We start from the raw sequence: 112,232 nt of genomic DNA on the forward strand, positions 1-112,232 counted from the left end.
GCCGGCACGTCCTCCGCGAGCCTGCGCAGGTTGGCCGCCAGCTCGTCCCCGTCCGCCCCGATCACGACGGCGCGACGGGCCAGATGGGTGCGCCGGAGCGCCAGCGTGTGCCCCGCCGACGCCAGGTCGAGCCCTTTCCCGAGGTGATCGGCGAGCTTGCCCGCGTACTGCCGCAGAGCCTGCTCCGACGCGGCCGACAGCGGGAACAGCCGCTCCCCGGTCCCCTCGCCCCGGGGCGCCTCCTGGGCCGGAGGAGCCTGCTCGAGCACGATGTGCGCGACCGTGCCGCCGTACCCGAAGCTGGAGACGCCCGCCCGGCGGGGGTGGTCGCGCTCCGGCCAGGCTGATCGTTCGGTCACCACGCGGAGACCCGAGGCCTCCCACGGGATGGCCGGGTTCAGGGTGGTCAGCACGCTCGGGGGGATCTCACCGCGGTCGAGGGCGAGCACCGCCTTGATGACGCCGGCGATGCCGGCGGCGCCTTCGAGGTGACCGATGTTGGACTTGACCGAGCCGATGAGGCACGGGTCGCCGGGGGACCGCCGCGTGCCGTACACGGAGGAGAGCGCCCCCGCCTCGAGCGGGTCGCCAAGCCGGGTCCCGGTGCCGTGCGCCTCGATGTAGTCGACGGTGGACGGCGCGACGCCCGCCTGCCGGCAGGCCCGGATCATCACGTGTTCCTGAGCCTCCCCGCACGGCGCCATGATGCCGTTGGTGTGCCCGTCCTGGTTCACGGCGCTGCCGATGACGAGCGCGAGGATCCGGTCACCGTCGCGCTGCGCGTCGGACAGCCGCTTGAGCACGACCACGCCGCAGCCCTCGCCGCGTCCGTAGCCGTCGGCCGACGCGTCGAACGACTTGGACCGCCCGTCAGGGGCCAGGGCCCCGGCTGTGCCGAGCGTGACGGTCTGGCCCGGGGTGACCAGCAGGTTGACGCCGCCGGCGAGGGCGATGTCGCTCTCGCCGAGCCGCAGGCTCTGCGCGGCCAGGTGCAGCGCGACCAGCGACGCCGAGCAGGCGGTGTCGATCGCCATGCTGGGTCCGCGCAGGTCCAGGGAGTAGGAGATGCGATTGGCGACGGCGCAGGTCGCGGCGCCGATCCCGGTCCACGCCTCGATCTGGGGCAGGTCCTCCAGGAGGCGGCTTCCGTAGTCGTTGGTGCAGACCCCGACGAACACCCCGGCATCGCCGCCGGCCAGCTCGTGCGGCGGCAGGCCGGCGTTCTCCAGGGCCTCCCACGCGGTCTCCATCAGGATCCGCTGCTGCGGGTCCATCAGCTCGGCCTCGCGGGGCGACAGGCCGAAGAACTCAGCGTCGAAGCCCTCGATGTCGCTCAGGAAGCTGCCGTGACGCACGGCGTCGCGCAGCGCGGCGGCGTATTCGGGGCTCCGGTTCTCATCCCGGCGCCAGCGTTCGGCGGGCAGCGGCCGGGTCGTGTTCCGGCCGGCGCGCAGCAGGTCCCAGAACTCGTCCGGTGAGCGGACGTCGCCGGGAAGGCGGCATCCGATCCCGACCACCGCCACTGGTTCCACCCGGACTCCGCGCGGACTGTCGACCATCTGCGTTCGTTTCCCTTCGATTCAGGCCCATTGAGGATTTTCGATGATCTTGATCACGGCGCTGGAGACGGTCACTCCCGGCCCGGTGCCGAGCATCAGCATGTGGTCGCCGGGGCCCAGCTGCCCGGTCATGAGCAGGCGGTCGAGGGAAAGGACCTGGTCGCTGGCCCCGCAGTGGCCGATGGTGCGGCCGTAGTCCCAGGTCGAGCGGGACATGGGCAGGTCGAGCATGGCCATGCACCGCTGTTCGACGATCTCTTCGGAGTAGTTCATGAACGCCACCCGGGCGAGAGCGCGGGCCTCGATCCCGCTCTCGGCCAGCGCGCGCTCGACGACCTCCATCAACGCCCGCTGGATCTTGAACAGCGCCGCGGTGGCCTCGCCCTTGGGCATGACCTGCTGCCGGAACTGCTCGTTCCTGGCCGCGAAGCTCATCCGGCGCCCGACCGTGACGCCCGGGGGGAACAGGGGTTCGCTGCCCCGGTGCAGTTCCTCGGCCTCGGTCACCGTCGTCGTGCAGACCGACATCAGGCGCGCGAAACCTGTCTCCTTGGTGAGCACGAGCGCGCTGGCGGCGTCCCCGCCGATGTAGCCGGGGCCCATCCGCCACCGGTCCATCAGCGGGGTGCCGTAATTGTCGGCGGCGACCAGCAAGGCGGCCTGCCGGCCGGGAGCGGCGTCCAGGTAGCCGGCCGCGAGTTCCAGGGCGATGAACATCCCGTTGCAGCCCTGCCGGATCTCGGTGGCCAGGGCGTCCCCGCCGACGAGATGACGCTGCAGGTAGGAGTGCGGGGGCCAGCCGTCCGGTCCCTGGTGCCACGTCGAGGCGTACAGGAGGAGATCCAGGTCGGCCGGCGCCCGCCCGCTGCGCTTGAGCGCGCTCCGCGCCGCGTGCAGGGCCATCTCCGGAGCCGGTACGTCACCGGCCACCGCCGCCCCGGCCAGGTTGTGCAGCTCGGCCTCTTCGGCCGGGTACCAGCCTTTGGCGACGGCTTTCTCGACGCTGACGACGGTCCGGGGGAGGAAGGCTCCCACTCCGCTGATGTACGTGTCCGCCCACTGCATGACTCTGCCCTTGCCCCGGCTAAACGGATTCGAGTTCTCTGACCATCGCCACGATGGTCACGACGTCCCGGAAGTTCTCGGGGTCGAGCTTCGCGGCGGGGATCGGGACGCCGACGTCCCTCCGGAGGAAGTTCAGCAACCGCGCCGTCCGCAGGGAGTCCAGGAGACCCGACACGAGGAGCGGGGTCGTCTCGTCGACCTTGATGTCGTCGCCGTCCAGGACGAGGTTCTCCTGGATGAAGTCGACCAGCCTTCGCGTGAGCTCGGTCATGCGCGTGCCCCTCCCGTGACGGGAGAGGTGGAGAGGACCCTGAACGCCGCCGCGGCGACGGACGTTCCGGAGCCGAACCCGACCATGAGCAGGTGATCGCCGGCCATCAGCCCGCCGGTCGCGATCAGATGCTCGAAGGCGATGAACTGGTCCACCGCGCCGCAGTGGCCCACGCGCCTCCCGTAGTCCCAGGTCGTCTGATCTTCGTCGATGCCCAGCCAGGACATCTGCCCGTCCAGGTCCTCGCGGCGGCCGTGCGGCAACGCCACCCGCGTGATGTCGGCAAGTCCGATCCCGGCCTCATCCAGGGTCTGTTCGACCTGCTGCATCATCGTTTTCTGGATCGTCAGGTGGATCCCGGTTCCCTGCGCTTTGAGCAGCCGCTGGCGGAATTCCTCGTGCCGGTCTCCGAAGCTCAGCCCTCTGCCGATGGTGGCGTCCGGAGGGAACAGGGGGTAGGCGCCGTCGTTGACCGCGTCGGCCTCCGGGATCACCGTCACGTTCACCGACAGGAGCTCGGCCATGCCGTACCCCTTGCCGAGGATGAGCGCGGCCGCGGCGTCGCCGATCAGCGCCCCGGGGGTCATCCGCCAGCGGTCCACCAGCGGGGTGCCGTGGTTGTCCGAGGAGACGACCATGGCCGTCTCCCGGCCCGCGTCGGCCTGCAGATAGCTCGCCGCCAGTTCGAGCGAGCTGATCATCCCCACGCAGCCGCTCCGGATCTCGAACGCCGGCACGTTCCCGCCGAGGAGGTGCGTCTGCAGGTAGTGCTGGGGCTGCCAGCCGTTCGGGCCCTGGTGCCAGACCGACGGGTAGAGCAGAAGGTCGAGATCGCGCGGGGAGGACTCACCCCAGCGGTCGTACGCGTCCAGGACCGCGAGCCGCGCCATCTCGGGCGCGGGCATGTCGCCGGCCACCGCCGCGCCGATCTGCTGGAACCTCTCGACCTCCTCGTCCGGGTACCAGCCCTCACGAACCGCCTGCTCGACGCTCACACTGTCAGGCACATAGACGCCGAGACTCCTGACAAACATGTTGGATGTACGCACACGTCCCCTAACTCATAGATGATCCCGGACAACGGCTTTCAGGCATCGGAAGGCGGTTTATCCGATTTATTTCGGGTCCCGGGATATCAAGCGACCCCCGGCGGGTCAATGAAAACAACGGGAAATAGGCCGGCGAGCCGTCCGGGGCAAGAATAGGGGCGGACCATCGGATAAAGCAATATGAACGCAAGCGGCCAGGTCGGCGACATTCCGTGATCAAGATCCAGCGGAACGTGTTGAATTTTGGAAATGCGCCTTTCCGCTCCAGGCCGCGGTTTCTCCGAATGTAATGGTTTGGAATCCGGACGACGAGAGAACGGTGCCGGGCCGTCGCCATTCGGCTCAGGCCCGGCGCGTCGTCTCAGGCGGGCACTCTCGTGCAGACGATGTTGTTGAGTTTGAACTGGGCTGGAATATCGTTCGTCCCGGTGGCGGTCGCCGAGAAGCCGAGGCTCTGACTGGAGCCGGGGCCGATGTGGGAGTTGTGGCCGGCGTCGCGGGCGGTCACCTGGGCGCCGGCCTGGGTCACCGTGGCGTTCCAGGCGGTCGTGATCTGCTGGTTGCCCGACCAGGTCCACGTCACGGTCCAGCCGTCGATGGAGGTCGTGCCGGTGTTCCTGATGGTCACGCTGCCGTTGAAAGCGCCGTTCCAGACGCCGGTGGCGTAGGCGACCTCGCAGGAGGTGCCCATCTTGAGCCCGCCGCGCAGGAAGGTCGCGAAGTTGGCCCAGGTGGGGTTCAACGTGCCGGTGCCGACGGTCTCGGCGCAGCCGGTGGTGGTACGGACGGTCTGCATGCCGTACTGGGCGGGGTCCATGATCTGGGGCATCATGTGATCCGCTCCGGGTACCGAGACGAACGTGGCGTTGCCGCACTGAGCCTTGATCCTGTTGTAGAGCAGGACGCTCTGCCCGTGCGGTACCAGGAAGTCGGCCTGGCCGTGCAGGAACATCAGCGGCGGGTCGTTGCTGTCGACGTAGGTCATCGGATTGGCCTGGGCCACTTGGGCCGGGCAGGTCTGGATCGGGCAGCCGACCAGGAGGGATTCCGGGGAGGCGGGAGAGTTGTGGTCAAGCCCGCCGGTCGGCAGGTTCTGTGCGTTCATCTGCAGGAAGTCGGTCGGGCTGTAGAAGGCGAGTCCTGCCTGCACGGCGCTGGAGACGCCGGTCGTGCCGACGGTGCCCTCCAGCGCCGCCACGCCGCCGGACAGGGTGGCCATCTCCGTCAGCCAGCCGCCCGAGGAGTCGCCCATGATCGCGAAGCGATTGGGGTCGAGCTGGTACGTGGCGGCGTTCGCACGCAGCCAGCGGACGGCCGCCTTGATGTCGTGCACCTGGGCCGGGAAAATCGCTTGAGCGCTGGACCGGACGCTGACGCCGGCCACGGCGAAGCCCAGAGGGTTGAAGATGGCCGCGATCGCGTCCGCGCCGGTCTTGCCGTCGTCGCTCGTCCACGCAGAGCCACTGTGCCAGATCAGCAGCGGCCGGGGCGTGATGCCGGTGGACGGCAGGTAGAGGTCCAGCAGATGCCCCCTGCTCCCGGCCGGTTGTGCGGGCGCGTAAGCGACGTCAGTGATCACCTGCGTGGCGTGAGCCGGCGGCGCGAAGGCTGCTGACACACCGACGGCGGCCAGCACGGTCATCGCCATGCCGACAATCATGGCCGTGCGGATTCGAGCTTGCATGGTGCGACTCCGGTTGGTCGGATGATCGCCGCTTCCCCGGTGACCGTCCGTGTCTTCTCCTGTGCCGGGGCAGCCGCGATCAGCACGCCGACCGTAGCGCCTGCGAGAACAACGTCCTGCTCGAGTGTCGCGGCTTACATCGATATGGGCGGGGAGACGATATGACACGTAAGTGACGATGGTCAAAGTTTTCGGTACATCGTTCCAATCGAACAGGAAGGGCGGCGTAAATCGTACTTTATGGATCACATAGTGCGAAGACAGTCCAGATCATCCATGGCATGCACAGGCAGTCGGATACGCACCTGCGAGGTCTTTCGAGGGCGCCACGTCTGGAATTGGACAGCAGCTGGAACCCTCCGAGAACAGGCGACTCGGGAAGCGATGCCGACTTTACCGACGGTAAACACCCGTGAAACATGCGCCACCCCACGACAACGCTGTGAAAGTTTCAGCTCCTTCCCGCGACTGATTTGGACGCGACGATCTTCCTGGCGCGTGGTTAGTGATAATGTCCACCGTCATGATCTCCCCAGTCACAGGAGGACGAATGCGAAAGGTACGCGCTGTTCTCGTCTCGGCCGTCATGGTCTTCGGAGTGTCGCTGACGATCGGTGCCACCCCGGCGCACGCCGAGAGGCTGGCCGGCGTCTTCAGGGACTACTCGGAGTGCGAGCGGATCGGAACCCAGGGCATCACCCAGGGCTGGTGGGACGGCTATTCATGCGAGTGGGAGGGCCGGTACCGCTATTACTTCCTCTACGCGTGACCCGGTGAAACGCACGCACCCCCGGCTCTGAAGGGTCGAACCGGGGGCGCGTGCCCATGATCCGTGGGTTATGGGTTCGAGTCCCACCCGCCCTACCACGCCGACCTGCGGCTTTACGCGGACCTGTAGCTGATCGTGAGTCACGGTAAGCCACATGTGAGTCACGCCCCTGCCCGAGCCTTGCCGATCTTCCGGTTGGTCGCCCGCACCGCCTTCAGCACCGGCCGGGCGGCGGCTCGGGCGCTGTCGTGACACAGCTGCGGTAGCGCCGACTCTCGCTGCTGTGCATCCTGCTTTTCGGCCTCCGCTCGCCTTCGATCCTCCTCGCGTGCTCGACGCCGAGTCGGCTCCGAGCATAGAGATCGTTCTCGACGAGGCCGTGCTGCACCGCATGATCGGCGGCCCGAAGGTGATGCGCGCCCAGCTGGAGCACCTGGCCAAGTCCATGTCGAGGCCGAACGTGACCGTCCGGGTCCTGCCGTTCGCCACCGGAGCGCACGCCAGCCCAGAGGGTGCTTTCACGATCTTCGACATGCCAGAGCCTTACTCCGACGCGAGCTATGTGGAGACCAGAGGAGGTGCCGTCTACACCGAAGCGGAGGGTGCCGAGATCTTCGCACGAGCGTACGATTCCCTACGTAGCACCGCAGGTAAAAGGGCACGGCCTCCGGCGGGCGTTCACGACCGTGCGCCGGCCGTCCTGGTCTGTCAGTGGCGACGCCACCTCTGCCGAGCGCGTGGACGAGACGGTCGTCAAGCCCCGGCCGATTCACCGGTGGGCGTCGCGTAGTGACGGCGCGGACGCCGGTTGGTCGGCAGATGGACTTCGCGCAGGAACGGCGGAAGCAGCCAGGGACGTCGCCCCCAGGCAGTGATCTTGCCGGTGAGCACGGCCTTCGGGCGGCTGACGCGGCCGAAGAGCATCAGGTTCAGCGTCGGTGGGTCGAAGGCGACGTGGACGTCGGCGCGAGGCGAGGACTCCTCCACCGACACCCGGCCGTCCTGCAGTACCAGCGTCGCCGGGGTGGTGTACCGGGAGTGGAACCGGACCGCGATGCGCCCGGACCGTTTGGGCCCGGCCGTGTCCATCAGCCGCCCCTGATCCTCGCGGATCATCCCGATGAGGAACAGGTCGAAGAACAGCGCGGCCTCGCGCGGCGGTATTGTCCACGACACGCGTCCGCTCCGGGCGATGTCCCAGCCGTGCAGGTGCATCTCGTTGACCAGATGGGCCAACACCCCAGCGAGCGGAACGTGGGCCTCGCCGAGCCAGGGGATGAGCGTCGCCGGGTCCAGATGCTCGGTCACGCGCAGGATCTCGCCGATGTCGGCACGTAGCCGCCGGTCCAGCTCGGCCGGGTCGCGCTCGGAGTAGGACCTCAGCGCGAGGTCGTTGATGTCGGCCACGGTGTCCACGTTGGTGGACGCGATCGGCGCGGCGAGCTCGGGCATCGGGTGTGGGGCGCCGTCCTGGCGCACGATGGCGGTGTAGAGGTAGGCGATGGACCCGACGTGCGCGCCGGTCTCGGCGACGGTCCAGTCGCGCGTCGCCATCGTCTGAGGCGGGACGGAGGTCAGCAGGCGGGCGAATCGGTCGCAGGCCTGCTCCAGCGTCGCACGAACGGTTCGCCACTGATGGTTCGGTCTGGACACGGCTTTTGTCCCCCTCATCCGGATCACGATCACGCTAGCACCGGGCTCCGCGGCATGGTTCTTCCCCCGTGCGTTCCTCGCTTTGTCCGGCAGGGCCTGCGTCACCGCAGGTGAATCCACCCCCGGCCAGGCCACCTCGCGCGGGGACGAACCACGACGCGGCCGACTACGGCGAGAGCGGCGCCTTCACCCTGGGCGTGAAAGCACGTACGGCCTGTCCTGGCGGCCTCCCGCACGGACGCTCTGACGGTGGCGGGCCACTCCGCGGCGTCGGCGCTGACCGGCGGCTTCCGGCTGGCCTTCGTCGTCGGCGCCGGGCTCGTCGCCACTGCGATCGTGCCGGCCGTCGTAATCCTGCGCAGGCCCGCGGCGGTGGCCGAGCCGCAGGCCGCCGAGCCGGCGAACACCGCCGCCTAACACCACCGCAACCAAGGAGTTGACCGGAGTGGCGGTGATCGCTCACGCTGCGCCTGAAGCATGCCGATCCGCATTCTCCAAGGAGCGTTCATGGCGCACATCACACTGGGCAACGATCACCCGGGCATCTCCGGCCTGTTCCACTACCGGCCGCAGACCGCGCGACCGATGAGCGAGCTGGCCGAGGTGCTCTTACGCGGCGACAACTCGCTGTCCCGAGGTGAGCGGGAGCTGATCGCGGCCTACGTGTCCGCGCAGAACGACTGCCGGTTCTGCTTCTCCTCGCACGCCGCGTTCGCCGAGGCGCAACTGCCGGAGGGCACGGCCCCGGTCGAGGACATCTGCGCCAATCCGGCGGCCGCCTCCATCTCCGACAAGATGAAGGCGCTGCTGGACATCGCGGGAGCCGTACGGCAGGGCGGAAAGATGGTCACCGACCAGCAGGTGGCCGCGGCCAGGGCTGTGGGAGCCTCCGACATGGAGATCCACGACGCGATCCTGATCGCGGCCGCCTTCTGCATGTTCAACCGGTATGTGGACGGCCTGGCCGCGTTCACCCCGGACGACCCTGCCGACTACAAGGTCATGGCCGACCGCATCGTCGAGGCCGGCTATCTGCGCGCGCTACCCGGCCCGCGAAGCTGACCGAAGGCTCCGAGACGGTCAGATGCCGACGTGGTCGGCGGTGCCGGTGACCGTCCCGGGCGAGGAGTCGCCCGCGAAGCCGAAACGCCGGTAACCGTCACGAGAAGCCGTGACCGTCGCCTTCAGGTTGCCGGACGGGTTGGTCTTCACCGTCTTCACCATGGCCGTGGGTGCTGGACTTCCGGGACACGAGGACCCCGGGGCCACGTTGCGGATCTACAGGCACCCCATGCCGCCGGAGGAGAAACACATGCGAAAGGCCATCGAGCGTGCCCTCCGGGGAGAGACGGTCGACGGCCTTTCGCGAGACGCCTGGGTGTCCTGACCGGCGTTTACCCAGGTCAGAAGCCAGTGGCTCAGACGTCGTAGTAGAGCTCGAACTCGTGCGGGTGGGGGCGCAGGCGGATCGGGTCGATCTCGTTCTCCCGCTTGTAGGAGATCCAGGTCTCGATCAGGTCCGGCGTGAACACGCCGCCCTCCAGCAGGTACTCGTGGTCGGCCTCCAGGGCCGCGAGCACGTCCGTCAGCGAGCCGGGGACCTGCGGGATGTTGCGGGCCTCCTCGGGGGGAAGCTCGTAGAGGTCCTTGTCGACCGGCTCGACCGGCTCGATCTTGTTGCGGATGCCGTCGATGCCGGCCATGAGCTGGGCGGCGAAGGCGAAGTACGGGTTGCACGACGGGTCCGGGACGCGGAACTCGATGCGCTTGGCCTTCGGGTTGGAGCCCGTGATCGGGATGCGGATGCACGCCGATCGGTTGCGCTGGGAGTAGACCAGGTTGACCGGGGCCTCGTAGCCGGGCACCAGGCGGTGGTAGGAGTTCACCGTCGGGTTGGTGAAGGCCAGCAGCGACGGGGCGTGCTTGAGCAGGCCGCCGATGTAGTAGCGGGCGGTGTCGGACAGGCCCGCGTAGCCGACCTCGTCGTAGAAGAGCGGCGCGCCGTCCTTCCAGAGCGACTGGTGGCAGTGCATGCCGGAGCCGTTGTCACCGAAGATCGGCTTGGGCATGAAGGTGACCGTGTGGCCGTGCTCCAGGGCCGTGCTCTTGACGATGTACTTGTACAGCATCAGGGTGTCGGCGGCCTTGAGCAGCGTGTTGAACCGGAAGTCGATCTCCGCCTGGCCGGCCGTGCCCACCTCGTGGTGCTGCATCTCGACGTCGATGCCCGCGTCGATGAGGCGGCGCACCATCTCCGAGCGCAGGTCGGTGAAGTGGTCCATCGGCGGGACCGGGAAGTAGCCGCCCTTGAAGCGCGGCTTGTAACCGAGGTTGCCGCCGTCCTGGGCCTTGCCGCTGTTCCAGGCGCCCTCGATCGAGTCGATGTAGTAGTAACTCGCGTGCGCGTTGGTCTCGAACCGCACGTCGTCGAAGATGTAGAACTCGGCCTCGGGGCCGAAGTAGACGGTGTCGGCGATGCCGGTGCCCTTCAGGTACTCCTCCGCCTTGCGGGCGACGTTGCGCGGGTCGCGGCTGTAGGCCTCGCCCGTCAGCGGGTCGTGCACGAAGAAGTTGATGTTGAGCGTCTTGTGCTGCCGGAACGGGTCGAGCACGGCCGTGGACGGGTCGGGCAGCAGCAGCATGTCCGACTCGTGGATGGCCTGGAAACCGCGGATCGACGAGCCGTCGAACATGAGACCGTCGGTGAAGACGCCGGCTCCGAAGTTCTCCGAAGGGAACGTGAAGTGGTGCGTCGTCCCCGGCAGGTCGGTGAACCTGACATCAACGAACTGCACCCCTTCGTCCTTGATGAACTTCAGGACGTCGTCGGCGGAGTTGAACACGCGAACCTCCCATGGGGCACGGGCTATCAGACCGAAAGTATGCCTGCGCCGTTACCGCCCCGTGTCTCGTTTGTTTCACTCGTGTTAAGCGAAAGTCGCCTTCACGCTAGTTCTCGGACCCCGTCTGGGCGGGTATACCGAGCCTTCCTTTGCCCGGTTTTGCCGGATTTTCACGTGTCCGACTCCAGCACCCTGCACTCATCAGAGGGCTCATCCTCAAGCGAGTAGGGGTCCACGGGCGGGCCGTCGGTTTTCACTTCGTCGGGGGGCGAGTCCGGATAGAACGGGTGCACGAAGGCGTCGTCGACGTCGCACCGGGCCGGGGCGACACGCCCGCCGTTCCAGCCGCTGACCCAGAAGCGCAGCCGGCCGCCGTCCCGCCACGCGTCCAGCGCGCCGATGTTGTGCGAGACGAGCCTGGTCAGGGTGTCCGGCCGGCCGGGGCGCTGGATCGCGTACACGAACAGGTAGTTGACCTTGATCCGGACGCCCCTGAGGCCGTTCTCCCTGAAGGTCGACAGCCGGGCTTTGCCGTGGACCTTGACGGTCTCGCCGACGAGTTCGGCGCTCTTCGGGGCCAGGCTGAGCACCCACCTCCGGCTGTGGTACCCGCGCTTTTCGTCGGGGTGCTTGAGTCCCTTGACGAACGGTGCGCGCTGCTCGGGGTCCAGCAGCCGGATCAGCTTGTTCGGTCTGCCGCCCAGCAGCACTTTCCGGTCCAGGTGCGAGGCCACCAGGAGCTCTTTCGCGTGCCGCACGGCCGCGGCAACCTCCTTGCGGCTCAGCCCGCCGATCGCCCTGGGCTCCGGCATGACCAGTCCCTTTACCCCGTTGGCGTACTTCTGGGCCGGTGAGCCGTCGAAGGGGGAGACCTTCACCGACTCCACCGGGGCCGGCTCGGCGCTCCGCCCAGCCGTCGGATCGGCGGACGGGTCGATGCCGAAGTCCGCGAGGACAGCGGCGCGGACCTGCTCGACGGCTTCGGGCCGGTAGACGACGAATCCCCCGGCCGCCGCCACCAGGACGGCCACCGCGACCGCGGCCCACCGCCGCCTGCGGCGACGCCTGAGGCGGGGCTGCCGTGCCCACTCCTGTTCGGCGATCTTGGTCATCCGCTTGCGTTCCCGCACGCTGATCTGAGCCGTGAGCGTCTTGAACCGCTCGTCGATGTCGTCGTTGTCAGGCACGGGGGCTCCGGGGGGAATGTGCTTGTTGAGATGCCGACACATATGATCTATGGCTTTCGCCCTGTCTCGCCAGCCGGTCCGGGCGAGTACGGGGGCGGTACCCGGGGCGGCTACCGTTGGGGCATGAGCAGCAAGCAGCCGCGTTGGACCCAGACCTGGCTCGGTGGCGTCAGGTCGGCCGGAGTCGACCTCGGTTATCCGGGGGAGCGGCTCGGGCTGCCCGCGGGGGGCAGCGGCTCGGTGGCCGGATTCGGCCGCAGGCTCGGCGCCATCGTGGTCGACTGGCTGATCTGCACCTGGGCCATCACCCAGGGGCTCCTGCGGATCGACCCCACTCATTCGGCCTGGGTCCCGATCCTGGTCCTGGCCGCCGAATACCTCCTGCTGGTGGGCACCATGGGGATGACCTTCGGGATGCGCCTGTTCGGCATCAGGGTCGCCGCGCTCGGCGGCGGCCGCCCCGGGTTCGTCTCCGTGCTGGTACGGACCGTCCTGCTCTGCCTGGCCCTGCCCGCCCTCATCTGGGACCGCGACCAGCGGGGCCTGCACGACCGCGCGGCGAACACCGTGGTCGTACGCCTCTGAGGCGTCCCCACGCCCGCAGCCGATTCCTTTTCCCTCCGGCGGCCGTCATAACGGTGGGCGCCCGCGCCGGGCGGGCCGCGGTATGGGAGAGATGTCGTTGTGATCAAGGAAGAGGCGGATCCGGAGGAGAGCGCGGTCCTGGCCGCCGCGCTGGCGGGTGACGAGCCGGCGTTCGGCACGCTCGTCGAGAGGTACCGGCGGGAGCTGCGGGTGCACTGCTACCGGATGCTCGGCTCCTTCGAGGAGTCGGAGGACCTGGTGCAGGAGACGTTCCTGCGCGCCTGGCGCAAGCGGGAGAGCTTCCAGGGGCGCTCGACCTTCAGGGCCTGGCTCTACCGGATCGCGACCAACGCCTGCCTGGACTTCCTCGACCGCCACCCGCGCCGCCCACGCCCGCGTGAAGCGCCGGTGCTGGCCACTCCAGGCGTGTCCGCACCGTCGCCGACCGAGGTCTTCTGGTTGGGGCCGTACCCGGACCGGCTCCTGGAGCCGCCCGCCCCCGTCGGCGCCGAGCCGGACGCCGAGGTGGTCGCCAAGGAGACGATCGAGCTGGCGTTCCTGGTCGCCATCCAGCACCTGCCTCCCCGGCAGCGGGTGGTGCTGATCCTGCGCGACGTGCTCGGCTGGTCGGCGCAGGAGGCCGCCGCGCTGCTGGAGGTGAGCGTCGCGGCGGTGAAGAGCGCCCTGCAGCGGGCCCGGTCGACGATGCGGGAGCACCTGCCCGCACAGCGTCTGGAGTGGGCGCCCTCCTCGGATCCGACCGAGGAGGAACGCGCGGCGCTGCGACGCTACATGGACGCCGTCGAGCAGGCGGATCCTGAGGTCCTGGCCGGGGTGCTGCGCGCGGACGCCTGGCAGGCGATGCCGCCGGCCCCGATCTGGATCCTGGGCGGGGAGGCGATCGTCGAGGCGTGGCGCCCGGCGATGATCGGCCCCGAGGCGTGGGGTGACTGGCGCGTCCTGCCCACCCGCGCCAACCGGCAACCCGCCGCGGCGGCCTACCTCAGGCGTCCGGGCGAGTCCGAGTACCAGGGCTCGTGGCTCGGCGTCCTGCGGGTCGAGGGCGGGCTGGTGACCCAGATCACCACCTTCGGCGCCGAGATCTTCCCGGCGTTCGGCCTCCCCTCGGCGCTGTGACGGGCACCGGCGAGGACCCGCCCCCCTCCTTGGCCGGGCGGTTCGGACCGTCGTTCCGGGTACGGACGGTCGTCGTCGAGCCCGGCGGCTCGCTGGACCGGGCCGGAGCCGAATGGCGGGACGCGATCGTCCTGCTTGAGCGCGGACGGATCGAGCTCGTCTGCTCCGACGGTGATCGCCTGGCCTTCCGGCGCGGCGACGTGCTGTGGCTGGACGGGCTGCCGGTGCGAGCCCTGCACAATCCGGGGCGGGAACCCGCCGTCCTGCTCGCGATCTCCCGGAGGCCCGGGCGCCGCTGAGTCCCGGGCTCGGGCTTCCGAGAACCGACTCCCCGGAGCGATTCCTTTTGCCGCCTCCGGCCGTCGTAACGGTCACACGCTGGATCACGGAAGGGAAGATCATGAACGATATGCAGAAGCGGGTCCAGGAGGCGGCCGACAGGCTCGTGGAGTCCGGGACCGAGCGGGGCCTGCAGGTCGCCGTGTACCGGCACGGCGAACTGGTGGTCGACGTCGTCGCGGGTGTCGCCGACCCGGCCACCGGGCGTCCCGTCACGCCGGACACGCCGTTCTACAGCGCCTCGACCGGCAAGGGCGTCACCTCGACCGTGGTGCACGTGCTCGTGGAGCGGGGCGTTCTCGGCTACGACACGCCGATCGTCGAGCTGTGGCCTGAGTTCGGCGCCCATGGCAAGGAACGTGCGACGGTGCGGCACGCCCTGACCCACTCGACGGGCGTGCCCGGTGTGCCCGCCGGGACCACGCCCGAGGACCTGTGCGACTGGGACGGGATGTGCGCGGCGATCGCCGATGCCAAGCCCTGGTGGGAGCCGGGCACCAGGACCGGCTACCACCCCCAGTCGTTCGGTTACCTCATCGGGGAGATCGTCCGCCGGAGCACCGGCAGGCCGATCTCGCAGGTCCTGCGGGAGGAGGTCGCCGGGCCGCTCGGGGTGGCCGGTGAGCTGTTCTTCGGCGTCCCGGAATCCGAGCTGGGCAGGCTGGCCCGGCTGGAGGACGCGCCGAGCGACTTCGAGATGTCCGCGGAGATGTCCGCGGAGATGTTCGCCGACATACCGTTCTTCAGGGTGGTGGACGGCTACACGGCGGCGCCGATGGCGGCGATGCCGGATGCCGGTTTCGGTAACCGCGCCGACGTGCTGACCTCCGACATCCCGGCGGGCGGCACCATGTCCGCCCGTGCCGTGGCCCGCATGTACGCCGCCCTGCTGGGCGAGGTGGACGGCGTCAGGCTCGTCTCGCCGGAACGGCTGCGAGAGATCACCGAGGTGGCGATCACCGGGGTGGACGAGGTCACCGGCACTCCGGTCACCAGATCCCTCGGGTACGCCATCGGCGCCACCGAAATGCTCGACGCCCCCACCCTGTTCGGGATGGCGGGCAGCGGTGGCTCGGCCGCCTACGCCGACACGGCCACCGGGATCGCGATCGCCATGACCAAGAACCTGGTCTCCGGCGGTGACTTCGGCACCTTCGACGAGATCGGCCGGATCGTCATGAACGCCGGCCGCTAGGCCCGCGTTCCCGGCCGGTCCGGGACGACCGCCCGCAGCATTGGCTCTTACCTGGCAGCCGACCTGTGACGATCTCCGGCGTGCGGGAAAGGAGGCCGGGGTGCCATCCGTGTCGCGGGCACACGGATGTCACCCCGGCCGCCGGGTGCGCGTCTACCGGGCGCAGGTGAAGATCGCGGTGCCGGGCAGGTGGCGGCCGCGCAGCGGGCTCCAGCCGCCCCACTCGCGGTCGTGGCCCGGCGGCCACTCGGGCTCGGTCAGGTGCCGCAGCACCAGCCCGGAGGCGGTGATGAGGTGGACCCAGTCGGCCATCGTGCGATGGTGCTCGACGTAGGACGGACGTCCGTCCTCGCCGATCTCCACGTATGCGGAGCGGTCGAAGTAGGAGCGGTCGGAGGTCAGCCCGGCGGGGCCGGGGTCGTCGGGGAAGGCCCAGCGGACGGGGTGGCTCACCGAGAAGACCAGGCGGCCCCCGGGGCGCAGCACCCGGCGGACCTCGGCGAGGACGGCTCCGGCGTCGGCCACGAACGGCAGCGCGCCGTAGGCCGAGCAGGCCAGGTCGAACGCCCCGTCGGCGAAGGGCAGGACCTCGGCGTCCGCCTGGACCACGGGGAGCGCGGCGCCCGCGCCCAGATCGATCCGGCGCGAATGCTGAAGCTGGCGGAAGGACAGGTCGAAGGCGGCGACCCTGGCGCCCTGGCCGGCCAGCCAGCGCCCGCACTGCCCGGCACCGCAGCCGATCTCCAGCACGTCCTTGCCCGCGACATCGCCCAGCAGACGGGCGTCGGCCTCGTCCAGCCCCTCGGGACACCAGACGAACCCGGAGTCGCGCAGGAACTCCCCGTGCTCGGCCTGGTACTCGTCGGCGGCGCCGTCCCACCAGCCGCGGTTGGCCCGGGAGGTGGCCGCGGCGTCCACCCGGTGGCGGCCCACCCCGGCGGAGCCCATCAGCGCATCTTCGGGCGGGGCATCTTCGCGCCGCGCGGCAGCGGGCCCTTGGGCATCGGCAGCGTCTGCGGCAGGGCCTTCAGCCGGTTGTTGATCTCGTACAGGGCGGGCTTCTTGAGGTTGCGGGGCAGCTTCATCAGGTGCCGCTGCAGCTTGGCCAGCGGGATCTGCCCCTCGCCGTCACCGGACTGGATGTCGTAGACGGGCACGTCCAGCGCGACTCGCTGGACGCGCTTCTTCTCGGCGACCAGCATCTTCTGCACCCGGCTGCCCGGCCCCTCCGAGACCAGGATGATGCCTGGGTAGCCGACCACGCGGTGCACGATGTCCTGGTCGCGGGTGACCGCGACGGCCGGGGTGACCTCCCAGTTGCCGCGCATGCCCTGCAGGATCGCGGCGGCGGCGCCGACCTGCCCGTGCAGCATGGAGTACTGCGCCTTCTGGGCGAGCTGGCCGAACACCACCAGCCCGACGGTCAGGGCCAGCAGGATCCCGATGAAGAGCAGGTACCAGAACCAGCCCGTGACCAGGCCGATCACCACGAACAGCGCGAGCGTGCCCAGCGCCGAGGCGTAGACGATCGGCATCCCCTTGGGGTTGGCCTCCTTGATGATCTTCGCGATCATACGGAGTTGCTTGATGCGCCCCGGGCGCTCTGAGTCTTCGGGCTTCTTGGCCATGTTCTGAAGGATACAAATCCATGGCTCAAGAAGTGAAAACGTGACCTGCCCGGTGCCGGTTCCGGCACCGGGGCCGAAGGCCGCGGAGTGCCGGAAAGGCCGGTACCGCTGGGAGAAACGATCCTGCCGACTTTTACCTGGATTACCCGGTCACGCCGGAGGGACCCCGCTCGCGAGCGGGGTCCCTCCGGTTTCCACAGCCTGTGAGGCCGGGCCGCTCAGGCGTGCTGGCGGGCCTCGACCGCCTGCTTGTACAGGCGGCCCGCCCGGTAGGAGGAGCGAACCAGCGGCCCCGACAGGACCCCGGCGAAACCGATGGCCTCCGCCTCCTTGCCCAGCTCCACGAACTCCTCCGGCTTCACCCAGCGGTCGACGGGGTGGTGGCGCGGGGTGGGCCGCAGGTACTGGGTCACGGTGAGCAGGTCGCACCCGGCCTCGTGCAGGTCGCGCATGGCCTGGACGACCTCCTCGCGATCCTCGCCCATGCCGAGGATCAGGTTGGACTTGGTCACCAGGCCGGCCTGGCGGGCCTTGGTGATCACTTCCAGGGAGCGCTCGTAACGGAAGGCGGGCCGGATGCGCTTGAAGATCCGCGGCACGGTCTCGACGTTGTGCGCGAACACCTCGGGCCTGGCGGAGAAGACCTCCTCCAGCTGGGCCTGGTCGCCGTTGAAGTCGGGCACCAGCAGCTCGACGCCGCAGCCGGGCAGCAGCGTGTGGATCTGCCGCGCGGTCTCCGCGTACAGCCACGCGCCGCCGTCGGGCAGGTCGTCGCGGGCGACACCGGTCACGGTCGCGTAGTTGAGGCCCATCTGCCGCACCGAGTCGGCCACGCGGCGCGGCTCGTCGGTGTCGTACGCCTTGGGCTTGCCGGTGTCGATCTGGCAGAAGTCACACCGCCGGGTGCACTGGTCGCCGCCGATGAGGAAGGTGGCCTCGCGGTCCTCCCAGCACTCGGAGATGTTGGGGCATCCGGCCTCCTGACAGACCGTGTGCAGCCCTTCGCGTTTGACCAGCGCCCGCAGCTCGGTGTGGTTCGGGCCCGTCCTGAACCTGGTCTTGATCCATTCGGGCTTCTTCTCGATGGGGGTCTCGGCGTTGCGGACCTCCAGACGGAGGAGCTTGCGCCCTTCGGGTGCGACGGTCATGCGAGCTCCTTCGTCGGTCGAGGGACCGAGGTGTTACACGTCGAGGTGGGGTAAATGTCATCACGCTCGCTCACCTGTCCAGCTTATGTCCCACCGCGAGCCGCGAGGCCCCGGGGGTTCAGCGCCGGAACAGGTCTTCCTCGGGCAACTCGAAGGCCCGCGCGCCGAGCGCCTCCGCCAGGTGCTTCTCGGCGTACGGCAGGACCTCGTCGACCACGATCCGCCGGCCGGTCTCGGCGGACAGCGAGGAGACCCCGGCGTCGCTGATGCCGCACGGGACGATCCGGTTGTACCAGCTCGGGTCGTTGGAGCAGTTGAGCGCGAACCCGTGCATCGTGACGCCGCTCGAGACCCGGATGCCGATGGCCCCGACCTTCCTGTCCGGCAGGCCGTGCGAGGGGTCTCCGGCCACCCAGACGCCGCCACGCCCCTGGACTCGGCCCGCCTGCACCCCGAAGTCGGCGCAGACGGCCACCAGGGTCTCCTCCAGGAGCCTCACGTAGGCGTTCACGTCGAGCGGGCCGCCGAGCCTGACGATCGGGTAGCCGACCAGCTGGCCGGGACCGTGCCAGGTGATCCGGCCGCCCCGGTCGACCTCGACGACGGGAGTGCCGTCGGAGGGCCGCTCGTGCGGCGCGGTTCGTTTTCCCGCCGTGTAGACCGGCGCGTGCTCGAGCATCAGGCAGGTGTCGGGAATCTCCTCGGCCACGCGGCGTGCGTGGATGCGCCGCTGAAGATCCCAGGCCTGCTCATAGGGGAAGTCAACGCCAAGACGGACGATTGCCAGGTCACTCACGTCTCAAGAGTAGTTGACCCGTTCGTGGTCACGACGTGAGAAGCCGAGGCTCGATGCGGAACTCCTTGGCCCCGCCCGCCCCGTCGTGCTCGACCTTGTAGGCGTAGGCGCCCGGCTGCACGCTGACGGCCTGGATGAACTCGGTGCCCACGTAGTGCAGCGCCACGCCCTCGTCCGCCGCGTAGCCCCCCGGCAGCTCGCCCGAGGCCACCGCCTCGTGCAGCAGCGCGCGGCGCTGCGGGTCGGAGTCGTAGTGGACGCCGCACGAGTGGGGCAGCAGGCCCAGGCCGTCGGACCACACCCGCAGGGCCGGGCCGAAGGAGTCGGTGTTGCCGCCCACGTGCCAGCAGAGCGCCCCGGCGCTCTGGCCGCTCAGCACCACGCCGGCCCGCCACGCCTCCTCGAAGATCTCGTCCAGGCCGTGCAGCCGCCACAGGGCCGCCAGGTTGGCCACGCTGCCGCCGCTGACGTAGATGACGTCCTGGCTGAGCACCCACTCGCGCGGATCCTCGACGTTGGGCATCGGGAACACGGTCAGGTGGCTGACCTCGACGTCCCACTCGCGGAAGGCGCCGTACATCTTCAGCAGCCAGTCGGCGTCGTCGCCGGTGGCGGTGGCGAGCAGGCCCAGCTTCGGCCGGTCCTGGCCGGTCAGGTCGAGGGCGTACCGCAGCAGCGCGCTCGCCTCTATGAACCCGTAGCGCTCGGACGGGCGGAACGAACCGCCTCCGATGGCAAGGATGTGAGACTGCCCAGAACTACGCATACATGACCTCTTCGACGGCTTTGGCGGAAACAGGGACCCTAGAGTACGGCGGCCAGCGCCTCACTGAGGCGCGTATGCCGGAACGTGTAACCAGACTCCAGAAGGCGCCGGGGCAGCACCCGCTGCCCGGTCAGCACCCCCTCCTCCGCGAACCCCCCGATGGCCGTGCGCAGCGCGAATCCGGGTACGGCGAGCGGCATGGTGGGCCGGTGCAGGGCCTTCCCGAGCGTCCTGGTGAACTCCGCGTTGGTGACCGGCTGCGGCGCGGTGAGGTTGACCGGGCCCGAGATCTCCGGGTCGCCCAGGATGTGCAGTACGGCGTGCACCCAGTCGTCGATCGATATCCAGGACCAGTACTGCTCTCCCGAGCCCAGGGGCGCTCCCAGCCCCAGCTTGAAGATCGGCAGGATCTTCGCCAGCATGCCGCCCGCGCCGCTCAGCACCAGGCCGGTACGGAGCCGGGCCACCCGGATGCCCGCCTCCTCTGCGGGTACCGTCTCGGCCTCCCAGGGCACCACCACCTCCCGCGAGAGGAATCCCTCGCCCGGTGGGGCCGTCTCGTCCACCTCGCGGTCCCCGGTGTCCCCGTAGTAGCCGATCGCGGACGCCGACAGCAGCGTCGGGGGCCTGTCCGGCAGCTCCGTCAGCGCTTTCACCAGCGTCCTGGTCCCCTCGACCCGGCTGCGGACCAGTTCGCGCTTGACGTCGTCGCTCCAGCGCCGGTCGCCGATCCCCGCTCCGGCGAGATGGACCACGGCCCGCGCGCCCTGCAGGGCCGCCGGGTCGATGAGCCCTTTGCCCGGGTTCCAGAACGCCTCGTCGACGCCCTGCGGCGCCCGCCGTACCAACCTGACCACCCGGATGTCGTCGGCCCGCAGAGCCTTGACCAGAGCTGATCCAAGCAGGCCAGAGGACCCGGTCACGATGATCGCCATGTTGTCCAATCTAGTCGACCTCCCCTGCGATCTTCGGGAGGCCGGGGTCACCGGATGCGTCGGGATGTGCCGTCCGGAGAGCCGGAGAGAGAAAGAAGCACAGAGAGGAGCACGTGACTGGGCACTGCGCGGCGGCAAGGGAAACTTCGGGGGGCACCTCCCTGGCCCTGTCCCAGGTGATGGAGCCGACCGGGGCGCTCTCGCTCGTCGCCGCCGTCCTCGCTGTGAGACTCTCTCCCGCTGCTCGGTAGCGGCGGCTGGAAACGGCCGTCAACAGCCTGTCCGCCGCCGGCCGGACGCCGGATCTCCGGCGTATCCCGCCCATACCCGAAAGACACCCGTGGAGATGACGAGAACGGACCGGGCCGGTCCGCGGAGAGCGGACCGGCCCGGGGAGGCGGAACGGTGACTAGGCGTTGAGGCCCAGCTGGTTCTCGAAACGGCCCTCCTCCAGGCGACGCTTGATCGTCGTCAGGAAGCGGGCGGCGTCGGCGCCGTCGACCAGGCGGTGGTCGTAGCTGAGCGCGAGGTAGACCATCGAGCGGACGGCGATGACCTCGCCCTCGGCGGTGTCCAGGACGACCGGGCGCTTGACGACCGCGCCGGTGCCCAGCATGCCGACCTGCGGCTGGTTGAGTATCGGCGTGTCGAACAGCGCGCCCCGGCTGCCGGTGTTGGTCAGCGTGAACGTGCCGCCGCCGAGCTCGTCCGGGCTCACCTTGTTGGTGCGGGTGCGCTCGGCCAGATCGGCGATCTTACGGGCCAGCCCGGCGATGTTGAGGTCGCCCGCGTCCTTGATCACCGGGACGATCAGGCCGCGCTCGGTGTCCGTCGCGAAGGCCAGGTGCTCGGCGTCGAAGTAGGTGACCTCGTTGGTCTCGCTGTTGATCGTGGCGTTCAGCTTCGGGTGCTGCTTGAGCGCCTCGATCGTGGCGAGGGCGAAGAACGGCATGAACGAGAGCTTGACGCCCTCACGCCGCTGGAACTCGGCCTTCGCGCGGTCGCGCAGCTGCGCGATCTTGGTGACGTCGACCTCGACCACGGTGGTGAGCTGGGCCGAGACCTGCAGCGACTCGACCATGCGCTTGGCGATGGTCTGGCGCAGCCGCGACATCTTCTCGGTGCGCCCGCGCAGCGTGGTGTCCACCGGGACCGGCTCGGGAGCCTGCGCGGGGGCGGCCGCCGGAGCCTGGGCGGCGGCCTGCGGGGCCGGGGCCTGGGCCGCCGCGGCCCGCTCGCGCTGGTCGCGGGCCGCTTCCAGCACGTCCTGCTTGCGGATGCGACCGCCGACGCCGGTGCCGTTCAGCGAGTCGAGGTCGACGCCGTGCTCGCTGGCGAGCTTGCGCACCAGCGGGGTGACGTACGGGCTCTCACCGGCGGGCTCGGCGGCCGGTGCCGTCGCGATCGGGGACGGCGGCGCGGCCGGGGAGGTCTGGACGACCTGGAGGGCCGGTGCCGGGGCCGGGGCCGGGGCGGGAACGGGGGCCTGCGCCGGGGCGGGGGCCTGCGGGGCGGGCTGCGGGATCGAGGAGACCGGCTGTGCCTGCTGCTGGGGGACCGGCTCGGGCTCGGGCTCCGGCTCGGGGGCCGCCTCCTGCGCGGGGGCGGCGCCCTCGGTGCCGTTCTCGTCGATGACGGCGAGCTCGGCGCCGACCTCGACTGTCTCGTCCTCGGCCACCACGATCTTCGTGAGGATGCCCGCGGCCGGAGACGGGATCTCGGTGTCGACCTTGTCGGTGGAGACTTCGAGAAGCGGCTCGTCGGCCTCGACGCGCTCGCCCTCCTTCTTCAGCCAACGGGTGACGGTGCCCTCCGTGACGCTCTCACCGAGCTGGGGCATCTGTACGGACTTCGGCATTGGTGTCTTCTCTCGCGTTCCGAGTGAGGGCTTACGTTAGTTGTGGACGTGGAGCGGCTTGCCGGCCAGCGCCAGCATCGCCTCGCCGACGGCCTCGGACTGGGTCGGGTGAGCGTGGATGAGCTGGGCGACCTCGGAGGGCAGGGCCTCCCAGTTGTAGATCAGCTGCCCCTCGGTCACGAGCTCGCCGATGCGACGGCCGACCATGTGCACGCCGAGCACCGGGCCGTCCTTCGCCGAGATGATCTTGACAGCGCCCTGCGTCTGCAGGATCTGGCTCTTGGGGTTGCCCGCGAGGTCGTAGGTGAACTCGACGATCTCGTGGCCGCGCTCCCTGGCCTGGGCGGAGGTGATGCCCACCGAGGCGACCTCGGGATCGGAGTAGGTGATCCGCGGCACGCCGTCGTAGTCGATCGGCACGGGGTTCAGCCCCGCGATGTGCTCGGCCACCAGGATGCCCTCGGCGAAGCCCGCGTGGGCGAGCTGCAGGGTCGGGATGAGGTCGCCGACCGCGTACACGCCGGGCACGCTGGTCTGGCAGAACTCGTTCACGGTGACGGTGCCGCGCTCGATGGCGACACCCGCCTCCTCGAAGCCCATGCCCGCGGAGACCGCGCCGCGGCCGACCGCGACGAGCAGCAGCTCGGCGTCCAGGGTCTTGCCGTTGGCCAGGCTGACGACCACGCCGGTGTCGGTGGTCTTGACGCCCTCGAAGAAGACGCCCAGCTCCTGCTTGATGCCGCGGCGGCGGAAGGAGCGCTCGAGCAGCTTGGAGCTCGACTCCTCCTCCAGCGGCAGCAGGTGCGGCAGGGCCTCGACGATCGTCACCTCGGCGCCGAAGGAGCGCCAGACGCTGGCGAACTCCACGCCGATGACGCCGCCGCCCAGGACGACCACGGAGGTGGGCACCCGGTCGAGCTTGAGCGCGTGCTCGCTGGTGATGACACGCTCGCCGTCGATCTCCAGGCCGGGAAGGGACCTGGGCGCGGAGCCGGTCGCCAGCACGATGTTGCGGCCCTCGTAGATCTCGGAGCCCACGGACACCCGGTTCGGGCCCGCGAGACGGCCCTCACCCTCGATGATCGTGATGCCCTTGCTCTTGAGAAGGCCCTGCACGCCCTTCCAGGCGCGATTGACGATCTTGTCCTTGAACGCGTGGACCGCGGGCACGTCGATGCCCTCGAAACGGGCCTTGACGCCGTAGGTCGCGCTTTCCCGCGTCTCGTCGGCGACCTCCGCGGAGTGCAGAAGCGCCTTGGTGGGAATGCACCCCCGGTGCAGGCAGGTGCCGCCGATCTTGTCTCTCTCGATCAGCGCGACCGTCTTGCCCAGCTCGGCCGCCCGCAGAGCGCAGGCATACCCGCCGCTACCGCCACCCAGGACGACGATGTCGTAGGGGCCGCTGCCATCAGCCACAGGAAAGCTCCTTGTCGGATTGGAATACCGTGTTCACGGTCGCGCCCCTTCCGTGCCCTGGCCGGCCGCGCGGATCCTCGATCGCATCCACGCCGCCGCCTGACCCGGCTCGGCGCCCAGTCGGTGCCCGCCCTTGGCCCGGCACCGACAACCGCATCTTTTCATCTGTCTGTGTTGCTTGTGACCCGCATGCGCGGCTACGCCGACGCCTGGGCGGACCCGGTCGCGTAGCGCTCGGCCAGGCCGACGAGCGTCCGGGTGACCGCCCCGGTACCGCCCTTCGGCGTGTAGCCGTGCGGCTCTCCCTTGTTGAAGGCGGGACCGGCCATGTCAATGTGTGCCCAACGGACACCGTCCGGCACGAATTCCCGCAGGAAGATCGCCGCCGTGAGCATCCCGCCGAAACGCTCGGGGTGCAGGTTGGCGATGTCGGCCACGGGCGAGTCGAGCCCCTTGCGGAGCTCGTCGGGCAGGGGCATGGGCCACGCGGCCTCGCCCTGCGCGCCCGCCGTCGCGACGATCTCGGCCCGGAGGTCGTCGTCGTTGGCCATGACGCCCGCCGTCCGCCAGCCCAGCGCGACGATCTGCGCGCCGGTGAGCGTGGCGACGTCGACGATCACGTCGGGGTCGTCCTGACCGGCGCGGGCGATGCCGTCGATCAGGACCAGGCGGCCCTCGGCGTCGGTGTCGAGCACCTCGACCGTCTTGCCCGCGAAGCTGGTGAACACGTCGGAGGGACGCTGCGCGGTGCCGCTCGGCATGTTCTCGGCCAGGCAGAGGTAGCCGACCGCGTTGACCTTCAGGCCCAGCCTCGCGATCGCGAGCATCGCGCCGAGGACGGCGCCCGCGCCGCCCATGTCTGACTTCATCCAGTCCATCGCGGCCGACGGCTTGAGCGACAGGCCGCCCGAGTCGAAGGTGATGCCCTTGCCGACGTAGGCGAGCTTCTTTTCGGCCTCGGGGTGGCTGTAGGCGAGGCGTACCAGGCGGGGCGGGTTCGCCGATCCCTGGCCGACGGCGACGATGCCGCCGTAGCCGCCCTCCTTGAGCGCCTTCTCGTCCAGGACCTCGACCGACAGGCCGACCTCGCCGCCCACCTGCTCGGCGATCTCGGCGAAGCGCGCGGGCCACAGGTCGGAAGGCGGGGTGTTGACCAGGTCACGGACGAGCGAGACCGACTCGGCCAGCGTGCCGGCGCGCCCGACCGCGGCCTCGGCGCCCTCGGCGTCGGTCAGCACGGCCAGCTCGGCCACCGGGGCGCTCGGCTCGTCGGCGGTCCGGTACCTGGTGAAGGAGTACGCGCCGAGCAGGCCGCCCAGGGCGACGGCGCCGGCGTGCTCGGCGCTCGTGGTGGGCAGGGCCAGCGCCACCCGGCCGGTGCCGGCCAGGGCGCGGACCGCGGTGCCCGCGGCGCGGCGCAGGGCCTCGGCGTCGTAGCCGTTCTCGGGGACGTCGCCCAGGCCGACGACGACCAGCAGGGGTGCGGTCAGCGCGCCGAAAGTGGGGATCTTGGAGATCTCGCCGGGCTTCCCCTTGGCGCCCACACTGCCGAGCGTGGCGGTGAGCCTGCCGCCGAGAGCCTGATCGAGGCCGTCGGCCCCGGGAGCGGGGAGCAGACCGTCCGGTCCGGTATGGACGCCGACGACCAGTGCGTCGGTATCGAACGAGACAGCATTGTCAGTTGGGGTCAGCCGCACAGTGGTCACACAAGCCGATGCTAGTCGGGCTTGCGCAGTACTCATAAACGAGGGTTCGTCCTACGAATCGCGTCGTCCGATGGTGCTATCGGGAGTGGCACCATCGAGAGGGATGGTGCTAATGTCGCTAGCACTATGTTGCTCACCCTGGATATGAACGATCCTCGGCCACTGCACGAGCAGGTCGCCGAGGCGATCAGACGTGCCGTCGCCGAGGGGTCCTACGCCCGGGGAGACCGGCTCCCGCCGGCGCGCGATCTGGCCGCCGCGCTGGGCATCAACGCCAACACGGTGCTGCGTGCCCTGCGGGATCTGCGTGACGAGGGGGTGCTGGAGTTCCGTCGAGGCCGCGGCGTGAGCGTGCTCAGCCGCCCCAACCCGCGCAGTGTCATCGAGGAGAAGCTGCGTTCCCTGCTCGCCGAGGCGGTCCAGTACGGCTACCGCCATGACGACGTCATCGAGCTCATCAGGGAACTGTCATGACCGGGTCTGGAGCCCGGTTCTTCGAAGGAGCGACCGACGTGGGCCTGCGAGCTCGATTCCTTTCCGCGGCGGCCGGCTGGTCCGTGCTGGTGGCCGCCGTCCTGATCGCCGCGCCGCTGACGCTGCGAGACCGGCTGCCCGATCCGATCGCCACACACTGGGGCCCGTCCGGCGTCCCCGACGGCTCGATGCCGTTCACCGCCTCGGTGCTGTTCCAGGCTGGCCTGTGGGTGCTGATCTCGGGGGTCTGCTGTGCCTTCGCGCTCGCCAACGCCGGGATGCTCAGGCGCAGGGCGAGCCGCATGGCGCTCGGTGCCGTGCTGGGCGGCATCGGCCCGTTCTTCCTGGCGTTGCAGGCGATCACGCTGTCGGCCAACCTCGACGCCCCCGACTGGGGACAGGCAGGTCACCTGGGGTGGAGCGCGCCGCTCGTGGTCGCGGCGCTGCTGCTGGGCGGCTGGCTCGGTGTGCTGGCGGCCCGTCCGGGGCCCGACGATCTCCCGGAGCCGAAAGCGACTCCTCCGCGCCGGGTCCCGCTCGGCCCCGGCCGGCGCGCGGTATGGGTCTCCTCTCTACGTAACGGCCTGCTCGTCGCGCTCGGCGGCTCCTTCCTGGCCGCGGGGATGGGGCTCGCGGTGTTCGCCCTGCTCGGCGGCGACGGCACGCTCTGGACCCCCGCGACGATCACGGGCCTGGTGGGCCTGGTGGGCGTGACCTTCAGCTCGGTGCGGGTGCAGGTCACCGAGGAGGGCGTCGTGCTCTTCTACGGACCGCTCCGTCTGCCCCGCAAGCGCATCCCGATCGCGAAAGTGGAGCGGGCCTGGTCGGAGGAACTGTTCCCGTCCAATGTCGGAGGGTGGGGCATTCGGGGCGTGCCGGGGGCTGTGACGGTCATGCTCCGCGGTGGGGAGTGCCTTGTGGTGGGCTATGTCTCCGGCGGTCGCTTCGCCGTCTCGATCGACGACGCCGAGAATGGCGCCGCCTTGCTGAACGCCCTCGTGGCCAGGGCGTCCACCGGTCCCGGAGCCCGTTGATCTCCACCTTCGCGGACCTTATCCCTCGAATCCCCCGAAACCGAGCATTGGAAGTTGGTCTCATGCCCCGCCGATCCGCTGATCTGTGGTTGTTTCTGCTCGTCACGTTCGGTCTGTCCTGGCTGTTCGCCCTTCCCCTCTGGCTGACGGGCGCGCAGATCGGTGCGCCCATGTTCACGGCGATCGGGGTGGCGATGATGTTCACCCCGACGCTGGGCGTCCTCGCCGTCCGGCTTTGGGGCAGGCGGCTTGGAGAACCCGCCACCACCTGGCGTGAGTGGGCCGGGCGGACCGGCCTGTGGACGGGGGAGCGTCGCGGGCGCACGCTCGCGTTCGTCGCGCTGGCCTGGTTCGGGACCCCTCTGCTGGTAGTCGTCGCGATCGCGCTCAGCGCCGCCCTCGGCCTGCTCTCCGTCGACCTGTGGGGGCTCAGCCTGTTCCGCGAGAGCCTGGCGGCGGCCTCTTCGGGCCGATCGCTCCCGGTGGAGCCAGGGGTCCTGGCGGCCGTACAGGTCGTGTTGATCCTCCTGGTCGCTCCGCTGATCAACTCGATCGCGGCATTCGGAGAGGAGTGGGGGTGGCGGGGCTGGCTGCTGCCCCGTCTGATGACGCTCGGCACCTGGCGGGCGCTCCTGGTCTCCGGGCTGATCTGGGGGGTCTGGCATTTCCCGCTCACCCTGCGCGGATACAACTACCCCGAGCTGGGTGCGTGGGCGGCACCGATGTTCATCGTGTTCTGCGTGGTCTTCGGGGCGCTGCTCGGCTGGCTCCGTCTCTACTCAGGGAGCGTCTGGCCCGCGGTCGTCGGGCACGGCTCCCTGAACGCCTCCGCAGGTCTGACCCTGCTCGTCGGTAACGCGGCCGATCCGCCCAACCTGGCCGTCGCGGGGATCACCGGGCTGGTCGGCTCGGCGCTGCTGGCCACGGTCTTCGCGCTGGTGATCAAACGCTGGCCGATCGAGCCACAGCCCCAGACCACCGGCTGAGATCTGAGGAGAGGAATGCTCCTGGTGCCCTCACCGATGAGTCTCCGCTGTCAGGTCCGCCCGATTCACCGAATCCGGCTGCCCTGGTCAAACCCGTCGGGTCCGCCGGATCAGGCAGGTCAGCAGGATCTGGCACGGCCGGACGAGGCCGGAAGGTCAGCTCACGAGTACCGTGCTCACCAGCAGTGCCGTGACGGTGGTGATCTCGACCAGGGCTCCCAGCACGTCCCCGGTGATGCCGCCGAGCCGGCGCACCGCTCTGCGCCGCACCACCCAGGCCGCCAGCAACCCGAGGAGTACGGCCGCCGGGAGCCCCCAGGAGGTGGAGGGGCTCCCCAGCCCGGGAACAAGGTCGCTGAGGCCGGCCAGTGCGGTTCCCCCGGAGCCGGAGAGCGAGTCGATTCCCGAGGTGAGCCCGTGGTTGTCCTGATAAGGGCCGAGCAGCGGAGAAGAGGGCGACCGGGCATCGAGGGCGCCGGCGTCACGCAGGAAGAGCAGCGCGGCCGACCCCGCGAGCACCAGCACGGTCATGCCCACCGCGACGCTCCGTCGCACGGTGCCCGCGACCATCGCGCCGAGCCCGTCGGGGCGGGCCGGGGGGACACCCGCTCGGCAGGCCCAGGTGAGGGCCAGCCGCCCGGCCGCGCAGGCGGTGACCAGGACGATCGGGCCCAGCCCCGTGTAGGTGAGTTCCGACAGGGCCGCCACCTGGAGTAGCAGGGTGCAGACCAGGGTCACCACCCCGAACGGGCCGATGTCGGACCGTTTCATGATCTCCAGTGCCCGTTCGGCGGGCTTCCCGCTGCCCAGCCCGTCGGCGAGATCGGCAAGCCCGTCCAGGTGCAGCCCCCGGGTGAGCAGTGCGAGGACCGCCACGGCCAGCACCGATGCCGGAAGCGGCGTCATACCCAGCCAGAGCGCCAGCGCCAGCATCAGCCCCGCGACGGCCCCGAGCGCCGCCCCCACCAGCGGGGCCATCGCCATAGCGACACCCCCCGCCCGGCGGTCGACCACCCCGGGCCGGACCGGGAACACACTCAGCGTGCCGATCGCGAGACGCACCCCGTCGGCGAACGTCGACGACCTGTGGGGAGGCGGGGGCGCGGGCATGACCGCAGATCATAGCCCTCCTCCGCCCGGATGCCCGGGGCACTCCCAGATGGTGAGGGCCAGGCGGAGTGGGAGTCGGTGGTGTTCCTCGATCCGGACCCTTGGAGTTCTTTCATGGAACGCGGGCTCAGGGGGAGAAGCGGGGCCGAAGCCGGCCCCGGATTCCCTCGTCGAACGGAGGCTCAGGAGGGAAGGGGAAGGAGACGGCCGGCGACGACGAGGGTGACGTCCTCGGACTCCGCGGCGAGGCGCTGGTTCAGGCGGCCGAGGACGTCACGGAACATCCGGCCGCTGGCGGTGGCGGGCACCACGCCAAGGCCGACCTCGTCGGAGACCGCCACGACCCGGGCCCGGGTCTGCCGCCAGGCCGCCACCAGCTCGTCGCACCGGGCCGTGACCGCGTCCAGGTCGTCCCCGCCCGACCAGGCGTCGCACTCGTCGAAGACGGAGGCGACCCAGGTGCCGAGCCCGTCGATCAGCAGCGGGGGCCCGGCGGACCGCAGCAGTCCGGCCAGGTCCGTGGTCTCGGTGGTCTCCCAGTGGGCGGGCCTGCGGTCACGGTGTGCCCGGACCCGGCGCAGCCACTCGGGATCGCCGTCGCCGGACGGCCCGGTCGCGACATAGCGGACCTCGGGTTCGGCCGCCAGCCGCAGTTCGGCCTCCACGGACTTGCCCGACCGGCTCCCGCCGAGCAACAGGGTCCTTCGGGGCGGGGAAGCCGGAGGTGGCGGGGGCTCGCCGATGTCGAGGACCGTGCCATCCGGTACGGCGCGCACCCCCCACAGGTCTGCCCGCCGGGCCAGCTCCGCCTCCGTCGGTACCCGGTGGTCGAGGTCGACGGCCAGCACGTGCGTTCGCTCGCCGACCAGGCCCCGCCGGCGCAGGTCCCCCAGCCGTTCCGGCCGGTCGAGCATGTCCAGCAGCACCAGGTCCAGCGCCTCTCCCGGACCGGCGGGCTCTCGCTCCTCGTACGGGGGAGAGGTGGGGGCGTAAAGGACGCGCCGGCCGCCGGGGGTGGTGACGGTGAGGCCGTCCGGACCGGGCGAGGCGCGGTAGCCGGGCGGGAGCGGGCCGGTGGGCGGCAGCCGCACGGAGTCGCCGAGCAGCACGGACGTGGGGCGGCGGCCGGGGGTGACCCGGGTGCAGGAGGCGCACCCGCAGCCCGAGGCCGGCCAGCCCGCCGCAGCCGCGGTACCGGAGATCAGGACCTTCACACCCGGCCTCCCATCGGGTTCAAGGAGTTGCGAGCCTCCACCTTCCGGCGGAAGCGGATGACCTCCGCAGCGTACGGGGAGCCCGGGAACAGCCGGGCGACGGGGCGCGAGACCATGATCCTGCCTCCACGCTCGGGGGCGTCCTGGAGAGGTAGGGTTCGCTGAGCCGCCGAACGGCACTGGCAGGATCCGTGAGAAGGAGCTATGGCATGACGTGGCGCTGGCGTTATGAAAACGCGAATGGCGGCGAGGTAGTCGAGGGTGTCGCGCCGTCCGACACGTTCCCGAGCCAGGCCGATGCCGAGTCGTGGCTCGGTGAGAACTGGCGTGAGCTGCTGGAGGCGGGGGTCGAGAAGGTCACCCTGCTTGAGGACGAGAAGATCGAGTATGAGGGAATGTCCCTGCGCCCGGAGTGAGGGAAGAGCCCGTCGGGCCCGCTGGATCACCGAGCGGGCCGTCCGGCGGAGGGGTGGGCGCGAACCGGCGATCACTGAGGAACGGCGAGTGGTGCACCGGTCCCTCGCCCCTCGGTGAAAAGGGGCGAGGGGATCTCCCCGTCCGGTGGTGACCGGGACCAGGCTCTAGGGGCGCCGCTCGGGGCTGACGGTCTTGGCGGGGTCGCGCTCGACGACCGGGCCGAGGACGTCGTCGATCTTCTTGAGCACCTCGGCGTCCAGCCTCACCCCGGAGGCCCTGACGTTGTCGCGGACCTGCTCGGGCCTGCTGGCGCCGACGATGGCCGAGGACACGTTCGGGTTCTGCAACACCCAGGCCACCGCGAGCTGGGCCATGCTCAGCCCGAGATCGGCGGCGATCGGCTCCAGTCGCTGGACGCGGGTGAGCACGTCGTCGTTGAGCATCCGGGAGATGAAGTTGCCCCCGGTGGGGTCGGTGGCCCGGGAGCCGGCGGGGGGCGGCTGCCCCGGCAGGTACTTGCCGGTGAGCACGCCCTGGGCGATGGGAGAGAAGACGATCTGGCCGACGCCCTCCTTCTCGCTCAGCGGCACGACCTCTGCCTCGATGACCCGCCACAGCATGGAGTACTGGGGCTGGTTGGAGACCAGGCGGTCGAAGCCCATCTCGTCGGCGATCTTCAGGGCCCGGCCGATCTGCTCGGCGGTCCACTCGCTGACGCCGACGTAGAGGACCTTGCCCTGGCGTACGAGGTCGTCGAAGGTCTTGAGGGTCTCCTCGAGCGGCGTCTCGTAGTCGAAGCGGTGTGCCTGGTAAAGGTCGACGTAGTCGGTCTGCAGACGGCGTAGCGAGCCGTGCAGGGACTCGGTGATGTGCTTGCGCGACAGGCCGCGGTCGTTGGGGCCCTGACCGGTCGGCCAGTAGACCTTGGTGAAGATCTCCAGAGACTCGCGGCGGACGCCCGCGAGGGCGCGGCCGAGAACCTCCTCCGCCTTGGTGCCCGCGTACACGTCGGCGGTGTCGAAGGTGGTGATCCCCTCGTCGAGCGCCGCCCGTACGCACTGCTTGGCGGCGTCCTCCTCTACCTGGGAACCGTGGGTGATCCAGTTGCCGTAGCTGATCTCACTGACCATGAGACCGCTCCGGCCAAGGTGGCGGAATTCCATGCTCTGACATTAGTAGGTGCCCGATTCGGGATACCCTGCCGGGCGTGTTGCGGTTGATCACTTCGCGGAGGGTATGGCTGGCGCTGGCCGCCGGGGCGCTGGCGGCGGTCGTCGTTGTGGTCGTCCGCCGGGGGCGGAGACCGGAGGACGGCCCCCGGGGCGACTCCCCGGTCAAGGGGGCGATCGGCTCACCGGCAAAGGAGACGGCCTCCGGAACCGGGCACGCGCCGCGCTGGCCTCCCGCGCCGCTCCTCGGCGTCCCCACCGAGGAGGACCTCAGGCGGTACGCCCCCGGTCCCCCTTCCGCCTTCCGGTCCGCTGTTGAGCAGACGTTCGCGCCCCGGCCGCCGCGCGAGCCACTGGACGGGGCCGTCCGGAGCCGCCTGGTCCGCTGGGGCGCCGTCGGGGTCGGGCTGTGCCTGCTCGCCTTCGGCACCCAGGTCCTGGAGAACGTGGTCTTCTCGGAGAGGACGCGGACCGTCGAGGGAATCGCCCTGTGGAGCCCGCCGGATGCGAAGGACGGATGCGGGCCGAGGACGGGGCAGGCGCTGGAGCCGGAGATCCGCTACTCGGCGGAGGAGGGGCCGATGATCCGGGCCACCGGTCCGTGCCTGGTCGACGTCGTGGTCGTTCCGGACTCCGTCGCGGCCGACCCCGCCCCGCCGCCGGCCGAGTCCCCCGCGGCGGTTCCCGACGCGGACTGCCGGCCGCAGGTGAGGGTCCCGAGGGTGCGGGCGATCGACCCCGGGGTGACCAGGGCGGTGAACCACCAGTGGCGCCGCATCGAGAGGTGGCTGGCGGCCAACGCCCCCGAGAGCCTTCGCACGCTGGGCAGGCCCGCCAGGGCCCGTACGATCGCCGTCGCCGAGGCGCAGATGGGCCTGCGTTTCCCCGACGACCTGCGTGCCTCCCTGCTACGGCACGACGGGGCCCGCGTCGTGGGCGACACCTGGCCGTTCGGCTTCATCGGTAACCGGAACCAGGGGGTTCGCGGGATCCGCGACACCTGGCGGCGGCTCTGCGGGACGGACGGGGAGGACATCGGCGCGACCGGCATCGGCTCGCGGGCGGAATGGTGGGACGGGCGGATGATCCCGTTCGGCGCCAACGGAAGCGGCGACCACCTGGTGATCGACTCCGTGGCGCGCGACGTCGGGCGTACCGATCACGAGGGCCAGATGAGCTTTACCCCCGGCGGCATCCGGATCCGCTCGTACTACGGTCTGCTGAAGGCGACCGCGAACGCCCTGGAGACCGGCGGATCCGTCGGCCACTGGAAGCCGGTGGTGACCGACGGCGAGCTGGACTGGGACGTCGTCGAGTCGTGATCACGGCAGGCCGGGGCGTCGCCGATCCCGGCTTCGGGAGGGAAGGCATGAGTGTCGCTCTCGCCCGCGAGCACGGGCAGGGACTTCTTGCCGCCGGGGCGGGACACGAAGAACCCCGTCCCTCCGGGGGAGGAACGGGGTTCGAAAGCCGGTGTGCCGCGAACTACTTCTTCGGCGGGACCGGCCTGCCGCCGGGCAGGACGGTGGGCGGGGGGAAGCGCAGCTTGCGGATCTGCAGCGCGCGCATGGCGGCGTAGAAGCCGACACCCTTGAGGCTCTCGCCGGGGAACTTCTCGGCGGCGAGCTTCTTCACCTTCCAGGACACCCAGATCGAGGTGAGCAGCACGCCAACCATCATGATCGGCCAGCCGATCGTGATCACCGCGACGTAGACGTAACCGCGGACGTCGGTCGGGAAGGGGATCCAGGTGAGCAGCAGGATCAGCAGGGAGAACGGCAGGAAGTACTGGCTCACGACGCGGCGGGAGTCGACCCAGTCGCGCGCGAACTTCCTGACAGGCCCCTTGTCGCGGGCGGGGTAGTAGCGTTCGTCGCCGCGTAGCATCCCCTCGCGCGCCTTGGCGCGGTCGTTCGCCTGGCGCTCGCGGAGCTGCTTGTAGGCCTCTTTACGGTTGTTGGGGGCGTTCACCGGCTGCCGGCGACGGCCTTCGGCGTCCCGTCGCTTGGGTGTGGGACGCCCCTTGCCCGCAGGCTTAGGATCGTTAGCGGAGGCGGGGGAGTCGTCCGCGGTGGTCTGGGTACGTCGGAACACAACGTCAGCCTACCGGGAGTGCAACTTAGTGACGCCCCCGCGCGTTATGCGTAGGGTGAACCCTATGGTGGCTCCGGTGCTTTTCGGGGGGCTGGAATCACTTGGGGTGACCCGAAGCGCACTTGAAGAAGGGGACGGCCGACGCGCATGAGCGTGATGAAGAGACTTTCGCTGATCTTCAGGTCCAAGGCGAACAACGCGTTGGACAAGATGGAAGATCCTCGCGAAACCCTGGACTACTCATATCAGCGCCAGCTGGAGTTGTTGCAGAAGGTACGCCGGGGCGTGGCGGATGTCGCCACCTCGCGCAAGCGCGTGGAGCTTCAGATCAACCAGATCGAGGCGCAGGCGCGCAAGCTTGAGGAGCAGGGCCGCAAGGCGCTCGGGGTCGGTCGCGAGGACCTGGCCCGCGAGGCGCTGACCCGCCGCGGCAGCCTGCAGACCCAGATCGCGGACCTTCGCGTGCAGCACGACAACCTGCAGGCCGAGGAGGAGAAGCTCACCACGGCCTCCCACCGGCTGCAGGCCAAGGTCGACTCCTTCCGCACCAGGAAGGAGACGATCAAGGCGACCTACACCGCGGCCGAGGCGCAGACGCGGATCAACGAGGCCTTCTCCGGCATCTCCGAGGAGATGGGCGACGTCGGTCTGGCGATCCAGCGTGCCGAGGACAAGACGGCCTCCATGCAGGCCCGCGCGGGTGCCATCGACGAGCTGCTGGCCAGCGGCGCGCTCGACGACTTCAGCGGGCAGCGTGGCGACGACATCCAGGCCGAGCTCGACCGCATGGGCGGCGGCCACGACGTGGAGCTGGAGATCGCCCGGATGAAGGCCGAGCTCGGCCAGGGCGCCGGGCCCCAGGGCGCGATCACGCCCGGTCCCGCCCAGCAGCAGCAGCAGCCGCCGCAGCAACACCCGCAGTCCAACCAGACGCAGCAGCTGCGCCAGCCTGGGGAGGGCCTGTGATCGTCCGCATCATGGGGGAGGGGCAGATCGACATCGCCCCCGCCGATCTCGACGTGCTCAACACCCTGGACGCCGAGCTGGAGGCCGCCATCGAGGCGGGCGAGGAAGAGGTCTTCCGTACCCGGTTGCACGCCCTGCTGGACAAGGTCCGCCATGTCGGCAAGGCGCTGCCCGACGACAGCCTGGAGTCCTCGGAGCTGATTTTGCCCCCGGCTGACGCTTCCATGGAAGAAGTTCGGGAGATGCTCGGCAACGAGGGCCTGATTCCCGGATAGCCTGGGCATATGGTACAAACCCGGTTCGCCCCGGACCGGGGCCTGACCAGGCGCATGGTGATCACCATGTTCCTGCTCGGATTGCTTTATGTCGTCTTCGTGGCCGTACTGATCGCGTTGGGCGTTCGTGCGGTCGCGGTACTGCTCATCGCCGGCGTCATGCTCCTCGTGCAGTACTTCATGTCCGACCGCATCGCGCTGTTCGCGATGCACGGACGTGTCGTGTCCCCGCAGGAGGCGCCGGAGCTGCACGGCATGATCGACCGGTTGTGCGCTCTGGCCGACATGCCCAAGCCGCGGGTGGCGATCGCCGATTCGGATGTTCCGAACGCGTTCGCCACCGGCCGCAACCAGAAGAACTCCGTGGTCTGCGTGACCACGGGGTTGCTGCGCCGGCTCGACACCGGTGAGCTGGAGGGCGTGCTGGCCCATGAGATGTCCCACGTGGCGCACCGGGACGTCGCGGTCATGACGATCGCGTCCTTCCTCGGCATAGTCGCCGGGCTCATGACCAGGGTCGCGCTCTACAGCGGCCTGGGACGCGGGCGCGACGACCGGGGCGGACTGCCGATCGGCCTGATCATCATGCTCGTCTCGGTCCTGGTGTACGCGGTCAGTTTCCTGCTCACCCGGGCCCTGTCGCGCTACCGGGAGCTGGCCGCCGACCGCGCGGGAGCGCTGCTCACCCAGCGCCCGTCGGCCCTGTCCAGCGCCCTCGTCAAGATCAGTGGCGAGATGGCGCGCATCCCGACGAGGGACCTGCGCGAGGCTGAGCCGTTCAACGCCTTCTTCTTCGCGCCGGCTCTGTCCGGCAAGGCGAGCCTGAGCGCGCTGCTGGCGACCCACCCGCCGCTGGAGCAGCGCCTTGACCAGCTCGGCAGGATCTCCGCCCAGCTCGGGCAGGGCGGGTGACAGGACTACCGGTGGGCGGCGGGAGCGCCGCTCCGTGGAAGCGGTGAAGGGGAAGAGACCGGATGCGCTGGTGGGATGCTCTGCTGGGCCGAGGTAAACCGGCCAAGGCCGACCTGGACGCGCTGTTCGCGCTGCCCTCGGCCGCGGTGACCCTGCAGGCGGCCACCGATCTGGCGCCGACCGGGCTGGGAGCGGTCTGCTTCCGCTCGGCCGAGGGCGGGGCGTTCGCCGCGCTCGAGCGTGACATCACCCAGCTGCTGGACGCCGGAGGCGGCCCTCCGGTGGAGGTGTCGAAGGACTCCTACGGCTACACATGGCTGCTGGTCCGCCGCACGCCCGACCTGCTCGGCGATCTGGTCACCGACCTGCACGCGGTCAACTCCTCCCTTGAGGCGGCGGGTTTCGGCCCCTCGCTGCTCTGCTCACTGGTCTCCTTCGCCACCCCCGACGGCCGCGGGCTCGCCATGGTCTACCTCTACAAGCAGGGCACCTTCTACCCGTTCGCCCCGCTGCCCGGACAGGCGGGGCGCCGGGACAACGCGCTGGAGCTACAGGTACGCGGTGCGATCGGCGGTGAGCTGGAGATCGAGCCGGATCTCGGCCGCTGGTTCCCCCTCTGGGGCGCGCCCGGCCTCTGAGCCGTTCTGCCGGCCGGGCGGGGCCCTGTCCGGCCCGTTCCTCCCCGAGATCGTCTCCGGCTCTCGGGCAAGGCATTCCGCCCCTTCCGGGGATTCTGAAAGGTTGTCTGGAACGCGCTATTGGGGTCCGTCCGACTTGCGGTTTGATGCACGTCCTGTGACCCTTTGCCCCCACAATGGGTCCGGAAGTTCATCACGGAAGAAGGGGGTGACCATGGCGGACCTCGCGTCCTTGCGGCCCGGGGATCCCGAGCACGTGCGGGAGTACCGGCTTACCGCCCGGCTCGGCGAGGGTGGCCAGGGAACGGTCTACCTGGGAGTCTCCCCGACCGGTGCCCGTGTCGCGGTCAAGCTGCTCCGTGCCGACCTCGCGCAGGACGAGGAGGCGATGGAGCGTTTCGTCCGTGAGGTCAGCACGACCCAGCGGGTCGCCCCCTTCTGCACCGCCGCAGTGATCGACACCGGGGTCGACCAGCATCGCCCGTACATCGTCAGCGAGTACATCGACGGCCCGACGCTCGACGCGGTCCTGGCCACCGAGGGCCCCCGGCACGGCGCGGCCCTGCACCGCCTGGCGATCGGCACGGTCACCGCGCTCGTCGCGATCCACCAGGCGGGAATCGTCCATCGCGATTTCAAGCCCTCCAACGTGCTGCTGGCCCCCGACGGCCCCCGAGTGATCGACTTCGGTATCGCCAAGGCGCTCGACCGCACCTCCACGCTGACCGCGATGGCGATCGGCACCCCCTCCTACATGACCCCCGAGCAGCTGGCGGGGGAGAACGCGGGCTCACCCGCCGACATGTTCGCCTGGGGCTGCACGATGGTCTTCGCGGCCACCGGGCAGCCGCCGTTCGGTACGGACAGCCTGCCTGCGATCTTCAACCGGATCATGAACCTGGAACCCGATCTGGGGGCGATCACCGATCCGGCGCTGCGCGACCTGGTCGGGCAGTGCCTGTCCAAGGACGCCACCCAGCGGCCCACGGCGGGCGAGGCGCTGCTGCGGCTGCTCGGCCACGCGGGCGGGCCGACCGGCGCCGCACCGCCCACCGCGCCCCGCGGCATCCTCGCCGAGGGCTCGGCGGCCGCGGCGCAGCGGACCGGCCCCGGCCCCGGCGGCTACCCCGCCGGGAGCGAGCCCGCCCCCACCGCGTACGTGCAGCGGCATCCGGGAGGCGACGACCGCGCGCAGCAGGGCTATCCCCATCACCCGGAGCCGCAGCCGTATCCCCAGCACGGGGGTCCCGGAGGGGGATACCCCGCGCAGGGCCCGCAGGGTGGCCCGGTGGGCTACCTCCAGCACTCCGAACCCCGTGGCCACACCCAGCCGTTCGAGTCCCACGGCTACACGCAGCCGTTCGAGTCCCACGGCTACACGCAGCCGTCCGAGTCCCACGGCTACACGCAGCCGTCCGAGTCCCACGGCTACGCCCAGTATCCGCAGCAGGGGCCGGGATACCCGCAGCAGGGATATCAGGGGCCTCCGGGTCCACAGCCCTACGGCGGTCCCGTGCCCCATCCCTCCCATGACGGCGCCCCGTACCAGAACCCCGGATCACCTGGATATCCGGGACAGCCCGCTCCCGCCAGGAGCGGGCGCGGGGTGTGGTTCGCGGTCGTGGGCGGCCTGCTGGCCACCGCCCTCGTGGCCGGGGGCGTCGTGCTGGCGGTGCGCGGCGGCAGCACCGAGACGCCGGGCGACCCCCAGGCGGGCGTCACCCAGAGCGGCAGCCCGCAGACCGGCGGTACGAAGGAGACGAGCCCCCCCACCTCCGCCGCGACCCCGCCCCCCAACGCGTCGACGGTGCCGCAGGCGACCAGCAGGATCAAGCTGCCCGGTAGTTCGATCACGCTCCATGAGAGCCCCCAGGACCCGATCAAGCTGAGTTCCTACAGCCTCGACTGGGAGAAGACCCTCTACGTCAGGAAGTACGGGACCAACCGGTTCGCCAAGAACGACAAGTACTTCCATTACACGCTCAACGCCGCGGGCACCCAGGCGCTGGGTACCGACCGGATCTACGACGCGCAGAACTACTCGATCGTGTCGGTCATCGACCAGCGCACCGGCGCGGCGAGCAAGATCAGGATCACCAAGGCGCCGGTCTACCCGACGCTGCCGCAGTGGTCGCCGGACGGCAAACGTGGCCTGGTGACGCTGTACGAGGCCGTGGACAACACCAGCAAGGAGTACGGCTTCGCGATCATCGATGTCGCCACGAAGAAGGCCAGGATCGTCCGGGTGAAGGAGAAGGACGCGGGCAAGTGGAGCTACTTCTGGCGGGGTGACGGCCGCGCCGTCGGCACCTGGGCGCTCACCGGCAAGACCCAGCGCATCCGCTTCTACGACCTGCAGGGCACCGTGCTGCAGACCCTGCTGGACGTGGGCACCCCGATCACCGTCGAGGGCGACGACATCTCCCCGTCGGGATCGTCACTGCTCACGTACTGCAAGGAGAGCGAGAAGGAGATCTGCATCTGGTCCACCGACTCCGACGCCCCGGCGAAGGTCCGGATCCCGTTCGAGACCGAGCGGCTCATCGGCTGGTACGACGACGAGCACATCGCGGGCTGGCGGCGCAAGGGTTCCGGCTACGAGGCCGTGGTGTTCGACTTCGAGGGGCGGTCGCAGCGGGTGCTGGCCACCACCACCAATGCCAAGGAGTACGAGAAGCAGTTCATGCGTTTCACCCGGGAGGGCTGATATGAGGGAATGGACCCACGCCGAGCATGTCTCGGCGGCCACCGCGGAGGTCGCCCGGATGGCCGATGTCCTGAGGAAACGCGACATGTCCGTTCCCGTACTGACCTGTCCTGGCTGGGACCTGGCCAGGCTCGTCACCCACACCGGTGGCATACACCGGTGGGTGGCCACCATGGTCGCCGACCTGGCCGAGCGGCGCTACGACCGCCGCGGGATGGACATGGGCCTGCCGGCCGACGCGAGCGGTTACCCCGCCTGGCTCGGTGCGGGGGCCACCTTGCTGTCCGAGGCGCTGCTGTCGCAGGATCCGCAGGCGCCGATGTGGGCCTGGGGCGGGGAGCAGCGGGTGCGGTTCTGGTCCAGGCGCATGCTCCACGAGACCCTGGTGCACCGGATGGACGCCGAGCTCGCGCTGGGCGTTCCGGTCTCGGTCGACGAGGACGTGGCGGCCGACGGGGTCGAGGAGTTCCTCGATGTCCTGCCGTACGCGCTGTGGAATCCGGGGGTGGCCGAGCTGAGGGGCGGGGGCGAGACGATCTCCCTGCAGGCCGACACCGGAGCCGGGTGGGTGATCACCCTCGACCCCGACCGCTTCCACCACCGGCGGTCCCTGCAGCCGGGGAGCGTGACCGTGCGCGCAGCCACGTCGGCGGACCTGCTCCAGGTCGTATGGGGGCGGCGCAGTGTCGACGACTACGCCGTCGAGGGCGACGCGGGGCTGCTGGGCTGGTGGCGGGAGCTCGCCCGGATCTGACCGGCGGAAGATAAATACCCGTCCCGGGATTGGGCCAAGACACGGCAGATCCCCAGGAGGGCTCGCCACCGAGGCCGCCGCCCCGTGGTGCCATGCCCCTATGATCAAGATGTCTCAGGCAGTGGTCTCGGCCACACTCGTCTCCGTGGGCCTGTTCGGTGGCACGGCGCTCGCGGACTCCGCACCCTCCACGGCGACGGTGCGGGAGGACGATCGGCCACAGATCACGATCGTGGGCGAGGGACGTCTGTCGGTCACCCCCGACGTCATGAAGCTGGACGCCGGTGTCGAGGTGGTCCGTTCCACCGCGGGAGAGGCGTTCACCGCCGCCCGCGTCGCCGCCGCCGCGCTGACGAAGGCGTTGCTGGCGGCCGGTATCGCGGCCAAGGACCTGCGGACCAACGAGCTGTCCCTGGGCCCCCAGTACAAGGACTACCCCACGATCTCCGGTTACCGGGCCGCGCAGGGGGTCGAGGCGGTGGTGCGGGACCTGGACACCGCGGACGACGTGATCGACGCGGCGGTCGCGGTCGGCGAGGCGGTCCGGCTGGACAGCGTCTCCTTCGAGGTCTCCGACAACCGCGCGCCGCTCAGGCTGGCGCGCGAGGCCGCCTTCAGGGACGCCAAGACCCGCGCCGCGCAGTACGCCAGGCTCGCGGGACGCAGGCTCGGCCGTGCGCTGGAGATCAGCGAGGAGAACGTCACCCCGCCGCGGCCGTTCTTCGCCGCCGGTGCGATCGCGGACAAGGCGTCGATCAGCCCCGGCCGCCAGGACGTGTCGGTCAGCGTCAGGGTGGTCTACGAGCTGGATTAGGCCCCGCTCACGCGGTGCTCCCCCGATCCCGGGTACGCGACAGGTTCCCGGCACGCGACGGGCCCCGGCGGGTCACCACCCACCGGGGCCCGTCCACCTCGTGGTCAGGGCAGCGCCAGCATCCTGTCCAGGGCGACCCGAGCCCAGTGGGCGGTGTCGTCGTCCACGGTGATCTGGTTGACGACCTGGCCGGCGGCGAGCGACTCCAGCGCCCACACCAGGTGCGGCAGGTCGATCCGGTTCATCGTCGAGCAGTAGCAGACGGTCCGGTCCAGGAACGTCACGTCCTTGTCGGGGAACATGGCGCCGAGCCGCTTGACCAGGTTCAGCTCGGTGCCCACCGCCCAGGAGGACCCGGCGGGAGCCGCCTCGAGCTTCTTGATGATGTACTCGGTCGAACCGACATGATCGGCCTTGGTGACGACCTCGTGCCTGCACTCGGGGTGGACCAGCACGTTGACGCCGGGGATGCGCGCGCGGACGTCGTCCACGCACTCGGCGCTGAAACGGCCGTGTACCGAGCAGTGCCCCTTCCACAGGATCATCTTGGCGCCCGCGAGCTGCTCGGCGGTCAGGCCGCCGTTCGGCCGGTGCGGGTTGTAGACGACGCAGTCGCCCGGCGACAGGCCCATCTCCAGCACCGCGGTGTTGCGGCCCAGGTGCTGGTCGGGAAGGAAGAGCACCTTCTCCCCGCGGGAGAAGGCCCACTCCAGGGCGCGCCTGGCGTTGGAGGAGGTGCAGACGGTGCCGCCGTTGCGTCCGCAGAAGGCCTTGATGTCGGCGCTGGAGTTCATGTAGGTGACGGGCACGGTACGACTGGCGATCCCGGCGTCCTCCAGCACCTCCCAGCACTCCTCGACCTGGTCGAAGGTGGCCATGTCGGCCATCGAGCACCCGGCGGCGAGGTCGGGCAGCACCACCTTCTGGGAGTCGGAGGTGAGGATGTCGGCGGACTCGGCCATGAAGTGCACGCCGCAGAAGACGATGTACTCGGCGTCGGGCCGGGCCGCGGCCTCCTTGGCGAGCTTGAACGAGTCGCCGGTCACGTCGGCGAACTGGATGACCTCGTCACGCTGGTAGTGGTGGCCCAGTACGAAGACCCTGTCGCCGAGCGCCGCCTTCGCCTTCCTGGCGCGTTCCACCAGCGCCGGGTCGGACGCGGCCGGCAGCTCGCCGGGACAGTCGACACCGCGCTCGCTGTGCGGGTCCACGCCCCTGCCCAGGACGAAGAGCGGAAGCCCGATCTCGGTGGTCGTCATGGCCACACCCCCTTATCGTCGAAGTGACGACTAATGATGACACACGCTGTTGGGGCTTTATTCCGTGGGAGGGAGTTTTGTCCGAAGGAGGAGGTGTGCGTCGTCCCAGGAATGTGTAAGGGGGGACGGGTGTTGGTAGCGTCTAAGAAGGACGTCAGAAACAGACAGCCGTTCCCGGGGAGCGGCTGACGCAGACGCGGGAGTCACCACATGTCGGTTGAGAGCAGCGAGACCACGGCGCAGGGCCTGATCCTCAGTTCCGCGGCCGCCGCGAAGGTCAAGAGCCTGCTGGAGCAGCAGGGCGAGGAGGGCCTCCAGCTGCGCGTGGCCGTGCAGCCCGGTGGCTGTTCCGGCCTGCGCTACCAGCTCTTCTTCGACGACCGTTCGATGGACGGTGACGTCGTCTCCGACTTCGACGGCGTGAGCGTGGTCACCGACCGGATGAGCGCGCCCTACCTCGTGGGTGCCACCGTCGACTTCGTCGACACGATCGAGAAGCAGGGCTTCACGATCGACAACCCGAACGCCACGGGTTCGTGCGCCTGCGGAGACTCGTTCAACTAGGAGCTCGCTCGACCGGACGAGACCGGACGAGACACCGAAGGCCCCGCGCGGTGACATTCGTCACCGCGCGGGGCCTTCGCGCGCCCACAAGGTCGCGTATTCTTGCGTGGCTCGATCGCCCACGTTCCCAGAGATGCTGACAACGAGGAGAAGAACCCCGTGCGCATCGCCGTCACCGGCTCAATCGCGACAGATCACCTGATGACCTTCCCGGGCCGCTTCGGCGACCAGCTCATCGCCGATCAGCTCCACCGGATTTCCCTGTCGTTTCTCGTGGACGACCTGCAGATCCGCCGCGGCGGCTGCGCGGCCAACATCGCCTTCGGCATGGGTTGCCTGGGTCTTCGGCCCGTCCTGGTCGGCGCGGTCGGCGCGGACTTCGCCGACTACCGCTCCTGGCTGGAGCGCCACGGCGTCGACTGCGACTCCGTCCACGTCTCGGAGCTGCACCACACCGCCCGCTTCCTGTGCACGACCGACGACGACCACAACCAGATCGCGTCGTTCTACACCGGTGCGATGGCCGAGGCCCGTCTCATCGAGCTGGGCCCGATCAGCCAGCGGCTCGGCGGCCTGGACCTGGTGCTGATCAGCCCCAACGACCCCGAGGCGATGCTCAGGCACACCGCCGAGGCGCGCCAGCGCGCGATCCCGTTCGCCGCCGACCCCTCCCAGCAGCTCGCGCGGATGCCCGGCGAGGAGATCCGCGAACTGGTCGACGGCGCCGCCTATCTGTTCGGCAACGACTACGAGAAGGGCATGATCGAGCAGAAGACCGGCTGGGCCGACGAGGAGATCCTCGACCGGGTCGGCGTCCGGGTCACCACGCTCGGCCCCAAGGGCGTCGTCATCGACCGCAAGGACGAGCCGCCGCTGCACGTCCCCCCGGCGCCCGAGCTCGGCAAGGCGGACCCCACAGGCGTGGGAGACGCCTTCAGGTCCGGTTTCCTGGCGGCGCTGGCCTGGGACCTGTCCCTGGAGCGCTGCGGCCAGGTCGGCAACCTCACCGCCACCCACGTGCTGGAGCGCGTCGGCGGCCAGGAGTACGAACTCGGCCAGCGGATCTTCCTGGAGCGCTTCGCCGACGCCTACGGCGCCGACGCCGCGGCCGAGGTGGCCGGCTTCGTGAAGTGCCACCACGCCTGAGCCGCCGCTCGGACAGCGGCCGGCCGGCGCCGGGCACCGCCGGGATCACCGGTGGCCCGGACCACCGCTGGACCGGCGGCTGAGCCACGCCCGGCTGAGATCACCCGACATCGGGCACTCAGCCGGGCGGGATGCCGTCCCGGAAGGTGTCAGGCGCTCGCGTAGACGCGGTGCACGAACTCGGCGAGCTTGTCGTCGGGCAGGTGCTTGGCCAGGTCGGCCTCGCTGATCATGCCGATGATGCGGCCGTCCTCGATCACCGGCAGCCGCCGTATCTGGTTCTGTTCCATCTTGGCCAGCGTCTCGTCGACGCTGGCGTCCGACGACACCCAGACCAGGCCGGTCGCCAGCTCACCGGCGGTGACCTTGGACGGGTCCATGCCGTGGGCCACGCACTTGACCACGATGTCGCGGTCGGTGATGATCCCCTTCAGCCGGTCGTCGCTGCCGCAGATGGGTAGCGCGCCCACGTTCATGTCGCGCATCATCTGTGCGGCCCGGTCGAGCGTCTCGTGTGCCTCCACGCACCGGACCCCGGCATTCATCAGACTCCTGGCGGTCTCGCCGCTCATATTGTCCCCCCGAACCGTTTGATGGATTTTCGGGGAGGGTCATACCCAGTTTCAGGACAAGTCAGTAGTTGCGGCGCACGTGGATGGACCAGCCGCGCTCGGGGAGCTCGTAGCTGGCCACGTGGTGGTGCGACTTCAGTCGGCACCAGGCCGGGATGTCGGTGAAGGCGGCGGGATCGTCGGCCAGGACCGCGACGATCGCGTTGAGCGGCACGTGGTTGATCTGCTCGGCCAGCATGATGATGGGAATCGGGCACTTCTTGCCCAGCGCGTCGATGGTCAGTGCCGGGCTCTGGGCCGATCCCGCCGGGTTGGCCTGGCTGGACGTCATGGAGTCTTCACTTCCCAAATGTTGATCACAGTTTAACCCCCGCCTCCTCGCGGATCCTGCGTACCGTGCCGGGCAGGACGGCGAGGAAACGGTCGACATCCGCCGCCGAGGTGCCCCTGGGCAGCGACACCCGCACGTTCCCGTGGGTGAGCACGCCCATGGCCTCCAGAACATGTGATGGACGAAGCGTACTCGCCGTGCAGGAACTGCCGGACGATACCGAGAATCCGGCCTTGTCGAGTTCGGTGAGCAGTGCCTCACCTTCCACGTAAAGACACGAAAAGGTGACGATGTGCGGCGCCCGCACGACCGGATCACCGATGACCTCGACATCGGGGACCAGCCGGGGCACCTCGCTCCTGACGCGGTCCACGAGCGCGGAGAGCCTGGCCGACTCCACGGCCGACTCGGCCACCGTGGCACGCAGCGCGGCGGCCGCCGCGACGATCGCCGGCACGTTCTCGAAACCGGGCACCCGGCGGCGCTCGCGGTCGTCCTCGGGCAGCGGGCTGCGCCACCGGGTGCCCTTGCGGACCACCAGCACGCCGACCCCCGCCGGGCCGCCCCACTTGTGCGCGCTCGCGGCCAGCACCGACCAGCCGCCGGGCAGCGGCATCCGGCCCGCGGTCTGGGCGGCGTCCACCAGCAGTGGCACCCCCGCCTCGGCGCACGCCGCCGCCACCTCGGCGACCGGCTGGACGGTCCCGACCTCGTGGTTGGCGCTCTGCAGACAGGCCAGGGCGGTGCCCTCGGCGAGAACCGCCTCGCGGAAGGCGCCGATCTCGACGGCGCCGGTGATCCCGACGCCGACCGTCTCGACCGAGCCGCCGTCGCGCTCGTGGATGCCGGCCGCGTGCAGCACGCTGGAGTGCTCCACGGCCGAGGTCACCAGGCGGCGGCCGCTCCTGCGGCGCCCGTGCAGGGTGCCGAGCACGCCCAGGTGCACCGCCTGGGTGCCCGACGAGGTGAACGAGACCTCGTCGGCTCTGGCGCCCAGGGCCTCGGCGACCTCGGTCCTCGCCTGTTCCAGTAACATCCTTGCCCGGCGAGCGGAACCGTAAAGCCTCGCGGGGTCGGCCCAGCCGACGTCGAGGGCCGCGATGAGAGCCTCCCGAGCCTGGGGGTGCAGCGGCTCAGTGGAGGCCGCGTCGAAGTACGCCACGCTCCAATCGTCGCACCACGCGCGGTGCGGGCGGGGGCTGCGCGGGGGGGCGACGGTTGTCCGCGCTAATGTGTCCCCCAGCGTGAAGCTGTGAACTACAAATCTTGAACGTGAACAAACGACCGCCCAGGAGCGACTCCTGGGCTTCATCTGTGGGGTAGGCGATCCGTGAGTCCGACCCGCCGTTCCGCACGGCGTCCGTTGGCCCGCCGCCGGGTGCCACGCGCTGCCGCTCTGGCGCTGCTGCTGGTTTCCCTGACGGCGTGCAGTGCCGAAGAATGGTCCCGAGGCGGCCTGCCCGAGGGCGTCACCAAGCAGTCCGAATCCGTCCAGAGCCTGTGGAACGGATCGTGGATCGCCGCCCTCGCCACCGGTGTGGTCGTGTGGGGTCTGATCCTCTGGTCCGTCGCCTTCCACCGTAAGAAGAAGAACTCCAAGGAGGAACTGCCGCCTCAGGTGCGGTACAACCTGCCGATCGAGATCCTTTACACGGTGGTGCCGATCATCATGGTCGGCGTGTTCTTCTTCTTCACCGCGCGGGACCAGAACTACATCAACACCCTGTCCGGCAAGCCCGACGTGACGGTCAAGGTCGAGGGCTTCCAGTGGAGCTGGCGCTTCACGACGGAGTACAACGGCAAGACCGTCCAGGTCGTGGGCCTGCCCGCGGCCGACTACACCAAGGGCCCCGAGCTGGTGCTGCCGGTCGAGAAGAACGTCGAGTTCGACCTCCACTCGCCGGACGTCATCCACTCCTTCTGGGTCCCGGCGTTCCACTTCAAGCGCGACGTGATCCCGGGCGTGAACAACAAGTTCGAGGTGCAGACGCTGAACAAGGCAGGCGTCTACGCCGGCCGCTGCGCCGAGCTCTGCGGTGTGGACCACAGCCGGATGCTCTTCTCGGTGAAGCTCGTGCCCCAGGCCGAGTTCGACCAGTACATCGCTAGCCAGGCGGGTGCCCAGTGACCGCACATAACGCAGCAGTCCCCCTTCCCCCGGCGCCGACCCGCAAGGGCTCGGTCGTCGTCAAGTGGGCGACGTCCACCGATCACAAGATCATCGGACATCTCTACCTGATCACCTCGTTCGTCTTCTTCCTGATCGGCGGCGTCATGGCGCTGATCATGCGGGCGGAGCTGGCCCAGCCGGGTCTCCAGCTGACCACGAACGAGCAGTTCAACCAGCTGTTCACCATGCACGGCACCGTCATGCTGCTGATGTTCGCGACCCCGCTGTTCGCCGGGTTCGCCAACGAGCTGATGCCGCTGCAGATCGGTGCGCCCGACGTCGCCTTCCCGCGGCTGAACATGGTCAGCTACTGGCTCTTCACCTTCGGCAGCACCATCGCCCTGTCGGGCTTCCTCACCCCGGGCGGCGCGGCCAGCTTCGGCTGGTTCGCCTACACCCCGCTGTCGAACGCGATCAGCTCCCCGGGCATCGGCGGCGACCTGTGGATCGTCGGCCTGACCATCAGCGGTCTGGGCACGATCCTCGGCTCTGTGAACTTCATCACCACGATCGTGTGCATGCGCGCGCCCGGCATGACCATGTTCCGTCTGCCGATGTTCACCTGGAACGTGCTGCTCACCTCGATCCTGGTGCTGATGGCCTTCCCGGTGCTGGCCGCCGCGCTGCTGGCGCTGGAGTCCGACCGCAAGCTCGGCACGCACATCTTCGACCCCGCCACCGGCGGGGCGCTGCTCTGGCAGCACCTGTTCTGGTTCTTCGGCCATCCCGAGGTCTACATCATCGCGCTGCCGTTCTTCGGCATCGTGACCGAGATCCTGCCCGTCTTCAGCCGCAAGCCGCTGTTCGGCTACATCGGCCTGGTGGGCGCGACCATCGCCATCGCGGGTCTGTCGATCACGGTGTGGGCGCACCACATGTTCGCCACCGGCCAGGTGCTGCTGCCGTTCTTCTCCTTCATGACGTTCCTCATCGCGGTGCCCACCGGGGTGAAGTTCTTCAACTGGATCGGCACCATGTGGCGCGGCCACCTGTCGTTCGAGTCGCCGATGCTGTTCTCGATCGGCTTCCTGGTGACCTTCCTGTTCGGCGGTCTGACCGGTGTCATCCTGGCCTCCCCGCCGCTGGACTTCCAGGTGTCCGACTCCTACTTCGTGGTGGCGCACTTCCACTACGTGGTGTTCGGCACCGTGGTGTTCGCGATGTTCGCCGGCTTCTACTTCTGGTGGCCCAAGTTCACCGGCAAGATGCTGAACGACAGGCTGGGCAAGATCCACTTCTGGACGCTGTTCGTCGGCTTCCACGCGACCTTCCTGGTCCAGCACTGGCTGGGCGCGCAGGGCTTCCCGCGCCGCTACGCCGACTACAGCCCGATCGACGGGTTCACCGACCTCAACATGGTCTCCTCGGTGGGCGCGTTCCTGCTGGGTGCCTCCACGCTGCCGTTCCTCTACAACGTGTGGAAGACCCACAAGACCGCGCCGCAGGTCACCGTGGACGATCCGTGGGGCTACGGCAACTCCCTCGAATGGGCGACGTCCTGCCCGCCGCCGAGGCACAACTTCATCTCGCTGCCTCGCATCCGGTCCGAGCGCCCGGCGTTCGACCTCAAGTACCCGCACGCACCGGCCCCCCGTGAGCTGGAGGAGGTCCGATGAAGGTCCAGGGCTGGTTGTTCATCCTCTGCGGCGTCTTCTTCGCCGCCGTGGACGTCGTCTACTGGTACTGGTCGAGGGAGCCGGTCGGCACGACGGCGATGGCCATCTCGGTGGGCTTCGCGCTCATGATCGGCTACTACCTGATGTACACGGCCCGCCGCATCGGCGATCAGCCGGAGGACGACAAGCAGGGCGAGATCAGCGACGGTGCCGGAGAGCTCGGCTTCTTCAGCCCGCACAGCTGGTGGCCGCTCTTCGTCTGCCTGGCCGTCTCGCTCGCCGGGGTCGGCCTGGTCATCGGCTGGTGGCTGTTCCTGATCGGCGTGTTCGCGATCATCATGAGCATGATCGGTTTCGTTTTCGAGTACTACCGGGGCAACTTCTCGCACTGACCCCGCGTCCCACCGCGAAAAGCGGGCCACGGAAAAACTTCCGTGGCCCGCTTTTTGGCGTTTATTTGGGGCTCAGGGTGGATGTCTTATGTGGTGGACCGCTTACTCCGGGTAATAACTGAATCAGTGGTTCAGTCCGGGACAGGGGAGTTCATGTGGGGCACGCGATCCGTGGTTCGAGCCAGGGAGCGGGACTGCTGGCCCTCGTGCTGGTGACGACCTCCTGCTCGACAAGCACCGCCGTACGCCAGGACCAGACGCCGCAGGCGTCCCAGCAGGCGGAGTCCGCCGCCGCCGTGGTCACCGTGGCACCGTTCAAGGGGGCCAGGGGAGTGCCGACGGACACTCCGGTCCTGGTCGCGGCGCAGGGCGGCACCCTGAAGTCGGTCACCGTCAGGGCCGTGAAGGGCGCCAAAGGCTCTCTGCCGGGCGTTCTCAGCGCCGACGGCACACAGTGGCGCAGTCGTGGTACGGCGGCTCCAGGAGCCTCCTACGAGGTCTCGGTGACGGCGGTCAATCCGGCGGGCGCCGTCACCCAGACGACCTCGTCCTTCTCCACGGTGAAGGGCCGCGAGACCTTCGCGATCGAGAGCTTCATGCCGGACCGGGACATGACCGGGCTGACCGTCGGCGTCGGCATGCCGGTGATGATCACCTTCGACCACCCCGTCACCGACCGCGTCTCCGTCGAGCGCAACCTGTTCGTCCGTACCTCCAGGCCGGTCCTGGGGGCGTGGCACTGGTTCGACGACCGCAACGTGCACTTCCGCCCGAAGAACTTCTGGCCCTCGGGCACCAAGGTCAGGGTGGAGGCCCGGCTGGCCGGGGTGCGCGGCGGCGCCGGCCTGTACGGCGCGGCGAACCGGACGGTCAACTTCAAGGTCGGCCGCGCGCAGATCACCCGGGGCAGCATTCCCTCCCACCACCTCACGGTGCGGCGCAACGGCAAAGTCGTCAGGGAGATCCCGATGAGCGCGGGCCAGGGCGGCGTCTGGAAGTACCACACGACCAGCGGCGTGCACCTGGCGATGTCCAGGGAGAACGTCACGGTGATGACCTCTCCGGGCATCGGGCCCGGCTCGGCCGGCTACTACCAGCTGACCGTCTACGACACGGTCCGCATCTCCAACAGCGGCGAGTACATCCACAGCGCCCCGTGGTCGGTCGGCTCCCAGGGCTACTCCAACGTCAGCCACGGCTGCGTCAACGTCAGCCCGAGCAACGCCAAGTGGTTCCTCGACAACACCCTGATCGGGGACCCGATCATCATCACCGGCTCGCCCCGCGTCCTGGAGCCCACCAACGGCTGGGGGCACTGGCAGGAGAGCTGGCGGGAATGGCTCAAGTGGAGCAGCCTCAAGCACTTCACCACCGACGACGTCTGAAGCCGCGCCCCCGCCTGACCGGAGGTGCCCGCGGAGGCCCCTGAAGGGGGCTCAGGGTGGCCTTCCGGGGGTCTGGGGTCCTCGGGCGGGGGACGTCGGGAAAAGGGTGTGGAAAGACGTCGAGGCCCGGACACCGTGCGGTGTCCGGGCCTCTCGTGTGGCGTCAGCCGTGGCGGATCAGTGGGTCAGGGACTTGTCGTCTCCACCCTGGCCGACCGCGGTGTGCTCCTCGTGGCCCTCACCGTGGCCGTGGCCGTCGTCGAGCGGGATCTTCTCGCCGCCGTAGGCCGCGCTCATCTTGGTGCGGAGCTTGCCGAGCGGGCCGCGCATCGCCCTGGACGGGATGCCGTCGTCGTCTCCACCGCCGCCTCCGGTGATGACCGGGACCGGCTCCTTGCCCCGCATGTGGGCCTCGATGGCCTCGTTGGGCGGGACGTGGACCTCGATGTACTCGCCGTGCGGCAGTCGCTTGATCACACCGGACTCCACGCCGTGGCCGATGATGGCCGCGTCGGCGCGCTGCAGGCCCAGGCAGACCCGGTAGGTGACGTAGTAGGCGAGCGCGGGACCGGCGAAGATCAGAACCCGGCCGACGTAGGTCGTCCAGTTCAGCGACACCTGGAAGAACGCGGCGATCTCGTCGTTGGCGCCGAGCAGCCACAGGACCCCGTAGAAGGTCATCGCGGAGATGCCGATCGAGGTGCGGTGCGGGTTGTTGCGGGGACGGTCCGCGACGTGGTGCTCGCGGCGGTCTCCAGTGACCCACTGCTCGATGAACGGATACAGCGCCAGTCCCGTCATGATGATGCCCATCGGCACCAGCGCCGGGATCAGCACGCTCATCGGCAGCGTGAAGCCCAGGACGTTGATCTCCCAGGCGGGCATCAGACGGAGCGAACCCTCAAGGAAGCCCATGTAGAAGTCGGGCTGCGAGCCCGCCGAGATGTCGGCCGGGGTGTAGGGACCGTACAGCCAGATCGGGTTGATCTGGGCGAAGGTGCCCAGCAGCGCGATGACGCCGAAGGTGAACATGAAGTAGGCGCCGGCCTTGACCATGAAGGCCGGGTAGAACGGCGCGCCCACCACGTTCTCGTTGCTGCGGCCCTTGCCCGGCATCTGCGTGTGCTTCTGGACCCACATCAGGATCATGTGAGCCGAGATGAGCGCCAGCAGGATGCCCGGGATGAGCAGGATGTGCAGCGAGTAGAACCGGGAGACGATGTCCACGCCGGGGTACTCGCCACCAAAGAGGAAGAAGGTGATCCAGGTGCCGACCAGCGGCAGCGAGATCGCCACACCCTCGGTGATCCGCAGACCGGCGCCGGAGAGCAGGTCGTCGGGGAGGGAGTAGCCGGTCAGTCCCGCGGCCAGGGCCAGCGTCAGCAGCAGCACGCCGATCAGCCAGTTCAGCTCGCGCGGCTTGCGGTAGGCGCCGGTGAAGAACACCCGCAGCGCGTGCACCATCATGCCGCCGATGAACAGCAGGGCGGCCCAGTGGTGCATCTGGCGCATCAGCAGGCCGCCGCGCACGTCGAAGCTGATCGCCAGCGACGACGCGTACGCCTCGGACATCATGACGCCCTGCAGCGGGCCGTACGAGCCGGTGTACTCCACGTGGCCCATGCTGGGCTTGAAGAAGAACGTCAGGAACGTGCCGGTCAGCAGCAGGACGATGAACGAGTAGAGCGCGATCTCGCCGAGCAGGAACGACCAGTGGTCGGGGAAGATCTTCCGCAGGTTCCGCCGCAGGAAGTTGCCCGCCCCGATGCGGTCGTCGATGAAGCCGCTCGCGCCCGCGATGGGCTGGGGAACGGGGGTGCTCATGATTGGGCTCCCTTCTGGGCCTCGGCCTCACGGAACTCGGCCTCGGCGTCGCCACGTTCCCAGAAGCTGGGCCCGACGGGGACGGGGAAGTCCGCCGTCGCCACCAGGTATCCCTCTTCGTCCACGGCGATCGGCAGCTGGGGAAGAGGCCGGGCCGCCGGACCGAAGATGACCTTGGCGCCGTCGGCGGCGTCGAAGGTCGACTGGTGACACGGGCACAGGATGTGATGCGTGGTCTGCTCGTACAGGGCCGCGGGGCAGCCGACGTGCGTGCAGATCTTGGAGTACGCCACGATCCCGTCGTGGGTCCAGTTCAGGTTCGTCCCGGACTTGAGCTCTTCCGGGCGGAACTTGATCAGGATCAGGGTGGCCTTGGCCAGCGCGTTCAGGTCGTGCTCGTATCCCTCGGGCACCACGGAGAGGATGCCGCCGGGGGAGTTGAAGTCGGCCGCCCGGATGGGCAAGCCGCTTCCCTCGACGAGGAGCTTGCGGTTCTTGCCGTCCTTGGTCTTCTCTCCCCAGACGGTGTGCCGCAGCTTGGCGGGGAAGTCCTTGTAGCTCGGGCCGAGGTCGCGCAGCAGGACCAGCGGGGCCAGGCCGAGCGGGGCGGCGGCCATCAGCAGGGTGCGGCGCAGCAGCGGGCGCTTGGTGATGCCGCTCTCGGCCGCGCCCTGCATGAAGGTCTCACCGACGTAGGACCGGGTCTCGGTGTCGGAGGCCATCGGGTGGCGCTCCTGGACCAGGTTGTACTTGGGCATGACCAGGCGGACCCAGGTCACCATGCCCGCGGCCAGCCCGAGCAGGGCCAGCGTGAGCGTGCCGCCCAGCGCGAGGTTGGAGACCTGCGTCTTCTCGATGTCGCCGACCTGGAAGACGACGTACGACACCACGAAGCCGATGCCGGCCAGGAAGGCGACGAGGAAGCAGAGGGCGGCGTACTTCTCGCCCTTCTTCGCGGTCGTCTCGTCCTGCGGGGTCACGCCGGGAACCTGGACGACCTCGGTCGACGGGCGCTCCTCGGTGCCGAGCAGGGAGGTGCTCGCCGCGGGCGGGGGGGTGCCGATGACGCGCCTTGGCACGCGTTCCTCCGGCTGTTCGATGCCGTGATTGTTCTCAGTCATTTGGCCTGTCGCCTCTTCGCGGTGATCCAGATGGCGGCCAGGGAGAGGAGGCTGAGTCCGACGACCCAGGCCACCAGACCCTCGGTGACCGGGCCGATGCGGCCCAGACCGGCGCCGCCCGGGTTGGGCTCCTTACGCACGCCCACGATGTAGGCGATCATGTCCCGCTTCTGCTCGGGAGTGATGATGCTGTCGTTGAACACCGGCATCGCCTGGGGGCCGGTGACCATGGCCTCGTAGATCTGCGTCGGGGTGGCCTCGTGGAGCGGCGGAGCGTACTTGCCCTGGGTCAGGGCGCCGCCCGAGCCGACGAAGTTGTGGCACTGGATGCAGTTGGCGCGGAAAAGCTCGCCGCCCTTGGCCTTGTCTCCCATGGCGGGGTCGACCTGATCCTTGCCCGGGATGGCCGGACCGCCGCCGAGCGACTGGATGTAGGCGGCGAGCTGGTCGACGGCCTCGTAGGTGCCGTCGGGGCGCTTGGTCTTGGCGACCCACGGCGGCGGGGGCTTGCGCGGTGCCTGCGCGCCGGGGTTGGCCAGGGGCATGCGGCCGCTGCTGACCTGGAAGTCCACCGAGGCGGCGCCGACGCCGATCAGGGTCGGACCCTGGGCGGTGCCCTCGGCGTTGAGCCCGTGGCAGCTGGAGCAGCTCTGCTCGAAGAGCTTCTTGCCCTCGGCCACGTCGTCGGCCCTGCCGGACGCGATGGCGGCGTCGGCCTGACTGCTGGAGGAGACCGTCAGGGCAACGGTGTAGACCCCGCCGATCAGGGCCAGGGCCAGGAGCAGGACGGCGTATCTCGCGAGGGGATGCCGCCGCCCAGCGGTGATCCTATTCACAGAGATCCCCGATTCCTTATTGAATTCCATAGATGGTTACGAAAAGGCCGATCCAGACCACGTCGACGAAGTGCCAGTAGTAGGACACGACGATCGCGCTGGTCGCCTGCTCACGGGTGAAGCGCTTCGCGGCGTACGTGCGTCCCAGCATGAAGAGGAACGCGATCAGTCCACCGGTCACGTGGAGGCCGTGAAAGCCCGTGGTCAGGTAGAACACCGAGTCGTACGCGCTGTGCGACAGGGTGTGTCCTTCGTGGACCAGCTCGTTGTACTCGTACAGCTGGCCGGCCACGAACACGGAGCCCATCAGGAAGCTGACGATGTACCAGAAACGCAGCTTGGCGACCTGGCCCTTCTCAGCCGCCCACACGCCCAGCTGGCAGGTCACACTCGACAGGACCAGGATGATCGTGTTACCCAGGGCGAAGGGGACGTTCAGGTGGGCCTCCGGCCAGGGCAGTCCCTGGCTGAGGCTCACAGACCGGATGGTGAAGTACATCGCGAACAGCGCCGCGAAGAACATGAGCTCGGAGGACAGCCAGACGATCGTCCCGACGCTGACCAGATCGGGTCTGCGGGACGAGTGTGCTGTCGTCGTCGTTGAAATTGCGGATGCTGTCGCCACGGGCAGCATTATTGCGGCTCTCCTGCTCGGGTCGCCGCACGACCCCCCGATAGGGGGTGCATACGCCCCCAAAAAGTGGACGTATGGGGCAATTTGCTCAGGTGTGGCTCCGGCCTGGGTCTCCAGGCCGGCTGACCGGTAGCATCCCAGGTGACCATACATCGACGAGGGATAGTGAGCGCGACCGTGAGCACCGACGACAAGATGAGGGTCCTCGTCTACAGCGACGACGCGAGCACCCGCGAGAAGGTGCGGCAGGCACTCGGCCGCCGCCCCGCCGCCGACGTGCCCCTCGTGGAGATCGTGGAGTGCGCCACCCACGCCAAGGTCGTCCAGCACTTCGACTCCGGTGAGATCGACGTCGCCGTGCTCGACGCCGAGGCCAAGCCCGCAGGGGGCATGGGGGTGGCACGTCAGGCCAAGGACGAGGTCCACGACTGCCCGCCGATCTGCCTGCTGATCGCCCGCCGCGACGACCGCTGGCTGGCCGAGTGGTCGCGCGCCGAGGCCGTCGTGCCGCAGCCGATCGACCCGGTCGTCCTCGCGGAGACCGTCGCCGACCTGATGCGCCGCCGCCTGTCCACTCGTCTGACCGCCCGGTAAAACCTTCTGGAGAACTGCATGGACGCGCGCACCACCTGGCCGGCGCTGTTGTCCGCCCTGCTCGCGGGCGAGCACCTGACGGCGGACGAGACCGCCTGGGCGATGAAGCAGATCATGTCCGGCTCCGCCACGCCCGCCCAGTTCGCGGGCTTCGCGGTGGCGCTGCGGGCGAAGGGCGAGACGGTCGCGGAGGTGACCGGACTGGCGCGCACGATGCTGGAACTGGCCACCCCGCTGACGGTCGAGGGCCCCGTCGTCGACGTCGTCGGCACCGGCGGTGACCGGGCGCACACCGTCAACGTCTCCACCATGGCCGCGATCGTGGCCGCCGCGGCGGGGGCCAGGGTCGTCAAGCACGGCAACCGGGCCGCCTCCTCCTCGTGCGGCGCCGCCGACGTCCTGGAACACCTGGGAATCGTGCTCGACCTGTCTCCTGCGGCCACCGCCAGGGTCGCGGTGGAGGCCGGCATCGCCTTCTGCTTCGCGCCGGTCTACCATCCGGCGTTCCGCTTCGCGGGCCCGCCGCGCAAGGAACTCGGCGTCCCCACGGTCTTCAACTTCCTGGGCCCGTTGACCAACCCGGCCAGGCCCGCCGCCCAGGCGATCGGCATCTTCGACGCGGGCATGCTCCCCGTCGTCGCGGGCGTCTTCGCCGAGCGCGGGGTCTCCGCCCTGGTCTTCCGGGGCGACGACGGGCTGGACGAGCTCACCATCGCCACGACCTCCTCGGTCTGGGTGGTGCGCGAGGGCGGCGCCGAGCAGACCGTCTTCGATCCGGTGGTCCTCGACATCCCCAGGGCGGCGCCCGACGCGTTGCGCGGCGGGGACGTGGCCTTCAACGCCAGGGCCGTGCACGACCTGGTCGGCGGCAAGACCGGCCCGGTCCGCGACGCGGTGCTGCTGAACGCCGCGGCCGCGCTGGTCGCCCTCGACGGTGCCGGCGACGACCTGAACGCCGCGATGGCCGCGGGCTACGAGCGCGCCATGCGGGCCGTCGACTCCGGTGCCGCCGGGGAGACCCTCGACCGCTGGATCGCGGTCAGCCGGTCGTCGAAGCCGTCCTGAGCCGTACCCGCCCGCGGCGCGGGGCTACAGGCCGTCGCGAACCCTCCCGGCGGTGCCGGCGAATCTCCCTGGGAGAGGAGCGGTCCCGGCACCGTCCGGACCGTCGCCGGACCGTAGCTGGGCCGTGACTTTTTCGTTATCCGCCGGAACGTCTCAGCTCCCGGGTGGATGGAAGATCCACCCGAGAGCGGATGTGTCACCTCGGTGTGCCGTTCTAGGTTGCGACCATGTGGCGTGCTGACCCCCTGACCGAGCAGGTGTTCCCCATCCTGCTGGCCTGCCTGGTGCTCGGACTGTGCGTGGCCGTCGTGAGCCTGGTGTGGGATCGCAGGCTCCTGCTGCTGAGGCTCAAGTCCGCAGAGGACAGGTTCGTCGGCCAGCAGGAGGAAGTGGTCCGCGCCCAGTTCACCGAGAGGCGGATGCGCATCGCCCGTGAGCTGAACGACGTGGTCGCGCACGGAATCAGCATGATGACGCTCGGCGTGGGCGCCGGACGGATGATCATGGACAAGGATCCCGAGCGGGCCAGGCGGACCTTGCGGGTGGCCGAGGAGTCGGGGCGTCAGGCGCTCGTCGAACTCCAGCGCACCCTGTCGCTACTCGATCTCGACGACTCCTCGGCGGGCAGGACGCCCCAGCCCAGGCTGTCCGACCTGCGGGACCTGTTCACCGAGGTCCGTGCGGCGGGCCTGGGCGTGGACATGGTCGAGGACGGCAGGCCCGCCGAGGTCGCGCTCACCCTCGAACTGGTGGCCTACCGCATCGTCCAGGAGGCGCTCGCCAACACCCTGCGACACGCCGGCGCCCGCTCGGCCCGCGTCACGCTGCGCTGGCGGCCGGGCTTCCTCGACGTGCTGGTACGGGACGACGGCCAGGCCAACCCCGCGGCGACCGCGGGGCACGGCCTGTTCGGCATGCGGGAGCGGGCCGCCCTGTTCGGCGGGACGCTGGCGGCCGGGATCCTGCCCGGAGGGGGGTTCGAGGTGCGGGCGCGGCTGCCCATCTCGGGCGAGGCGGTCCCGGAGGCCGCCCGCAAGGGTATGGGGGACGTCACCGACCTCGAACCGACCCGCCCTCGCCTCCGCCCCGCCGGCGCGGGTCAGTCGGACTCGCCGAGGCCGATCGAGAAGGCGGCGTCCAGATCGTGCCGGGAGTAGGCGCGGAAGGCGATGTTGGTCTCGGTGTGCAGCACCCCCGCCACCTTGTTGATCCGGCCGGGGATGACCTCGGCGATCTCCTCGTAGGCGGTGACGCGGACCATGGCCATCAGGTCGTACTCCCCGGTTATGGAGTAGACCTCGCTCACCCCGTCGATCTCGGCGATCGTCTGGGCGACCTCGGGGATCCGGTCCACCTCGGCGTTGATGTGAACGATCGCGGTGACCACGAGCTTCCTCCTCGTTGAGTATTGCCTGCCGTCTTTGACGCTATCAGCGCAGCGGACGGCCCTCGCGCGCCCGGCGTGGCTCGGCCGCCTGGTAGGCGCGGTCGATGCGGGCCTTGAGCCGGCCGGCACCCGAGACGGGCAGGCTCCAGGTGCCCTCCACCTGCACCAGCCGCACCCCCGGGGACTCCAACCAGCGCAGGACACACTCGGTCTCCTCGGCGCTGGCGGCGTGGACCGGCCCGGGGCCGGGCGGCACCGTCTCGGCGGTGGCCGTCAGCGCCTCGACGAACGGGGTGGGGTGGGCGCCCCTCGGCATCACCCCCGCCGAGGCGAGCCGTCCGTACCGGATGACATGGATCTCCCAACGGCCGCCCGCCACGGGGGCGGCCGCGACCATCTGGGAGATGGCGGTCAGCGACCGCAGCCGCTGCATGCGGGCCGAGGTGCGGACGTAGGAGGCGAGCCGGTCGCGGTCGGCCGCGGCCTCCTCGTAGCGCTGGTCGAGGGCCAGGCGCTCCATCCTGGCCTCCATGGCGGAGAAGACCCCGGCCGCGTCCAGCTCCAGCGCCCGGCGCGCCGCCACGACGTGCACCGCGTACTCGTCGGGGGTCTCACGCCCCTCGCACGGTGCGCCGCACCTGCCGATCTCGGCGAGCGCGCAGGCGGAGCGCCTGGTACGCGGAGTGATCCGCTCGGTGCACTGCCGCAGCGGGATGGTCTCGTGCAACACGGTGCGGGCGTCCTCGGCGGCGCGGGTGCTGGTGAACGGGCCCAGGTAGGGCGCCTCGTCGTCCTTGACCTCGCGGACCACCGACAGGCGGGGGAAGAGCTCGTCGGTCAGCTTGAGCCAGAACATCTTCTCCGGATGGCGCGACCTGCGGTTGTAGCGGGGCTTGGCCGAGCCGATCAGCCTGAGTTCCCTGACCTCCGCCTCCAGCGGGGTCGCGCAGGCGATGGATCTGACCCGCGCGGCGATGCCGATCATCTCGCGGACGCGGGGCCGGGTCTCGCTCGCGGTGAAGTAACCGCGCACGCGGTTGCGCAGGTTGGTGCTCTTACCGACGTAGAGCGGGTCGCCGCCGGAGTCCTCGAAGACGTAGACGCCAGGTCCGGTCGGCACCGAGTCGGCCAGGTGCCGCTTGCGGCGCTGCTCGGGGGTGGGCGCGCGGACGAAGCCCTTGAGCTCCTCCAGCGTCTGCACCCCGAAGGAGCCCGCCCGCTCCAGCAGGGCGTGCAGCACGTCGACCGTGGCCCGCGCGTCGGCGAGCGCCCGGTGGCAGGGCTCGGTGTGGCTGAAGATCGCGGCCAGCGTGGACAGCTTGCAGTTGGGCGCCTCGTCGCGGGTCAGCAGCTTGCGGGCCAGGTCGACGGTGTCGACCACCTGGTGGGCGGGCGGCGGATACCCGTGCGCCGCGCAGGCCGCCCTGATGAACCCCAGGTCGAACCCGGCGTTGTGCGCCACCAGGGTGGAGCCCGCGGCGAACTCCAGGAAGGACGGCAGCACCGACTCGATCCGCGGCGCCGCCACGACCATGCCGTCGGTGATGCCGGTCAGCACCGAGATGAACGGCGGGATCGGTGAACCGGGGTCGACCAGGGTGCCGAACTCACCGAGCACCTCACCGCCCCTGACCTTGACCGCGCCGATCTCGGTGATCGCGTGCTCGCCCGCCGAGACGCCGGTGGTCTCCAGGTCGAACACGACGAAGGTGATCTGGCTGAGCGGGGTGCCCAGCTCGTCGAGTGTTCCCTGCACGGCGTAGTTCACGATTCACGACCATAGAAGCCCCGACCGACATTCACCGCACCGGGTTCTTTCGGCGCCGGACGCCCGGAACGCCCGTGGTCCGCTAGCTCCCGTCCAGCATCCGTTCGAGGGCGGCCCGGTGCAGCACCAGGTCGTCGGGGTCGTCCGGCATGGGCTGCTCGCCGAAGTGGATGCGGCGGTGCCAGACGCGGGCCATGATGACGCCGTGCCTGAGCGCGGCGTACATCTCGTAGAACTCCATGTCGCGTGGCTTGTATCCCGTTATTTCGTGATACGTCTCGCATACGTCCTCGCGTCGCATGAAGTCGGGTAGGCCGGGCAGTTCCATGACCTCGGCGATCTCCTGGAAGAACCGGTGCAGGAATATCATCCAGGCGATGTCCAGCTCGCGGGGGGCGATCGCGGCCATCTCCCAGTCCAGCACCGCCACCGGGGTGAAGTCGCGGTACATCACGTTCCCGATGCGGGCGTCGCCCCAGCTCAGCACGTCGGGTCCCGGATCGTTCGGCCAGTGCTCCCGCAGCCAGTCGAACGCCCGCTCCAGCAGCGGGATGCGCATCGAGCCGTGTGCCCACTCGTAGTAGGACCGCTGGTCGTCGACGTGCCTGCGCAGCGCGGACTCGCCCGTCCCCGCGATCTCCAGCGGGCGCAGCTCCGCCGCGGTGAACGGGGCGTCGTGCAGTCTGGTCAGGATCTCGACGCTCTGCCGCTGCAGCCGCGTCCGGTCGGCGGGGGAGGCGTCCAGCAGCCAGCCCTCGAAGGTGTAGGGCAGGACGTCCGGCGGCACGTCGCCGGTGAGCCGCTCCATCACGAAGAACGGGGTGCCCATCGGTGCGGGGTCGGGCTCGTACCACAGGGTCCGGGGCGCGAGGACGCCGGCGCGCTCCCTGGCCATCCGCATGACCTCGAACTGCCTGCCGAGGTCGTAGCTCGGGAAGACCGGCACGGCCTCGCTCGCCGGGGCCATCCGGGCGACGCAGCCGACCTCCCGCCTGCCCTCCGCCGCCGTCCAGGAGGCGTCGAAGAGCAGGGTCTCGCTGGACATGCCGTTGCCCGAGGGCGCCGACAGCCGGGAGAGCGTGACGGGGGATCCCACCCTGCCGGAGAGCCACGAGCGCATCCGTTCGTGTAACTCATCGAGGTCGCGGGTGGATGTCCGCATATCCTCGGCTTGCCGGCGCTGCTGATCCATCGCGCTCTCCCGGGTGGCGTGCGTCACAAGGCGATCCGCACAGTCGTAACCTAAGAGCAAGCGCTTGTCCATAAAGAGTTCACGGCCGGGTCGGCCGCCGTCCGCCTTACGGTCAGGTCGGGGTCAGGGTGCGCTAGCCGTACCCTTGACGTGAAGACCGATCCGAGTAGGGGCCGTGATGAGTTCAGCCGGAGAGGGCCTGTCTCGTCCGTTACCCGAGCAGGTTCGCTTACATGTCGTGGAACTGGCGTCCCAGATCCTCGGCTCCATGCCCGCCGCCTCGGTGCCGCCGCCGCTGAAGGGGATCGCCAAATTCGACCCCCGCAAACGCGCCAGGCTGGGTGGTGCGCCCATCGCCGCGCAACTGGAGACCGACAAGAAGTTCCGCGAGCTGGTCGCGGAGACGCTGACCGCGGGCTGGCCGGAACTGGTCACGAGTCTCGCCGAGGGTGCGGTCCCGCCGGCCGCCGAGCCCGTCATGGTGGCCGCCGCCGCCTACCTGACCCGGCCGCCCGGCTGGGCGGCCATGGTGGAGGCGGCCCGCGCGGACCTGGAGCGGTCGGCCGCCGTCGCCGAGGGCTCCGCGCAGGAACAGACGCTCTCCCGGCTGCGTGAGCAGTTGGCCGGCCAGAAGAGCGCGGCCAAGGAGGAGTCCGAACGGCTGCGCGAGCAGCTCAAGGCCTCGCGCTCGGAGGTCTCCGACCTGCGCCGCAGGCTGCACGAGGCCCGGGAGCGGGCCAGGGCGGCGGAGGCGCGTGCCGCCGACGCCTGGGAGGCGGCGGAGGAGGCGAAGGCCGCCGCGGTCTCGGCGGGGAGCAGCGTGGAGAGCGAGCTGCGCCGTCTGCGCGAGCGGCTGGCCGACGCCGAGCGTCAGCTGGAGTCGACGCGCAGGGCGGCCCGTGAGGGCCGCAGCGTGGAGGACACCAAGGTCCGCATGCTGCTCGACGCCCTGCAGGACGCCGCCGCGGGGCTCCGCAGGGAGCTCGCCCTGCCCTCCGGCATCCACCGCCCCGCCGACTCGGTGGCCTCGGTGGCGCCGGGCAGGCAGGGGGTCCAGGCGGTTCCCGCGCGAGCGCTCGCCGACGACGACCCCGCCCTGCTCGACCAGCTGCTCGCGCTGCCGCAGATCCACCTGATCGTCGACGGCTACAACGTGACCAAGACCGGTTACGGTACGTTCACCCTCGCCGACCAGCGCAATCGCCTCCTCACCGGCCTCGGCGCGCTCTACGCGCAGACCCGCACCGAGCTGACCTGCGTTTTCGACGGCGCCGAGTTGAACGGGCCGGTCCCGGTGTCGGCACCCAGGGGGGTACGGGTGATGTTCAGCGCCCCCGGGCAGATCGCCGACGACCTGATCCGCCAGCTGGTCCGCGCCGAGCCCACGGGACGCGCGGTCGCGGTGGTCTCCTCGGATCGGGAGGTGGCCGAGTCGGTCCGCAGGATGGGCGCCCGGCCGGTTCCCTCGCTGCTTCTTCTCAGACGTCTGGGGCGGGCGTGAACCTTTCCCGGTGACGGCGCATCGAACCACCGGAAGGTATTTCGATCTCTCCAGGGGCACTCGATGAAGAAGATCATAACGCTCGCCGTCGCCGTTCTGGTCATCGGGGCGACCGTTGCCACACCCGCCGCCGCGGCTGCGGCGGCCGGCATTCCCAAGGGCTTCCTGCTGTACGAGAAGGACGCCGCGAAGAAGGACGACAACCCCGAGACCAACTGGACGGTCAGCAACTCGGCGAAGGCCCGGCTGGCCGTCAACCCGTGTGACAGGGCCGCGCTGGCCGCGACCGGCAGGACCGCCGCGCGGACGGTGACCTTCACCGGCGTCCCGGACTTCCTGAAGGTCGAGCAGGTGATCCTGTACCGCTTGAAGGCCGCCGCCGCCGGAGCCGTGGCCCAGCTGCGTTCCGCCCTGACCACCTGTGGTTCCAACACCAACGCGGGCTCCACCTACCGTTACGTCTCCTCGCGCCTGACCGGGCTCGGGGACGAGGCGCTGAAGGTCTCCGGGCAGGTCTACTACGGCAAGAAGGCCGGCGTGGGCGGTGACCGCAGCGTGCTGGTCAGGAAGGGCAACGCGGTCCTGGTCTACCTCTGGGGCGGTGAGTACTCCAAGCCGGCGAAGAGCGACTGGGCCAGGCAGCTGAGCGACGCCAGGAAGATGACCGCGAAGATCTGCGACATCGCCGCCTGCTGACCGGGCGATCCGGGGCCCCAGGGAGACCGGGACTGCTACCTGCAGCTATAGGGCTAAACACGGGAAAAGGTGATCTAAACCTTACTTGTTCTGTACTATTCGCCGCAGGTCTGTGCAGTCTGGAGGCGTTGACGTGGCCGTGGCGGGTATGCCGGTTGGACTCATTCGGATACCGGTGGCGGCCGGGCTCGCCCTCGCGCTGCTGATGGTGCCGGTGAGCGGGGCCTCCGCGGAGCCGAAGCCGACACTCGCCCAGGCCAAGAAGAAGCTGGAGAAGCTCAACGAGCAGGCCGACCAGATCGTCGAGAAGTACAACCAGGCCTCGGAGAAGTGGAAGCGGGCCAAGAAGAAGTACGTGACGCTGAACAGCGAGCTCGCCCGGCAGAGCGAGCAGGTCGCCGGGCTGCGCAAGGAGCTCGTCGCGATGGCGGTCAGCACCTACCAGTTCGGCGCGGTCAACAGCTGGGAAGGCATGATCTACCAGGCCGACCCCGGCGCGCTGCTGAGCGGCCTGGCCTCGGTCGACCAGATGTCGGCCTCCCGGGCCCAGTCGCTGAGCGCCTTCGACGAGGCCACCAAGGCGCTGCGGCTCAACAGGAACCTGGCCAAGGGCGCGCTGAGCGAGGCCGACGAGACGCGCGGCGAACTGGCCAAGGAGAAGGCCAAGGCCGACAAGATGGTCAGGGCTCAGACGAAGCTCCTGCGCGAACTCAACGTTTTCAAGACGGGCAATCCCGAGAGCACCGGGATCCAGTACAGCGGCCCCGCCTCGGGCAACGCCCGCGCCGCCCTGCAGTTCGCCTTCGCGCAGGTCGGCAAGCCCTACCAGTACGGCGGCACGGGGCCTGGCGGCTGGGACTGCTCGGGCCTGGTCCAGGCCTCCTGGCGCAGCGGGGGGGTCAGCCTCCCCCGTACCACCTGGGAGCAGTGGAGCTGGGGCACCAGCCGCAAGGTCTCGCTGAACGACCTCCAGCCGGGCGACCTCATCTTCAGTGAGGGCCTGGGCCACGTCAGCATGTACGCGGGCAACGGGCAGATCGTGCACGCCCCGCAGACCGGCGACGTCGTCAAGGTCGTCCCGCTCTCGGCCTACGGCCGTCGCCTCGTCGGAGCCGTCCGCCCCTGACGCGCGGTGCGCGGGTCCCGGCGGCCGAAAAACCGGGTGCGTCGCGCGCGGCGGCGCTGCCAGCATCGGAACATGATCACTTCATGGATGCTCGACGAACTCGCCCATGCCGGTCCCGAGCACCTCGACGCCGCGTTCGTCGCCGGGTTCGACCGCAAGCAGGGCAGGCCTGATCCGGGGGAGGACCTCGCCGCGCTCGCCGGGCGCGGCCTGGGGGAGACGGCGACGGTCGTGGAACTCGGCGCGGGGACGGGGCAGTTCGCGCTGGCCGCGGCGCGGCGGTTCCGGCGCGTGGTGGCGGTCGACGTCTCCCCGGCGATGCACGACTTCCTGACCGTCCGGGCCGCCGAGGACGGCCTGGCCAACCTCGAATGCGTGCGGGCGGGCTTTCTCTCCTACGAGCACGCCGGGCCACCCGCGGACGCGGTCTACACCCGTCACGCCCTCCATCAGCTCCCCGACTTCTGGAAGGCGGTCGCACTCGACCGCATCGCGCGGATCGTACGACCGGGGGGCGTCCTGCGCCTGCGCGATCTGATCTTCGATTTCCGGCCGGCCGAGGCCGACGCCGTGCTCGGCCGCTGGCTCGACGGCGCGGCCGACGATCCCGCGCTGGGTTATACCCGCGAGGACTACGCCGAGCATCTGCGCACCGAGTACAGCACCTTCCGGTGGCTTCTCGAGCCGATGTTCGACGCCGCCGGGTTCGAGATCGTCGAGGCGGACTTCAGGGAATCGATCTACGGCGCCTACACGTGCGTCCGGCGCTGACCCGTGCTCCGCGGCGGGAGAGGGCCCCTCGCGGCTTCAACCGTGAATTATGGCAAATGTGATGAACATTACAGAAATCGCGATTTGTCGGGCGTGATTCCTAGGGTGTGACGAGAGTCATATCTCAATAGCATAAATAGCCATTAAGCAGGGGTAACAGGAAGATCACGAAGGCTTATTGATCTTCTTGTTTGGCGAATGCTTTGCCGAAGGTTGGAGATCGGGGTAACTTCTGGCCTCGCGACGTGCAAGCCATGCCGTCGCGGTGAATGTCGGTCTTCGGGCCGGTGTCCCTATAGAAATCCAACCGGCCGCCGTTCCCCTGCCGGGGACGGACCTCATCACGGCGGCCCGCCGAATCTATGCAGCCAGGAGGCATGGAACCGGGGACCCAAAAGGCCCGACACAGCGTGGCCAGGGGTGAATCAGCGCATTTGCGCCGTAGGGCATCTTCCAAGCCCGAACCCGTCAGCTAACCCGGTAGGCATCAGTGGAAGCACCAAGGAGAAATCCTGTCTACCACCCCGTGTAACACCCGTCTGTCGCGCCTTTTCCGCCTTTCCCTCGGCGGCATCGCCCTAACCCTGACCGCCTCAGCCGGAGCGGTCACCCTGGGGCCGACGGCGGCCAGGGCGACGACGGACAGCACCCCTGAGATCCTGGTCAACACCGCGGCCGGAGTCTCCGAGCAGGCCGAGAGCACGAAGAGAACCGTGCACAAGGCCAAGGCCGGTACCAAGGTCAAGACCAAGATGAGCAGGGCGGCCCTGCAGAAGGTTCGGGCTCGCAAGGCCGTCTCGACGGCCAAGAAGCAGGTCGGCGATCCGTACCGGTGGGGTGCCTCCGGTCCCGGCGCGTTCGACTGCTCGGGGCTCGTCAAATACGCCTGGCGCAAGGCGGGCGTGTCCATTCCCCGGATCACGCACAGCCAGTACCGGGCGATCAGGAAGAAGGTCTCGTGGAGCCACCTGCGCCCCGGTGACCTGATGTTCTTCAGCGGAAAGGGCCACGTCGGCATGTACGTCGGCAAGGGCAGGATGGTCCACTCGCCGAGCAGCGGCAAGACGGTCCGGATCGTGAAGCTGGAGGGGTACTACCGGTCCTCCTTCGCCGGAGCGGTCCGGCCCGGAGCCTGAGCAGGGGCGTCGGCCCCGTTCCTCACATGTGCGGGGACGGGGCCGCTCCGTTTCCGGCGAAGGCCGCGAGCGCGTGGCCGGCGGCCTGGGCCGGCGCGGATCCGCGCTACCGGATCACCTTTCCGGCGGCAGAACACGGCAGGTCAGGGCACGCTCGCGCCCCGGCGGGCACTCCCGTGCGGGCCTTCACCTCCGGCCCGAAGGCCGGAGCGCCGGCCCGCGTTCCGCTAGCATCACATCGTTATGTCCGTCCCGAAGGGGCGCCGCACCGTGCTCGCCGGGATGCTGGCGCTGATGAGCGTGGGCCCGTTGGCCGGGACGGGACCTCTCCTGGCCGGAGCCGGCCCGCTTCCTCGCGACCCTCTCCACCGCGCCGGAGAACTCCCCGTCGACCTTCGCGACCTGTGGCCCGGTGCCGCCGTCGTCGTCCGGGGCGAGCACTCCCTCGTGATCGGCCACGACGTCTCGCCCGCCGTCCTGCGGGACCTGGCCGCCAGGGCCGACCGGGCCCGCCGCGCGGTCGCGGCGATCTGGGGGCCGGTCCGAGCGGTGATCCTGTTCCCCGCCACCGACGCCGAGGCCGCGGCACTCGCCGGAGCGGAGAGCACCCGGGGCCTGGCCGCGATGGCGACCGCGGACCGGGTGATCGTCCTGCCCTCGGGCTACGCGAGGCTCAGCACGACCGGCAGGGACGTGGTGATCACGCACGAACTCGTGCACGTGGCCACCGGCGCGACCCGTGGCGGCCGGGTGCCGATGTGGCTGTCGGAGGGCTTCGCCGACTACGTGGGCTACCGCGATGCCGGGATCCCGGTGCGGACGGCCGCCGCCGAACTGGCCGCCGAGGTGCGCGCCGGAGTCCTGCCCACCCGTCTCCCCGGTCCCGCCGACTTCGCCCCCGGCGCCCCGCGGCTCGCGCAGGTGTACGAGGAGGCCTGGCTCGCCTGCCGGTTCATCTCGGAGCGCTTCGGCGAGAAGGCTCTGGTGAGGCTCTACGGTGGCGATGTCACCGGCACGCTCGGCCTGTCGCCTGCCCAACTCACCGTGGCGTGGCGTGACTACCTCGAAAAGGAACTCGCCTGACATCCTTGTGTCCTTTCCCGGTCCAGGGCTCACCTGGCGGATCTCGCCGTGGCGAGGAGTGGTCGGCGGGTGCCTCGCGAGGCACGGGAGGGAGCCGCGGCGTGCCGCGGTGACCGGTGACGACTCGGCGAGGCGCCGTCCGGCCGACCGCGGCAGGCAGAAGATCCAAAGGACGGGGCCCCGGGTTCGGGCTCCACGCTGGAGGTGTTTGATGACGCTGAGCACGACGGACGCGCCCTCGGGCGTGCGGCCGGCGGGGTGGGCGCTGGCCGCGCTGGGGGTGGTCACGCTGGCGGTCGTGGCGTTCGCCACGCCCTGGCGGGCGCTGCCCGAGGGGGCCCCGGCGGTCGTCCCCGATCCGGCCCGCGACTTCACGGCCGAGCAGATCGCCAGGTCCGAGGCGTTCGACAAGCTGGTCAGCGTACCGGGTTACCTCTCCCTCGGCCTGACGCTGGTGGTGGCGGGGGTGCTGGTGGGCATCCCGCTGGGCGCGCGGCTCGTCGGCCGGCTGCGGGGGCCGTGGTGGTTGCGGGCGCTGCTCGGCGTGCTGGCGCTGTCGGTGGCCGTCGCGATGCTGCGCTGGCCGCTGGGGATGTGGTCGGAGACCTACCTGCGCGACTTCGGGCTGTCCACCCAGACCTGGCCGACCTGGACCGCCGACCGGATCAAGAGCATCGGTGTCGGCACCGCGCTGACCGCGATCATGGTTCTGGCGGTGGTCGCGCTGGCGCGGCGCTACCGGCGCTGGTGGATCCCGGCGGCGGCCGGCGCGTTCGCGCTGACGGTGGCGGCCTCCTTCGCCTATCCGGTGCTCATCGAGCCGATCTTCAACGACTTCAGGCCGATGGAGGCCGGACAACTCCGCGACGACCTGCTCGCCATGGCCGCCAGGGACGGCGTGCCGGTGGAGGACGTGCTCGTCGCCGACGCCTCCCGGCGGACCACCGCGCTCAACGCCTACGTCTCCGGATTCGGCGCGACCCGCAGGATCGTCGTCTACGACACGCTGCTCCGGGCGCCCGCCGACGAGGTCGAGCTGGTGGTCGCGCACGAGCTCGGTCACGCCAAGGCGGGCGACGTGCTCTCCGGTACGCTCGTCGGAGCTCTGGGCGCGGCGTTCGGGGCGTGCCTGCTCTACGTGGTGACCTCGGCGGGGGTCGTGCGGCGCCGCGCGGGGATCTCCTCCATCGGCGACCCGAGGGCGGTGGGCCTGGTCATGGGGTTGCTCAGTCTGGCCACGGTGCTGTCAGGACCGGCACAGAACCTGGTGAGCCGGCACATCGAGGCCCGTGCGGACGTCCACGCGCTGGACCTGACCAGGGATCCGGCGACGTTCGTCGCCATGCAGAAACGGCTGGCGGTCACCAACATCTCGGATCTGTCACCCGACCTCGTGGAGTACGTGCTCTACGCCTCGCATCCCAGCGCGCCGCAGCGCATCGCGCTGGCGCGCTCCTGGGCCCGGCTGAACGGTCTCTCCGAGCCATGAGGCGCACGCTGGTGGTCACGAACGACTTCCCGCCCCGCGCCGGGGGGATCCAGTCGTTCGTGTACGGTCTCATCGCCCGCCGCCCGCCCGGCTCGGTCGTCGTCTACGCCCCCCAGTGGCCCGGCAGCGAGGACTTCGACCTGCGGCAGCCCTACCCCGTGGTGCGGCACCCCACCTCGCTGATGCTGCCCACCCCCGCCGTCGCCCGCCGGGCGGCCGCACTGATCGCCGAGTTCGGCTGCGAGACCGTGGTCTTCGGGGCGGCGGCACCGCTCGGGCTGCTCGCGCCCAGGATGCGCGAGGCCGGGGTCCGCCGCGTCGTCATGGTCACCCACGGCCACGAGGCGGGCTGGACGGCGCTCCCGATCGGCCGCCGGGTGCTCGCCAGGATCGGCGCGCACGCCGACGTGGTCACCTACCTGGGGGAGTACACCCGGCAGCGGCTGGCCAGGGTGATACCCGAGGACAAGCTGGTGCGGCTCGCGCCCGGCGTCGACACCGAGGTGTTCGCGCCCGAGGCCGGGAGAGAGCAGGCGCGCGCGGCGCTCGGACTGGGAGAGCGGCCGGTGGTGCTCTGCCTGTCCAGGCTGGTGCCGCGCAAGGGCCAGGACACGCTGCTGCGAGCCTGGCCCGGCGTGCTGCGGGACGTTCCCGACGCGATGCTCCTGATCGTCGGCGGTGGCCCGTACCGCAGGACCCTGGAGCGGCTGGCCAGGCCGATGGGCGGCTCGGTCCAGATCACCGGCCCCGTGCCGGAGGCCGCGCTGCCCGGCTACCTGGCAGCGGGCGACGTGTTCGCCATGCCGTGCCGTACCCGCCTGGGCGGTATCGACGTGGAGGGGCTCGGCATCGTCTATCTGGAGGCGTCCGCCAGCGGGCTGCCCGTGGTGGCCGGCTCCTCGGGCGGCGCCCCCGACGCCGTGCTACGCGGGCAGACCGGCCTGGTCGTCGACGGCACCCGTCCGGACGAGGTCACGGCGACCCTGGTCGACCTGCTCAAGGATCCGGCCGGGGCACGTGCCATGGGTGAACGCGGGCGCGAGTGGGTCGCGCGCGAGTGGAGCTGGGAGCTCGCCGCCTCCCGCTTCGCCCGCGTTCTGGAGTCCGTGGAGGCCCCCGACTAGCCGTAGAGGGACTCGACCTGCTTGGCGAAGTCGCGCATCACGACGGCGCGCTTGACCTTGAGGGTCGGGGTGAGGTGTCCGCTCTCCTCGCTGATGTCGACGTCGAGCACGGTGAACTTCTTGATCTGCTCGGCTCTGGAGACGAACTTGTTGGCGTTGTCCACGGCCTTCTGCACCTCGGCGACGATGGCCGGGTCGGAGCTGAGGGTGGCGAGGTCCGCGTCCGTCCTGCCGTTGGCGGCCTTCCACTGCTCCAGGGCCTCGGCGTCGAGCGTGATGAGCGCCGCGACGAACGGCCTGTCGTCGCCGACCACCATCGCCTGGCTGATCAGCGGGTGGGCGCGGATGTGGTCCTCCATCGGGGCCGGGGCGACGTTCTTGCCCGCGGCGGTGACGATGATCTCCTTCTGGCGGCCGGTGATGCGCAGGTAGCCGTCCCCGTCCAGCTCGCCGATGTCGCCGGTGTGGAACCAGCCGTCCTTGTCGATCGCCGCGGCGGTGGCCTCGTCGTTGTTCCAGTAGCCCTCGAAGACATGGCGGCCCTTGACGAGCACCTCGCCGTGCTCGCCGATGCCGATGGTGACGCCGGGGAACGGCTTGCCGACGGTGCCGATCTTGTTGGCCCCCGGCAGGTTGACCGAGGAGGGCGCCGAGGTCTCGGTGAGGCCCCAGCCCTCAAGCACCTCGATGCCCACGCCGCGGAAGAAGTGGCCGAGCCGCTCGCCCAGGGCGGAGCCGCCGGACACGGCCGCCGTCAGCCTGCCGCCGGTCGCGGCGCGCAGCTTGCCGTAGACGAGCCTGTCGAACAGGGCGTGCTTGAGCCTCAGGCCCAGCCCCGCGCCGCCGGTGGACTCCGCCCTGCTCCAGGCGACGGCGGTCTCCGCCGCGGCGTGGAAGATCTTCCCCTTGCCGTCGGCGGTGGCCTTCTGCTCGGCGGTGTTGTAGACCTTCTCGAACACGCGGGGCACGCCCAGCAGGAACGTGGGCTTGAAAGCCTGCAGGTCGGGGCCGACGTTCTTCATGTTGGGGGTGTGCGCGAGGACCGTGCCCGTCTCGATCAGCACGATCTCGATGATGCGGGCGAAGACGTGCGCGAGCGGCAGGAAGAGCAGCGCCGCCCTGTCGTCCACGGTGAAGAGGCGCTCCAGCGGGCCGTGCGCGACGTTCCTGGCGGTGAACAGCAGGTTGTCATGGGTCAGCCGGCAGCCCTTGGGCCTGCCGGTGGTGCCCGAGGTGTAGACGATGGTGGCCAGGTCGGCGATACCGCGGCTGGACCTGCGCTCGGCGAGCGTGTCGTCGCCGACCTCGGCGCCGAGCGCGGTCAGCTCGTCCAGGGCGCCACCCTCGATGCGCCAGACGTCCTTGAGGCCGGGCAGCTCCGAGATGCCCTCGCGGACCGTCTCCTCGTTCGAGTCCAGCTCGACGAAGACGGCCTTCGCGCCGCTGTCGGAGATGATCCAGGAGGCCTGGTCGGCCGAGGAGGACTCGTAGATCGGCACGCTGACCGCGCCGGCGGACCAGATCGCGTAGTCGATCACGGTCCACTCGTAGCGGGTGCGCGACATCAGCGCCACCCGGTCGCCGGGTTCGACGCCGGCCGAGATCAGGCCCTTGGCCACTCCCGCGACCTGGTCGCGGAACTCGCGGGCGGTGACGGCGGCCCAGTCGTCGCCGACCTTGCGGCGCAGGGCGACGGCGCCCGGCTCCTCTTCGGCACGCCGGAACACCGTGTCGGTCAGGTTGGCGGAGGCGGGGACATCCACCAGCACGGGGACGCTGTACTCGCGCACGGATCACTCCTGGAGACGCACGGATCGATGGGCTGCCTGGAAGCTATCGCGATAAGTTACGCATGAGTAAATTCGTCACCCAGGCGTTATGAAAGGCGATTTCACCGTACCAACTGCTCTCGCCTGGAGTCATTGGCCGCGCCGCCGTGTGAGGTTTGTTACTTATGCCGGTATTTGTGGGTGGTTAGGATGTCCGGCATGCGGGTTCATGTCGTCAGCGACGTACACGGGAGAGCCGACGCGCTGGCCCGCGCGGGGGACGGCGCCGACGCCCTGATCTGCCTGGGGGACCTGATCCTGTTCGTCGACTACGACGACCACTCCCAGGGCATCTTCGCTGAGCTCTTCGGGGCGGAGCGGGCGGCGGAGTTCATCGCGTTGCGGACGGCCAAGCGGTTCGAGGAGGCGCGGGCGATGTCCTCGGCGCTCTGGGCGTCGCTGGAGGGCGGCCCGCGTGAGCACATCGAGCGCTCCGTCAGGCGGCAGTACGGTGAGATCTTCGCCGCGATGCCGACCCCCGCCTACCTCACCTACGGCAACGTGGACCTGCCGCACTACTGGCCCGAGTACGTGCGCGAGGGCCACCGGGTGCTCGACGGCGAGACCGTGGAGATCGGCGGCCTGCGCTTCGGCTTCGTCGGGGGCGGGCTGCGCACCCCGTACCGGACCCCGTACGAGATCGACGAGGAGGAGTTCGCCCGCAAGGTGGAGGCCGTCGGCGAGGTCGACGTGCTCTGCTGCCACATCCCGCCGGCGATCCCCGAACTGCTCTACGACGTGGTGGCCCGGCGGTTCGAGCGGGGCAGCGAGGCCACTCTGGAGGCGATCCGGCGGACCCAGCCGCGCTACGCCCTCTTCGGTCACGTGCACCAGCCCCTCGCCGCCCGCACCCGGGTCGGCAGGACCGAGTGCCTCAACGTGGGGCACTTCAGGAACAGGGGCGTTCCCTTCGCGTTGGAGTGGTAGCCACCACCGGCCCGCCGGGCGTACACGGACGATCGTGAAGCAGTACGGTTGGCCCATGGCTGATCGCACCACCTCCAGCATCACGATCGGCGCGGACCGGTCGACCATCATGGCGGTCATCGCCGACTTCCCCTCCTACCCCCAGTGGGCGGGCCAGGTGAAGTCCGCGCGGATCCTCTCCACCGGGGAGGACGGCCGCCCGGCCACGGTCAGGTTCGTCCTCGACGCGGGTGTGATCAGCGACGAGTACACCCTCCGCTACACCTGGAACGGCGACGAGTCCGTCGACTGGAGCATCGCCGAGGCGGGGAAGATGCTCTCCGGGCTCACCGGGAACTACCGTCTCACCGACGCGGGCGGCGGCACCGAGGTGACGTACGAACTCGCCGTCGACCTCAAGGTGCCGATGATCGGCATGATCAAGCGGAAGGCGGAGAAGGTCATCGTCGACACCGCCCTGAAGGGGCTGAAGAAGCGCGTCGAGACCCGATGAGGTCGCGGAACCGTCCCTCGGGAGGATGACGTGAGCCGGGTTCTGCTCTTCACCGGCAAGGGCGGCGTCGGCAAGACGACCGCCGCCGCGGCCACCGCCACCCTCGCCGCCCGGTCCGGCCTCAAGACCCTGGTGGTCTCCACGGACACCGCCCACTCGCTGGCCGACGCCCTCGGCGTGCCCGCGGGGGAGGAACCCACCGAGATCGCCCCCGGCCTCTCCCTGCATCAGGTCGACACCCAACGGGCGCTGGAGCGCCAGTGGGGCGAGCTGCGCGACTATGCCAGGGGCGTCTTCGCCGAGCTCGGCCTCGACGAGGTGACCGCCGAGGAGATCACGGTGCTGCCCGGCGCCGAGGAGGTCATCGCGCTGCTGGAACTGCGCGAGCAGGCACGCACCGGGCTGTGGGACGTCATCGTCATCGACTGCGCCCCGACCGCCGAGACGCTCAGGCTGCTGGCCCTGCCCGAGGCCCTCGACTGGCACGTGAACCGGCTGCTGCCCGTAGGCAGGCGGCTGCTGCGCACCCTCTCCCCGCTGATCCGCCGCCTGGCGCAGGTCAGCGTGCCGGAAGACCACGTGGTGGGCGCGGGGGAGCGGCTCCACCGGGGGCTGCTGGAGGTGCGCGAGCTGCTCACCGGGCCCGGCGCGAGTGTCCGGCTGGTGCTCACCCCGGAGGCCGTCGTGCTGGCCGAGGCCCGCCGCACGCTCACCTCCCTCAGCCTGTACGGCTACCGCGTCGACGCGGTGATCGCCAACCGGGTCTTCCCCTCGGAGGGCGCCGACGAGTGGCGGCAGCGGTGGGTGCGGGCCCAGGCCCTGCACCTGGCCGAGGTCGAGGAGTCCTTCGCGCCGCTGCCCGTGCACACCGTGCCCTACCTCGAGGCCGAGCCCGTCGGCCTCGACGCCCTCGCCGGTGTCGCCGAGGCCATGTACCGCGGGAGCGACCCCTTCGCCCCGCCCTCCGTCGACCCGCCGCTGCGGATCACCGCCGAGGGCGAGCTGATCCTGGCCCTGCCGCTCGCGGACAAGAACGAGGTGGATCTGGCGCGCAAGGGCGACGAACTGATCGTCAACGCCGGTTCCTACCGCCGGGTCCTGGCCCTGCCCGCCGCGCTGGCTCGCAGGTCGGTGCGGGAAGCCGCGCTCCGAGATGGATTTCTCCGGGTACGGTTCGAAGCGGGAGGGCCTGATGACTGATAACACGAATGACGCAGAGAAGACCCCGAAGCCGCGTGCGCCGAGAAAGCCGCGTAAGGCCGCTGACGTCGTGACGCCGGAGGTCGCCGATACCGGAGGCGCCGAGAAGGCCTCGAAGCCGCGTGCGCCCAGAAGGTCGCGTAAGGCCGCTGACGTCGTGACGCCGGAGGTCGCCGATACCGGAGGCGCCGGGAAGACCCCGAAGCCGCGTGCGCCGAGAAAGCCGCGTAAGGCCGCTGACGTCGTGACGCCGGAGGTCGCCGCCGAGGCCGTCGACACCGGAGGCGCCGAGAAGGTCCAGAAGAGCCGCCGCGCGAAGCCTGCCGGGGGAGCCGCGAAGTCCGGGCGTACCGGATCGGCCGAGCCCGTCAAGCCGGTCGAGTCGGCTGAGGTGAGGACCGAGTCCGTCGAGCGGATCGAGGTCGTGGCCGAGGCTTCGGATTCCGGGCGGCCCCCGGCCTCGGAGCAGGCCGAGCGCGACGCGCGCGCCGAGTGGTTCGAGCGCGCCGATCGGGCCCGGCGCGAGGAGCGGACCGGCTGGACCCCGTGGGGCCGCCCCGGCGAGCGCGAGGAGCCGGGCGGGAACGAGGAGCGCGGGCGAGACGAGCGCACCGGGCGAGACGAGCGGGTGCGTGAGGAGCGGGCCGAAGCAGGTAGGGACCCACTGGGCACCGCCGCCGAGGAGGCGTTCAAACTCTTCGACACGCTGCAGCAGAAGGCGGCCAGGGAACTGGGCAAGAATCTGATCAAGGGCACGATGACCGGTTTCGGCAGCGCGTTCTCCGGTGGCGGTCGAGGAAGAGAGCGGGATGTGTGGGAGGAGGCGGTCTCCGAGCCCGAGGAGTACATCTGCCGGGCCTGCCCCGTCTGCCGCGCGATGGCCGCGCAGCGTGAGTCGGGAGCCGCCGTCACCGACCACCTCATGCAGGCCGGTACCGAGTTGTTCGCCGCCTTCAAGTCGGCGGTCGAGGGGCTCGGCAAACCCGCGCCCGGTCAGCGGACACGGGAGCGCGAGGACACCCCCGTGGAGCACATCGACCTGGGGTGAGCCCAGGGGGAGAGGAAGAAACGGACAATGGCGCTGACCATCGGCGTGGACATCGGCGGTACGAAGGTCGCGGCGGGAGTCGTCGACGAGGACGGCCAGATCGTCGCGCACCTGCTGCGGCCCACCCCGGCCGAGAATCCCGAGCAGGTCGCCCACACCATCGGTGACGCGATCCTGGAGCTCGCCAGGGGCCGCGAGATCGAGGCCGTCGGTCTCGGCGCCGCCGGGTTCGTGGACGAGACCCGGTCCATCGTCCGGTTCGCCCCCAACCTCGCCTGGCGCGAGGAGCCCCTGCGGAAGAAGGTCTCCGACCTGGTCGGCCTGCCCGTCGTGGTGGAGAACGACGCCAACGCGATGGCGTGGGGTGAGGCCAGGTTCGGCGCCGGCCGAGGGGAGAGCCACCTGGTGTGCGTGACCGTCGGCACCGGCATCGGCGGCGGCATCGTGCTCGACGGCTCCCTCTACCGGGGGCGCTGGGGCATGGGCGCCGAGTTCGGCCACATGCAGGCGGTCCCCCAGGGGCGTCAGTGCGGGTGCGGCAACCTCGGCTGCTGGGAGCAGTACGCCAGCGGCAGTGCCCTGGTCCACGAGGCCAGGAAGATCGCCGAGGCCGAGCCGGACAGGGCCGTCACGCTCTTGAAGATCGCCGGCGGTACGCCGGAACAGATCGAGGGCCACGAGGTCACCGAGGCCGCCAGGCAGGGCGACCCGGCCGCGCTGGCCGCGTTCTCCTCGATGGCCCGCTGGATCGGTCAGGGGCTGGCCGACCTCGTCGCCGTCCTCGACCCCGGCTGCTTCGTGCTCGGCGGCGGTGTCTCGCGCGCCGCGGATCTGTGGATCGACGAGACCCGCGAGTTCTTCGCCACGCACCTGAGTGGCCGGGGGCACCGCCCGCTGGCCGACATCCGGCCGGCCGAGTTGGGTGCCTCTGCGGGCCTGGTGGGGGCCGCGGATCTCGCCCGCAGGCGCTGACCGGGGCCCTCCTCGAAAAGACGCGCTGAGGAAGGCCCCGCCGGGCCGCCCTCAGCGCGTCCGGCAGGAGCACCGCTCGGCCCTGCCCGGCTTCGGGCCGCGCCTGCCGTAGACCTCTGCCGGAGAGCTTGGGCGGTCGGCACGCACCGCCGCCCGCCCGCCGACGGCCCGTATACCGATTAGGGACGGATGGCTGGTGTGTCCGGCGGTGCGCGGTTACCCTCACGTCACGCGTCGCGAAGTGAGGCAGCCGTGGTGCTCAGGATCGCCAGCTACAACGTGCGTTCGATGAGGGACGACATCCCGGCGCTGAAGCGGGTGGTCGCCGCGCTCCGCGCGGACGTGCTCTGCGTGCAGGAGGCGCCCCGGTTCCTCTGCTGGCGCCGCAGGCGCAGACGGCTGGCCGCCTTCGGCGGACTGTCCGTGGCGGCCGGCCGCCGCAGGGGCGGTGTCGCCGTGCTGACCGGTCCCGGCGTGCGGCTGCTGCACGGGGAGGGGCACCTACTGGAGCCCTTCTTCCCCCTGGAGCGGCGGGCCATCGCGATCGCCGTGGTGGAGGCGGAGGGGCGGCGGGTCGCCGTCGGCTCCATCCACCTGGACCTCGACGAGACGGCCAGGCGCCGGCACGCGGGCGAGGCGGTGAGGCTCCTGGGAGAGGTGGCCGGCCGGTTCGGCGCGTTGCCGGTGCTGGCCGGAGACATCAACGAGCAGTCCGGGCAGCCGAGCTGGCAGCACCTCGCCGAGCGGCTGACCGACTGCTACCCGGTCTCACCGCGCGGTGACGGCTTCACCTTCCCGGCCAGGGGGCCGCACAAGCGGATTGACGCGATCTTCGCGGTGGCCGGCCTCCCCGTGCTCTCCTGCGGGGGTGTCGAGGCCGATCCGGCAGACCTGGTGGCCGCCACCGACCACCTGCCGGTGGTCGCTGAACTGGATCATCGGCACCCCGGACTTCACCTCTGAAGAGCCCGCTTTCCCGGGGAGCTGAGAAAACCGGTGGGATCAGGGTTTTCGTGACGAACGGTAGGGCGCCTTTCCGGATCGCGCCCGTCAACTGGAGAGACCAGGACGCGGGGAGGGGACGAGCCCCGTACCATTTGAAACATGACCCGTCGCCTTCCGCGGCGTGCGCTGGCTCTCTGCGCGGGAGGCCTAGTCCTGCTGTCCTCGCACACCTTTCCAGCACATGCCGATCCAGTCAGCCCGCCCGTGGCCGAGGCCTGGCAGGCTCCGGCCAGCGCGGGCCTGAGCAGTGACGGATCACTCTCCGACGTGGTGGGCATCTCGGCCACGAGTGTGTGGGCGGTGGGCCAGCAGAGCGTCTGGGACGTCTGGCAGAGCCGTGGCGCGATCACCCACTGGAACGGTTCCTCCTGGAAAGAGGTCGGCATCCGCAACGACCCGACGGGCGCGGGGCCCCTGCGTTCCGTCGCGGCGGCCTCGGCGTCGGAGCTGTGGGCCGTCGGTGAGGGACATGACGGTCTTCCCTACCTGGCGAAGGGAGACGGGGCGGCCTTCGACAGGGTCGTCGTCGACAAGCTGCACGCGGGTGACTGGCTGGGCGGGGTGGCGGCCGTCCCCGGCAGGGTGGTCGCCGTCGGCCGCCGTGACAAGCAGCCGCTGCTCGTGACCGGCACCGGTTCGAAGTGGAAGCTCACCCAGCTTTCCGGCAGGGGCATGCTGTACGGCGTGGCGCTGTCGGGCAAGAGCGACGGGTGGGCGGTGGGCGACGCCGCGGGCAAGCCGTTGATCATGAGGCAGTCCGGCGGGCGCTGGAAGCCTTTCAAGACCCCCGAGATTCCCGGCGGCTACCTGCGTGACGTCCACCTCGACGGGCCGAAGCGGGCACTCGCCGTGGGCGGTCTCTACCGGGGGGCCGGCGAGACCGTCCCGTTGATTCTGTCGTGGAACGGCAAGAAGTGGTCCCGGGTGTCCCCGCCCGCCGGTGACATCCGCCTGTACGGGGTGACCGGTGACCGCAAGGGCCACTTCTGGATCTCCGGGGTCGATCTGGACCGGCCCGGCGAGGCGTTCCTGCTCCGCTACGACGGGCACAAGGTCAAGGCGTTGCGCGGTCCCGAGAGCACCGACTCCCGGACGGTGAGGCTCCAGGCCGTTACCTATCTGCCGGGCACCGGCACCGTGTGGTCGGTCGGCCACGTGGTCGACGCCTCCGGCAAGTACACGGACGTGATCGAGCGTTTCGGCACCCCGGTGCACGCCAAGCCGTAGGGCCGGGCCCCGCTCAGATGACCGCGCCGTCGTCCCAGCCGGAGTCGTTGGGCGGACCGTCGCCCATGCGGACCACCAGCGCCACGAAACCGCCGATGAACGCGGCGACCGCGGTGAACAGCATCCAGCCCTGCAGGTTCCAGCTGAGCGCGGCGCTGAGCAACAGGTAGGCGGGCCCGCCGAACAGGGCCAACCATGCGATCTTGGTGGTGGCGTCGGTCTTGGGCAGTGGGGGTGGTGGCGGAGGCACGTAGTGCTCCTCCTCCTCCTCCTCGCCGTCACTCCGTTCGCTGTCGGAGTCGTCGTCGGCCAGGTCGTCCTCACGTAGGAGGTCTTCCTCGTCCGACTGCTTGATCACCCGTCGCGGAGGTTCGGCCGGAAGGTTCTCGCTGTCCGGCCACGGCTGATGTGCCGAGTCATGCTCGGCGGGGTTGTTGAAGGACGCGACGATCTGACGCCAGACCTCGTCCTCGTCACTTTGAGGTGTCACTTAGCTGGGCCCATTGTTCATCGGCCGATCACTTTCTCCCGGAGACCGCGCATCCTCCGCTCGGGATCAGTCTCTCTGCAAGGGTACAGACGCGTTCGTCTTGATGAACTCCAGGCTCCCCGCAAAGATCTGATCCGCATCGTTGTCAAGAGTCGCGACGTGGTAGCTGTTGGCGAGCTCCACCACATTCAGATTCCCCCCGGTCAGCCTCTCACGCAGAATACGCACACTCGCCGGTTTCACAACATGATCCTGTGGACTATGGAAAACCAGTACAGGCTGGGTGATCTTGCTCAGCTCCGACTGCGTCAGTGACCAGAGCCGGGGGAGGGTGGCCGCGGCCTTGACCGGTGTGCGCGGGTAGCCGAGCTCGGTCGCCCCCTCCTTCTTGATGTCTCCCGCCACGCCGGGCACCGACGCGATCACGAACCTGAGCAGGGGGGCCAGCCTGAGCAGCGGCACGTCGTTGGCCACCGACGGGTTGACGATCACCAGCCCCCTGATCCAGTCGCCGTGCACCTCGGCCAGCCGCAGCGCCATGCAGCCGCCGAGCGACAGGCCCATGACGAAGACCTCGGCGCAGTTGCCGCGCAGGTCCGCCAGGGACTTGTCCAGCTCGGCGTACCAGTCCTCCCAGCGGGTGTGGCTCATCTCCTGCCAGGTGGTGCCGTGGCCGGGTAGTCGTGGCAGCGACACGGTGATGCCCGCCGCCGCCAGGTACTCGCCCCACGGACGCAGGGACTGCGGCGATCCGGTGAATCCATGACAGAGCAGGACGCCGATCTGTCCTCCCGCATGGTGGTACGCCTCCGCACCGGGCATGACTGGCATCGCGGCTCCTTGTAAGGTTCGCCCGATCGTCGCACGACTGGGGCGTGTTTTGCGAGAGGTCGATTTGGGTGGTTCGGTGGTGTAGGTGACTGAGGTCGGAAGTGGGAGGATAACTCCAGGTCCTCGCCTGTCAACTGAAGGAGCATGGAGTGTTCTACTGGGTGGTGAAGGCGATCCTCGGACCCCTACTCCGCGTGATTTTCCGCCCGTGGGTGGAGGGCGTGGACAATGTGCCGAGGCAGGGGCCGGTGATCCTGGCCGGAAACCACCTGTCGTTCGCCGACCATTTCTTCGGTGCGCTCTTCCTGCGGCGCAAGGTGATCTCTCTCGGCAAGTCCGACTACTTCACCGGCCGCGGCCTCAAGGGCATGCTGAGCAGAGCCTTCTTCAGTGGTGTCGGCACCGTCCCGATCGACCGCTCAGGGGGCAAGGCCAGCGAGGCGGCGCTCCGCACCGGCAGGCGCATCCTTGACGAGGGCCATGTGCTCGCCATCTATCCCGAGGGCACCCGCTCCCACGACGGCCGTCTCTACAAGGGCAAGACCGGGGTGGCCCGCCTGGCGCTGGAGTCGCGCGTGCCGGTCATCCCGTGGGCGATGGTCAACACCTTCGAGGTGATGCCTCCCGGCCGCATCCTGCCCAAGCTGGGCATCCGTCCCGGTGTGAAGTTCGGCAAGCCGCTGGACTTCACCCGCTACTACGGAATGGAGGAGGACCGCCTCGTGCTGCGCGCCGTCACCGACGAGATCATGTACGCGCTGATGGAGCTCTCCGGCCAGGAGTACGTCGACAGGTACGCCGCGAGCGCCAAGGCCGAGGCCGCCCGCGCCGCCAAGGAGGCCATCGTTCAGGCGCGCGAGCGCACCTGAACGTCCCGGGCGGCCGGCCAGGCGGAGATCAGCGGGTCGACTCGCGGACGATCAGCTCGGGCTGGAACATGACCTGCTGGTGGGCGTGGGACTCCGGGTTGTCGCACTCGTCGAGCAGCAGTTCGGTGGCCACCCTGCCGAGCCGGTGGGTCGGCTGCCGGATCGAGCTGAGCGAGACCGCCGACGCCGAGGCGAAGTCGATGTCGTCGTAACCGATGAGCAGGACGTCCTGGGGGACCCGCACGCCCGCGTGGAGCAGCCCCCGCAGCATGCCGAGGGCCAGCAGATCGTTCGCGCAGAACACGGCGTCCGGCAGCCGCCCCTCGGCGACGAGCTTCTCCGCGGCCTGCTGCCCGGACCTGGCGTTCATCGCGTTCATCGCGACCTCCTCCAGCGTCTGCCCGGGGTCGCGGCCCGCCGCGGCCAGCGCCCGCTCGGCGCCGGTCAGGCGGTCGGAGCACTGGCGGATGGTGAGGGGGCCGGTGACGTAGGCGATCCGGTCGGCCCCGGCGGCCAGCAGGTGGGAGACCGCGAGGAAGCCGCCGGTGATGTCGTTGACCGCCACCGAGCACTGGTCGGCGCGCTCGGCGGGGTGATCGACCAGGACCACGTTGATGCCGCGCTCCCTGAGCTGGTCGAGCTTGGCCAGGTTCCCCCCGGCGGGGGTGATGAGCACCCCGCGGACCCGCTGCTCGGCGAAGACCAGCAGGTTGCGCTCCTCCTTGAGCCTGTCGCCCGAGGAGTTGCCCAGGATCACCGCGTACCCGCGCTCGCTGGCCGCCTCCTCGACCCCGGCGGCCACATCCGTGAAGAAGGGGTTGCCGATGTCGATGACCGAGAGGCCGACGGTGCGGCTGTGCCCGGCCCGCAGGCTGGAGGCGGAGCCGTGCCGGACGAATCCCAGCTCACGAATGGCCTCCTCGACCCGGGAGCGGGTGGACTCGGCGACCTTCTCCGGGCGGTTGAGCACGTTGGAGACCGTTCCCGGGGAGACTCCGGCCCGCGCGGCCACTTCCTTGATGCTCACCGAACTCATGTGCACTGATTAAAACGTAATAACCGGGCAAGTGCCAGTGAAGTCACCATCTACGGCTTACCTCCGGCTTTTAAGTAAAACGTTTTGCTCCATATCGGGCGGTCAGCCGGTCAGCAGTTTCCTGGCGATCCTGAGCTGCTCGGCGATCTGGTCGGACTCGCCCCCCTCGTGGCCGTTGAAGGCCCACACCCGGATGTCCTTGTCGCCAGCGTAGTGGTTGTAGGCGGCGAAGACCGTGGAGGCGGGGGTGATGCCGTCGCGCAGGCCGACGGAGAAGAGCGCGGGCGTGGTGTTGCGGGCGGCGAAGTTCATGCCGTCGAAGTGGTCGAGGGTGGCGAAGACCTGGTCGACCCGGTGGCGGTTGGACTTGAGGAACCGGCCGAGTTCGGCGTAGGGGTCCTCGTCGGTGATCTCGGCGGCCCGGCGGATGTGCGACATGAACGGCACGTCGATGAAGGCGAACAGCAGGCCGGGTACCAGCGCGCTCACCGCCATCGCGAGGCCGCCGCCCTGGCTGCCGCCGGAGACGACGATGCGCGAGGCGTCCACCAGCGGGTGCGCGCGGGCGGCCTCGACCGCCCTGACCCCGTCGGTGTAGAGGCGCCGGAAGTAGTAGTCGTCGGGGTCGGACACGCCCTGGGTGAGCTTGCCGCTGCTCTGCGCCCCGGTGCCTCCCACCGGGTCGGGTGTGTCGCCGGGTCGCCAGCCGCCGCCCTGCCCGCGGGAGTCCATGACGAGGACCGCCCATCCGGCCGCGGGCCAGGTGAGCCAGTCGTGCGGCAGACCCCGGCCGCCGTTGTAGCCGATGTACTGCACCACACACGGCAGCGGCTCCTCGGCCGAGGCGGGCAGCAGCAGCCAGCCCTTGATCTCCTGACCGCCGAAGCCCGCGTAGCCGACGTCGAAGCAGCGGACCAGGGCCAGGTCCGTCTCCACCTCGGTGAAGACGGCGTTCAGGTCGTGCTCGCGGGTCTCGGCAAGCGTCCTCGCCCAGAAGGCGTCGAACCCGCCGGGTTCCCGGCGCTCGGGCCGGTACTGCCTGAGCTGGTCGAGGGGCATGTCGACGAACAAGAGACCTCCCGGGGGCGGAACGCGCTCCGACGCCCTGGGCGCCGGCCGATCACTACCGTAGGCCGTCGCGGTGCCCGGAGGTAGTACGCGGTTCCAGCTGGTGAAAACGTACCAATTCGATGATCCGCCCAGTGGCGTTGACGTGGCGTTGATGCTGCTCGCACCTGCCGCTCAGCCTCTCATCGCTACTAAAACGTTTTAAGAAGCCTGCTTCGCGACCGGCGGAACCGGCATCTGGAGCGCTACGGCCCTGGCCCGGCCGCCGAGGTCCCGCCGGCGAGGTGACGGCGGGACCTCACCCGGTCAGGTCAGGTGGGCGCGGATCTGGCGGATGTGCTCCGGCGTGGTGCGGCAGCAGCCGCCGACGAAGGCGGAACCCGCCGCGTTCCACCCGGCCGCTGCCTCGCCGAACTCCACCGGGTCGGCCAGCCCGAGCCAGCGGTGGTTCGCCGAGTCCCAGACCTCGCCGGAGTTGGGGTAGACCATGGTGGGCTTGCCCTTGATCTGGGAGATCAGGTTGAGCACGTGGCGCGGTGCCGTGCAGTTGACGCCGATCGCGATCACCTGGGGGTTGCCGGCGAACAGGCGGGCCGCGGTCCGCAGCGGGGTGCCGTCGTTGATGTGCTCGCCGTCGCGGCAGGAGAAGCTCACCCACGCCCGCATCCCCGGCGTCTCGGCCAGCAGCCGCCGGAGTGCCCTCGCCTCGGGGTAGGAGGGGATGGTCTCGCAGGCCAGCAGGTCGGCCTCGCTGTCGGCCAGGATGTGCCAGCGATCGCGGTGCCAGTCGGTCAGGCCGTCCTCGTCGAGGTCGTACTTTCCGGTGTACTCGGCGCCGTTGGCCAGGTAGGCGCCGTACGGCCCGACGCTGGCGGCCACGGTGCCGGAGCCGTGGGTGTCCCTGGCCTGGGCGGCGAGGTGCACGGAGAGCAGGATCAGATCCTCGGCCTCGGCGGCGCTCAGTCCGCGCCGCAGGAACGCCGGTATGCTCGCCTGATAACTCGCCGTTATCGCCACCTCGGCACCGGCGGTGAAGTAGTCGAGATGCGCCTGCCGGATCACGGAGGGGTTCTCCAGCAGGAGCTTCGCCGACCAGAGGTCGTCTCGCAGGTCCGCGCCCAGCTCCTCCAAATGGGTGGCCAGGCCGCCGTCCAGAATCACCATTCCGCTACTTTATGTGGAGCCGCGAGGCCGGGGAGCCCGCTGTCCCGTACCGGCCCCGCCGGGCCATGCCCGTAATGCCGGGAGTCGCGGACCCGGGTGTCCCGCGCCGGAGAACGCCACGGGCGACGGAACTCGGTGGACACCTTCTCCGGGCCCGGTCGTCCGGTGGTCCGTCCGGGCCCGGAGGAGATCATCGCTTCCAGAACGGGCGGCGCCCGCCGGTGCCCACCAGGGCCTCCAGCACCTCCACGGCCCGCTGCCACAGGGCCTCCACGTCCCCACCGGCCCGCAGCTCCTCGGCCAGGGCCGCCAGCTCCGGGTGGCCGCCGAGGTAGACCACCAGGGCCGCGAGGCGGCTTCCCAGGTCCTCCAGCACGCGCAGCCGTTCGGCGGCGGGCAGGGACGCCGCGGCGCGCAGCCGCTTCAGCTCCTCGGCGAGCAGCTCCCTCGGCGGCTCCTGCGGGCTGCCCTGCGGCTCGGGGGCCGGTGCCGGGCGGGGCAGCATCCGGGCGCGGTCGTCGAAGCCGCCGGCCGCCGCCTCCTGCGGCAGGCCGCCGCCGATCGCGCTCGCCGCGAACTTCGGCATGGCACCGGGGGCGGCTATCCCGGGCGGCCCCATGGGCGGGCTCGGGGCCGCGCTCGCGTCGGCGGCCATCGAGGTCAGCATCATCGGCGCCGCCGCGACGACGGGGCTCTCCCAGCCGCTGGGCAGCTCCACCGGCTGGATCACCCGGTGCCCGGGACCGCCCTCGGCGACCACCTGCGTGTCGACCGCGACGAAGGCGGTGAACCGGCAGAGCACCCCGTACCTGAGCGAGGTCTCCACGATCTCGGCCTCCAGCGACCGGTCGCCGATCGCGTAGCGGTCCTCCAGGGTCCGCAGCCGCCCCCGCGCCCAGATCGCCCGTAGTGCCGGGGTGTCCACCGTCGTCGAGGCGACCCGCCGCTCCCACGGCAGGCCCGCGGCGTCCAGGCCCCGTACGGTCAGCGCCCCGGTGGCGGCGCCACGGTAGCGGCCGAGGACGGTGAGCGGGACGCCGGGGTAGATCGAGCCGACGTGGCCGACCGTCTCGGTGATCAGGTCGAGCCCGTCGGAGTGCAGGGCCAGGTCGGTGACCAGCGGGGCGCCGATCCTGCGGTGGATGTGCTCCATCGCCTCGTCAAGCCGGTCCTCGGACTCGACCAGCTCGCACCGGCCCCCGCCCAGCCCGGCGAGCCTGCCCAGGAACCCGGCGTTGACCGCCCTGTCGATGCCGACCGTGTGCACCCGCACACCGGCCAGCCGGGATCCGGTCCGCTTCAGGATCTGGTCCTCGTTGCCCACCTGCCCGTCGGTGACCAGCACCAGCACCCGGTCCCTGGCGGAGTCGGCGAGCAGCGCGGCGGCCTGCTCAAGCGGGGCCAGCATCTCGGTGCCGCCGCGCGCCTCCAGCCTGGCCAGATGCTCCACGGCCCGGTAGCGGTTGCGGTCGGACGCCGCACAGAGCCCCTCGCCGAGCCCGTCCGGCTGCTCCACGACGGTGTCGAAGGAGAGCACCGCGAACCGGTCGCGCGAGGTGAGCGTGTCGACGATGCGGGCGGCGGCGCGCCGGGCGGCCACCATCTTCCAGCCGGTCATGCTGCCCGAGCGGTCGAGCACCAGCACCACGTCCTTGGCCCTCGCTCCGGCGGGTGCCGCCTCGGGGACGACGGTCAGCGTGAACGTGCCCTCGCCGTTCTCGTCGTCGGGGGCCATCCCCAGGGAGGTGGAGGCGCCTGTGGCCAGACGCAGGATGAAGTCGCGGTCCAGCCGCTCGCCCGGCTGGAGGCGGATCGTGCCGCCCTCCTGGAGAACCACGTGCAGGCTGGAGCGGATCTCGCGCAACTCCAGCCCCGCCGGGTCGACGGAGACGGCCAGCGAGAGCCGTACCGGGTTGGGGAAGCCGGGCAGCAGCACCGGCGGGGTGATCCGGGAGGCGTCGGGGACCGCGTCGGTGTCCGGGGTCCACCCGTCGCCCGCCCGCTCGCCGTCCAGCGGGGTGCCGGGGATGTAGCGGGGGGCGACGACCAGCGGGAAGCGGAAGGTGGCCGCGCCGTCCTCGTACGGGAGCGGCTGGTTCAGCGTGAGATGGACGGTGACCCGCTCGCCGGGCACGATGTTGCCGACCCTGATGGTGAAGACGTCGGGGCGGTCCTCCTCGGCGATCGCGGCCCGCTTGCCCTGGGCGATCGCCTGGTCGTAGTCGGCCCTGGCCTGGCCGCGCTCCTTGAGCACGCCCTCGATGACCCGCCCGTCGGCCTCCATCCTGAAGGCGGTCACGGCGGCGCGGTCGGGCAGCGGGAAGACGTACGTCGCCTCCAGTGCCACGTCGTGCGGGTTGTGGAAGCCCTGGACCACCTCGATGTCGGCCAGCAGGCCGGTCACGGCGGCGGTCACGTCCACGCTCTCCAGCGGCAGGTTGCCGCGCTCGGTGGTGAGCGTCCCCAGCCCGGCGTCCGGGACGGGCGAGCACTCCTCCGGCGACAGTGTTGCGATCGAGGTAATCATGGTTGCGTTCCTTCCGGAGGTGTGAGGCCGCGTTCGCGCAGGAGCGACAGGAGCTCCCGCGACGCGGCGGCGATCTCGGCGAGGTCGTCGGGTGAGGGGGTGCGTCCGCCGCCGCCGCCGAGCAGCAGCGTCACGCCGTCCGTCAGGCGTACGCCGTGCACGATCACGGCGGGTGGCCGGGTTTCCACGGCCGGATGGGGGGCCACTGCGGGTACGCCCGTCCGGGGCGTGGGCCGGTGGGACGGGGCCGAGCCGTGCGCGGCCTGATCGGGTGAGGCTTGGCCGGAGGGTGCCGGGTGGGACGCGGCCTGGCCGGGTGGAAGCGTGGCCCCGCCGGACGAGGCCGGAAGGGGCGGGGTGCTGGAGGGGGCAGGTTTCGGTGGTGGCGCGGGTTTCTGCGGTGGTGTGAGGCCGGTCTCCGCCGGGACCGAGGACGGCTCGGCCCAGAAGCGCGGGCGTGCCGTCCTGGGGGAGACCGTCTCGATGGCGTGCTCCGGCGACCGCTCGGGGATGCGGGCGATCGACTCCAGGGTCTGGTCGGTGGCTCCGGTCAGCTCGGCCTGGATCTCGGCGATGGTCCGGCCGTCGGCCTGGCGCCGCTTGACCGCGATGAGCTGGAGCAGGTGGCGCCTGCCGTACAGGGCCACCCGGCCGCGTCGGGCCAGGGGGGGATCGAGTAGGCCGATCGTGGCGTACCACCGGATGAGCCGCTCGTTGGGCACGTCCCTGACCCGCCCGTTGAGCTGGGCGGTGGGGGCCAGCGCCGCGGACGCCCGCTCAGCCAGTTCACCGATGGTCCATTCCATATGTCGATAGTGACACTGTCATCATGACACTGTCAATGTAAGAGGCTGGATAGGGATGCGGATAGATGGGTACGGACATTCCGTAGCAAACGGGAAACCGAGCTCGAAACAGGGGGAAATTCCATGTCCTCGATCACCAGTCCACTCAAGCCAGAAGACAAGAAGGTCGTCGGCCAGGCGCTCCAGGGCGCGCTCATCGACCTGCTCGACCTGTCGCTCCTGACCAAGCAGGCCCACTGGAACGTGATCGGCCATAACTTCCGCACACTGCACCTGCAGCTCGACAAGATCGTCTCGTCTGCCAGGAAGCACGCGGACACCGTCGCCGAGCGCGCGGTGGCCGTCGGATGCAACCCCGACGGCCGGTCCACCACGGTCGCGAACCACACCGAGGTGCCGCAGCTGGAGGCGGGTTACATCAACGACGGCAAGGTCGTCGCCGCCATGACGGACATTCTCGGGTCCATCATCCGCCGGATGCGCGAGCGGATCGCCACCACCGAGAAGCCCGACCTGGTGACCCAGGACCTCCTGATCGAGATCACTCAGGACCTGGAGAAGCACCACTGGATGATCGAGGCCCAGCGCTAGATCGTCTATGCTATGGCGCCCCGGCCCTTCAAGGGCCGGGGCGCCTTCCGCTGGTGGCGGGGCGAAGGTGCGCCAGGTCGTGGCCACTTCCTCACGGAGCGGGCCGCGTCCGGGCGCGTCTGGACGATCATGAGCCTGGCCCCGTCGGGAAAGGCCGCGGATCTTGGATCGTTCGTTCCAGGGACGACTGTCAGGCGGGCGGAAGTAAGCAATCAAGATAAATCGGCCATGCCGTTTGGCGGATTCGCGAGGGACCGTTTGTCCTCTTCCTAGCTGACAGAGCATCAACCTCTTGGGTGACGCCCGCCCGCAGGGCGCGGGCCTACGTTCGTCTGACCACTTGCCGGGCAAACGTACAAGGGGAGACAGGTAGATGTCGGTATGTCAGGGGTCGACGCCGGTTCGGGCGGCTTTCACAAGGATGATCCCCATAGCCCCCCAGCAGCGAATGAACCGGCGATGAAGGACCGGCGACCGGGCTGTTCCTCAGCGGAGCGCCAGGCGGGCAAGGAACCCATCGCCGGGGACCGCCACGTCGAGATCGGCGGAGATGGCCGCACGCGAGGTCTCGCGAGTGCGTACGAGTCGGCTTCATGAGTAGGCGCGATCTGATCGGCGACACCCGCCCGCTGCCGGACATCACCTGGGCGGACGTCTTCCAGCGGTGCGCTCGGCGCACGCCGGATCTGACCGCGTTGGTCGCGGACGGCCGCTCCTGGACCTTCCAGGAGCTCGACACTTGGGCCAACCGGCTGGCCCACCTGCTCCGGGCGCCCGGCCCCGGCGCCACGGGTTCCGGCCCGGCCTCGGCTTCCGGTGCCGGTCCAGGTTTCGGCGTCGCGCCCGGTACCGCGGTCGCGTGCGCGATGACCAGATCGGTGCTCGCCGTCATCGTGCCGCTGGCTGTGTCGAAGGCCGGATGCGTGTACGTCCCGGTCGCTGTCGACGCGCCCGCGACCCGGCTTGGGGCGATCCTGGAGGACGCCCGCCCGGGGCTGCTCCTGACTGACGCGCCGGAGCTCACGATCTCGCTGCCGCCCGGGACCCGTCGGGTGGACCTGCCCCGGGACCGGTGGCAGGCCGACCTGTGTGTCCATGACCCCGCGCCGCCCGCGCCGTCGCCCGCGAGCTCGGCCGCCTATGTCATCTACACCTCCGGCTCCACGGGACGGCCGAAGGGCGTCGTCGTCGCCGACCACAGCCTGGTCAATCTCTACTACGAGCTGGAGGCCCGCTACTTTGGGCGCGGCGACCGTCACCGGGTCGCGTACGGCCTGCCGCTCGTGTTCGACGCGTCGTGGAACCCGCTGCTGTGGATGGCGGGCGGGCACGAGCTGCATCTGGTCCCGGACGACGTGCGCAAGGACCCAGAGGGCTATGTCCGGTTCATCCGGGAGCGGAGACTGACCGTGGTGGAGGCCGTTCCCACGCTCGTCGAGGCCATGGTGAAGGCGGGGCTGCTCGTCCCCGGGACACGGCCGGAGCTGCTGCTGATGGGCGGGGAGGCGATCAGCGGAACGCTGTGGTCCCGGCTGTCCCGGGTGGACGGGATGACGGCCGTCAACCTGTACGGTCCCACCGAGTGCACGGTGTTCGCCACCGCCTGCCGGTTGGACGAGCACGACTCCCCGGTCATCGGGCGGCCGATCGCGAACATCCGGGCCCGCCTCGTCGGCGAGGACGGCGAGTCCGTGCCGGAGGGAGAGCCGGGCGAGCTCCAGATCAGCGGGGCCTGCGTGGCGACCGGCTACCTGAACCAGGCAGGGCTCACCGCGGAGCGGTTCCCAGAGGAAGGCCGCGAACGGTGGTACCGGACCGGAGACCTCTGCCGGCTGCTCCCCGGTGGTCTTCTGGAGTTCCTCGGCCGCCTGGACGACCAGGTCAAGATCCGTGGACACCGGGTCGAGCCGGGCGAGGTCGAGCGGTTCCTGCTGGCCCAGCCGGGAGTGCGGCAGGCGGCCGTCGTCCCCGAGGGGCCCGAAGGCGCCCTCCGCCTCGCCGCCTACGTCGTTCTCACGGACACGGACGCGCGGGGGACCATGGCCGAGACGCTGCGGGCGGAGCTGCCCGACTACCTGGTGCCCGCCACGATCACCGTGCTGGACGCCTTGCCGTTGAACGCGAACGGCAAGGTCGACCGCTCCGTCCTCCGGCGAGTGGAGACCACGTCCTCGGTACCGCCGCGCACGCCGGCCGAGGAGCTGATCGCGGCGGTCTGGTGCGAGGTGCTCCCAGTGGAGCGGGCCGACATCCGCGACAACTTCTTCGACGCCGGAGGCGACAGCCTCCTGGCGGCCGAACTCGCCGCCCGGCTGCGGGCGGCCGGAATCCACTGCACGATCCGCGACGTGCTGCGGTTCCCCACGATCCCCCAGCTCGCCACCCTTGCCCACATCACATCCGGCATCCGGCCCAACGTCCCGGAAGAGGCTTCATGACCGACGGCTTTGACGTCATCGTCGTGGGTGGTGGACCCGGTGGATCCACGGCCGCGTCGTTGATCGCGCTCGATGGGCACCGAGTCCTGCTTCTGGAGAAGGAGACGTTCCCCCGCTACCAGATCGGTGAGTCCCTGCTGCCCTCCACGGTTCACGGCATCTGCGCGATGCTGGGCGTGCGAGACGAGATCCTGCGGGCGGGTTTCACACCAAAACGCGGCGGCACCTTCAAGTGGGGGGCCAACCCGGAGCCCTGGACGTTCTCGTTCGCGCTGTCCCGGCGGATGGCGGGCCCGACCTCCTACGCCCTTCAGGTCGAGCGGACGAGGTTCGACACGATCCTGCTCCAGAACGCGGTACGGCTCGGCGTGGACGTGCGGCAGGAACACCGCGTGACCGGCGTGCTGCGCGACGGCGACGGCAGGGTCTGCGGCGTCCGTTACGTGGACCCCGAGGGCACCGCCCGCGAGGCCACCGCCAGGTTCGTCGTCGACGCCTCCGGCTCCGGTAGCAGGCTTCACGACGAGGTGGGCGGGAAGCGGGAGTACTCCCCGTTCTTCCGTAACCTCGCGCTGTTCGGCTACTTCGAGAACGGCCGCAGGATGCCACCGCCCAACTCCGGCAACATCCTCTGCGTCGCGTTCGACAGCGGCTGGTTCTGGTACATCCCGCTCAGCGAAACGCTGACCAGCGTCGGCGCGGTGGTGAGGCGAGAGGCGGCGGACAGGGTACAGGGCGATCCGGAGGCGGCGCTGGCCGCGCTGATCGACGAATGCCCGTTGATCAAGAGCTATCTGAGCGGAGCCAAGCGGTCGTCCTCGAAGCCGTACGACGAGCTGCGGGTGCGTAAGGACTACTCCTACGACCGGACCGCGTTGTGGTCGCCGGGGCTGGTACTGGTCGGCGACGCCGCCTGCTTCATCGACCCCGTCTTCTCCTCGGGCGTGCACCTGTCGACGTACAGCGCGATGCTGGCGGCCCGGTCCGTCAACAGCGTGCTCGCCGGGACCCTGGACGAGGAGCGTTGCTTCCGCGAGTTCGAGGACCGCTACCGGCACGAGTTCGCGCTGTTCCGCGACTTCCTGGTGGCGTTCTACCAGACGCACACCGATGAGGAGTCGTACTTCTGGCAGGCAAGGAAGGTGGCCGAGCACCGGGGAGCGGCCGCGGAGGCGTTCGTCGACCTGGTCGGCGGCGTGGTCTCCGGTGACTTCTCCGGCATGGCCAGGGCGATGGCGGAGGCATCCACCCGGACCGATGACATCGGCGACGTCACCGGGATGCACGAGGTGGGCGTCATCTCCGAGGTCATGGCCGAGAGCGCACAGCTCCAGTTGCGCGGAATGCTCGGCGAGGCGATGGGTGACGAGCCGCCCATGTTCCCCGGCGGACTGGTTCCGTCCGGTGACGGCAGGCGCTGGAGGGAACCGGACCTCGCGGTCTGAGTGACGACGGGTTGAGAAGGAGAGAGATGAACGACCACGCGATCGAGTACCCGGCGGAGCCGTGGAAGATCAAGTCGGTGGAGCCGATCAGGCAGACCAGTCGGCCCTACCGGGAGCAGGTGATCAGGCAGGCGGGCTGGAATCCGTGCCTGCTCCGCTCCGAGGACGTCTACATTGACCTGTTCACCGACTCGGGGACGAACGCGATGTCCGACCGGCAGTGGGCCGCGCTCATGACCGGCGACGAGGCGTACGCGGGCGCGCGCAGCTTCTACGTGCTGGAGCGGGCCGTCCGCACCTACTACGGCTACGAACACGTCATCCCCGTCCACCAGGGCCGGGGAGGGGAGAACATCGTGAGCCGGTGCCTGATCAGACCGGGCAGTCACATCCCCGGCAACATGTTCTTCCCCAGCACCCGCGCTCACCAGGAGCTCAACGGCGCGACCTTCCACGACGTGGTGATCGACGAGGCGCACGACCCGTCCTCCGACCACCCGTTCAAGGGCGACGTCGACCTTGCCAAGCTGGCGGCGGTGATCGGTGAGTACGGCGACGCGATCCCCTACGTCTCCCTGGCCGCGACTGTCAACATGGCCGGAGGCCAGCCGATCAGCATGGCCAGCCTCGCCGCGGTCCGTGAGCTGACCGGGCGGCATGGAATTCCCATCATGTTCGACGCGGCACGGGCGGTGGAGAACGCCTGGTTCGTCAAACAGCGGGAGGCAGGCTGGGGTGACAGGTCGATCGCTGAGATTCTGCTTGCCATGTGCTCGTTCACCGACGGCGCGGTGATGTCTTCGAAGAAGGACAGCTTCGCCAACATCGGCGGCTGGATCGGCCTGCGCGACGGCGAGCTGGCCGAGCAGGCGCGCGGCCTCGCCCTGCTCTACGAGGGGTTGCACACCTACGGCGGCATGGCCGGGCGGGACATGGAGGCCGTGGCCCGTGGCATCGAGGAGTCGGTGGAGGAGAGCAGCATCCGGGCCAGGGTCGGCCAGGTCGAGTATCTCGGGCATCGGCTTCTCGCCGCCGGTGTGCCGGTGGTTCGGCCGATCGGCGGGCACTGCGTCTGTATCGACGCGCTGGCGGTGCTGCCGCTCCTGCCCAGGGAGGAGTTTCCCGGACAGACCCTGGCGGCCGCGCTCTACGTGGAGGGGGGCATCCGCGGTGTCGAGCGCGGCGGCCTGTCCGCCGGGCGCGACCCGGTGACGGGGGAGAACCGCTACCCGCCGATGGAACTGGTCCGGCTGGCCATTCCCCGCCGTGTCTACACCCGGGCACACCTGGACGTGGTGGCGGACTGCGTCATCCGGGTCCATGAGGAGCGCGACCGGATCAAACGCGGCCTCCGTTTCGTCCACGAGCCCTCCCACCTGCGATTCTTCCAGGCCAGGTTCGTGCCGGCGGACGGGGACAGCATCTTCGGCGGGTGACGGTCGCCCGGTCGGTGTGGGGGGCGTTCTCGGTCCATCCCGGCCTCATCGGCACCGAGCTGGGCCGCCATCTCTCCAGGGAGGAGAAGGTCGCCGCCGGTTGGACGGATGAGGACGGCAACTGGTCGTCCTCCTTCAAGACGCCCGGGCAGGGCTCTGATCGATACTCCTGGCCACGCCCCTGACGCCGCCTCGGTGTCAGGGGCATGGCGCTCTTCGCCTGCGGACGGCGGTAGGGCCCGGCTTCCGGGGAGGATCGAACCGGATTTGGAGGCAGTCAAGCCGGGTGACAAAGCACGCTGGAGAACGTGAAAGCCCGTGGTTCACCTGCCGGGGCAGAGGAACCACGGGCGGGATGATGCTGATCAGGTGCAGTTCACCGGATATTCGACCTGCTTGGTCGGCTTGTTGTGGTTCAGTACCTCGATGGCGACAGTTCCGCCGGTCTTCGAATTCCGGTTCCAGTGGGCGGCCTGGAGATTGAGGAATCCACTGGACCCGACCTTGTACGTGCGGGTGTCATCCGGCTTACCGTCGATGACCCACCGGTAGCTGATCTCCGTGTCCGGAGCCGCCTGCAAGGTCGCCCACGCGGTCGGGTACGGCGCGGCGTCGCAGTCGCCGTAGTAGGCCACCGAGGTCAGCCCGCCGACGCGGACCGTGCCCGGCGCCGGGTCCTTCGGCACACACGTCCAGGAGTAGGTCTGCTGGGTGAACGGCTTGTTGTGGTTGAGCACCTCAAGCCGTACGGTGCCGCTTCCACTGCCCTGTGCGGACTTGTTCCAGAAATCGCCGATCGTGTTGGTGACGCCGGGCTTGAGCACCTCGCTCCTGACCGGCCCCGGCTTGCCGTCGGCCACCAGACGGTACTTGACCTCGGCCTCGCGGTCCGTCGTGAACAACCCGTCCACGCGCAGGCCGAAGGAACGGTCGCAGTCGCCCGCGTAGCGCGGCACGAGCACGTAGCGGAAGGCCACATTGGCGTCATTGGGCTCTTCGACGCAGGTGAAGGTGTACGAGCGCTCGTCAGGCTGCGAGGGGCCGCCCTCGGCCATGAGGCCGACCTTGTGCGGGCCGTTCCCGGCGGTGCCGAGGGTCCAGGAGGCGGAGACGTCCTGGGAGCGGGCCTGGGCGGAGGCGGGGAAGTCCAGCACCTGCTTCTGCCAGGCGGCGCCGTCCACGAGCCACCAGTACGTGACCTGCTGCGCGGCTCCGGCAGGGAGCGTGACCCGCCCGGCGGCCCGGTACGCGACCGGCTCCGCGCAGGTGCCCGCGTAGTCGCCCGGGGTGAGCTCCACGATCTGCCGTCCCGGCGTCACCGGAGGCTGCGTGGGCGTGGACGTCGGCGTGGAGGTCGGGGTGGAGGTCGGGGTGGGCGCCGGGCCGCTCTTGCAGGTCACCGCGTAGTCGGCGCGGCCGGAGTCGTGTCCGCCGGGGGTGAGGATGTGGACGGCCTTCCATCCGCCGGCGGAGCTGCCCACGCTCATCGGCAGCGTGACCTGGCGGATGCGCGACCCGCCGGCGGCGAAGTACAGCGACTCCGGCCGCCCTTCCCCGGTGATGCTGTCGATCCACCGGTAGTCGACGGTGGCCGGGGTGCGCGAGACCTGGATGGTCGCGGTGAACCGTACCGTCGCCGGGCAGACGCCGTTGTAGCTGCGCGGGCTGACGTCCACATCCGCCGCCGACTCCAGCGGCCGTCCGGGCTGGGCGGGCAGCGGGTGGGAGACGTCCCACACCTGTGCGGGGCCGTCACAGGCGACGCTGAACCGCGCCTTGCCCGACAGCCCCTTCTTGCCCACGATCTCGATGGCCTGCCAGCCGGTGGTGTCGCGGTCGAAGGTCTGCCGGTCTCGCACGACCACCTTGCGCGAGCCGTTGACACGGAAGCTCTTGACGACGCTCTTGCCGCCGTCGCCGCGTACCCACCTATAACGGACGATGCCCTTGCCCTTGGCCACCACCACCGCGGAGAATCCCACCGTGGTCGGACACGCGCCCGACCGCTTGGCGGGACTCGCCTTCACCTGGGCCACAGCGGTCTTGAGCGCGGGGGCGGAGGATGTGGCGGCGTACGAGGGAGGGGCGGCCAGCAGCCCGCTGAGCACCACCGTGCTCAGCAGCAACGCTGTCCTCTTCATCGGGATCCCTTTCTTCTTTGCGAAAGGTTTCCATGATCAAGGTCCTCACTTGGGGATCAGTTGGTTTCTAGTTGTAGTCCAGCCACGGCATCGGCAGGCCTGGCCGCCGAACTCGCCGATGACGGCACCGAGTCGACCGGTACGCCCGCTGAGTGAGACGCGGAAACGTGCATGGACGGCCGGTCCCTGACGGTCGGTCTGGCCGCCGCTCTCATCTGTTACCGTCGCCTCGCCAAAGCACTGGACGTCAGGATCAGGCCTGGCCGCTGAGCCGGGCGTAGGCGGCGGGTGGCATGCCGACCGCGGCGGTGAAGTCGCGGGTCAGGTGGGCCTGGTCGGTGTAGCCGAGCTCGGCGGCCAGCGTGGCGAGGTCGAGGCCCTGGTAGACCCGCTCCGCGGCCTCGTGCAGCCGGAAGCGGCGGATCACCCACTTGGGGCCGATGCCGACATGGTCCCGGAACAACCGCTGCAGCGAGCGCACCGACCGCCCCGATCTGGCGGCCAGCTCGTCGACCCTGGTCACGGACACGTCGTTCGCCACCATCGTCACCAGCGCCGCGACCTCTTCCGTCAGCGGATCCTGTTCCGGCCTCAGACTCAGCAGGAACGTCTCGGTGAGCGCGATGGCGGCCCGGGTGTCGGGCTCGGCCAGGACCTGCTCGACCAGGGTCGCGCCCGCTGCGCCGTACATCTCGTCGATCTCCACGAAGCGGCCGGTCAGCTGGGACACCGGGCCGCCGAGGAACGGCCGGAAGCCGCCGGGCCGGAAGCGCGTGCCGAGCACGCGGCCGCTGCCCCGCATCGTGTAGGAGAACCCGCCCTTGATCACTCCCGCGATCCGGTGGAAGTCCGCGGTGATCGTCATGTTCACGGTGGGGTGCGAGACGATGCGCTGTTCGTACGGCTCGGCGAGGTCGGTCCAGGTGACGACCCAGAAGTAATCCACATACGCCGAGATTTCGGGCGATGGCGCCTGACGGGCGAAATCGAAGGTGCTGAGCCCTGCGTACGGGTCGACCCAGCCGCGCTGTCGCGTTTCTACAAGCCGCGCCTCAGGTAGGCGGGGCATCATGGCTGCCATGGACGACATGATGCCGCTGATGACGCACGCCACCGAACGGACCGCGGGATTGGTGCGCGCGGTACGGCAGGAGCAGCTCGGGTCCCCGACGCCATGCGCGAAGTTCGACGTCAAGGACCTGATCAACCACCTCGAGTGGGTGGCGGAGATGTTCGAGTCGCTGGGGCGCAAGGGGCCGAACGTCGAGCAGGGACCTTACGCGGGTGACTTCCCCGAGCGGGCGGAGCACATGCTGGCCGCCTGGTCGCGGCCCGAGGCATGGGAGGGGACCAGCCCCGGCATGGGCCTGCCGATGACCATGCTGGCCCACATGTACCTCGTCGACATGGTCGTGCACGGCTGGGACCTGGCCAGGGCCACCGGTCAGGAGTACGAGCCGGACCCCGAGGCCGTCTCGCGGGCGCTGCATTTCGCCGACCAGATGGCGGAGACGGGCAGGCAGCGCGGTGCCTTCGGGCCGCCGGTGGCAGTGCCGGACGACGCCCCGCGGTTCGACCGCCTGCTCGGTGTCATCGGCAGGGACCCGGCCTGGAGGCCGTGATCCGCTCCAGCCCTTCAAGACGGCTCCCGGCACGGTGTCCCGTGCCGGGAGCCGATGCCTGTGCGCATTTCCGTGAGATCTACGGGGTGGATTCCCGCATGCCGCCGTCGCCGAACCAGACCAGGTCGGAGTGGAGTCGCCGGGCGGCGCTGCGGGCGCTCGTCCACAGGCCGAACCCGCGGCCGTTCGCGCCGACGGTCGTCACCGTGCCACCTGGCAGCGCCATCCCGTAGGCCACCACCACCGCGTCGACCTCTTCGCCCTCCTCTCCGAACTCCTGGATCAGCGCGAACAGGCGCGGCGACCCGCCGGTCAGGGCGTACGTCTCTTCGCGGACATGTGCCGGATCCGCGTTGCGGGTGAGGCGTTCACCGAAGCCCGGATCCTGGCAGGCGGATGGTCGACCGAGGTCAGAGCGATGTTCCATGACAGGTGCTCTCTTCCTGCTGATGCCGCTGAAGGTGGTTTGACGGGGCGATTTCGGCCGGTTTTGTGTCGGTTCGCTGGGGAGCCTCTCTGTGTCAGAGGTGAGCTGCCCCTTCTGTTCTCCGACCCGCTTCAGTTCTCTAGTGTTCTAGAGCACTGATGAAGTCAACGGCTGTTTTAGAGTGCACTAGAACAGGAGGCTCGCGATGGCTGACAACCCGCAGGCAATGGCTCCGTACAAGCGGATCGCCGCTCAGATCAGGACCAGGATCGAGAGCGGGGAGATCCGGCCGGGCGATCGCATCCCGTCGGTTCGGGAGATCATGCGCGACGAGGGAGTGTCCACCGCGACCGCCACCCGGGTCGCGGCCGTGCTGAGGACGGAGGGCTACGCGGAGTCGGTGCCGGGAGTCGGAACCCTGGCCTGCCTGCCGAAGAAGGTCACGGCAGGTTCCGATCGCCTGCGGATGCTGAGGGCGACCGGGAACGGATATCGCTCAGGTGAGCGGGCCGAGATCCTGAGCGCCGGAATCGTCCCCGCGCCCGAGGAGATCGCGGATGCTCTGGGAGTCGAGCCAGGGACCTCCGTCGTTCGGCGGCGCCGTGCGTACCACGACGACAGGGGTGCCGTCGTGGTGTCCACCTCGTGGCTTCCCGGTGAGCTGGGCGAGGCGGCATCCGAACTGCTGGTCGCGGAGCCGCTCCCTCAGATGACCTTCGGGCTGGTCGAGGACCGGACCGGCCGAAGGGCCGTCCGGCGCCGTGACGTCGTCGCCATCAAGCCGGTTCCCGAGGACATCGCCCCGGTGCTCGGCGTGGAGCACGGCCTGCCGGCGCTGACCATGACCAACTTCTATTGGGACCAGCACGGCGACGTGACCGAGTACGCCGTGGACTTCCTCGCTCCCGGGCGCGAACTCTCGGCCGACCACGACCTCGAATAGTCTCCCCCTTTATTACTGACGCGGGTGGCCAGTGTGTCGAGGCCGGGCCGCTGGCCGACGGCAGCGGGAGTGTCGCCGTGCGGCACAGTCGTCGTCCCGGTGATGAGGTGATCGTCTATACCCGGCCGAGTGGGAGGTGTTCATCGGCGGCGTCAAGGACGGCGAATTCGTTTTCTCCACCGGGTGACCGTCCTCGCCTCCGAGCGCAATAGGAAGACGCGGTCTCAGCGTGAAGCGCGGTGCGCTGGCCGGGGTTCAACGACGAGCATCGCTCTTTAACGCCATATAGTCTTCCGTCTCGTGCCCAAACGATCATCGATTCTCTGGGCGGCGGCGATCCTCACCGCTGCGACCCCTGGCATCTATTTTTGGATCACGGCGATGCTGTCCGGTACGAAGGGCGGCAGCGGTGCTATCTGGATGACGTCCAGGTACTGCGCGGGGCACGAGATCGACTTCGAGTTGAACCTGCTGCTCGGCCCGCTGTGGGGTTTTCCACTCCTGTGGTTCGGGTCCGTGCCGTTGATCGCCCTCGCCTGGGGAGTCGAGATTCTGAGCCGGCGGGCCGGACGCTCCCGGCTCGGCCGGATCCTGGGTCGCTTCGCCGCCACAGTGATGATCGTTCGCCACCTCCCGACCCCACTGCTGTTCATGTTCGACTTGTCCGCTGATCCCGGATGCGTGGACAACTGGGGGCCTCTGGAGCTGACCGGCCGGGGCATCGCGATGGACTTCTACCGTCTGATACCCGCGATCCTGATGCTCCTCGCGGTCCGTGCCCCACGTACTCCGAGAGGCGGCCTCGCCCGTACGGTTATCGCGGTGCCGCTCGTGATCGTGACGCTCCTCGGGGTGGGCGCCGACGCCGCGCGGGGAAAGGTGAGCAGTGTGTCGGCGCTCGACTGTGCCGGATTCGGCGACGGCACCGTCTCGGGACTGGACGAGAGCGAGAAGGGGTTCCTGTGCCAGGTCCGGGACGACACGAGGGGCATATCCGCGCTGGAAGACATGCCAGACCGCGAGCTTCTGGCCTATGGCCGCCATCTCTGCGACCTGGCCGTACGGAACGGAGGCGACGCCTACGCGCCCGCCGTGTCGAAGGCGTTCGGCGATATCGACGGCCGGTCGCTGGTGGCGGCACTGGTGAGACTGTGCCCCAAGGTGGCCGAGGTGGAACAGGGAAAGGTACGGCGGGAGCGGGAGGAGCACGACGCCTATGTCGCGGCGGTGGAGAGGAGATGTTCCACCCGTCTCCACCACCGGCCGATGATCAAGCCGGTACGACAGGTCCGCGAGACCATGTGGACGGAGTCCTGGGAACTCTACGCCTGGGACGAGGCGAACGAGGGTGACGAGGTCGACGACCGGGTCGCCGACCTGGTGGGCAGCGGGCCCGGCGCACTGCGCATCTGGGCGGCGGACGAGATCGGCCACGCGTGCGTGACGGGGGAGTCCTACCGGCGCCGCCCGCCGGTGGAGACCGAGAGCTGGGAGCAGGTCGTCGAGGTCGGCTACCAGAGCGCCGACGGAGTCCTGTCCATCGTGGACGGCGATGGCAAGCAGCTTCCCGATCTCGCGGCCGGGGGTCCGGGGAACTACCGGGTCCGCGTCCACATCCGCGGGCGCAAGGCCGTGACGGAGAACATCGACACCCCTGACGGCGCCGTCCAACTGCTGATCATGGTGTTTCCCGGGAAGGTGAAGGAGCCCAGGATCTACCGCGACTACCCGTCCTGAGCTCAGCGGGTCTCGCGGCATCAGGGGGCGATCAGGAGCAGTCGCTGTCCTGCAGCCGCTCCGGATGGGGGTCGGGCCGAAGCTTGTATCCATTGACCAGGACGAAGGCGCGCTGGTACGAGACCACGCCGGGTTTCGCGCCGCAGTGCAGCCCGGTGAGCTGGAACGGCCTTCCCCGGTCCTTGATCAGGATGCGTTTCTTCTCGTTGGCGATGAGGTAGTCCACCTGAAGGTAAAAGGTGGAGTGGTGACGTTTCTCGTTCAGCCGGACGATCAGCGTTTTCTGTTTGCCGTCGGGGAGCGAGATCACCTCCTTCTCGAAGTACGGCTCGCCCTCGGTTCCGTCACCGAACGGATTCCCGGCCACCACCTCCCGGGCCACCGGGACGGGTTCGTGGAGGTTGATCACCATGCGGGCTATCGGCGTGCCCCCTTGCGACGGCACGCTGAACAAGGTGCCACCCAGCCCGGCCGATCTTTTGAGGATCACCGGCCGGATGTCGACGATCCGGATCTCTCTTTTCCGCCGCCCCTCGAAATTGATCCGCAGGGTGAGCTTGCCGAGATTGACGCCCCCCATCGCCCGCAGTCGATCGTTCAGTTCGGAGGACACCGCACCGTTCTGCCGATTCATGATTTTCAGCAGCGAGGCGTCCGGTAGCACGACGTCGGCGAAGGCCATGGATCTGCCCTCGTCCTCTCCGTAGATCGTCTCCACGTGATAGTCGAGGTCGTCGTCCCCTCTGATCTCCGTACGGACCCCGTCCTTCAGGGCGGCGTCATCGACCAGTTCGGGCCACAACCACCCCAGGCCGGCCAGGGCCACACCGCCGACGACCGTGGCGACCACGCCGCCGATCCAGACCGCAGGCCTGGCATACCACTTCTCCTTGTTCTCCCCGGGCTCTTCCGCTGGCGGAGCCGCTGTAGCGGCTGGATCCCCCGCCTGCCTCTGGGCCGGTCGCCTCCGGGCCACCCGCTTCTTTCTCGCCAATTGCTCACCGTCCCTTGCCGGGCGCGACAAAGCGGCCAGGATCGGCTACGCGTGTGACGCTGCGGCGGTCATCCACATCACGATCGGACCGTTATGCATTCTGGCAAACGAGGTGAATTCCAGCTGGGAATTCTTGTGTGTGTATCCGCCGCCGTGTGCCCACTCGCCGGTCGTGCCGGCTCACCAGGAGGCGCCCTCGCGTGGCGTGCGGGCGCGTGAGGATCTTGCAGTGAGATGCAAGTGGATCACCAGCCCCGCCCGTCATCTTTTTCGCGAAGGACAGTGTTCAGGCGTCGCGAGGGAAGAGGCACACATGGGCAGGAACAAACGGACACTGGCGATCGGCGCCCTGGTGGGCTTCCTGGCTGGAGGATCGGGTGTGGCGGTCGCCGCCGCGGTCGCCGACGAGGTGATCACCGCCTGTGTGGCCCCGAACGGAAGCCTGCGGGTTCCCGATTCCACCGGCCAGTGCCCGGTGGGCCAGGAGACGGTCTCGTGGAACCAGACGGGGCCGGCCGGACCGCAGGGAGCGCCCGGCAAGTCCAGTGAGGCGTGGTCGGACCACTACAACGGCGCGATATCGGTCCCGGAGACGATGAAGGATGTCGCCACGGTGCCGGGGCTGCCCCAGGGCACGTACATCATGCTGGCCGATCTGGGGTACAGCGACGCCAGGGGAGGAGTGGACGCGTACGGCATCCAGTGTGAACTCCAGGTGTCCAGTGGCTCTATCTACGGCCAGGTGGCGAGCCGCATCGACAGGAAGGCCGTCGGGGAGTACAGCGGCTCCATGGCGTTCAACATTCCTGTCACGATCACCGATTCCACGGGTGCCGTCCGGCTGAGGTGCAAGACGTACGGTATGGCAGCCGGGAGGGAAGTACACGTCTCGTCCCCCACCCTGACGGCGATCTCCACGCCGAAGCTGACGACGAACCGCTAGCCGGCTCACAGGAGATACCGGGCTAGGTCGGCGATGGGGTGGGGGCGGGTGAGCAGGTCGCGCAGGGAGTCCAGGTGGGCGCCGGGGGCGCCGGGGTCGGTCAGGCCGGTCTCGCGGACGGCGCGCTCCCAGCTCGGGTCGTCGCTCGCGGCCTGCTCCAGGCGCCGTAGCGCGCTCACCCCGTCGATCTCCCTGACCAGCAGGGTCAGCAGGTGCGGCCACTGGACGGCCAGCGCGGCGAGCTTGGCGACCTCGCCGTCCGAGGCGGGGTCCGCCCCGGCGAGGGCGCGGCGGTAGGTCAGGAACGAGTAGAAGCGGAAGACGTTCACGTACCGCTTGATCTCGCGCGGGTTGAAGAAGGTCAGCGCGGGGAGCACGAACTCGATCGCCAGATAGGCGTTCTCGTCGCTGTAGAGGTCGTCGAAGACCCGGTCGGCGGCCTCGCGGGTCGCCGCGCACAGGCCGCCGACGGCGTCCGAGCACTCGATGCCCAGGGCGTCCTGGGCCAGCCGCGCCGCCTCGTCGAGCGTCGTCGTGGTCGGGCGCAGTGCCCAGATGGCGTCCTGCAACCGGCTCACCTGGACCGGGTCCGGCGGCTCGGCCGCCCACGAGCCCGATGCGAGCGAGCCGTCCGTCAGCGGGGGCGGTCCCAGCGCCTCCACCGGCGCCCACAGTTCCAGTCTCCGCGCGCCCGCCGGTGGTACGGACGTACGCCGCCCCTGCACGGCCGCTCCCGACCGCGTGGCGGTGCCGGACGAGCCCGGCGTGGCCGCGTCGTGCGGGAAGGGCCGTGCGGGAGGCAGGGGACCGCGCGAACGCGGTCCGGCCGGATCCGGGGGCGGGTCGAGCCGTTCCAGGGCGGCTGGGGGACCCGCCGGACGCGGTCCGGCCGGATTCGGTGTTCCTATGGCGCCCGGGTCACCCGGTTGTACGGTCTCCAGGCCGGGGAGAACGTCCGCGGGCCGGACGGTGTCGGCGACGCCGAGCAGTGCCCGTACGAAGGCGGGCAGCCGGTCAGCGTCGTCCAGCAGCGGCACGCTCAGCGGTAGCTGCACGATCTTCTCCAGGAACCGCCAGCCCAGGCCGGACCGCCCGCCGGTGGGCAGCGTCCCGGCCAGTTCCGGGTAGGCGGCCTCGACGTGCGCGACGACCACCTCCGGCTCCATGGCCAGCACGAACACGCAGTTGGGGAACTCGCCGGCGAGGAACAGGTTGATCGCCTCGATGACCTGCGCCACCGTTCCGGACGAGCAGCGGTCCAGGTCGTCCACGAACACCACCAGCGGGCGCTCCTCGGTGGCGACCAGGTCGAGGACCTGCCGCATGTCGGTCTGCACCAGGTGCAGGAAGCCGGTCTTGGACCGGTATCCGGGGGTGGTCGCGCCCTCGCCGCCCGCCCCGTCGGCCGCACCCGGGCCGAGCAGGTCGGGCTGCGTGACCAGGCCGCGGAACGCGTTGTCCGCCGACTCCCCGAAGAACCGGGCCAGCCGCAGCGCGCCCGCCCCCACCACGGCCGCCGCGCCCGCCGAGCCGACGGCCGCCGCGGCGTTCCCCAGCAGGGAGCCGAAGGCGGGCAGCAGCGCGGCGGCGGCCAGCAGCGCCCCGGTGAGGACGAGGGTGGCGACCAGGCCGAGGGCCACCGGCGCCAGGCGGGTCAGCGCCAGGTGGTAGGCGCGGCTGCGGACCGCCTCCCGGTCGATCCTGGACAGATTCAGCTCCAGCCAGAACCGCTCCCGCTCGGCGCGGGGCAGCCGCCGGGTGACCTGACTGATGATCTCGTGTGCCAGTCCGGCCCAGACCTGCTCACCGTTCTGGTACATCCACGGGTTGAACCAGACCGTGGGCCGCCAGTCCGCCCGCCGCAGCGGGAGCGGGTCCGGCTCCGCCCGCCCGGCGCTCCCCCGGGGGCGCCGGCCGGTCCTGGCCAGCACCTCGGCGTTGGTCAGCGTCCGGTCCGCGCGGGAGCCGGGCAGGTGGATCGGGGCGGGATCGTCCCCGGCGGCCCCGGGGTCCAGCAGGTCCTGGATCATCCGCATCAGGGAGGTCTTGCCGGTGCCCCACGGCCCCTTGACGCCGATCGTCAGCGGGGGCCGGGTCTCGGGGTGGCGGACGAACGCGGCGATGGCCTCGGCGTAGACCCGGTGCCCGAGCTGGTCCTCGGTGGTCCACCGGTCGGCGGTGAGCCTGGCCCGGGGCCGTACCGTACGGAGCCCGGCCCGGTGGCGGCGGAGCAGCGCCGAGGTCTGCGCCCGCTCGGCCGCCGAGAGCCGCGAGTGGCCGAATCTCCGCACGTCCGGATGGACGAACGTGGTCGTCTCGCCCAGCAGGCCCCACTGCCTGAGCTCGGCGGCGTCGCCGAGGATCTCGTCGATCGGCTCGCCCTCGTCGAGCAGGGCGGCCCTGCGCAGCAGCTCCCTGGCCGGCTCGCTCAGGTGGAGTTCGTAGACCCGCCGGACGATCTCGATCCCGCAGCCGGGCGGGGCGTGATCGCCGAGCCGCGCCAGGGCGCGGGTGAAGGCGGCGTGCGGGGCGGCGGTGTCCCTCGCCGGGGTCAGGGCGACACCGGCGACGGCTCCGTAGGCGATCAGGATGGGGGTGCGGGCGGCCGAGACCGCCGTGTAGCGGGCGAGCGCGTAGGCGTGCAGGTCCCCGACGCTGATCGTCCCGTCCCCGTCGAGGTCGGCGGCCCGCGTCATCAGGCCCTCCGCGATGACGTCGGTCAGCGTGCGCACCGGGCCGGGCACCGTCTCGTCGAGCCTCAGCGTGAGGGTCAGCGCCGCCGCCGCCACCCTCGGCTCCCCGGCCACGGCGAGTTGCCTGACCGGTTCGGCGGAGCCGTCAAGGGCGCTCCAGCCGAAGTCCACGATCAGCAGCACGGCGGCCGCCAGCGACTCGCCGACCTGCCGCCCGAACGTGCCGATCATCGATCCCAGCTGTCCCGAGGTCCAGCCGCCGTCGGCGGGCAGCCGGATCAGCAGCAGGTCCCCCTCCCGCGCCGAGCGCAGCAGGTTCCACACCCGCTCGCCGTCCGCGTTCGCCCCGCCGCTGGTCTCGGCGTCGACGGTGAACCCCTCGGCGCGCAGCGCGCTCGCCAGCCGCGCGTCCGGCCGCCCGGTACCCGGCCCCGCGGCGTGCGGCCCGGTGGTGTGCGGCCCGGTGGTGGAGGTGCCAGGGGGCGGCGTCGTGGCCCGGTCGTGTGGCCGGGCCGGGTGCGGGACAGGGGCCTGGAGCGGATCGGGGGCCGAGGGCGGAGCGGGAGCCCGGGGCGGGAGCGTGTCCGGCGGGGAGTCGAGGAAGACGAGAGCTCGGCGGGTGCCCACCCGGGGCGCGGTCTCGAAGACTGGATTCGCGAACGCGAGTCCCTCGCTCAACGGTCCTCCCGATCCGACAACGGTGAAGATTCCACTGTGGACGCGTCCGGCGGGACAGATGGCGATCTTGGTGATAGACCGACCTGGTTTGGCGGATGTTTGTCCTTCGGTTCGCGCAAAGTTTGCGCTCAAGGAGTCTCGGCGTTCATGTGAGTTCGATCGGCTTGCGACGTACCGTGAGGGACGACGAGGAGGGGCCATGCTTCGCCGATCGTTTGTGCGCACCGGAGGTCTGACCGCCGGTGCGGTTCTCGCGGGCTCGCTCTGGCAGGGGGTCGCGGGTGCCGTCGCCCCGAGCTTCGAGAGCCCCTACGGTCCGCTTGGCGAGCCCGACGCCAACGGGGTCGCGCTGCCCGAGGGGTTCACCAGCCGGATCGTCGCCCGTACCGGCCGCCGGGTCGGCGGGCTGCTCTGGCACCCGGCACCGGACGGCGGCGCGTGCTTCCCCGACGGCGACGGCTGGATCTACGTGTCCAACTCGGAGATCCCGCTGCTCGGCGGGGCGTCGGCCATCAGGTTCGGGCCGGCCGGAGCCGTCGTCGGCGCCTACCGCATCCTGTCGGGCACCAACCTCAACTGCGCGGGTGGCCGCACCCCGTGGAACTCCTGGCTGTCGTGCGAGGAGATCTTCCGCGGCCGGGTCTTCGAGTGCGACCCCTACGGCTCGCGGGCCGCGATGCCGCGCCTCGCCATGGGCCGGTTCAAGCACGAGGCCGCGGCCTGCGACCCGGAGCGGCGGGTGGTCTACCTGACCGAGGACGAGCCCGACGGCTGCTTCTACCGGTTCCGGCCGGTCTACTGGGGTGACCTGACCTCGGGCACCCTGGAGGTGCTCTGCGCCTCCGGCTCGGGCGCGGTGACCTGGCGGCGCGTGCCCGACCCCGGCGCGCTGCTGAAGGCCACCCGCGACCAGGTCGCCGGTGCCACCCGCTTCTCGGGCGGGGAGGGCTGCCACTACGCGGACGGCGTGTGCTTCTTCACCACCAAGGGCGACAACCGGGTGTGGGCCTACGACACGGAGAACGAGCACCTGGGTGTCGTCTACGACGCCGACGCCCCGCTGAACGGCGTCGACAACATCACCGGCACCCCGTCCGGGGACCTCTACGTCGCCGAGGACGGCGGTGACATGGAGATCAACCTGATCACTCCCGAGCGGGTCGTCACCCCCGTCCTGCGGATCGCGGGCCACTCCAAGTCGGAGATCACCGGACCCGCCTTCTCACCGGGCGGCGACCGCCTCTACTTCTCCTCACAGCGCGGCGCCCGCGGTGACGCCGCCGGCACCGACGGCGTCACCTACGAGGTCACCGGACCCTTCCGCCGCTGACCGACGCGGCCTGTCTGACCACCTCGGTCAGCTCCTCGCGCAACTCGGCGAAGAGCGGGTCGGTGCGAGGGTGCTCCCCGTACGGCACGGCCGAGGCACGGTCGGAGACCACCCGGCCGGGCCTGCCGCTCAGCGCGAGCACCCGGGTGCCGAGGTAGACGGCCTCGTCCACGCTGTGGGTGATGAAGACCACGGTCGTGCCGGCCCGCCGCCACAGCTCGCGGACCTCCTCCTGCATGCGCTCCCTGGTGAAGGCGTCCAGGGCGGCGAACGGCTCGTCCATCAGCAGCAGCGCGGGGTCCGGGGCGAGCGCGCGGGCGATCGCCGCGCGCTGCTGCATGCCTCCCGACAGCTCATACGGCCCGGCCCTGGCGACGTCGGCCAGGCCGGTCAGCTCCAGCAGTTCGGCCACCCGCTCGCGCCGCGCCGCCCTGGGCAGGCCGCGCAGCCCGAAGCCGACGTTTCCGGCGACTGAGAGCCAGGGGAAGAGCCGGTGCTGCTGGAACACGAAGCCCCTGGTGGGGGCGGGCCCCGACACCGCCGCGCCGGAGGCGGTGATGGTTCCCGCCGACGGCGCGGTGAAGCCCGCCACCAGCCGGAGCAGCGTGCTCTTGCCGCACCCCGACGGGCCCACGATCGTCACGAACTCCCCGGCGGTGATCTCCAGTTCGATCGGCCCCAGCGCGTCGACGATCCCGGCGCGTCCCCGGTAGGAGTGCGACACCCCGGTGAGGGCGAGCGCGGTGTCCCGCGCCGCCCCTGGATCGGCCGCCGGGGCGGTCTTTCCGTCGTTGGCGGGAGCACTCTCGTGCGCGGCGCCGTTCGAGGTGGCCGGGTCCGCTCCGGGGGCGGTGGTGCCGGCGTCAGCTTCCGGCGAAGGCATCCGCGAGCTCCTGCGTGGCCAGGCCCTTCTGGAAGACCGCCGGATCGGGGACGGCGTCGATCTTCTGCTGGCCCTTGAGGAACTCGGCCGCGCTGTGCAGGTTCTCGGCGAGCTTGCCGGGAGCGTCCGGGGTGCCGAGATAGTCGGCGGAGCGCTGCTCGCTCGCGTCGAGGAGCACGAGCTGGCCGAGCTGGCGCGCGGCCTCGGCCGGGTCGAGGTTGAGCTGGCGGCCGATGGCCGCGGCGGCGGCGCCGGTGTCGCTCCTGGCCAGCTTGACCGCGCGGTCCTGCTGCTGGAGCCAGACGCTCAGCGCCTGCGGGTACTTCTTCGCGAAGTCGTCGCTCACCACCGCGAGGTCGGCGGTGAGTCTGCCCCGCTGGGCCAGCTCCCGGCTGGTGACCAGCGTCGTGCCGCCGTTCTTCTGCAGCTCGGCCAGGGTGGGCGTCCAGACGTAGGCGGCGTCGATGTCGCCGCGCTGCCAGGCGGCCTGGATGTCCGGCGGCTCCATGTCGAGGATCTTCACGTCGGACTCGGAGAGGCCAGCCTCGGTGAGCGCGGCGAGCAGGCTGTAGTGGGTGGTCGAGGCGAAGGGGGCGGCGACCCGCTTGCCCGCGAGGCCCTTGACGTCGGTCACCCCGCCCCGGGCGACGAGCGCCTCGTTGTCCCCGATCACGTCGAAGATCCACGGCACCCGGTACGGGATGTTGAGCGGCGCGGACAGGCCGCGGGTGACCGGGCTGCTGCCCGCCAGCCCGATGTCGAGCGAGCCGGCGATCATGGCGGTGTTCACGTCGCCGCCCGAGTCGAATTTGCTCCAGGTGATCTTGGTGTTCGGCAGCGCCTTCTCCAGCCACTGCTGGTCCTTGACGATCAGGTCGCCGTTGGGAATGAGCTGGTAGCCGATGCGCAGGGTCGCGGGGGAGCCGTCGGCGGCGGGCTTGGCCTCCTCCGTGCCGGACCCGCAGGCGGCCAGGGCGAGGGCGGCGGCTGTCAGGGCGAGAGCTATGCGTTTCATGGGGGTCTTTCCTAGGTACGGCCGCGCCAGGGAACCAGGCGACGGTCCAGCGTTTGCAGGAGGAAGTCGATGAGCAGACCTGACAGGCCGATGACGATGATGCCGAGCACGACCACGTCCGTCTGGTTGTAGCGCTGGGCGTCACGGACCATGCCGCCGATGCCGGGCACCCCGTTCACGGTCTCGGCGGCGACCACCGTGGTGTAGGCGACGCCCACGGCCACCCGCACCCCCGTGATGATCTCGGGCAGCGCGCTCGGCAGCACCACGCGGAGCGGCAGCTCGTGCCGGCGGGCGCCGAGCGAGCGGGCCGCGTTCAGATAGTCCTCGTGCACCCCGCGTACCGCGTCGGCGGTGGCCACTGCGACCGGCGGGAGCGCGGCCAGCAGCAGGAGCCAGATCTTGGGCTCCTCGTCGATGCCGAACCAGATCACCAGCAGGCTGAGGTAGGCCAGCGGCGGCAGGGTGCGGACGAACGTGACCAGGGGGCCGAGCAGCGCGCGCAGCGTGGGGACCATGCCGATCAGCAGCCCCAGCACGATGCCGCCGCTCACCCCGTACAGGCAGCCGAGTCCGATCCGGCGCAGGCTGGTGAGCAGGTGTTCCTGCAGGGTGTGGCCGCTCACGCCGTCGGCGGTGGTGCGCAGGAACTGGTCCCAGACCGCGACCGGCTCCGGCACGAAGACCGGTGGCCAGATCTCGGCCATGGCCACGGCCTGCCAGATCGCGACCAGCGCGACGATCGCTCCGGCCCGCAGCGCCAGGGCTCGCCAGAGGGTACGGCCGGCGCCCGGCTCGGTTCCAAGGACGCTCACGCGACGAGCGCGGGGGCCGCCAGCCGGGGAAGGACGAAGTCGCCCACCCGCCAGGCCTCCTCCAGGTGCGGCCAGCCGGACAGCACGAACTCCGACAGGCCCAGCCCGGCGTATTCGCGGAGGCGTTCGGCCACCTCCGCGTAGCTGCCGACCAGCGCGGTACCGGCGCCCTCGCGGACCAGGCCGACCCCGGCCCAGAGGTTGGGGGAGATCTCCAGGGATTCGGCGGAGCCGCCGTGCAGGTCGGCCATCCGGCGCTGTCCCACCGAGTCCATCCGGGCGAATCGCGCCTGGGCGGCGGCGATCCTGCCGGGGTCCATGCCCGAAAGCAGCCGCCTGGCGTATGCCCAGGCCTCGTCGGCGGTGTCGCGGGCGATGACGTGGAGCCGGATGCCGTACCGGAGCTCGCGACCCGCCTCGGCGGCGAGCTTCCGCATCCGGGCGACCCGCTCGGCGATCATCGCCGGGGGCTCGCCCCACATCAGGTAGACGTCCGCCCCGGTGGCGGCCACCCGCTCGGCGACGGGGGAGGCTCCGCCGAAGTAGATGTCGGGGGTGTCGAGCAGCGGCGTGGCCAGTCCGCCGCCCGACACCCGGTAGTGGGTGCCCCGGTGGTCGAACGGCTCGCCGGTCCAGGTGCGCCTGAGCACCTCGATGAACTCGCCGGTCCGTTCGTAGCGGGCGTCGTGGTCGAGGAAGTCGCCGTAGGCGCGCTGCTCCTGCGGGTCACCGCCGGTGACCACGTTGAGCAGCAGCCGCCCTCCGCTGATCTGCTGGAAGGTCTGCGCCTGCTGGGCGAGGAGCGTCGGCAGGGTGAAGCCGGGCCGGAAGGCCACCAGCAGCCTGAGCCGCTCGGTCCGCGCCGCGACCGCGCTGCACGCCACCAGCGGGTCGGGGCAGCCCGCTCCGACCGGGGTCAGCGCCGCCTCGAAACCCGCGGACTCCGCGGCCCGGGCCACCTGGGACAGGTAGTCGAGCGTCGCGGGCCGGTCCGCGGCGGCACCCGCCGCGACGGTGGTCGTGGCGGGCCTGACGTGGTGGCCGTCGCCGGTGGTCGGCAGGAACCAGTGCAAGCGCATCTTCGCCTCATACAGAGCTCATCCGGAACGGGCTGGTGCCCCCGATATTAATCACATAATACCTATCTAGAAAGAGGGAATTTAGGCGGTGCCCCCTCCGGGGCACGGCGACCGGAAGCCGGGGCGGGCGCTCACCGCCCGGCTGGCCGGTTTCGAGGGTGTGGCCGAAGCGGTGTCCTGCCGACGGCCCTCCCGCCCGACGGGAAGGCCGGTCGCCGGGACCCGCGGGGGACACCGTCGCCCGCCGCCGAGCCAGGTCCACGGCACCGGCCCCGCCGCGAGGAAGACGAGGAAGAAGGGTCAGAGGTCGCGGACCCAGATCTCGTCGACGATGTCGCCGTGCTGCTCCTTCTCGACGAGCTCGAAGCCCGCCGCCCGGTAGATGCGCCTGGCGCCCAGCAGCACGTCCCTGGTCCACAGCCTCATCCGCCGGTAGCCCGCGGCCCTGGCGAAACGCACACACTCCGCCACGAGCAGGCTGCCGATGCCCATGCCCCGCACGGACGGCTCGACCAGCAGCAACCGCAACTGGGCCGTCTCGTCGTCCTTGCGCACGCAGAAGACGCAGCCGGCCCGCTCGCCGTCCACCTCGGCGATCCAGCCCGCCTCGCGCGCCGGGTCGTGGTGGTCCACGTAGTCGGCCGCGACCCTGGCCACCAGCGCCTCGAAGTCCATGCCCCAGCCCTGCTCGGAGCTGTAGAGCGTGCCGTGCCGGTGGATCACCCAGCCGAGGTCGCCAGGACGCAGCGGGCGCAGGACGTAAGGAGAGCCCGTCCTCGGCTCCGCGCCGAGGATCTCCTCGATGGCCGCCATGCTCGCGACCAGCCGCCCGCGGTCCTCGTCGGTCACCCCGGCCAGCAGTTCGCGCACCTCTTCGGCCGCGCGCCCGTCGAAGAGCGCGAACCTGGTCCGGCCCTCGTCGGTCAGCTCGACCACCTGCCGCCGCGCGTCGGTGGCGGACCGCTCCCGGACGACCAGTCCGTCGCCCTCGAACCCGGCGAGCATCCGGCTGAGGTATCCGGCGTCGAGCCCGAGCAGCCGCCGCAGGTCGCCGGTCTCCATGCGGTCCGCCCGGTCCAGCTCGAACAGCACCCTCATCTCGGTGAGCGAGTAGGGAGTGTCCAGGATGCCCTGGTGGAGCACGCCGATGAGCCGGGTGTAGAAGCGGTTGAAGGCCCGGACCTCCGCCACGTGTCTCTCCATGGTTGACAGCATCAACGAATTCATTGACCAGGTCAACGAAATGGTGAGAGATCTTTGCGGGTGGGTAACTGTGAGATCACCGGCTAACTGCGCTAACTTCGCATTTTGCCTTGGAGTGGACGATGAGCTGGGGCGGCGCGTGCCGTGCCCGTGGCGGGAGCATGATGGCTGAGGTCGCGTACATCGGTGGGTACACCCCGGACACCGAAGGATCCGGGCCGGGGATCACCCTGGTGGAGCTGGGAAGCCTCGCCCGGCTCGGTGAGACGCCCGCCTCCGGGCCGTCGTTCCTCGCCGTTCACCCCGTCCTCCCGGTCCTGTACGCGGTGGGGGAGGGCGAGCGCGGCACGGTCGGCGTCTTCGCCCGCGCCGGCGACGGCACGCTGAGCCCG

Annotated in this window: 107 protein-coding genes and 1 riboswitch (2 of these 108 running past the window's edge); of the genes, 56 read left to right on the forward strand and 51 right to left on the reverse strand. The window is 70.1% G+C overall.

Annotation, left to right across the window (positions count from 1 at the left end; translation table 11 throughout):
- From ACWD3H_RS10575 to ACWD3H_RS10595, 5 genes are all read right to left on the reverse strand, one after another.
- On the reverse strand, nt 1-1,532 hold the beginning of the coding sequence (locus ACWD3H_RS10575; protein WP_451954756.1) for a type I polyketide synthase. It extends 2,248 nt beyond the left edge of the window; the window shows 1,532 of its 3,780 coding nt (coding positions 1-1,532); its start codon is at nt 1,530-1,532; its stop codon lies beyond the left edge, outside the window.
- Nucleotides 1,533-1,580: 48 nt separating this feature from the next.
- Complete coding sequence (locus ACWD3H_RS10580; RefSeq protein ID WP_355552164.1) at nt 1,581-2,624, reverse strand: ketoacyl-ACP synthase III family protein; 1,044 nt, start codon at nt 2,622-2,624, stop codon at nt 1,581-1,583.
- Between the two features lie 19 nt (nt 2,625-2,643).
- Nucleotides 2,644-2,895, reverse strand: coding sequence for an acyl carrier protein (locus tag ACWD3H_RS10585; protein ID WP_355552161.1), 252 nt, complete (start codon nt 2,893-2,895; stop codon nt 2,644-2,646).
- The gene (locus ACWD3H_RS10590) at nt 2,892-3,902 is read right to left on the reverse strand and encodes a ketoacyl-ACP synthase III family protein (RefSeq protein WP_451954757.1); all 1,011 of its coding nucleotides are present in this window, start codon (nt 3,900-3,902) and stop codon (nt 2,892-2,894) included. The genes ACWD3H_RS10585 and ACWD3H_RS10590 overlap by 4 nt, the downstream gene beginning before the upstream one ends.
- 403 nt (nt 3,903-4,305) lie before the next feature.
- Complete coding sequence (locus ACWD3H_RS10595; RefSeq protein WP_355552155.1) at nt 4,306-5,592, reverse strand: cellulose binding domain-containing protein; 1,287 nt, start codon at nt 5,590-5,592, stop codon at nt 4,306-4,308.
- Nucleotides 5,593-6,178: 586 nt separating this feature from the next.
- Here ACWD3H_RS10595 and ACWD3H_RS10600 point away from each other — a divergent pair.
- The gene (locus ACWD3H_RS10600; protein ID WP_355552152.1) at nt 6,179-6,397 is read left to right on the forward strand and encodes a hypothetical protein; all 219 of its coding nucleotides are present in this window, start codon (nt 6,179-6,181) and stop codon (nt 6,395-6,397) included.
- Nucleotides 6,398-6,725: 328 nt separating this feature from the next.
- On the forward strand, nt 6,726-7,187 hold the full coding sequence (locus ACWD3H_RS10605; RefSeq protein ID WP_451954758.1) for a DUF5753 domain-containing protein: 462 nt from the start codon (nt 6,726-6,728) through the stop codon (nt 7,185-7,187).
- Here the strand turns inward: ACWD3H_RS10605 and ACWD3H_RS10610 are convergent.
- Nucleotides 7,151-8,050: a maleylpyruvate isomerase N-terminal domain-containing protein gene (locus ACWD3H_RS10610; protein ID WP_451954759.1), complete on the reverse strand. Its 900-nt coding sequence runs from the start codon at nt 8,048-8,050 to the stop codon at nt 7,151-7,153. The genes ACWD3H_RS10605 and ACWD3H_RS10610 overlap by 37 nt on opposite strands.
- 249 nt (nt 8,051-8,299) lie before the next feature.
- On the opposite strand from ACWD3H_RS10610, the gene ACWD3H_RS10615 reads away from it, so the two are divergent.
- Together ACWD3H_RS10615 and ACWD3H_RS10620 are read left to right on the forward strand one after the other, a co-directional pair.
- Nucleotides 8,300-8,467, forward strand: a complete 168-nt coding sequence (locus ACWD3H_RS10615) for a hypothetical protein (RefSeq protein ID WP_451954760.1) — start codon at nt 8,300-8,302, stop codon at nt 8,465-8,467.
- 90 nt (nt 8,468-8,557) lie between these two features.
- Entirely contained in the window at nt 8,558-9,112 is a 555-nt protein-coding gene (locus ACWD3H_RS10620; protein ID WP_451954761.1) for a carboxymuconolactone decarboxylase family protein, read from the forward strand.
- Nucleotides 9,113-9,130: 18 nt separating this feature from the next.
- Here ACWD3H_RS10620 and ACWD3H_RS10625 read toward each other — a convergent pair whose 3' ends face one another.
- The 3 genes from ACWD3H_RS10625 to ACWD3H_RS10635 form a co-directional block, all read right to left on the reverse strand.
- Nucleotides 9,131-9,262, reverse strand: coding sequence for a hypothetical protein (locus tag ACWD3H_RS10625; protein WP_451954762.1), 132 nt, complete (start codon nt 9,260-9,262; stop codon nt 9,131-9,133).
- Between the two features lie 206 nt (nt 9,263-9,468).
- Entirely contained in the window at nt 9,469-10,893 is a 1,425-nt protein-coding gene (gene glnA, locus ACWD3H_RS10630; RefSeq protein ID WP_350927894.1) for a type I glutamate--ammonia ligase, read from the reverse strand.
- 170 nt (nt 10,894-11,063) lie between these two features.
- Nucleotides 11,064-12,080, reverse strand: coding sequence for a hypothetical protein (locus tag ACWD3H_RS10635; protein ID WP_451954763.1), 1,017 nt, complete (start codon nt 12,078-12,080; stop codon nt 11,064-11,066).
- Nucleotides 12,081-12,203: 123 nt separating this feature from the next.
- On the opposite strand from ACWD3H_RS10635, the gene ACWD3H_RS10640 reads away from it, so the two are divergent.
- The 4 genes from ACWD3H_RS10640 to ACWD3H_RS10655 all read left to right on the forward strand — a co-directional run bounded on the left by ACWD3H_RS10640 (nt 12,204) and on the right by ACWD3H_RS10655 (nt 15,336).
- Nucleotides 12,204-12,665 carry an RDD family protein gene (locus ACWD3H_RS10640; RefSeq protein WP_451954764.1) on the forward strand — a complete coding sequence of 154 codons (462 nt, stop codon included), beginning with the start codon at nt 12,204-12,206 and terminating at the stop codon, nt 12,663-12,665.
- Nucleotides 12,666-12,764: 99 nt separating this feature from the next.
- The gene (locus ACWD3H_RS10645) at nt 12,765-13,802 is read left to right on the forward strand and encodes an RNA polymerase subunit sigma-70 (protein ID WP_451954765.1); all 1,038 of its coding nucleotides are present in this window, start codon (nt 12,765-12,767) and stop codon (nt 13,800-13,802) included.
- A complete protein-coding gene (locus ACWD3H_RS10650; RefSeq protein ID WP_355632522.1) occupies nt 13,799-14,101 on the forward strand; it encodes a cupin domain-containing protein in 303 nt (100 codons plus the stop codon). Before ACWD3H_RS10645 ends, ACWD3H_RS10650 begins: the two co-directional genes overlap by 4 nt.
- Nucleotides 14,102-14,202: 101 nt before the next feature.
- Complete coding sequence (locus tag ACWD3H_RS10655; RefSeq protein WP_451954766.1) at nt 14,203-15,336, forward strand: serine hydrolase domain-containing protein; 1,134 nt, start codon at nt 14,203-14,205, stop codon at nt 15,334-15,336.
- 153 nt (nt 15,337-15,489) lie between these two features.
- Here ACWD3H_RS10655 and ACWD3H_RS10660 read toward each other — a convergent pair whose 3' ends face one another.
- From ACWD3H_RS10660 to ACWD3H_RS10700, 9 genes are all read right to left on the reverse strand, one after another.
- On the reverse strand, nt 15,490-16,284 hold the full coding sequence (locus tag ACWD3H_RS10660; protein ID WP_451954767.1) for a class I SAM-dependent methyltransferase: 795 nt from the start codon (nt 16,282-16,284) through the stop codon (nt 15,490-15,492).
- Nucleotides 16,284-16,964, reverse strand: a complete 681-nt coding sequence (locus tag ACWD3H_RS10665; protein WP_355552123.1) for a DUF4191 domain-containing protein — start codon at nt 16,962-16,964, stop codon at nt 16,284-16,286. The genes ACWD3H_RS10660 and ACWD3H_RS10665 overlap by 1 nt, the downstream gene beginning before the upstream one ends.
- 218 nt (nt 16,965-17,182) lie before the next feature.
- A complete protein-coding gene (lipA, locus tag ACWD3H_RS10670; protein WP_355552120.1) occupies nt 17,183-18,112 on the reverse strand; it encodes a lipoyl synthase in 930 nt (309 codons plus the stop codon).
- A 118-nt stretch (nt 18,113-18,230) separates the two neighbouring features.
- Nucleotides 18,231-18,908, reverse strand: a complete 678-nt coding sequence (gene lipB, locus ACWD3H_RS10675) for a lipoyl(octanoyl) transferase LipB (protein WP_350927876.1) — start codon at nt 18,906-18,908, stop codon at nt 18,231-18,233.
- Between the two features lie 28 nt (nt 18,909-18,936).
- Nucleotides 18,937-19,674 (reverse strand): Type 1 glutamine amidotransferase-like domain-containing protein, encoded by a 738-nt coding sequence (locus ACWD3H_RS10680; RefSeq protein WP_451954768.1) that lies wholly within the window; start codon nt 19,672-19,674, stop codon nt 18,937-18,939.
- Between the two features lie 38 nt (nt 19,675-19,712).
- Nucleotides 19,713-20,609: a TIGR01777 family oxidoreductase gene (locus ACWD3H_RS10685; protein ID WP_451954769.1), complete on the reverse strand. Its 897-nt coding sequence runs from the start codon at nt 20,607-20,609 to the stop codon at nt 19,713-19,715.
- 409 nt (nt 20,610-21,018) lie between these two features.
- Nucleotides 21,019-22,467: a 2-oxoglutarate dehydrogenase, E2 component, dihydrolipoamide succinyltransferase gene (sucB, locus tag ACWD3H_RS10690; RefSeq protein ID WP_451954770.1), complete on the reverse strand. Its 1,449-nt coding sequence runs from the start codon at nt 22,465-22,467 to the stop codon at nt 21,019-21,021.
- Between the two features lie 36 nt (nt 22,468-22,503).
- A complete protein-coding gene (lpdA, locus tag ACWD3H_RS10695; RefSeq protein ID WP_355552107.1) occupies nt 22,504-23,883 on the reverse strand; it encodes a dihydrolipoyl dehydrogenase in 1,380 nt (459 codons plus the stop codon).
- Between the two features lie 197 nt (nt 23,884-24,080).
- Nucleotides 24,081-25,625 (reverse strand): leucyl aminopeptidase, encoded by a 1,545-nt coding sequence (locus ACWD3H_RS10700; RefSeq protein WP_451954771.1) that lies wholly within the window; start codon nt 25,623-25,625, stop codon nt 24,081-24,083.
- A gap of 108 nt (nt 25,626-25,733) precedes the next feature.
- On the opposite strand from ACWD3H_RS10700, the gene ACWD3H_RS10705 reads away from it, so the two are divergent.
- From ACWD3H_RS10705 to ACWD3H_RS10715, 3 genes are all read left to right on the forward strand, one after another.
- Nucleotides 25,734-26,063: a GntR family transcriptional regulator gene (locus ACWD3H_RS10705; protein ID WP_355552101.1), complete on the forward strand. Its 330-nt coding sequence runs from the start codon at nt 25,734-25,736 to the stop codon at nt 26,061-26,063.
- A complete protein-coding gene (locus ACWD3H_RS10710; RefSeq protein ID WP_451954772.1) occupies nt 26,060-27,097 on the forward strand; it encodes a DUF1648 domain-containing protein in 1,038 nt (345 codons plus the stop codon). The genes ACWD3H_RS10705 and ACWD3H_RS10710 overlap by 4 nt, the downstream gene beginning before the upstream one ends.
- Nucleotides 27,098-27,159: 62 nt before the next feature.
- Nucleotides 27,160-28,083 (forward strand): CPBP family intramembrane glutamic endopeptidase, encoded by a 924-nt coding sequence (locus tag ACWD3H_RS10715; protein ID WP_451954773.1) that lies wholly within the window; start codon nt 27,160-27,162, stop codon nt 28,081-28,083.
- Between the two features lie 156 nt (nt 28,084-28,239).
- On the opposite strand, the gene ACWD3H_RS10720 is transcribed toward ACWD3H_RS10715, so the two are convergent.
- Nucleotides 28,240-29,193, reverse strand: a complete 954-nt coding sequence (locus ACWD3H_RS10720; RefSeq protein ID WP_451954774.1) for an adenosylcobinamide-GDP ribazoletransferase — start codon at nt 29,191-29,193, stop codon at nt 28,240-28,242.
- Between the two features lie 182 nt (nt 29,194-29,375).
- Nucleotides 29,376-30,407, reverse strand: a complete 1,032-nt coding sequence (locus tag ACWD3H_RS10725; RefSeq protein WP_451954775.1) for a bifunctional adenosylcobinamide kinase/adenosylcobinamide-phosphate guanylyltransferase — start codon at nt 30,405-30,407, stop codon at nt 29,376-29,378.
- Between the two features lie 209 nt (nt 30,408-30,616).
- On the opposite strand from ACWD3H_RS10725, the gene ACWD3H_RS10730 reads away from it, so the two are divergent.
- Nucleotides 30,617-30,823 (forward strand): hypothetical protein, encoded by a 207-nt coding sequence (locus ACWD3H_RS10730; RefSeq protein ID WP_030910294.1) that lies wholly within the window; start codon nt 30,617-30,619, stop codon nt 30,821-30,823.
- A gap of 165 nt (nt 30,824-30,988) precedes the next feature.
- Here ACWD3H_RS10730 and ACWD3H_RS10735 read toward each other — a convergent pair whose 3' ends face one another.
- Nucleotides 30,989-31,987: an aldo/keto reductase family protein gene (locus tag ACWD3H_RS10735; RefSeq protein ID WP_451954776.1), complete on the reverse strand. Its 999-nt coding sequence runs from the start codon at nt 31,985-31,987 to the stop codon at nt 30,989-30,991.
- Between the two features lie 44 nt (nt 31,988-32,031).
- On the opposite strand from ACWD3H_RS10735, the gene ACWD3H_RS10740 reads away from it, so the two are divergent.
- Nucleotides 32,032-33,315, forward strand: coding sequence for an SMI1/KNR4 family protein (locus ACWD3H_RS10740; RefSeq protein ID WP_451954777.1), 1,284 nt, complete (start codon nt 32,032-32,034; stop codon nt 33,313-33,315).
- A 163-nt stretch (nt 33,316-33,478) separates the two neighbouring features.
- Here ACWD3H_RS10740 and ACWD3H_RS10745 read toward each other — a convergent pair whose 3' ends face one another.
- A complete protein-coding gene (locus ACWD3H_RS10745; protein WP_350955260.1) occupies nt 33,479-34,087 on the reverse strand; it encodes a DUF3043 domain-containing protein in 609 nt (202 codons plus the stop codon).
- Nucleotides 34,088-34,234: 147 nt separating this feature from the next.
- Here ACWD3H_RS10745 and ACWD3H_RS10750 point away from each other — a divergent pair, with 147 nt between their 5' ends.
- The 7 genes from ACWD3H_RS10750 (at nt 34,235) to ACWD3H_RS10780 (ending at nt 41,153) form a co-directional block, all read left to right on the forward strand.
- Complete coding sequence (locus ACWD3H_RS10750) at nt 34,235-35,053, forward strand: PspA/IM30 family protein (protein WP_451954778.1); 819 nt, start codon at nt 34,235-34,237, stop codon at nt 35,051-35,053.
- Complete coding sequence (pspAA, locus tag ACWD3H_RS10755) at nt 35,050-35,328, forward strand: PspA-associated protein PspAA (RefSeq protein ID WP_343982922.1); 279 nt, start codon at nt 35,050-35,052, stop codon at nt 35,326-35,328. The genes ACWD3H_RS10750 and pspAA overlap by 4 nt, the downstream gene beginning before the upstream one ends.
- 9 nt (nt 35,329-35,337) lie before the next feature.
- Complete coding sequence (htpX, locus tag ACWD3H_RS10760; RefSeq protein WP_451954779.1) at nt 35,338-36,240, forward strand: zinc metalloprotease HtpX; 903 nt, start codon at nt 35,338-35,340, stop codon at nt 36,238-36,240.
- Nucleotides 36,241-36,302: 62 nt separating this feature from the next.
- Entirely contained in the window at nt 36,303-36,878 is a 576-nt protein-coding gene (gene pspAB, locus ACWD3H_RS10765; RefSeq protein ID WP_350927840.1) for a PspA-associated protein PspAB, read from the forward strand.
- Between the two features lie 214 nt (nt 36,879-37,092).
- On the forward strand, nt 37,093-39,585 hold the full coding sequence (locus ACWD3H_RS10770; RefSeq protein WP_451954780.1) for a protein kinase domain-containing protein: 2,493 nt from the start codon (nt 37,093-37,095) through the stop codon (nt 39,583-39,585).
- 1 nt (nt 39,586) lies between these two features.
- Nucleotides 39,587-40,339 carry a maleylpyruvate isomerase family mycothiol-dependent enzyme gene (locus ACWD3H_RS10775; protein WP_350927836.1) on the forward strand — a complete coding sequence of 251 codons (753 nt, stop codon included), beginning with the start codon at nt 39,587-39,589 and terminating at the stop codon, nt 40,337-40,339.
- 100 nt (nt 40,340-40,439) lie between these two features.
- The gene (locus tag ACWD3H_RS10780) at nt 40,440-41,153 is read left to right on the forward strand and encodes an SIMPL domain-containing protein (RefSeq protein WP_451954781.1); all 714 of its coding nucleotides are present in this window, start codon (nt 40,440-40,442) and stop codon (nt 41,151-41,153) included.
- 104 nt (nt 41,154-41,257) lie between these two features.
- Here the strand turns inward: ACWD3H_RS10780 and nadA are convergent, their stop codons facing one another.
- Nucleotides 41,258-42,412, reverse strand: coding sequence for a quinolinate synthase NadA (gene nadA, locus ACWD3H_RS10785; protein ID WP_451954782.1), 1,155 nt, complete (start codon nt 42,410-42,412; stop codon nt 41,258-41,260).
- Nucleotides 42,413-42,622: 210 nt separating this feature from the next.
- On the opposite strand from nadA, the gene ACWD3H_RS10790 reads away from it, so the two are divergent.
- On the forward strand, nt 42,623-42,976 hold the full coding sequence (locus ACWD3H_RS10790) for a HesB/IscA family protein (protein WP_030910261.1): 354 nt from the start codon (nt 42,623-42,625) through the stop codon (nt 42,974-42,976).
- A 159-nt stretch (nt 42,977-43,135) separates the two neighbouring features.
- Nucleotides 43,136-44,122, forward strand: coding sequence for a carbohydrate kinase family protein (locus ACWD3H_RS10795; RefSeq protein WP_451954783.1), 987 nt, complete (start codon nt 43,136-43,138; stop codon nt 44,120-44,122).
- 149 nt (nt 44,123-44,271) lie between these two features.
- Here ACWD3H_RS10795 and ACWD3H_RS10800 read toward each other — a convergent pair whose 3' ends face one another.
- The 3 genes from ACWD3H_RS10800 to ACWD3H_RS10810 form a co-directional block, all read right to left on the reverse strand.
- A complete protein-coding gene (locus ACWD3H_RS10800; protein ID WP_350930302.1) occupies nt 44,272-44,667 on the reverse strand; it encodes a CBS domain-containing protein in 396 nt (131 codons plus the stop codon).
- Nucleotides 44,668-44,755: 88 nt separating this feature from the next.
- Nucleotides 44,756-45,025 carry a sulfurtransferase TusA family protein gene (locus tag ACWD3H_RS10805; protein ID WP_343970174.1) on the reverse strand — a complete coding sequence of 90 codons (270 nt, stop codon included), beginning with the start codon at nt 45,023-45,025 and terminating at the stop codon, nt 44,756-44,758.
- A gap of 25 nt (nt 45,026-45,050) precedes the next feature.
- Entirely contained in the window at nt 45,051-46,187 is a 1,137-nt protein-coding gene (locus ACWD3H_RS10810; RefSeq protein WP_350930303.1) for a cysteine desulfurase family protein, read from the reverse strand.
- 216 nt (nt 46,188-46,403) lie between these two features.
- On the opposite strand from ACWD3H_RS10810, the gene ctaC reads away from it, so the two are divergent.
- The 4 genes from ctaC to ACWD3H_RS10830 all read left to right on the forward strand — a co-directional run bounded on the left by ctaC (nt 46,404) and on the right by ACWD3H_RS10830 (nt 50,588).
- Entirely contained in the window at nt 46,404-47,153 is a 750-nt protein-coding gene (gene ctaC, locus ACWD3H_RS10815) for an aa3-type cytochrome oxidase subunit II (RefSeq protein WP_355549620.1), read from the forward strand.
- On the forward strand, nt 47,150-48,811 hold the full coding sequence (ctaD, locus tag ACWD3H_RS10820; protein WP_451954784.1) for an aa3-type cytochrome oxidase subunit I: 1,662 nt from the start codon (nt 47,150-47,152) through the stop codon (nt 48,809-48,811). The genes ctaC and ctaD overlap by 4 nt, the downstream gene beginning before the upstream one ends.
- Nucleotides 48,808-49,203 carry a cytochrome c oxidase subunit 4 gene (locus ACWD3H_RS10825; protein ID WP_350930306.1) on the forward strand — a complete coding sequence of 132 codons (396 nt, stop codon included), beginning with the start codon at nt 48,808-48,810 and terminating at the stop codon, nt 49,201-49,203. Before ctaD ends, ACWD3H_RS10825 begins: the two co-directional genes overlap by 4 nt.
- Nucleotides 49,204-49,358: 155 nt before the next feature.
- Nucleotides 49,359-50,588, forward strand: coding sequence for a L,D-transpeptidase (locus ACWD3H_RS10830; protein WP_355549625.1), 1,230 nt, complete (start codon nt 49,359-49,361; stop codon nt 50,586-50,588).
- A gap of 177 nt (nt 50,589-50,765) precedes the next feature.
- On the opposite strand, the gene qcrB is transcribed toward ACWD3H_RS10830, so the two are convergent.
- From qcrB to ctaE, 4 genes are read right to left on the reverse strand one after another with little or no spacing between them, the layout of a single operon-like run.
- Nucleotides 50,766-52,412 carry a cytochrome bc1 complex cytochrome b subunit gene (qcrB, locus tag ACWD3H_RS10835; RefSeq protein WP_451954785.1) on the reverse strand — a complete coding sequence of 549 codons (1,647 nt, stop codon included), beginning with the start codon at nt 52,410-52,412 and terminating at the stop codon, nt 50,766-50,768.
- Nucleotides 52,409-53,533 (reverse strand): cytochrome bc1 complex Rieske iron-sulfur subunit, encoded by a 1,125-nt coding sequence (gene qcrA / locus ACWD3H_RS10840; protein ID WP_451954786.1) that lies wholly within the window; start codon nt 53,531-53,533, stop codon nt 52,409-52,411. Before qcrA ends, qcrB begins: the two co-directional genes overlap by 4 nt.
- Nucleotides 53,530-54,369: a cytochrome bc1 complex diheme cytochrome c subunit gene (qcrC, locus tag ACWD3H_RS10845; protein WP_451954787.1), complete on the reverse strand. Its 840-nt coding sequence runs from the start codon at nt 54,367-54,369 to the stop codon at nt 53,530-53,532. Before qcrC ends, qcrA begins: the two co-directional genes overlap by 4 nt.
- A 16-nt stretch (nt 54,370-54,385) precedes the next feature.
- Complete coding sequence (gene ctaE / locus ACWD3H_RS10850) at nt 54,386-55,003, reverse strand: aa3-type cytochrome oxidase subunit III (protein ID WP_350930311.1); 618 nt, start codon at nt 55,001-55,003, stop codon at nt 54,386-54,388.
- A 195-nt stretch (nt 55,004-55,198) separates the two neighbouring features.
- Between ctaE and ACWD3H_RS10855 the strand changes: the two genes are divergently transcribed.
- The 3 genes from ACWD3H_RS10855 (at nt 55,199) to ACWD3H_RS10865 (ending at nt 57,819) form a co-directional block, all read left to right on the forward strand.
- The gene (locus ACWD3H_RS10855; RefSeq protein WP_350930325.1) at nt 55,199-55,597 is read left to right on the forward strand and encodes a DNA-binding transcriptional response regulator; all 399 of its coding nucleotides are present in this window, start codon (nt 55,199-55,201) and stop codon (nt 55,595-55,597) included.
- Nucleotides 55,598-55,615: 18 nt separating this feature from the next.
- Nucleotides 55,616-56,662 carry an anthranilate phosphoribosyltransferase gene (gene trpD, locus ACWD3H_RS10860; protein ID WP_451954788.1) on the forward strand — a complete coding sequence of 349 codons (1,047 nt, stop codon included), beginning with the start codon at nt 55,616-55,618 and terminating at the stop codon, nt 56,660-56,662.
- Between the two features lie 227 nt (nt 56,663-56,889).
- A complete protein-coding gene (locus ACWD3H_RS10865; protein WP_451954789.1) occupies nt 56,890-57,819 on the forward strand; it encodes a sensor histidine kinase in 930 nt (309 codons plus the stop codon).
- Here ACWD3H_RS10865 and ACWD3H_RS10870 read toward each other — a convergent pair.
- From ACWD3H_RS10870 to ACWD3H_RS10880, 3 genes are all read right to left on the reverse strand, one after another.
- Nucleotides 57,762-58,049: an Lrp/AsnC family transcriptional regulator gene (locus ACWD3H_RS10870; RefSeq protein WP_030910213.1), complete on the reverse strand. Its 288-nt coding sequence runs from the start codon at nt 58,047-58,049 to the stop codon at nt 57,762-57,764. The genes ACWD3H_RS10865 and ACWD3H_RS10870 overlap by 58 nt on opposite strands.
- A gap of 43 nt (nt 58,050-58,092) precedes the next feature.
- Nucleotides 58,093-59,817 carry a DEDD exonuclease domain-containing protein gene (locus ACWD3H_RS10875; RefSeq protein ID WP_451954790.1) on the reverse strand — a complete coding sequence of 575 codons (1,725 nt, stop codon included), beginning with the start codon at nt 59,815-59,817 and terminating at the stop codon, nt 58,093-58,095.
- A gap of 82 nt (nt 59,818-59,899) precedes the next feature.
- Nucleotides 59,900-60,979 (reverse strand): phosphotransferase family protein, encoded by a 1,080-nt coding sequence (locus ACWD3H_RS10880; protein ID WP_451954791.1) that lies wholly within the window; start codon nt 60,977-60,979, stop codon nt 59,900-59,902.
- A 268-nt stretch (nt 60,980-61,247) separates the two neighbouring features.
- Here ACWD3H_RS10880 and ACWD3H_RS10885 point away from each other — a divergent pair, with 268 nt between their 5' ends.
- From ACWD3H_RS10885 to ACWD3H_RS10920, 8 genes are all read left to right on the forward strand, one after another.
- Nucleotides 61,248-62,510: an NYN domain-containing protein gene (locus ACWD3H_RS10885; RefSeq protein ID WP_451954792.1), complete on the forward strand. Its 1,263-nt coding sequence runs from the start codon at nt 61,248-61,250 to the stop codon at nt 62,508-62,510.
- Nucleotides 62,511-62,573: 63 nt separating this feature from the next.
- On the forward strand, nt 62,574-63,206 hold the full coding sequence (locus ACWD3H_RS10890) for a hypothetical protein (protein WP_451954793.1): 633 nt from the start codon (nt 62,574-62,576) through the stop codon (nt 63,204-63,206).
- A gap of 148 nt (nt 63,207-63,354) precedes the next feature.
- Nucleotides 63,355-64,332, forward strand: coding sequence for a C40 family peptidase (locus tag ACWD3H_RS10895; protein ID WP_355549647.1), 978 nt, complete (start codon nt 63,355-63,357; stop codon nt 64,330-64,332).
- A gap of 72 nt (nt 64,333-64,404) precedes the next feature.
- Nucleotides 64,405-65,103: a class I SAM-dependent methyltransferase gene (locus tag ACWD3H_RS10900; RefSeq protein ID WP_355549649.1), complete on the forward strand. Its 699-nt coding sequence runs from the start codon at nt 64,405-64,407 to the stop codon at nt 65,101-65,103.
- 342 nt (nt 65,104-65,445) lie between these two features.
- A riboswitch (cyclic di-AMP (ydaO/yuaA leader) is annotated at nt 65,446-65,605 on the forward strand.
- 211 nt (nt 65,606-65,816) lie between these two features.
- Nucleotides 65,817-66,239 carry a C40 family peptidase gene (locus ACWD3H_RS10905; RefSeq protein WP_451954794.1) on the forward strand — a complete coding sequence of 141 codons (423 nt, stop codon included), beginning with the start codon at nt 65,817-65,819 and terminating at the stop codon, nt 66,237-66,239.
- A 243-nt stretch (nt 66,240-66,482) separates the two neighbouring features.
- A complete protein-coding gene (locus ACWD3H_RS10910; RefSeq protein WP_451954795.1) occupies nt 66,483-67,322 on the forward strand; it encodes a hypothetical protein in 840 nt (279 codons plus the stop codon).
- Between the two features lie 211 nt (nt 67,323-67,533).
- Nucleotides 67,534-68,811 (forward strand): M48 family metallopeptidase, encoded by a 1,278-nt coding sequence (locus tag ACWD3H_RS10915; RefSeq protein ID WP_451954796.1) that lies wholly within the window; start codon nt 67,534-67,536, stop codon nt 68,809-68,811.
- Nucleotides 68,808-69,935 (forward strand): glycosyltransferase family 4 protein, encoded by a 1,128-nt coding sequence (locus tag ACWD3H_RS10920; RefSeq protein WP_350930324.1) that lies wholly within the window; start codon nt 68,808-68,810, stop codon nt 69,933-69,935. The genes ACWD3H_RS10915 and ACWD3H_RS10920 overlap by 4 nt, the downstream gene beginning before the upstream one ends.
- Here the strand turns inward: ACWD3H_RS10920 and ACWD3H_RS10925 are convergent.
- Nucleotides 69,932-71,725, reverse strand: a complete 1,794-nt coding sequence (locus ACWD3H_RS10925) for an AMP-dependent synthetase/ligase (protein ID WP_355549661.1) — start codon at nt 71,723-71,725, stop codon at nt 69,932-69,934. The genes ACWD3H_RS10920 and ACWD3H_RS10925 overlap by 4 nt on opposite strands.
- Before the next feature lie 198 nt (nt 71,726-71,923).
- Here ACWD3H_RS10925 and ACWD3H_RS10930 point away from each other — a divergent pair, with 198 nt between their 5' ends.
- The 7 genes from ACWD3H_RS10930 (at nt 71,924) to ACWD3H_RS10960 (ending at nt 78,636) form a co-directional block, all read left to right on the forward strand.
- The gene (locus tag ACWD3H_RS10930) at nt 71,924-72,691 is read left to right on the forward strand and encodes a metallophosphoesterase family protein (RefSeq protein ID WP_355549663.1); all 768 of its coding nucleotides are present in this window, start codon (nt 71,924-71,926) and stop codon (nt 72,689-72,691) included.
- A gap of 55 nt (nt 72,692-72,746) precedes the next feature.
- Nucleotides 72,747-73,184, forward strand: coding sequence for an SRPBCC family protein (locus ACWD3H_RS10935; RefSeq protein ID WP_451954797.1), 438 nt, complete (start codon nt 72,747-72,749; stop codon nt 73,182-73,184).
- Between the two features lie 30 nt (nt 73,185-73,214).
- Complete coding sequence (locus ACWD3H_RS10940; protein WP_355622214.1) at nt 73,215-74,384, forward strand: ArsA family ATPase; 1,170 nt, start codon at nt 73,215-73,217, stop codon at nt 74,382-74,384.
- Nucleotides 74,385-74,628: 244 nt separating this feature from the next.
- Nucleotides 74,629-75,432, forward strand: a complete 804-nt coding sequence (locus tag ACWD3H_RS10945) for a hypothetical protein (protein WP_451954798.1) — start codon at nt 74,629-74,631, stop codon at nt 75,430-75,432.
- Between the two features lie 27 nt (nt 75,433-75,459).
- Entirely contained in the window at nt 75,460-76,404 is a 945-nt protein-coding gene (locus tag ACWD3H_RS10950; RefSeq protein ID WP_355622208.1) for an ROK family glucokinase, read from the forward strand.
- Between the two features lie 252 nt (nt 76,405-76,656).
- Nucleotides 76,657-77,367 (forward strand): endonuclease/exonuclease/phosphatase family protein, encoded by a 711-nt coding sequence (locus tag ACWD3H_RS10955; RefSeq protein ID WP_451954799.1) that lies wholly within the window; start codon nt 76,657-76,659, stop codon nt 77,365-77,367.
- 141 nt (nt 77,368-77,508) lie between these two features.
- On the forward strand, nt 77,509-78,636 hold the full coding sequence (locus tag ACWD3H_RS10960; RefSeq protein ID WP_355549676.1) for a hypothetical protein: 1,128 nt from the start codon (nt 77,509-77,511) through the stop codon (nt 78,634-78,636).
- Nucleotides 78,637-78,649: 13 nt separating this feature from the next.
- Here the strand turns inward: ACWD3H_RS10960 and ACWD3H_RS10965 are convergent, their stop codons facing one another.
- Both ACWD3H_RS10965 and ACWD3H_RS10970 read right to left on the reverse strand, forming a co-directional pair.
- Nucleotides 78,650-79,126 (reverse strand): hypothetical protein, encoded by a 477-nt coding sequence (locus ACWD3H_RS10965; protein ID WP_451954800.1) that lies wholly within the window; start codon nt 79,124-79,126, stop codon nt 78,650-78,652.
- Nucleotides 79,127-79,192: 66 nt separating this feature from the next.
- On the reverse strand, nt 79,193-79,957 hold the full coding sequence (locus ACWD3H_RS10970; RefSeq protein ID WP_451954801.1) for an alpha/beta hydrolase: 765 nt from the start codon (nt 79,955-79,957) through the stop codon (nt 79,193-79,195).
- Nucleotides 79,958-80,106: 149 nt separating this feature from the next.
- On the opposite strand from ACWD3H_RS10970, the gene ACWD3H_RS10975 reads away from it, so the two are divergent.
- Nucleotides 80,107-80,826, forward strand: coding sequence for a lysophospholipid acyltransferase family protein (locus ACWD3H_RS10975; protein WP_451954802.1), 720 nt, complete (start codon nt 80,107-80,109; stop codon nt 80,824-80,826).
- A 28-nt stretch (nt 80,827-80,854) separates the two neighbouring features.
- Here ACWD3H_RS10975 and ACWD3H_RS10980 read toward each other — a convergent pair whose 3' ends face one another.
- From ACWD3H_RS10980 to ACWD3H_RS11000, 5 genes are all read right to left on the reverse strand, one after another.
- The gene (locus tag ACWD3H_RS10980; protein WP_451954803.1) at nt 80,855-81,862 is read right to left on the reverse strand and encodes a LacI family DNA-binding transcriptional regulator; all 1,008 of its coding nucleotides are present in this window, start codon (nt 81,860-81,862) and stop codon (nt 80,855-80,857) included.
- A 102-nt stretch (nt 81,863-81,964) separates the two neighbouring features.
- Nucleotides 81,965-82,933, reverse strand: coding sequence for an acetylxylan esterase (locus tag ACWD3H_RS10985; RefSeq protein WP_451954804.1), 969 nt, complete (start codon nt 82,931-82,933; stop codon nt 81,965-81,967).
- 303 nt (nt 82,934-83,236) lie between these two features.
- Nucleotides 83,237-84,094: a homocysteine S-methyltransferase gene (mmuM, locus tag ACWD3H_RS10990; RefSeq protein ID WP_350924324.1), complete on the reverse strand. Its 858-nt coding sequence runs from the start codon at nt 84,092-84,094 to the stop codon at nt 83,237-83,239.
- Nucleotides 84,095-84,284: 190 nt separating this feature from the next.
- On the reverse strand, nt 84,285-86,621 hold the full coding sequence (locus tag ACWD3H_RS10995; RefSeq protein WP_451954805.1) for a VIT domain-containing protein: 2,337 nt from the start codon (nt 86,619-86,621) through the stop codon (nt 84,285-84,287).
- Complete coding sequence (locus ACWD3H_RS11000) at nt 86,618-87,427, reverse strand: MerR family transcriptional regulator (RefSeq protein ID WP_451954806.1); 810 nt, start codon at nt 87,425-87,427, stop codon at nt 86,618-86,620. Before ACWD3H_RS11000 ends, ACWD3H_RS10995 begins: the two co-directional genes overlap by 4 nt.
- Nucleotides 87,428-87,550: 123 nt before the next feature.
- Here ACWD3H_RS11000 and ACWD3H_RS11005 point away from each other — a divergent pair, with 123 nt between their 5' ends.
- From ACWD3H_RS11005 to ACWD3H_RS11025, 5 genes are all read left to right on the forward strand, one after another.
- The gene (locus ACWD3H_RS11005; RefSeq protein WP_355549693.1) at nt 87,551-88,018 is read left to right on the forward strand and encodes a Dps family protein; all 468 of its coding nucleotides are present in this window, start codon (nt 87,551-87,553) and stop codon (nt 88,016-88,018) included.
- 593 nt (nt 88,019-88,611) lie between these two features.
- Nucleotides 88,612-90,456 carry an amino acid adenylation domain-containing protein gene (locus ACWD3H_RS11010; RefSeq protein WP_451954807.1) on the forward strand — a complete coding sequence of 615 codons (1,845 nt, stop codon included), beginning with the start codon at nt 88,612-88,614 and terminating at the stop codon, nt 90,454-90,456.
- Complete coding sequence (locus ACWD3H_RS11015) at nt 90,453-91,901, forward strand: tryptophan 7-halogenase (protein ID WP_451954808.1); 1,449 nt, start codon at nt 90,453-90,455, stop codon at nt 91,899-91,901. Before ACWD3H_RS11010 ends, ACWD3H_RS11015 begins: the two co-directional genes overlap by 4 nt.
- A 26-nt stretch (nt 91,902-91,927) precedes the next feature.
- Complete coding sequence (locus tag ACWD3H_RS11020; RefSeq protein WP_451954809.1) at nt 91,928-93,337, forward strand: tryptophanase; 1,410 nt, start codon at nt 91,928-91,930, stop codon at nt 93,335-93,337.
- The gene (locus ACWD3H_RS11025) at nt 93,334-93,522 is read left to right on the forward strand and encodes a hypothetical protein (protein WP_451954810.1); all 189 of its coding nucleotides are present in this window, start codon (nt 93,334-93,336) and stop codon (nt 93,520-93,522) included. Before ACWD3H_RS11020 ends, ACWD3H_RS11025 begins: the two co-directional genes overlap by 4 nt.
- A gap of 180 nt (nt 93,523-93,702) precedes the next feature.
- Here the strand turns inward: ACWD3H_RS11025 and ACWD3H_RS11030 are convergent, their stop codons facing one another.
- Nucleotides 93,703-95,478: a hypothetical protein gene (locus tag ACWD3H_RS11030; protein ID WP_451954811.1), complete on the reverse strand. Its 1,776-nt coding sequence runs from the start codon at nt 95,476-95,478 to the stop codon at nt 93,703-93,705.
- Nucleotides 95,479-95,731: 253 nt separating this feature from the next.
- Nucleotides 95,732-96,559: an AraC family transcriptional regulator gene (locus ACWD3H_RS11035; protein ID WP_451954812.1), complete on the reverse strand. Its 828-nt coding sequence runs from the start codon at nt 96,557-96,559 to the stop codon at nt 95,732-95,734.
- Here ACWD3H_RS11035 and ACWD3H_RS11040 point away from each other — a divergent pair.
- Nucleotides 96,558-97,100, forward strand: a complete 543-nt coding sequence (locus ACWD3H_RS11040; protein WP_451954813.1) for a TIGR03086 family metal-binding protein — start codon at nt 96,558-96,560, stop codon at nt 97,098-97,100. The two genes, ACWD3H_RS11035 and ACWD3H_RS11040, sit on opposite strands and share 2 nt — an antisense overlap.
- Before the next feature lie 79 nt (nt 97,101-97,179).
- Here the strand turns inward: ACWD3H_RS11040 and ACWD3H_RS11045 are convergent, their stop codons facing one another.
- Nucleotides 97,180-97,527: a hypothetical protein gene (locus tag ACWD3H_RS11045; RefSeq protein ID WP_451954814.1), complete on the reverse strand. Its 348-nt coding sequence runs from the start codon at nt 97,525-97,527 to the stop codon at nt 97,180-97,182.
- A gap of 205 nt (nt 97,528-97,732) precedes the next feature.
- Here ACWD3H_RS11045 and ACWD3H_RS11050 point away from each other — a divergent pair, with 205 nt between their 5' ends.
- Together ACWD3H_RS11050 and ACWD3H_RS11055 are read left to right on the forward strand one after the other, a co-directional pair.
- Complete coding sequence (locus ACWD3H_RS11050; RefSeq protein ID WP_451954815.1) at nt 97,733-98,470, forward strand: GntR family transcriptional regulator; 738 nt, start codon at nt 97,733-97,735, stop codon at nt 98,468-98,470.
- A 381-nt stretch (nt 98,471-98,851) separates the two neighbouring features.
- A complete protein-coding gene (locus ACWD3H_RS11055; RefSeq protein ID WP_451954816.1) occupies nt 98,852-100,207 on the forward strand; it encodes a hypothetical protein in 1,356 nt (451 codons plus the stop codon).
- Nucleotides 100,208-100,238: 31 nt separating this feature from the next.
- Here the strand turns inward: ACWD3H_RS11055 and ACWD3H_RS11060 are convergent, their stop codons facing one another.
- Entirely contained in the window at nt 100,239-101,057 is an 819-nt protein-coding gene (locus ACWD3H_RS11060; RefSeq protein ID WP_451954817.1) for a hypothetical protein, read from the reverse strand.
- A gap of 457 nt (nt 101,058-101,514) precedes the next feature.
- Here ACWD3H_RS11060 and ACWD3H_RS11065 point away from each other — a divergent pair, with 457 nt between their 5' ends.
- Complete coding sequence (locus ACWD3H_RS11065) at nt 101,515-102,144, forward strand: hypothetical protein (protein WP_355549719.1); 630 nt, start codon at nt 101,515-101,517, stop codon at nt 102,142-102,144.
- 5 nt (nt 102,145-102,149) lie between these two features.
- Here the strand turns inward: ACWD3H_RS11065 and ACWD3H_RS11070 are convergent, their stop codons facing one another.
- Entirely contained in the window at nt 102,150-105,515 is a 3,366-nt protein-coding gene (locus tag ACWD3H_RS11070; RefSeq protein ID WP_451954818.1) for a P-loop NTPase fold protein, read from the reverse strand.
- Nucleotides 105,516-105,714: 199 nt separating this feature from the next.
- Here ACWD3H_RS11070 and ACWD3H_RS11075 point away from each other — a divergent pair, with 199 nt between their 5' ends.
- On the forward strand, nt 105,715-106,845 hold the full coding sequence (locus ACWD3H_RS11075; RefSeq protein WP_451954819.1) for an alkaline phosphatase PhoX: 1,131 nt from the start codon (nt 105,715-105,717) through the stop codon (nt 106,843-106,845).
- On the opposite strand, the gene ACWD3H_RS11080 is transcribed toward ACWD3H_RS11075, so the two are convergent.
- The 5 genes from ACWD3H_RS11080 to ACWD3H_RS11100 all read right to left on the reverse strand — a co-directional run bounded on the left by ACWD3H_RS11080 (nt 106,823) and on the right by ACWD3H_RS11100 (nt 111,840).
- Nucleotides 106,823-107,728 carry an ABC transporter ATP-binding protein gene (locus tag ACWD3H_RS11080; RefSeq protein ID WP_451954820.1) on the reverse strand — a complete coding sequence of 302 codons (906 nt, stop codon included), beginning with the start codon at nt 107,726-107,728 and terminating at the stop codon, nt 106,823-106,825. The genes ACWD3H_RS11075 and ACWD3H_RS11080 overlap by 23 nt on opposite strands.
- Complete coding sequence (locus tag ACWD3H_RS11085) at nt 107,709-108,743, reverse strand: taurine ABC transporter substrate-binding protein (protein WP_451954821.1); 1,035 nt, start codon at nt 108,741-108,743, stop codon at nt 107,709-107,711. The genes ACWD3H_RS11080 and ACWD3H_RS11085 overlap by 20 nt, the downstream gene beginning before the upstream one ends.
- Before the next feature lie 11 nt (nt 108,744-108,754).
- Nucleotides 108,755-109,558, reverse strand: a complete 804-nt coding sequence (locus ACWD3H_RS11090; RefSeq protein ID WP_350924357.1) for an ABC transporter permease — start codon at nt 109,556-109,558, stop codon at nt 108,755-108,757.
- A complete protein-coding gene (locus tag ACWD3H_RS11095; RefSeq protein ID WP_355633223.1) occupies nt 109,555-110,637 on the reverse strand; it encodes an LLM class flavin-dependent oxidoreductase in 1,083 nt (360 codons plus the stop codon). Before ACWD3H_RS11095 ends, ACWD3H_RS11090 begins: the two co-directional genes overlap by 4 nt.
- Before the next feature lie 300 nt (nt 110,638-110,937).
- Nucleotides 110,938-111,840 carry a bifunctional helix-turn-helix transcriptional regulator/GNAT family N-acetyltransferase gene (locus ACWD3H_RS11100; RefSeq protein WP_355549734.1) on the reverse strand — a complete coding sequence of 301 codons (903 nt, stop codon included), beginning with the start codon at nt 111,838-111,840 and terminating at the stop codon, nt 110,938-110,940.
- Nucleotides 111,841-112,001: 161 nt separating this feature from the next.
- Between ACWD3H_RS11100 and ACWD3H_RS11105 the strand changes: the two genes are divergently transcribed.
- Nucleotides 112,002-112,232 carry the 5' end (the start) of a lactonase family protein gene (locus ACWD3H_RS11105; protein ID WP_451954822.1) on the forward strand. Its footprint extends 717 nt past the window's final position, so the window shows 231 of its 948 coding nt (coding positions 1-231); its start codon is at nt 112,002-112,004; its stop codon lies beyond the right edge, outside the window.

It is taken from the genome of Streptosporangium sp. NPDC002607 (assembly GCF_053592655.1).

Excerpts from the sequence above, each read along its gene's own strand:
- ACWD3H_RS10995 (WP_451954805.1), bottom strand. The coding sequence starts at position 86,621 with ATGATTACCTCGATCGCAACACTGTCGCCGGAGGAGTGCTCGCCCGTC.
- qcrB (WP_451954785.1), bottom strand. The coding sequence starts at position 52,412 with ATGAGCACCCCCGTTCCCCAGCCCATCGCGGGCGCGAGCGGCTTCATC.
- pspAB (WP_350927840.1), top strand. The coding sequence starts at position 36,303 with ATGCGCTGGTGGGATGCTCTGCTGGGCCGAGGTAAACCGGCCAAGGCC.
- ACWD3H_RS10895 (WP_355549647.1), top strand. The coding sequence starts at position 63,355 with ATGCCGGTTGGACTCATTCGGATACCGGTGGCGGCCGGGCTCGCCCTC.
- ACWD3H_RS10660 (WP_451954767.1), bottom strand. The coding sequence starts at position 16,284 with ATGGGCTCCGCCGGGGTGGGCCGCCACCGGGTGGACGCCGCGGCCACC.
- ACWD3H_RS10920 (WP_350930324.1), top strand. The coding sequence starts at position 68,808 with ATGAGGCGCACGCTGGTGGTCACGAACGACTTCCCGCCCCGCGCCGGG.
- ACWD3H_RS10935 (WP_451954797.1), top strand. The coding sequence starts at position 72,747 with ATGGCTGATCGCACCACCTCCAGCATCACGATCGGCGCGGACCGGTCG.
- ACWD3H_RS10890 (WP_451954793.1), top strand. The coding sequence starts at position 62,574 with ATGAAGAAGATCATAACGCTCGCCGTCGCCGTTCTGGTCATCGGGGCG.
- ACWD3H_RS11015 (WP_451954808.1), top strand. The coding sequence starts at position 90,453 with ATGACCGACGGCTTTGACGTCATCGTCGTGGGTGGTGGACCCGGTGGA.
- ACWD3H_RS10915 (WP_451954796.1), top strand. The coding sequence starts at position 67,534 with ATGACGCTGAGCACGACGGACGCGCCCTCGGGCGTGCGGCCGGCGGGG.
- ACWD3H_RS10655 (WP_451954766.1), top strand. The coding sequence starts at position 14,203 with ATGAACGATATGCAGAAGCGGGTCCAGGAGGCGGCCGACAGGCTCGTG.
- ACWD3H_RS10805 (WP_343970174.1), bottom strand. The coding sequence starts at position 45,025 with ATGACGTCCAGCCAGGCCAACCCGGCGGGATCGGCCCAGAGCCCGGCA.
- ACWD3H_RS10770 (WP_451954780.1), top strand. The coding sequence starts at position 37,093 with ATGGCGGACCTCGCGTCCTTGCGGCCCGGGGATCCCGAGCACGTGCGG.
- ACWD3H_RS11040 (WP_451954813.1), top strand. The coding sequence starts at position 96,558 with ATGGACGACATGATGCCGCTGATGACGCACGCCACCGAACGGACCGCG.
- ACWD3H_RS11005 (WP_355549693.1), top strand. The coding sequence starts at position 87,551 with ATGTCCTCGATCACCAGTCCACTCAAGCCAGAAGACAAGAAGGTCGTC.
- ACWD3H_RS11085 (WP_451954821.1), bottom strand. The coding sequence starts at position 108,743 with ATGAAACGCATAGCTCTCGCCCTGACAGCCGCCGCCCTCGCCCTGGCC.
- ACWD3H_RS11075 (WP_451954819.1), top strand. The coding sequence starts at position 105,715 with ATGCTTCGCCGATCGTTTGTGCGCACCGGAGGTCTGACCGCCGGTGCG.
- ACWD3H_RS10620 (WP_451954761.1), top strand. The coding sequence starts at position 8,558 with ATGGCGCACATCACACTGGGCAACGATCACCCGGGCATCTCCGGCCTG.
- ACWD3H_RS11050 (WP_451954815.1), top strand. The coding sequence starts at position 97,733 with ATGGCTGACAACCCGCAGGCAATGGCTCCGTACAAGCGGATCGCCGCT.
- ACWD3H_RS10685 (WP_451954769.1), bottom strand. The coding sequence starts at position 20,609 with ATGGCGATCATCGTGACCGGGTCCTCTGGCCTGCTTGGATCAGCTCTG.
- htpX (WP_451954779.1), top strand. The coding sequence starts at position 35,338 with ATGGTACAAACCCGGTTCGCCCCGGACCGGGGCCTGACCAGGCGCATG.
- sucB (WP_451954770.1), bottom strand. The coding sequence starts at position 22,467 with ATGCCGAAGTCCGTACAGATGCCCCAGCTCGGTGAGAGCGTCACGGAG.
- lipA (WP_355552120.1), bottom strand. The coding sequence starts at position 18,112 with ATGACCGTCGCACCCGAAGGGCGCAAGCTCCTCCGTCTGGAGGTCCGC.
- ACWD3H_RS10715 (WP_451954773.1), top strand. The coding sequence starts at position 27,160 with ATGCCCCGCCGATCCGCTGATCTGTGGTTGTTTCTGCTCGTCACGTTC.
- ACWD3H_RS11000 (WP_451954806.1), bottom strand. The coding sequence starts at position 87,427 with ATGGAATGGACCATCGGTGAACTGGCTGAGCGGGCGTCCGCGGCGCTG.
- ACWD3H_RS10600 (WP_355552152.1), top strand. The coding sequence starts at position 6,179 with ATGCGAAAGGTACGCGCTGTTCTCGTCTCGGCCGTCATGGTCTTCGGA.
- ACWD3H_RS10665 (WP_355552123.1), bottom strand. The coding sequence starts at position 16,964 with ATGGCCAAGAAGCCCGAAGACTCAGAGCGCCCGGGGCGCATCAAGCAA.
- ACWD3H_RS11030 (WP_451954811.1), bottom strand. The coding sequence starts at position 95,478 with ATGAAGAGGACAGCGTTGCTGCTGAGCACGGTGGTGCTCAGCGGGCTG.
- qcrA (WP_451954786.1), bottom strand. The coding sequence starts at position 53,533 with ATGACTGAGAACAATCACGGCATCGAACAGCCGGAGGAACGCGTGCCA.
- ACWD3H_RS11035 (WP_451954812.1), bottom strand. The coding sequence starts at position 96,559 with ATGGCAGCCATGATGCCCCGCCTACCTGAGGCGCGGCTTGTAGAAACG.
- ACWD3H_RS10780 (WP_451954781.1), top strand. The coding sequence starts at position 40,440 with ATGATCAAGATGTCTCAGGCAGTGGTCTCGGCCACACTCGTCTCCGTG.
- ACWD3H_RS10750 (WP_451954778.1), top strand. The coding sequence starts at position 34,235 with ATGAGCGTGATGAAGAGACTTTCGCTGATCTTCAGGTCCAAGGCGAAC.
- ACWD3H_RS10585 (WP_355552161.1), bottom strand. The coding sequence starts at position 2,895 with ATGACCGAGCTCACGCGAAGGCTGGTCGACTTCATCCAGGAGAACCTC.
- ACWD3H_RS10580 (WP_355552164.1), bottom strand. The coding sequence starts at position 2,624 with ATGCAGTGGGCGGACACGTACATCAGCGGAGTGGGAGCCTTCCTCCCC.
- ACWD3H_RS10950 (WP_355622208.1), top strand. The coding sequence starts at position 75,460 with ATGGCGCTGACCATCGGCGTGGACATCGGCGGTACGAAGGTCGCGGCG.
- ACWD3H_RS10865 (WP_451954789.1), top strand. The coding sequence starts at position 56,890 with ATGTGGCGTGCTGACCCCCTGACCGAGCAGGTGTTCCCCATCCTGCTG.
- ACWD3H_RS10900 (WP_355549649.1), top strand. The coding sequence starts at position 64,405 with ATGATCACTTCATGGATGCTCGACGAACTCGCCCATGCCGGTCCCGAG.
- ACWD3H_RS10960 (WP_355549676.1), top strand. The coding sequence starts at position 77,509 with ATGACCCGTCGCCTTCCGCGGCGTGCGCTGGCTCTCTGCGCGGGAGGC.
- ACWD3H_RS10800 (WP_350930302.1), bottom strand. The coding sequence starts at position 44,667 with ATGAATGCCGGGGTCCGGTGCGTGGAGGCACACGAGACGCTCGACCGG.
- ACWD3H_RS10640 (WP_451954764.1), top strand. The coding sequence starts at position 12,204 with ATGAGCAGCAAGCAGCCGCGTTGGACCCAGACCTGGCTCGGTGGCGTC.
- ACWD3H_RS11100 (WP_355549734.1), bottom strand. The coding sequence starts at position 111,840 with ATGGAGAGACACGTGGCGGAGGTCCGGGCCTTCAACCGCTTCTACACC.
- ACWD3H_RS10970 (WP_451954801.1), bottom strand. The coding sequence starts at position 79,957 with ATGCCAGTCATGCCCGGTGCGGAGGCGTACCACCATGCGGGAGGACAG.
- ACWD3H_RS10735 (WP_451954776.1), bottom strand. The coding sequence starts at position 31,987 with ATGGAATTCCGCCACCTTGGCCGGAGCGGTCTCATGGTCAGTGAGATC.
- ACWD3H_RS11045 (WP_451954814.1), bottom strand. The coding sequence starts at position 97,527 with ATGGAACATCGCTCTGACCTCGGTCGACCATCCGCCTGCCAGGATCCG.
- ACWD3H_RS10710 (WP_451954772.1), top strand. The coding sequence starts at position 26,060 with ATGACCGGGTCTGGAGCCCGGTTCTTCGAAGGAGCGACCGACGTGGGC.
- ctaE (WP_350930311.1), bottom strand. The coding sequence starts at position 55,003 with ATGCTGCCCGTGGCGACAGCATCCGCAATTTCAACGACGACGACAGCA.
- mmuM (WP_350924324.1), bottom strand. The coding sequence starts at position 84,094 with ATGGTGATTCTGGACGGCGGCCTGGCCACCCATTTGGAGGAGCTGGGC.
- ACWD3H_RS11020 (WP_451954809.1), top strand. The coding sequence starts at position 91,928 with ATGAACGACCACGCGATCGAGTACCCGGCGGAGCCGTGGAAGATCAAG.
- ACWD3H_RS10705 (WP_355552101.1), top strand. The coding sequence starts at position 25,734 with ATGAACGATCCTCGGCCACTGCACGAGCAGGTCGCCGAGGCGATCAGA.
- ACWD3H_RS10980 (WP_451954803.1), bottom strand. The coding sequence starts at position 81,862 with ATGAGTTCGGTGAGCATCAAGGAAGTGGCCGCGCGGGCCGGAGTCTCC.
- ACWD3H_RS10700 (WP_451954771.1), bottom strand. The coding sequence starts at position 25,625 with ATGAGTACTGCGCAAGCCCGACTAGCATCGGCTTGTGTGACCACTGTG.
- ACWD3H_RS10930 (WP_355549663.1), top strand. The coding sequence starts at position 71,924 with ATGCGGGTTCATGTCGTCAGCGACGTACACGGGAGAGCCGACGCGCTG.
- ACWD3H_RS10880 (WP_451954791.1), bottom strand. The coding sequence starts at position 60,979 with ATGCGGACATCCACCCGCGACCTCGATGAGTTACACGAACGGATGCGC.
- ACWD3H_RS10775 (WP_350927836.1), top strand. The coding sequence starts at position 39,587 with ATGAGGGAATGGACCCACGCCGAGCATGTCTCGGCGGCCACCGCGGAG.
- ACWD3H_RS10855 (WP_350930325.1), top strand. The coding sequence starts at position 55,199 with ATGAGGGTCCTCGTCTACAGCGACGACGCGAGCACCCGCGAGAAGGTG.
- ACWD3H_RS10790 (WP_030910261.1), top strand. The coding sequence starts at position 42,623 with ATGTCGGTTGAGAGCAGCGAGACCACGGCGCAGGGCCTGATCCTCAGT.
- trpD (WP_451954788.1), top strand. The coding sequence starts at position 55,616 with ATGGACGCGCGCACCACCTGGCCGGCGCTGTTGTCCGCCCTGCTCGCG.
- ACWD3H_RS10825 (WP_350930306.1), top strand. The coding sequence starts at position 48,808 with ATGAAGGTCCAGGGCTGGTTGTTCATCCTCTGCGGCGTCTTCTTCGCC.
- ACWD3H_RS10730 (WP_030910294.1), top strand. The coding sequence starts at position 30,617 with ATGACGTGGCGCTGGCGTTATGAAAACGCGAATGGCGGCGAGGTAGTC.
- ACWD3H_RS11095 (WP_355633223.1), bottom strand. The coding sequence starts at position 110,637 with ATGCGCTTGCACTGGTTCCTGCCGACCACCGGCGACGGCCACCACGTC.
- ACWD3H_RS10680 (WP_451954768.1), bottom strand. The coding sequence starts at position 19,674 with ATGCGTAGTTCTGGGCAGTCTCACATCCTTGCCATCGGAGGCGGTTCG.
- ACWD3H_RS11080 (WP_451954820.1), bottom strand. The coding sequence starts at position 107,728 with ATGCCTTCGCCGGAAGCTGACGCCGGCACCACCGCCCCCGGAGCGGAC.
- nadA (WP_451954782.1), bottom strand. The coding sequence starts at position 42,412 with ATGACGACCACCGAGATCGGGCTTCCGCTCTTCGTCCTGGGCAGGGGC.
- ACWD3H_RS11055 (WP_451954816.1), top strand. The coding sequence starts at position 98,852 with ATGCTGTCCGGTACGAAGGGCGGCAGCGGTGCTATCTGGATGACGTCC.
- ACWD3H_RS10595 (WP_355552155.1), bottom strand. The coding sequence starts at position 5,592 with ATGGCGATGACCGTGCTGGCCGCCGTCGGTGTGTCAGCAGCCTTCGCG.
- ACWD3H_RS11010 (WP_451954807.1), top strand. The coding sequence starts at position 88,612 with ATGAGTAGGCGCGATCTGATCGGCGACACCCGCCCGCTGCCGGACATC.
- ACWD3H_RS10910 (WP_451954795.1), top strand. The coding sequence starts at position 66,483 with ATGTCCGTCCCGAAGGGGCGCCGCACCGTGCTCGCCGGGATGCTGGCG.
- ACWD3H_RS10720 (WP_451954774.1), bottom strand. The coding sequence starts at position 29,193 with ATGCCCGCGCCCCCGCCTCCCCACAGGTCGTCGACGTTCGCCGACGGG.
- ACWD3H_RS11065 (WP_355549719.1), top strand. The coding sequence starts at position 101,515 with ATGGGCAGGAACAAACGGACACTGGCGATCGGCGCCCTGGTGGGCTTC.